General features: G+C 69.5%; 108 protein-coding genes (1 of these 108 only partly in view). 61 read left to right on the top strand and 47 right to left on the bottom strand.

Annotated elements, in window-relative coordinates:
* The 3 genes in view from QTI20_RS22615 to QTI20_RS22605 are tightly spaced (at most 56 nt apart) and all read right to left on the bottom strand, a layout consistent with a single transcriptional unit that may run on beyond the window.
* Window positions 1–1646, bottom strand: partial view of an ATP-dependent Clp protease ATP-binding subunit gene (locus QTI20_RS22615; RefSeq protein ID WP_286554168.1) — the 5' portion only. Its footprint begins 1183 nt before the window's first position; the window shows 1646 of its 2829 coding nt (coding positions 1–1646); its start codon is at window positions 1644–1646; its stop codon lies off the left edge, out of view.
* A 13-nt stretch (window positions 1647–1659) separates the two neighbouring features.
* On the bottom strand, window positions 1660–2112 hold the full coding sequence (locus QTI20_RS22610) for a PRC-barrel domain-containing protein (RefSeq protein WP_286554169.1): 453 nt from the start codon (window positions 2110–2112) through the stop codon (window positions 1660–1662).
* A 56-nt stretch (window positions 2113–2168) separates the two neighbouring features.
* Window positions 2169–2840, bottom strand: coding sequence for a BON domain-containing protein (locus QTI20_RS22605; protein WP_286554170.1), 672 nt, complete (start codon window positions 2838–2840; stop codon window positions 2169–2171).
* A 319-nt stretch (window positions 2841–3159) separates the two neighbouring features.
* Between QTI20_RS22605 and QTI20_RS22600 the strand changes: the two genes are divergently transcribed.
* A complete protein-coding gene (locus QTI20_RS22600) occupies window positions 3160–4467 on the top strand; it encodes an NAD(P)/FAD-dependent oxidoreductase (protein ID WP_286554172.1) in 1308 nt (435 codons plus the stop codon).
* Window positions 4468–4479: 12 nt separating this feature from the next.
* On the opposite strand, the gene QTI20_RS22595 is transcribed toward QTI20_RS22600, so the two are convergent.
* Window positions 4480–5160 carry an MEDS domain-containing protein gene (locus QTI20_RS22595; protein WP_286554174.1) on the bottom strand — a complete coding sequence of 227 codons (681 nt, stop codon included), beginning with the start codon at window positions 5158–5160 and terminating at the stop codon, window positions 4480–4482.
* A 117-nt stretch (window positions 5161–5277) separates the two neighbouring features.
* Between QTI20_RS22595 and QTI20_RS22590 the strand changes: the two genes are divergently transcribed.
* Together QTI20_RS22590 and QTI20_RS22585 are read left to right on the top strand one after the other, a co-directional pair.
* Entirely contained in the window at window positions 5278–6822 is a 1545-nt protein-coding gene (locus QTI20_RS22590; protein WP_286554176.1) for a sigma-54 interaction domain-containing protein, read from the top strand.
* Between the two features lie 223 nt (window positions 6823–7045).
* Window positions 7046–8020, top strand: coding sequence for a helix-turn-helix transcriptional regulator (locus QTI20_RS22585; RefSeq protein ID WP_286574269.1), 975 nt, complete (start codon window positions 7046–7048; stop codon window positions 8018–8020).
* Between the two features lie 34 nt (window positions 8021–8054).
* Here QTI20_RS22585 and QTI20_RS22580 read toward each other — a convergent pair whose 3' ends face one another.
* Window positions 8055–9182: a low temperature requirement protein A gene (locus QTI20_RS22580; protein WP_286554178.1), complete on the bottom strand. Its 1128-nt coding sequence runs from the start codon at window positions 9180–9182 to the stop codon at window positions 8055–8057.
* Window positions 9183–9191: 9 nt separating this feature from the next.
* Window positions 9192–10223 carry an LLM class oxidoreductase gene (locus QTI20_RS22575; protein ID WP_286554179.1) on the bottom strand — a complete coding sequence of 344 codons (1032 nt, stop codon included), beginning with the start codon at window positions 10221–10223 and terminating at the stop codon, window positions 9192–9194.
* Window positions 10224–10651: 428 nt separating this feature from the next.
* Here QTI20_RS22575 and QTI20_RS22570 point away from each other — a divergent pair, with 428 nt between their 5' ends.
* Window positions 10652–10954, top strand: coding sequence for a putative quinol monooxygenase (locus tag QTI20_RS22570; protein WP_286554817.1), 303 nt, complete (start codon window positions 10652–10654; stop codon window positions 10952–10954).
* Between the two features lie 180 nt (window positions 10955–11134).
* On the opposite strand, the gene QTI20_RS22565 is transcribed toward QTI20_RS22570, so the two are convergent.
* From QTI20_RS22565 to QTI20_RS22550, 4 genes are all read right to left on the bottom strand, one after another.
* A complete protein-coding gene (locus QTI20_RS22565) occupies window positions 11135–11341 on the bottom strand; it encodes a hypothetical protein (RefSeq protein ID WP_286554181.1) in 207 nt (68 codons plus the stop codon).
* A gap of 121 nt (window positions 11342–11462) precedes the next feature.
* The gene (locus tag QTI20_RS22560; protein ID WP_286554182.1) at window positions 11463–12233 is read right to left on the bottom strand and encodes an RNA pseudouridine synthase; all 771 of its coding nucleotides are present in this window, start codon (window positions 12231–12233) and stop codon (window positions 11463–11465) included.
* Window positions 12230–13885: an MBL fold metallo-hydrolase gene (locus QTI20_RS22555; RefSeq protein ID WP_286554183.1), complete on the bottom strand. Its 1656-nt coding sequence runs from the start codon at window positions 13883–13885 to the stop codon at window positions 12230–12232. Before QTI20_RS22555 ends, QTI20_RS22560 begins: the two co-directional genes overlap by 4 nt.
* Before the next feature lie 65 nt (window positions 13886–13950).
* Complete coding sequence (locus QTI20_RS22550; protein ID WP_286554184.1) at window positions 13951–14745, bottom strand: TorF family putative porin; 795 nt, start codon at window positions 14743–14745, stop codon at window positions 13951–13953.
* A 155-nt stretch (window positions 14746–14900) separates the two neighbouring features.
* On the opposite strand from QTI20_RS22550, the gene QTI20_RS22545 reads away from it, so the two are divergent.
* Together QTI20_RS22545 and QTI20_RS22540 are read left to right on the top strand one after the other, a co-directional pair.
* Window positions 14901–15878, top strand: a complete 978-nt coding sequence (locus QTI20_RS22545) for a magnesium and cobalt transport protein CorA (RefSeq protein WP_286554185.1) — start codon at window positions 14901–14903, stop codon at window positions 15876–15878.
* Window positions 15879–15907: 29 nt separating this feature from the next.
* Window positions 15908–16537: a LysE family translocator gene (locus QTI20_RS22540; protein WP_286554187.1), complete on the top strand. Its 630-nt coding sequence runs from the start codon at window positions 15908–15910 to the stop codon at window positions 16535–16537.
* 26 nt (window positions 16538–16563) lie between these two features.
* Here QTI20_RS22540 and QTI20_RS22535 read toward each other — a convergent pair whose 3' ends face one another.
* Entirely contained in the window at window positions 16564–17835 is a 1272-nt protein-coding gene (locus tag QTI20_RS22535; RefSeq protein ID WP_286554188.1) for a hypothetical protein, read from the bottom strand.
* A 323-nt stretch (window positions 17836–18158) separates the two neighbouring features.
* Between QTI20_RS22535 and QTI20_RS22530 the strand changes: the two genes are divergently transcribed.
* The gene (locus QTI20_RS22530) at window positions 18159–19079 is read left to right on the top strand and encodes an NAD(P)-dependent oxidoreductase (RefSeq protein ID WP_286554189.1); all 921 of its coding nucleotides are present in this window, start codon (window positions 18159–18161) and stop codon (window positions 19077–19079) included.
* 9 nt (window positions 19080–19088) lie between these two features.
* Here the strand turns inward: QTI20_RS22530 and QTI20_RS22525 are convergent, their stop codons facing one another.
* Genes QTI20_RS22525 through gbd form a run of 8 tightly spaced genes read right to left on the bottom strand, consistent with a single transcriptional unit; the run spans window position 19089 to window position 27266 of the window.
* A complete protein-coding gene (locus tag QTI20_RS22525) occupies window positions 19089–20075 on the bottom strand; it encodes a tripartite tricarboxylate transporter substrate binding protein (RefSeq protein WP_286554192.1) in 987 nt (328 codons plus the stop codon).
* 41 nt (window positions 20076–20116) lie between these two features.
* Window positions 20117–21289 carry an alpha-hydroxy acid oxidase gene (locus tag QTI20_RS22520; protein ID WP_286554193.1) on the bottom strand — a complete coding sequence of 391 codons (1173 nt, stop codon included), beginning with the start codon at window positions 21287–21289 and terminating at the stop codon, window positions 20117–20119.
* Between the two features lie 23 nt (window positions 21290–21312).
* Window positions 21313–22590: a TRAP transporter large permease gene (locus tag QTI20_RS22515; RefSeq protein WP_286554194.1), complete on the bottom strand. Its 1278-nt coding sequence runs from the start codon at window positions 22588–22590 to the stop codon at window positions 21313–21315.
* Window positions 22591–22615: 25 nt separating this feature from the next.
* Window positions 22616–23119 (bottom strand): TRAP transporter small permease, encoded by a 504-nt coding sequence (locus tag QTI20_RS22510; protein WP_286554195.1) that lies wholly within the window; start codon window positions 23117–23119, stop codon window positions 22616–22618.
* A 42-nt stretch (window positions 23120–23161) separates the two neighbouring features.
* A complete protein-coding gene (locus tag QTI20_RS22505) occupies window positions 23162–24091 on the bottom strand; it encodes an amidohydrolase family protein (RefSeq protein ID WP_286554196.1) in 930 nt (309 codons plus the stop codon).
* Complete coding sequence (locus tag QTI20_RS22500) at window positions 24088–25080, bottom strand: TRAP transporter substrate-binding protein (RefSeq protein ID WP_286554198.1); 993 nt, start codon at window positions 25078–25080, stop codon at window positions 24088–24090. The genes QTI20_RS22505 and QTI20_RS22500 overlap by 4 nt, the downstream gene beginning before the upstream one ends.
* 37 nt (window positions 25081–25117) lie before the next feature.
* Window positions 25118–26083, bottom strand: coding sequence for a Bug family tripartite tricarboxylate transporter substrate binding protein (locus QTI20_RS22495; RefSeq protein ID WP_286554200.1), 966 nt, complete (start codon window positions 26081–26083; stop codon window positions 25118–25120).
* Between the two features lie 46 nt (window positions 26084–26129).
* A complete protein-coding gene (gene gbd, locus QTI20_RS22490; RefSeq protein ID WP_286554201.1) occupies window positions 26130–27266 on the bottom strand; it encodes a 4-hydroxybutyrate dehydrogenase in 1137 nt (378 codons plus the stop codon).
* A 306-nt stretch (window positions 27267–27572) separates the two neighbouring features.
* Here gbd and QTI20_RS22485 point away from each other — a divergent pair, with 306 nt between their 5' ends.
* Genes QTI20_RS22485 through QTI20_RS22470 form a run of 4 tightly spaced genes read left to right on the top strand, consistent with a single transcriptional unit; the run spans window position 27573 to window position 31566 of the window.
* Complete coding sequence (locus tag QTI20_RS22485) at window positions 27573–28352, top strand: enoyl-CoA hydratase-related protein (protein ID WP_286554202.1); 780 nt, start codon at window positions 27573–27575, stop codon at window positions 28350–28352.
* Between the two features lie 38 nt (window positions 28353–28390).
* Entirely contained in the window at window positions 28391–29614 is a 1224-nt protein-coding gene (locus tag QTI20_RS22480; protein WP_286554204.1) for a CaiB/BaiF CoA transferase family protein, read from the top strand.
* A gap of 31 nt (window positions 29615–29645) precedes the next feature.
* A complete protein-coding gene (locus QTI20_RS22475) occupies window positions 29646–30638 on the top strand; it encodes a Bug family tripartite tricarboxylate transporter substrate binding protein (RefSeq protein ID WP_183024687.1) in 993 nt (330 codons plus the stop codon).
* Between the two features lie 16 nt (window positions 30639–30654).
* A complete protein-coding gene (locus QTI20_RS22470) occupies window positions 30655–31566 on the top strand; it encodes an amidohydrolase family protein (protein WP_286554207.1) in 912 nt (303 codons plus the stop codon).
* A 13-nt stretch (window positions 31567–31579) separates the two neighbouring features.
* Here QTI20_RS22470 and QTI20_RS22465 read toward each other — a convergent pair whose 3' ends face one another.
* Window positions 31580–32044 carry an EVE domain-containing protein gene (locus QTI20_RS22465; RefSeq protein ID WP_286554208.1) on the bottom strand — a complete coding sequence of 155 codons (465 nt, stop codon included), beginning with the start codon at window positions 32042–32044 and terminating at the stop codon, window positions 31580–31582.
* Window positions 32045–32063: 19 nt separating this feature from the next.
* On the bottom strand, window positions 32064–33014 hold the full coding sequence (locus QTI20_RS22460) for a transcriptional regulator GcvA (RefSeq protein ID WP_286554210.1): 951 nt from the start codon (window positions 33012–33014) through the stop codon (window positions 32064–32066).
* A 232-nt stretch (window positions 33015–33246) separates the two neighbouring features.
* On the opposite strand from QTI20_RS22460, the gene QTI20_RS22455 reads away from it, so the two are divergent.
* From QTI20_RS22455 to QTI20_RS22405, 11 genes are all read left to right on the top strand, one after another.
* Window positions 33247–33645, top strand: a complete 399-nt coding sequence (locus QTI20_RS22455; RefSeq protein WP_286554211.1) for a thioesterase family protein — start codon at window positions 33247–33249, stop codon at window positions 33643–33645.
* Between the two features lie 176 nt (window positions 33646–33821).
* Window positions 33822–34343, top strand: a complete 522-nt coding sequence (locus QTI20_RS22450; protein WP_286554212.1) for a PPC domain-containing DNA-binding protein — start codon at window positions 33822–33824, stop codon at window positions 34341–34343.
* Between the two features lie 283 nt (window positions 34344–34626).
* Entirely contained in the window at window positions 34627–35310 is a 684-nt protein-coding gene (gene paoA / locus QTI20_RS22445; RefSeq protein WP_286554213.1) for an aldehyde dehydrogenase iron-sulfur subunit PaoA, read from the top strand.
* Complete coding sequence (locus tag QTI20_RS22440) at window positions 35307–36257, top strand: FAD binding domain-containing protein (RefSeq protein WP_286554214.1); 951 nt, start codon at window positions 35307–35309, stop codon at window positions 36255–36257. The genes paoA and QTI20_RS22440 overlap by 4 nt, the downstream gene beginning before the upstream one ends.
* Window positions 36258–36260: 3 nt before the next feature.
* Complete coding sequence (gene paoC / locus QTI20_RS22435; protein WP_286554215.1) at window positions 36261–38456, top strand: aldehyde oxidoreductase molybdenum-binding subunit PaoC; 2196 nt, start codon at window positions 36261–36263, stop codon at window positions 38454–38456.
* Between the two features lie 171 nt (window positions 38457–38627).
* Window positions 38628–39449 carry an alpha/beta fold hydrolase gene (locus tag QTI20_RS22430; protein ID WP_286554216.1) on the top strand — a complete coding sequence of 274 codons (822 nt, stop codon included), beginning with the start codon at window positions 38628–38630 and terminating at the stop codon, window positions 39447–39449.
* A 34-nt stretch (window positions 39450–39483) separates the two neighbouring features.
* Window positions 39484–40137, top strand: coding sequence for a hydrolase (locus tag QTI20_RS22425; RefSeq protein WP_286554217.1), 654 nt, complete (start codon window positions 39484–39486; stop codon window positions 40135–40137).
* Window positions 40138–40150: 13 nt separating this feature from the next.
* Complete coding sequence (locus QTI20_RS22420; RefSeq protein ID WP_286554818.1) at window positions 40151–40435, top strand: XapX domain-containing protein; 285 nt, start codon at window positions 40151–40153, stop codon at window positions 40433–40435.
* Between the two features lie 116 nt (window positions 40436–40551).
* Complete coding sequence (locus QTI20_RS22415; RefSeq protein WP_286554819.1) at window positions 40552–42435, top strand: amidohydrolase; 1884 nt, start codon at window positions 40552–40554, stop codon at window positions 42433–42435.
* Window positions 42435–42839: a DoxX family protein gene (locus tag QTI20_RS22410; protein ID WP_286554219.1), complete on the top strand. Its 405-nt coding sequence runs from the start codon at window positions 42435–42437 to the stop codon at window positions 42837–42839. The genes QTI20_RS22415 and QTI20_RS22410 overlap by 1 nt, the downstream gene beginning before the upstream one ends.
* Window positions 42829–44445, top strand: coding sequence for an MFS transporter (locus tag QTI20_RS22405; RefSeq protein ID WP_286554220.1), 1617 nt, complete (start codon window positions 42829–42831; stop codon window positions 44443–44445). The genes QTI20_RS22410 and QTI20_RS22405 overlap by 11 nt, the downstream gene beginning before the upstream one ends.
* Here the strand turns inward: QTI20_RS22405 and QTI20_RS22400 are convergent, their stop codons facing one another.
* Both QTI20_RS22400 and QTI20_RS22395 read right to left on the bottom strand, forming a co-directional pair.
* Window positions 44446–44766, bottom strand: a complete 321-nt coding sequence (locus QTI20_RS22400) for a GNAT family N-acetyltransferase (RefSeq protein WP_183024673.1) — start codon at window positions 44764–44766, stop codon at window positions 44446–44448.
* Window positions 44767–44792: 26 nt separating this feature from the next.
* Entirely contained in the window at window positions 44793–45515 is a 723-nt protein-coding gene (locus tag QTI20_RS22395) for a pirin family protein (RefSeq protein ID WP_286554222.1), read from the bottom strand.
* Window positions 45516–45711: 196 nt separating this feature from the next.
* On the opposite strand from QTI20_RS22395, the gene QTI20_RS22390 reads away from it, so the two are divergent.
* Window positions 45712–46614 (top strand): LysR family transcriptional regulator, encoded by a 903-nt coding sequence (locus QTI20_RS22390; protein WP_286554223.1) that lies wholly within the window; start codon window positions 45712–45714, stop codon window positions 46612–46614.
* Here the strand turns inward: QTI20_RS22390 and QTI20_RS22385 are convergent.
* The 10 genes from QTI20_RS22385 to QTI20_RS22340 all read right to left on the bottom strand — a co-directional run bounded on the left by QTI20_RS22385 (window position 46556) and on the right by QTI20_RS22340 (window position 56566).
* On the bottom strand, window positions 46556–46984 hold the full coding sequence (locus tag QTI20_RS22385; protein WP_286554225.1) for a cyclophilin-like fold protein: 429 nt from the start codon (window positions 46982–46984) through the stop codon (window positions 46556–46558). The genes QTI20_RS22390 and QTI20_RS22385 overlap by 59 nt on opposite strands.
* A gap of 161 nt (window positions 46985–47145) precedes the next feature.
* Complete coding sequence (locus QTI20_RS22380; RefSeq protein WP_286554235.1) at window positions 47146–48111, bottom strand: AraC family transcriptional regulator; 966 nt, start codon at window positions 48109–48111, stop codon at window positions 47146–47148.
* Between the two features lie 109 nt (window positions 48112–48220).
* The gene (locus QTI20_RS22375; protein WP_286554237.1) at window positions 48221–48616 is read right to left on the bottom strand and encodes a response regulator; all 396 of its coding nucleotides are present in this window, start codon (window positions 48614–48616) and stop codon (window positions 48221–48223) included.
* Between the two features lie 82 nt (window positions 48617–48698).
* Window positions 48699–51188, bottom strand: coding sequence for a PAS domain-containing hybrid sensor histidine kinase/response regulator family protein (locus QTI20_RS22370; protein WP_286554238.1), 2490 nt, complete (start codon window positions 51186–51188; stop codon window positions 48699–48701).
* A 193-nt stretch (window positions 51189–51381) separates the two neighbouring features.
* Window positions 51382–52290, bottom strand: coding sequence for a helix-turn-helix domain-containing protein (locus QTI20_RS22365; RefSeq protein WP_286554239.1), 909 nt, complete (start codon window positions 52288–52290; stop codon window positions 51382–51384).
* A gap of 112 nt (window positions 52291–52402) precedes the next feature.
* Window positions 52403–53566, bottom strand: coding sequence for an MFS transporter (locus tag QTI20_RS22360; RefSeq protein ID WP_286554240.1), 1164 nt, complete (start codon window positions 53564–53566; stop codon window positions 52403–52405).
* A gap of 82 nt (window positions 53567–53648) precedes the next feature.
* Window positions 53649–54077 carry a PPC domain-containing DNA-binding protein gene (locus QTI20_RS22355; protein WP_286554242.1) on the bottom strand — a complete coding sequence of 143 codons (429 nt, stop codon included), beginning with the start codon at window positions 54075–54077 and terminating at the stop codon, window positions 53649–53651.
* On the bottom strand, window positions 54074–54409 hold the full coding sequence (locus QTI20_RS22350; protein WP_286554244.1) for a MoaF-related domain-containing protein: 336 nt from the start codon (window positions 54407–54409) through the stop codon (window positions 54074–54076). The genes QTI20_RS22355 and QTI20_RS22350 overlap by 4 nt, the downstream gene beginning before the upstream one ends.
* 5 nt (window positions 54410–54414) lie before the next feature.
* Complete coding sequence (gene dkgB, locus QTI20_RS22345; RefSeq protein WP_286554246.1) at window positions 54415–55230, bottom strand: 2,5-didehydrogluconate reductase DkgB; 816 nt, start codon at window positions 55228–55230, stop codon at window positions 54415–54417.
* 133 nt (window positions 55231–55363) lie between these two features.
* Window positions 55364–56566, bottom strand: a complete 1203-nt coding sequence (locus QTI20_RS22340; protein WP_286554247.1) for an MFS transporter — start codon at window positions 56564–56566, stop codon at window positions 55364–55366.
* A gap of 266 nt (window positions 56567–56832) precedes the next feature.
* Between QTI20_RS22340 and QTI20_RS22335 the strand changes: the two genes are divergently transcribed.
* The 7 genes from QTI20_RS22335 (at window position 56833) to QTI20_RS22305 (ending at window position 64555) form a co-directional block, all read left to right on the top strand.
* Entirely contained in the window at window positions 56833–58467 is a 1635-nt protein-coding gene (locus tag QTI20_RS22335; RefSeq protein ID WP_286554249.1) for an ATP-binding protein, read from the top strand.
* Between the two features lie 136 nt (window positions 58468–58603).
* Window positions 58604–59494, top strand: coding sequence for a LysR substrate-binding domain-containing protein (locus tag QTI20_RS22330; RefSeq protein WP_286554250.1), 891 nt, complete (start codon window positions 58604–58606; stop codon window positions 59492–59494).
* Window positions 59495–59528: 34 nt separating this feature from the next.
* Window positions 59529–60401, top strand: coding sequence for a diaminopimelate epimerase (dapF, locus tag QTI20_RS22325; RefSeq protein ID WP_286554251.1), 873 nt, complete (start codon window positions 59529–59531; stop codon window positions 60399–60401).
* A gap of 72 nt (window positions 60402–60473) precedes the next feature.
* Entirely contained in the window at window positions 60474–61166 is a 693-nt protein-coding gene (locus QTI20_RS22320; RefSeq protein WP_286554253.1) for a DUF484 family protein, read from the top strand.
* Window positions 61167–61210: 44 nt separating this feature from the next.
* Complete coding sequence (locus QTI20_RS22315; RefSeq protein ID WP_503011434.1) at window positions 61211–62209, top strand: tyrosine recombinase XerC; 999 nt, start codon at window positions 61211–61213, stop codon at window positions 62207–62209.
* Entirely contained in the window at window positions 62206–63408 is a 1203-nt protein-coding gene (locus tag QTI20_RS22310; RefSeq protein WP_286554256.1) for a class I SAM-dependent rRNA methyltransferase, read from the top strand. The genes QTI20_RS22315 and QTI20_RS22310 overlap by 4 nt, the downstream gene beginning before the upstream one ends.
* A gap of 82 nt (window positions 63409–63490) precedes the next feature.
* Window positions 63491–64555 carry a CobW family GTP-binding protein gene (locus QTI20_RS22305; RefSeq protein ID WP_286554257.1) on the top strand — a complete coding sequence of 355 codons (1065 nt, stop codon included), beginning with the start codon at window positions 63491–63493 and terminating at the stop codon, window positions 64553–64555.
* A 325-nt stretch (window positions 64556–64880) separates the two neighbouring features.
* On the opposite strand, the gene QTI20_RS22300 is transcribed toward QTI20_RS22305, so the two are convergent.
* Window positions 64881–65150, bottom strand: coding sequence for a hypothetical protein (locus tag QTI20_RS22300; RefSeq protein WP_286554838.1), 270 nt, complete (start codon window positions 65148–65150; stop codon window positions 64881–64883).
* A 97-nt stretch (window positions 65151–65247) separates the two neighbouring features.
* On the opposite strand from QTI20_RS22300, the gene dksA reads away from it, so the two are divergent.
* The 21 genes from dksA to QTI20_RS22195 all read left to right on the top strand — a co-directional run bounded on the left by dksA (window position 65248) and on the right by QTI20_RS22195 (window position 88986).
* On the top strand, window positions 65248–65922 hold the full coding sequence (dksA, locus tag QTI20_RS22295; RefSeq protein ID WP_503011435.1) for an RNA polymerase-binding protein DksA: 675 nt from the start codon (window positions 65248–65250) through the stop codon (window positions 65920–65922).
* 113 nt (window positions 65923–66035) lie between these two features.
* Window positions 66036–67619, top strand: coding sequence for a hypothetical protein (locus QTI20_RS22290; protein WP_286554258.1), 1584 nt, complete (start codon window positions 66036–66038; stop codon window positions 67617–67619).
* Between the two features lie 43 nt (window positions 67620–67662).
* On the top strand, window positions 67663–68208 hold the full coding sequence (hslV, locus tag QTI20_RS22285) for an ATP-dependent protease subunit HslV (RefSeq protein ID WP_183024652.1): 546 nt from the start codon (window positions 67663–67665) through the stop codon (window positions 68206–68208).
* A gap of 1 nt (window position 68209) precedes the next feature.
* Complete coding sequence (gene hslU, locus QTI20_RS22280) at window positions 68210–69538, top strand: ATP-dependent protease ATPase subunit HslU (protein ID WP_286554260.1); 1329 nt, start codon at window positions 68210–68212, stop codon at window positions 69536–69538.
* A 261-nt stretch (window positions 69539–69799) separates the two neighbouring features.
* Window positions 69800–70231, top strand: coding sequence for a division/cell wall cluster transcriptional repressor MraZ (mraZ, locus tag QTI20_RS22275; RefSeq protein ID WP_286554822.1), 432 nt, complete (start codon window positions 69800–69802; stop codon window positions 70229–70231).
* The gene (rsmH, locus tag QTI20_RS22270) at window positions 70231–71169 is read left to right on the top strand and encodes a 16S rRNA (cytosine(1402)-N(4))-methyltransferase RsmH (RefSeq protein ID WP_503011436.1); all 939 of its coding nucleotides are present in this window, start codon (window positions 70231–70233) and stop codon (window positions 71167–71169) included. Before mraZ ends, rsmH begins: the two co-directional genes overlap by 1 nt.
* 1 nt (window position 71170) lies before the next feature.
* Window positions 71171–71497, top strand: a complete 327-nt coding sequence (gene ftsL, locus QTI20_RS22265; protein ID WP_183024650.1) for a cell division protein FtsL — start codon at window positions 71171–71173, stop codon at window positions 71495–71497.
* Window positions 71497–73251: a peptidoglycan D,D-transpeptidase FtsI family protein gene (locus QTI20_RS22260; protein ID WP_286554261.1), complete on the top strand. Its 1755-nt coding sequence runs from the start codon at window positions 71497–71499 to the stop codon at window positions 73249–73251. The genes ftsL and QTI20_RS22260 overlap by 1 nt, the downstream gene beginning before the upstream one ends.
* Window positions 73251–74753 (top strand): UDP-N-acetylmuramoyl-L-alanyl-D-glutamate--2,6-diaminopimelate ligase, encoded by a 1503-nt coding sequence (locus QTI20_RS22255; protein ID WP_286554263.1) that lies wholly within the window; start codon window positions 73251–73253, stop codon window positions 74751–74753. The genes QTI20_RS22260 and QTI20_RS22255 overlap by 1 nt, the downstream gene beginning before the upstream one ends.
* Window positions 74750–76228, top strand: a complete 1479-nt coding sequence (locus QTI20_RS22250) for a UDP-N-acetylmuramoyl-tripeptide--D-alanyl-D-alanine ligase (RefSeq protein WP_286554265.1) — start codon at window positions 74750–74752, stop codon at window positions 76226–76228. Before QTI20_RS22255 ends, QTI20_RS22250 begins: the two co-directional genes overlap by 4 nt.
* A 15-nt stretch (window positions 76229–76243) precedes the next feature.
* The gene (gene mraY / locus QTI20_RS22245; RefSeq protein WP_286554267.1) at window positions 76244–77422 is read left to right on the top strand and encodes a phospho-N-acetylmuramoyl-pentapeptide-transferase; all 1179 of its coding nucleotides are present in this window, start codon (window positions 76244–76246) and stop codon (window positions 77420–77422) included.
* Between the two features lie 7 nt (window positions 77423–77429).
* Complete coding sequence (gene murD, locus QTI20_RS22240; protein WP_286554269.1) at window positions 77430–79460, top strand: UDP-N-acetylmuramoyl-L-alanine--D-glutamate ligase; 2031 nt, start codon at window positions 77430–77432, stop codon at window positions 79458–79460.
* The gene (ftsW, locus tag QTI20_RS22235) at window positions 79457–80755 is read left to right on the top strand and encodes a putative lipid II flippase FtsW (RefSeq protein ID WP_503011437.1); all 1299 of its coding nucleotides are present in this window, start codon (window positions 79457–79459) and stop codon (window positions 80753–80755) included. Before murD ends, ftsW begins: the two co-directional genes overlap by 4 nt.
* Complete coding sequence (gene murG / locus QTI20_RS22230; RefSeq protein WP_286554270.1) at window positions 80752–81837, top strand: undecaprenyldiphospho-muramoylpentapeptide beta-N-acetylglucosaminyltransferase; 1086 nt, start codon at window positions 80752–80754, stop codon at window positions 81835–81837. Before ftsW ends, murG begins: the two co-directional genes overlap by 4 nt.
* The gene (gene murC / locus QTI20_RS22225; RefSeq protein WP_286554271.1) at window positions 81834–83291 is read left to right on the top strand and encodes a UDP-N-acetylmuramate--L-alanine ligase; all 1458 of its coding nucleotides are present in this window, start codon (window positions 81834–81836) and stop codon (window positions 83289–83291) included. The genes murG and murC overlap by 4 nt, the downstream gene beginning before the upstream one ends.
* Complete coding sequence (locus QTI20_RS22220; RefSeq protein WP_286554272.1) at window positions 83288–84271, top strand: D-alanine--D-alanine ligase; 984 nt, start codon at window positions 83288–83290, stop codon at window positions 84269–84271. The genes murC and QTI20_RS22220 overlap by 4 nt, the downstream gene beginning before the upstream one ends.
* Before the next feature lie 4 nt (window positions 84272–84275).
* Window positions 84276–85058: a cell division protein FtsQ/DivIB gene (locus QTI20_RS22215; RefSeq protein WP_286554273.1), complete on the top strand. Its 783-nt coding sequence runs from the start codon at window positions 84276–84278 to the stop codon at window positions 85056–85058.
* Between the two features lie 20 nt (window positions 85059–85078).
* A complete protein-coding gene (gene ftsA, locus QTI20_RS22210; protein ID WP_183024640.1) occupies window positions 85079–86308 on the top strand; it encodes a cell division protein FtsA in 1230 nt (409 codons plus the stop codon).
* 163 nt (window positions 86309–86471) lie between these two features.
* Window positions 86472–87680, top strand: coding sequence for a cell division protein FtsZ (gene ftsZ, locus QTI20_RS22205; protein WP_183024639.1), 1209 nt, complete (start codon window positions 86472–86474; stop codon window positions 87678–87680).
* A 187-nt stretch (window positions 87681–87867) separates the two neighbouring features.
* The gene (lpxC, locus tag QTI20_RS22200) at window positions 87868–88791 is read left to right on the top strand and encodes a UDP-3-O-acyl-N-acetylglucosamine deacetylase (RefSeq protein WP_183024638.1); all 924 of its coding nucleotides are present in this window, start codon (window positions 87868–87870) and stop codon (window positions 88789–88791) included.
* Between the two features lie 18 nt (window positions 88792–88809).
* Window positions 88810–88986, top strand: coding sequence for a hypothetical protein (locus QTI20_RS22195; RefSeq protein ID WP_183024637.1), 177 nt, complete (start codon window positions 88810–88812; stop codon window positions 88984–88986).
* On the opposite strand, the gene ruvC is transcribed toward QTI20_RS22195, so the two are convergent.
* The 3 genes from ruvC to QTI20_RS22180 are packed head-to-tail and all read right to left on the bottom strand — an operon-like array spanning window position 88983 to window position 91232.
* A complete protein-coding gene (gene ruvC / locus QTI20_RS22190) occupies window positions 88983–89531 on the bottom strand; it encodes a crossover junction endodeoxyribonuclease RuvC (RefSeq protein ID WP_183024636.1) in 549 nt (182 codons plus the stop codon). The genes QTI20_RS22195 and ruvC overlap by 4 nt on opposite strands.
* A gap of 4 nt (window positions 89532–89535) precedes the next feature.
* A complete protein-coding gene (locus QTI20_RS22185; RefSeq protein WP_286554276.1) occupies window positions 89536–90588 on the bottom strand; it encodes a phosphatidate cytidylyltransferase in 1053 nt (350 codons plus the stop codon).
* Window positions 90585–91232: a lysophospholipid acyltransferase family protein gene (locus QTI20_RS22180; RefSeq protein WP_286554278.1), complete on the bottom strand. Its 648-nt coding sequence runs from the start codon at window positions 91230–91232 to the stop codon at window positions 90585–90587. Before QTI20_RS22180 ends, QTI20_RS22185 begins: the two co-directional genes overlap by 4 nt.
* 19 nt (window positions 91233–91251) lie before the next feature.
* On the opposite strand from QTI20_RS22180, the gene QTI20_RS22175 reads away from it, so the two are divergent.
* Complete coding sequence (locus QTI20_RS22175; RefSeq protein WP_286554280.1) at window positions 91252–91665, top strand: ribosomal maturation YjgA family protein; 414 nt, start codon at window positions 91252–91254, stop codon at window positions 91663–91665.
* Window positions 91662–92174: a GNAT family N-acetyltransferase gene (locus QTI20_RS22170; RefSeq protein ID WP_286554282.1), complete on the top strand. Its 513-nt coding sequence runs from the start codon at window positions 91662–91664 to the stop codon at window positions 92172–92174. The genes QTI20_RS22175 and QTI20_RS22170 overlap by 4 nt, the downstream gene beginning before the upstream one ends.
* Before the next feature lie 7 nt (window positions 92175–92181).
* Here the strand turns inward: QTI20_RS22170 and mtgA are convergent, their stop codons facing one another.
* The 6 genes from mtgA to QTI20_RS22140 form a co-directional block, all read right to left on the bottom strand.
* Window positions 92182–92943 (bottom strand): monofunctional biosynthetic peptidoglycan transglycosylase, encoded by a 762-nt coding sequence (mtgA, locus tag QTI20_RS22165; RefSeq protein ID WP_286554284.1) that lies wholly within the window; start codon window positions 92941–92943, stop codon window positions 92182–92184.
* A 4-nt stretch (window positions 92944–92947) separates the two neighbouring features.
* Window positions 92948–93787, bottom strand: a complete 840-nt coding sequence (aroE, locus tag QTI20_RS22160; RefSeq protein ID WP_286554285.1) for a shikimate dehydrogenase — start codon at window positions 93785–93787, stop codon at window positions 92948–92950.
* A gap of 4 nt (window positions 93788–93791) precedes the next feature.
* The gene (locus QTI20_RS22155; RefSeq protein ID WP_286554286.1) at window positions 93792–94652 is read right to left on the bottom strand and encodes an energy transducer TonB; all 861 of its coding nucleotides are present in this window, start codon (window positions 94650–94652) and stop codon (window positions 93792–93794) included.
* A gap of 23 nt (window positions 94653–94675) precedes the next feature.
* Window positions 94676–96733: a ribonuclease catalytic domain-containing protein gene (locus tag QTI20_RS22150; protein ID WP_286554288.1), complete on the bottom strand. Its 2058-nt coding sequence runs from the start codon at window positions 96731–96733 to the stop codon at window positions 94676–94678.
* Window positions 96734–96780: 47 nt separating this feature from the next.
* On the bottom strand, window positions 96781–97377 hold the full coding sequence (locus tag QTI20_RS22145; protein ID WP_286554289.1) for a YqiA/YcfP family alpha/beta fold hydrolase: 597 nt from the start codon (window positions 97375–97377) through the stop codon (window positions 96781–96783).
* Window positions 97378–97475: 98 nt separating this feature from the next.
* Window positions 97476–99584: a carboxypeptidase-like regulatory domain-containing protein gene (locus QTI20_RS22140; RefSeq protein ID WP_286554290.1), complete on the bottom strand. Its 2109-nt coding sequence runs from the start codon at window positions 99582–99584 to the stop codon at window positions 97476–97478.
* Window positions 99585–99734: 150 nt separating this feature from the next.
* Here QTI20_RS22140 and QTI20_RS22135 point away from each other — a divergent pair, with 150 nt between their 5' ends.
* Window positions 99735–100469: a response regulator transcription factor gene (locus tag QTI20_RS22135; RefSeq protein WP_286554291.1), complete on the top strand. Its 735-nt coding sequence runs from the start codon at window positions 99735–99737 to the stop codon at window positions 100467–100469.
* 19 nt (window positions 100470–100488) lie between these two features.
* On the opposite strand, the gene QTI20_RS22130 is transcribed toward QTI20_RS22135, so the two are convergent.
* The 4 genes from QTI20_RS22130 to QTI20_RS22115 are packed head-to-tail and all read right to left on the bottom strand — an operon-like array spanning window position 100489 to window position 104557.
* Window positions 100489–101529: a VWA domain-containing protein gene (locus tag QTI20_RS22130; protein ID WP_286554293.1), complete on the bottom strand. Its 1041-nt coding sequence runs from the start codon at window positions 101527–101529 to the stop codon at window positions 100489–100491.
* 25 nt (window positions 101530–101554) lie between these two features.
* Window positions 101555–102556 carry a DUF58 domain-containing protein gene (locus tag QTI20_RS22125; RefSeq protein WP_286554294.1) on the bottom strand — a complete coding sequence of 334 codons (1002 nt, stop codon included), beginning with the start codon at window positions 102554–102556 and terminating at the stop codon, window positions 101555–101557.
* Window positions 102537–103553, bottom strand: coding sequence for an AAA family ATPase (locus tag QTI20_RS22120; protein WP_286554295.1), 1017 nt, complete (start codon window positions 103551–103553; stop codon window positions 102537–102539). The genes QTI20_RS22125 and QTI20_RS22120 overlap by 20 nt, the downstream gene beginning before the upstream one ends.
* Window positions 103554–103591: 38 nt before the next feature.
* Entirely contained in the window at window positions 103592–104557 is a 966-nt protein-coding gene (locus tag QTI20_RS22115) for a S1C family serine protease (protein ID WP_286554297.1), read from the bottom strand.
* 87 nt (window positions 104558–104644) lie between these two features.
* On the opposite strand from QTI20_RS22115, the gene QTI20_RS22110 reads away from it, so the two are divergent.
* The 7 genes from QTI20_RS22110 to QTI20_RS22080 all read left to right on the top strand — a co-directional run bounded on the left by QTI20_RS22110 (window position 104645) and on the right by QTI20_RS22080 (window position 111237).
* Window positions 104645–105505: a TatD family hydrolase gene (locus QTI20_RS22110; protein WP_286554298.1), complete on the top strand. Its 861-nt coding sequence runs from the start codon at window positions 104645–104647 to the stop codon at window positions 105503–105505.
* A gap of 126 nt (window positions 105506–105631) precedes the next feature.
* Window positions 105632–105982, top strand: a complete 351-nt coding sequence (locus QTI20_RS22105; RefSeq protein WP_183024619.1) for a hypothetical protein — start codon at window positions 105632–105634, stop codon at window positions 105980–105982.
* Window positions 105963–106577, top strand: coding sequence for a DNA-deoxyinosine glycosylase (locus tag QTI20_RS22100; RefSeq protein ID WP_286554299.1), 615 nt, complete (start codon window positions 105963–105965; stop codon window positions 106575–106577). The genes QTI20_RS22105 and QTI20_RS22100 overlap by 20 nt, the downstream gene beginning before the upstream one ends.
* The gene (locus QTI20_RS22095) at window positions 106577–107329 is read left to right on the top strand and encodes a class I SAM-dependent methyltransferase (protein ID WP_286554300.1); all 753 of its coding nucleotides are present in this window, start codon (window positions 106577–106579) and stop codon (window positions 107327–107329) included. Before QTI20_RS22100 ends, QTI20_RS22095 begins: the two co-directional genes overlap by 1 nt.
* Window positions 107326–109119, top strand: coding sequence for a type IV pilus assembly ATPase TfpB (gene tfpB, locus QTI20_RS22090; RefSeq protein WP_286554301.1), 1794 nt, complete (start codon window positions 107326–107328; stop codon window positions 109117–109119). Before QTI20_RS22095 ends, tfpB begins: the two co-directional genes overlap by 4 nt.
* A 107-nt stretch (window positions 109120–109226) precedes the next feature.
* A complete protein-coding gene (locus QTI20_RS22085; protein ID WP_183024615.1) occupies window positions 109227–109715 on the top strand; it encodes a tripartite tricarboxylate transporter TctB family protein in 489 nt (162 codons plus the stop codon).
* 10 nt (window positions 109716–109725) lie between these two features.
* Window positions 109726–111237, top strand: a complete 1512-nt coding sequence (locus QTI20_RS22080; RefSeq protein WP_286554302.1) for a tripartite tricarboxylate transporter permease — start codon at window positions 109726–109728, stop codon at window positions 111235–111237.
* Window positions 111238–111298 lie beyond the last annotated feature (61 nt).

The following is a 111298-nucleotide window of genomic DNA, read 5'->3' as shown; positions in this document are numbered from 1 at the left end:
TTGATGCGGTCGCCCAGGGCCTTGGCCTTGTCGTACTGCTTGGCCGCACCAGCGGCGTCCTGCTCCTGACGCAGTTTGCGGACGTTGGCCTCGATGTGCTGCAAGTCCTGCGGCCGCGAGCTCGCATGGATGCGCACCCGCGCCGCGGCCTGGTCGATCAGGTCGATCGCCTTGTCGGGCAGAAAGCGTGCGGCGATGTAGCGTGCCGAGAGCTTGGCGGCGGCCTCGATCGCGCCTTCGCTGATCTTTACCTTGTGGTGCGCTTCCAGGCGGTCGCGCAAGCCGCGCAGGATCTCGATCGTGTCCTCGATGCCGGGCTCCGGCACCGTCACCGGCTGGAAGCGTCGCTCCAGTGCTGCGTCCTTCTCGATGTACTTCTGGTACTCGTTGAGCGTGGTCGCGCCGATCAGGTGGAGTTCGCCGCGCGCCAATGCCGGCTTGAATACGTTGGCGATGTCCAGTCCGCCCTCGCCGCCGCCGGCACCCGCGCCAACGATGGTGTGCAGCTCGTCGATGAAGATGATCAGCTCGTCCTGCCTGTCGATGATCTCGTCGAGCACCTGCTTGACGCGCTCTTCGAACTCGCCGCGGTACTTGGCGCCCGCTACCATGCTGTTGATGTTGAGCTCCATGACCCGCTTGCCGCGCAGCACGTCGGGCACCTGGTCCTGCACGATGCGCTGTGCCAGCCCCTCGACGATCGCGGTCTTGCCGACACCGGGTTCGCCGATCAGCACCGGATTGTTTTTCTTGCGCCGCGCCAGCACCTCGATCGTCGTCTCGATTTCCTGCGCGCGGCCGATCACCGGGTCGAGCTTGCCCTGTCGGGCCAGATCGCTCAGGTCACGGCTGTACTTGTCGAGCGTCGGCGTGCCGCTGCGCTGCTTGAGCTTACCTTCCTCAGCGCCCTGGCCGACGACCTTGACGACCTTCTGGCGCAACGACTGAGAACTGAGGCCGAGCTTGCGCAGCAGTTCGCCGGCAAAGCCGTCTTCTTCTTGCACCAGGCCGACGAGGATGTGCTCCGGCCCCAGATAGCTGTGGCCCAGTTCGCGGGACGCGATCATGGCGTGCTCGAGAGCGCTCTTGGCGCGCGGCGACACGCTGATCTGCGGCGTGTCGTCTTTCTCGACCTTGCGCTCGCCGCGCGGCGCGTTCTCTTCGATGTTCGACCTGAGATCCGCCTCCGACAGCTTGTAGTCGCGCAGGATCTCCTGGACGATCTCGTTGTCGAGCAGCGCCAGCAGCAGATGCTCCGTGTCGACCTCGTCCTTGCCGTATTCCAGCGCCTTCTCCGCTGCGCCCTGAAGCCGGTCCATCGCCGCTTCATTCAGGAAGCTGCGCAGGTCCACCGCGTCGCGTGAGCGCTGGCGCCGAGGCGCGCCGGCCTGTGGCCGCGCCTTGTCGCTGCCTGCGCTGCCGGTGCCTGTCGACCGGCCGAACAGCGACCCACGATCGCCGAAGAAGCTCTGGAACTCGTCGAACAGGCCGCCACCGAACAAGGACTCAAGTGGCGAGCGCTTGAAGGTCCTTGCCATCGTCTCGGCATAGTGTTCGTCGCACAGTGCGACCTGGCGGGTCTGTCCGCCTTCGCGCAGGGTCAATTGGGTGGAGGCGGGGCGTCCGCACACGTCGCACTTGGCCATGGCTGCTCCTTCTTCAGGCGGTGTATTCGAACTTCGGCAGGGCCTTCAGCTCGTCCTTGCTCGCCTTGGGCAGGACGGCCTTTGGCGCGATGTGCTCGAACTGCCGCACCGGAATCGCAACCAGGTGCTTGCCCAGGCCGAGAAAGCCGCCGACGTTCACGATGGCGGTCGAGACGTTGCCGTCGGTCGAGATCACGAGGTCATCCACCTTGCCGATCTTTTCGCCCTTCTCGTTGTAGACGTCCTGGTCAAGCAGCTTCGAGGCGCGGTAGCCGGTGGCGACCAGTTGCGTTTCGGCGATGGTCACGCCGATCGTCGCCTTCGCTGCCACAGGGACGGGGGCTGCCTTGACGGCCCCTCCCTTGGGCGCGGCAGGTTCGGGCGCCGTCTGGCCGACCGCGAGTTGCGTCAGGCCGAGGGCGAGCACTGCGCATGCGATGCGGGTGCGAAGAAGTTTCGTGTCCATGATGTTCACTCCGTAGAGGTTGAAGAGAATCACTCGATCTGTCCGTGCCGCCGGCCTCAAAGACCGATCGTGATGCGGTTGTCGACCGTGCTGACGCCCAGCGCCTTCCAGGCCGCCCGCTCGGCTTCCTCGCGCTCGGCCCACGCGCGCACCCTGCCCTTGAGGGTCACCTTGCCGCCGTCCACCTCGACCGTGATCCGCTCGGCGTCCGTCTGCGCACTGCGTACCAGTGCTTCTTCGACCTTCTTCTTGATGTCCGAAGGTTGCGCCTTGGGTTTCACTTCGATCAGGTTGCTCACGCCCGTCACGCCGGCCAGGTTGCGCATGACGCGCTCGGCCTGCTGCTTCTTGTATTGCCAGTCGACCGTGCCCTTCAATGTGACCCACCCCTTGGAAACGGTGACATCGATCTTTTCCCGCTCCAGCAGGATGTCCCACTGCAAGGCGCGCGCTGCGGAGGCGGCGATATCGGGGTCGGTGCGTTCGGAGCTCACACCGAGCCGGACCTCGATGTCGTTGGCCACCGCCTTCACGCCGCGCACGCGATGCGAGGCCTCTTCCGCGGCCCAGCGCTTGGTGTAGGAATCGACAAAGCCGGTGAGCGTGACGACGCCATCCTTGACGGCCACGCCGATCTCGTTGGATTGCACGCGTGGTTCCCACTTCAGTTCGGCCAGCACCTCGTTCTGGATATCGACGTCGGTGCGGGAAGCGGTAGCAACAGTCATGATTGATCCTCTGTGTGTTGTCGAGCGCCCGCGGTGGAGACGCGACTTCGCATCCGACAGCCGCACGCGGGCGCAATGGCAGGGGCAGTCGGTTGCTTGAAGATTAGGCAGTCCGATCGGTGCAGTCTTGCGCAGACCTGCGCAGCCATGTCGCAGGACTGCGCGCAATGATCAAGGCGCTCGCGGGCAATGCCATATGCGCGAAATGCGGCGCGCATGCCGGGGCCGGACTTCGCCAGCATGCGCAGGAATCCGGAAGACCGGCGCGGCCAACGCGCCTACGCTGACCCCTGGAGAGTCAATCCATGGAGATCAGGCGATGCGCGAACCCGATTCAACCGAGGCCCTTGCCGATTTCAGAACCCTGTCGTCGCCGGCCGGACCGGCGCTGGTCAAGATCTACGGACGGCTGGGCAATGCCGCCGCGTGGGCCATTCGCGACTTCCTGCACCGCAGCGACGTGCCCTTCGAGTGGGTCCCGCTGCAGAGTGACGACAGCGCACGCAGCACGGTCCAGGTCGGCCACTTGCACGATGCGCGACTGCCGGTCTGCCTGTTCCCCGACGGCACCCGCATGGAGTGCCCGACGATCCGGCAGATCACCGAGAAGCTCGGCTGGTTCAGGAATCCGTCGCGCTCCGAATACGACTTGGCCATCTATGGCGCCGGGCCGGCCGGGCTGAGCGCCGCGGTGTACGCCGCAGCCGACGGCCTGTCGACCGTTCTGGTCGAGCGCCTGACCGTCGGCGGCCAAGCCGGCAGCAGTTCGAAGATCGAGAACTACCTGGGATTTCCGCAGGGCATTAGCGGCATGGAGCTCGCGGAGCGCGCCCGCGAGCAGGCGTGCAAGTTCGGTGTCGAGATCCTGCTCGCCCGTGAAGGCGTGCGCGCCGAGCTGGAGCCCGGACGCGGCGTCGGCGTGCTCGAGGATGGCACACGGATCGTCGCGCGCGCCACGATCTGTGCCACCGGCGTGGCCTACCGGCGGCTCGGACTGACGAACGAGGAACAGCTCATGGGCTCGGGCCTTTACTACGGCGCTGGCGCCAGCGAGGCGCCGCTGGCGCGCGGCCAGCCCGTGTTCATCGTCGGCGGCGGCAACTCGGCCGGCCAGGCGGCGATGCACTTCGCGCCGCACGCGAGCCACGTCAGCATGGTGATCCGCGACACATCGCTGAGGAGCACGCTGTCGCGTTACCTCATCGACCGCATTGCCGCCAGTGCCAACATCGAGGTCCTCGCGCGCACGGAGGTGAGTGCGCTGCACGGCGATGGCGCGCTGCGCGAGATCTCGTTGCGCGACCGCGCCACCGGCGCCGAACGCCGCGTTGCGACGCAATGGCTCTTCGTGTGCATCGGCGGCGAGCCGCACACTCACTGGGCGGAATCGATCGGCATGGACCGCGACGAGGCAGGCTACATCCTCACGGGCCCCGATCTCCTGCAAGGTGGCCGGCGCCCCCCACGGTGGCCGCTGGACCGCGAGCCGCATTTTCTCGAGACCAGCATCCCGGGGGTGTTCGCAGCCGGCGACGTGCGGCACAACGCGGTACGTCGCTGCGCATCCGCGGTGGGTGAAGGCGCGATGGCGGTGGCCTTCGTTCACCGCAATCTCGACGTCGGCTGAATGTCGCCATGGTCACGCGGATGGGTCCTGCCGCGCGACCTCGCGCGCGCGAAGTTCGGTGATGAATTGTTCCGCAGGTGTGAAGAAGGGGTTCTCGTGCAGCACGCCGCCGAGGATGATGACGGGGTGCGTGCGCAGGACGTCTGCCATCAGCGCCGCGCTGGTCTTCGAAAGGTCGTACATGCACACCACGGTGTCGCGCCCTTCGCGCACTACAGCGTTGAGGCGGGCTTCGTACTCAAGGAAATCCTCAACGCCGGGCCAGTTTTCGCCAGCCCATTCGGCGTGTCCGCTGATGCGCGAGATCGAGGTCTGCGAATCGTCGGAGATATGCTGCTGGACGAAGCCGAGCATGCGGGCCACGTCGAAGCGTCCGTCGCGCAGGTACATGTCGAACACCGAGTGGACCCGGAGTTTCCCATTGCGCTCCTGCTGAGCGACGTCGATGCCGGCTGCGTAGAGCTGCCGCAGATGTTCGTCGCGAAGCGACGCGTCAACGATCTGGCAGGCCCGATCGCCTCGCTCGAGCCCATCCTTGATAAACGGCATCATGATGCGGTTTTCCTCCTCGGCGGTGCGGAAGAAGGCGCAGATGTGGCGGTATTTGCCCAGTGTCGAACCTGCGATTTCCACGCCAACCTGTTCGCCCTGACCGGACGACAAAGCTACGAGGCCGGTGAAGCTTGAGTCCATGATGTTTTGCCCAGGTTTTATTCCACGCCGACAACGTGCGCCCGACTGCAAAGCGCCCCATCCTCGAAACCTTTTAGCACGTTTGGCGAAAAGAAAGTGGAATCGCCGGGTCGATTCGTGCCACGCTCGCTGGTCGCCCTCGACTTGCAGACCATGGATGAAACTGGCACCGAAATCCGCCGCCTTCGGGACTGCATCAGCGGACTGATGAGTCTGCTCGCTCTGCCGTCCTTGTGGGACGGCCGCGATCCGCTGTCCATCCTGCGAACCTTGCTCGATATGCTGGCACGCATGCTGGCCCTGGATCTGGCGTACGCACGACTTGACAACGGCGAGACCGCGCCGATGCTCGAGCTGGCGCGCAGCGAGTACCTACCTGACATCGCCCGACGCGCGAGCGAGGTCGGTGCAGCCATCGCGCCGTGGCTTCTGGCACAGCACTCCGGTGTCCCCTATGTCGTGCCGAACCCGTTCGAGCAGGGCGACCTGCGCGTCACGCACCTCTGGCTCGGCGCCAAGAAGGAGGTCGGTGTGCTGCTGGCCGCTTCCAGGCGACCCGGATTCCCGAGCGCTACCGAAACGTTGCTGCTGCGGGTGGCCGCGAACCAGGCGGTGGTCGAACTGCAGCGGGCGCAGTTGGCGATCACCCGGCAGCGTGCAGAGACCGCGGAAAGGCTCAATGACGAAGTCAAGGCGCACAACGCGTATCTGCGCCAGGAAACCGAACAGCATTGGGGCGAGATCGTCGGGCACAGCAAGTCGCTCGCACAGGCACTGACACTGGTAGAGCGCGTTGCGCCGACCAATGCATGTGTGCTCGTCCAGGGCGAGACTGGGACCGGCAAGGAACTGATCGCGCGTGCCATCCACCGTCTCAGCCATCGCCGGCAACATCCCTTCGTCCGGCTCAACTGCGCGGCCATCCCTACCGGGCTGATCGAGGCCGAACTGTTCGGACATGAAAAAGGCGCCTTCACCGGAGCCGTTGGCAAACGCATCGGGCGCTTTGAACTGGCCGACAAGGGCACCATCTTCCTCGACGAAGTCGGCGAGATTCCGCTCGAACTCCAGGCCAAGCTGCTGCGCGTGCTGCAGGAGCACGAGTTCGAACGTCTGGGAAGCACCCATACGCAGAAGACCGACGTGCGTCTGATCGCGGCGTCCAATCGCGACCTGGCGCGGATGGTGGTCGAGCGCACCTTCCGCGACGATCTGTACTACCGTCTGAAGGTGTTCCCGATCGAGACGCCGGCGCTGCGCCACCGCGTGGACGACATCCCCGTGCTGGCCCGCCACTTCCTGCAGGTTCACGCGCGCGCCAACAACCGGTCGGTTACGACCATTGCCCCGGAGAGCCTGGCGGCACTCAGCCGGTATTCCTGGCCCGGCAACGTGCGTGAATTGTCGAACTTCATCGAGCGCTGCGTGATCCTGACGCAAGGTGTCACGCTGGAGGTGCCGGTAGGTGAACTGAAGCCTGGCCTGCATGCGGGAGATGCTTCGGACCAAAGTCTCGAACACATGGAGCGCCAGCACATCCTTCGGGCCCTCGAGGAATGCAAGGGGGTCATCGCCGGCCCCGCCGGGGCGGCTGCCAGGCTGGGCATGAAGCGCACCTCGCTGCAATACAGGATGCAAAAGCTCGGCATTGCCCGCAGCTGAGAGTACTGCCGGAGGGCCGGCAGCGCTGCCGGAAGACCGGCAGCATGTGCCGATCGAGCGAGTCGCACAAGTGTGATCCGGCTCGCCCAAACCCTTGTCACGCTTCGAGATCCCGCAAGGCAGCGCGTCGTTCGTCGGCTCGCACAAGATTCGGCACGCCCCTTGCAACGGTCGAGCACCCGCCGATCGGCGGCACAACCAGCAGATGCACCGAGGGGACGCCATGCTGACAGCAAACCATGCCGGAATCGATAGCTCGTCGAGTGTCCACATGCCGATGCGGCCGTATCCGGAGGCGCCGGCCGCCGCGTGCGAACCGGTCATGCGCATTGCGTACCTGGGTGCAGCGGACCTCGGCAGCGTGCGCACGAGCGACTCGCTCGACATCCTCGTGCCCAAGGAGACCGCGAACCTGTTCACCACCCGCCACATGGAGGCCGCGCGGGACCGAACCGCCTACGTTCGCGCGCCGCTGGTCGTCGTGGTTCCGCCGGCCCTGCCGCATTCGCTGGCAGACCGACCCGGCTCCCACACGCTCCTCCTCCGCATCGCAGGGCCCTTCTTCCGCGCAACGGCCTGTGCCGCGCTGGGCAGCGACCAATTCAGTTCTGTCGAACCCCATGCGACGAACGATTCGTTGCTCCGCGAGGTCGCCGACGCGGTCGACCAGCAGTTCCCGAGCCACCGGCTGGAAGCGAACTTTCTGAACGCACTGGCCGCCCTGCTGGCCGCGCACGTCGCCAGGAACTACCTGGCCGCGGGACCTGCGAGGGCCGTGTCCAACGGCGGGTTGGCGGCCCACAAGATCCGCTGCGTGCGCACCTTCGTTGCCGAGCATCTCGGCGAGACGATCCGCGTCGAGCAGCTCGCCGCCGAAGTGCACATGAGCCCCTTTCATTTCGCGCGGATGTTCAAGCAATCGACCGAACAGTCGCCGCACCTCTACATCCTCTTGCAGCGCATCAAACGCGCCAAGGAGCTCCTGGCCGGCACCGACTCGCCGATCATCGACGTGGCGGCCGACGTGGGCTTTCGCACGCAAGGTCATTTCACGGGGCGTGTTTCATCGCTACACCGGCTTCACGCCGAAGGCGTTCCGGATGAGTGCGCGCGACGCGTCGATCCCGTCCGTCGCGTCAACAGCAGGCGACCGCAACCCGTGATGATCCATGCACAACGCCGTCGGGCTCAGGCTTGACGAGCGACGTAGGCAACCGACCCCTCGTCGGGGTTCAGGCCGCCGCCGGTCGGGGGCGCACCAGGTGGCGATAGCGCAGGTTGAGCAGCACGTAGCAGATCATGGTCGCCGTGATCCCCACCAGCATGGCGCAGAGCCCGAGCGGCAACATCAGCACGATTGCCGTCAGCGCGAAGACGGCCGCCGTGTTGGACAGGAGGTAAGGCCGCAGCTCGGGTGCCTCCATGTAGTAGCCGTATTGCTTGCCCACGAAGAACAGCACCGTGCCGACCGCGGCCAGCCGACGGAAGTCGGCCGGGTCGAGGTCGTCCAAAATCGCATGCCGGATCAGGGAGGCCAGGATCGCCAGTCCGACGAACAGGAAGAAGTGCGAATAGAGGATCGAGTACCCGGTCGCCAACCTGCGCTGCTCCAGCAGGTGGAAGCTGTCGTAGTAGATCCACCAGATGGCCGACACCATGACGAATCCGCTGACTGCGGCGATGACGTTGGTTTGGTCCCACGCGATGTGCGCCAGCGCCGCGGAGATGCTGATCACCGATTCGCCCAGCATGATGATGGTCAGCAGTCCGACTCGCTCGACCAGGTGTGCCGCGTGCGCCGGCACGACGTGCAGCCTCCGGCGAAGCAGCACTAGGGCCGCCATGTCGAACACGATCCCGGCATAGAAGACCAGGTAGCGCCACGGTGGTTCCAGCAGGACCGAGCAAAGGCTGATCGCGGCACCGACGGCAAACACGGTGCCCACCGTCGACGCGAAGCCGCCCCCGTCGTGGTGCTTGCGCCTGGAGACGAAGTACATCGCGGAGATGATCAACCGCGCCCCGCAGTAGCAGGCCACGGCCAGCGCATAGTGTTCCTGGGTGCCGGTGGCGCTCTGCGCCGAGATCACGATCAGCAGGAACATGATCAGCAGGGTGGACAGCCGGTGCTGACGGCTGTCGGTGTCGAAGCGGTTGGCGTATATCGTGTGGCCCGCCCAGATCCACCAAAGCGGCAGGAACACCATGACGAACCGCATGACCTGGTGCGCCCCGATGTGGCCCTCATGCGCTTCACTGAGGATCTCGCCGGCGCCGTGCAGGGCAACGACGAAGATCAGATCGAAGAAAAGCTCGAGCCACGTCGCGCGACGATGGGGGTCGAAATATCGCAGGTCCACCGGGCGGCCTCAATGCTGCGGCGAGAGCATGTCGTCGACCTCGTCCCCGATGGGTTCCGGCTCGCTGCCATCGGGCTTGCCTGCGAGGGCCGGCAGCAACTCGGTTCCGATCTCCTCGAGTACCTCGGACGCCGGTCGCGCGCCGTACTTGAGATTGAGAACCACGTGGTTGACGCCCGCTACGCGCAGCGAGTCCAGAAAGTGCCGCAGGAAATGCCGCCCTGCCTTGAACCCGAGATGGATGGCCGTCGGCTCCAGGTACGGGTCGTCGGCCAGGTCGACATAGAGCGACTGCACGAACGGCTTGAAGGCGCCCGGCCTGGCGGAATGGACCTCGCCGCGCCAGCGTGCCACCGTTTCGGCTTGGTGATCGATGCCGCGTGGGTAGGTGATCCAGCCATCCGCGTGGCTGGCAATCCATGACAGCGACTGCCCGCTTTTTCCGGTGACGAGCATCGGCAGGCGTCCCATCGGTTTGGGCACGAGGTCGGCATTGCCGGAGAGCGCGCCGGCCGTTGACGTCAACGCCGGGTATTCGCGCTCCAGCACGCGCCGTATCATCCCGAAGTATTCGCGAAACAGGTCGGCACGCCGTTCGATGTCGACGCCGAAAGCCGGGAACTCCACCGGTCGGTCGCCCGATGCCACGCCCAGCACCAGGCGGCCGCCCGACAGTTGGTCGACCGAGGCCGCCGCCTTGGCGACATGCAGCGGATGCCGCAGCGGCAGCACGATGGCGCCCGTGGCCAGCGCGATCGCCTTGGTGTGTGCCGCGATCCAGCCGAGATACACCCAGGGATCGTGGATCTGACCAAGATCGCCGAAGCTCGGATCGCGCAACGGCACATCGCGCACCCAGAGCGCGGCGAAGCCGAGCGTCTCGGCGCGCTGCGCAAGCCGCTCCTGGTCGTGCATCGGTGCCTCGTCGCCCGCATAGGCCTCGATGGGAAAGAAGACGCCGACCGTGAGTCGGCCCACGCGGAACATGCGACTGAAGCCTGGCGCTTCGTCGGCCCTGGCCGTCGGATTGACTTTGAGCATGCGCGCTCTCCTGTTGGATGGCGCAAGCGTACGCGGCGTGCCGGGAGGCGGTATTCCCGATTGCTGCGAAAACCACCCAAGGACGGCGGCATATACAAGCAGCTGCGACGGGAACGCTGACGGCGGCAGCCCGGGTTCGCCCGAGCCGACGCGCCAGTCGGCGCTAACTGCCAGGTCGTTTATGAACGACCGATACTTTGCGACCTACGTATTCAAAGGGCGCAGACTGATATGCCAACGGCATCAGCTTGGCACCAAGAGTTCTGGTCTTCACAGAGCTGCAGTCCACGCGTTGCGTCGCCTGGACTCACTGCCAGGACGTTTGCCAACGGAAGATTGTTTGCGCCACCGGCATTGAAAAGGCGCAGACTGCCATGACCGGTTCGACCCGATCCGGTCGAGTGTTGTTAAACGAAAGAAGGTATGTCATGGTCACAGTCGCGTTGTACGTTCGTCTGGAAGCGAAGCCCGGAAAAGAGAAAGAGGTTGAAAATTTCCTCGTGGGTGGTCTTCCTCTCGTCATGGAAGAGCCCGCCACCACCGCCTGGTTTGGCCTTCGCCTTGGGCCGACAAGCTTCGGAATCTTTGATGCCTTTCCAGATGAAGCGGGCCGCCAGGCGCATCTCTCGGGCAAGGTGGCGGCGGCGCTGATGGCACAAGCCGGTGAACTGTTCTCCGAGCCGCCGTCAATTCAGAACGTAGACGTGCTTGCGGCAAAGCTACCGAGCTGAACACATTGCTTGGGCGCAATGGCCACTTCTGCGCACTTTGCGGAGGCGGACCAATGCGCTGCAGGATGGCTCGATTGCGGCGCACAGCAGACATTCAGCAGCCCGCGCCGACTGACCGGAACCAGTCTGAAGCAGACGTCGAGCATCTACAAGCTTTCGTGCCATAGCTGCCCAAGCCTCCTACCGCCAAACGTAATGCCCCTTCACCACCCGCCCATGCTCCCGATGCGCCTTGACCCACACCTTCTTCTTCGCATGCGGCCGATGCACCTGGTGCGACGGGGCGCGCTTCATGTGCGGGCCGTTGCCGTGGTGGGCCGGGCCGGGCTGGGCGAAGGACAGGGAGGAAACGAGAATCGCCGCAGCGAACAATGCGATTTTTTTCATGGGAAACTCCAATCAAGAGAAGAGACGACGACCTGAGCTTAGAAGGGCTGTGTGAAAGCTGCCGTAGGTAGAAGAACGCTTTACGCAGCTTTACGGCCGACAGGGTGCGGCGACCCCGCCCTCAGAATTTTTCGTGCGGCAACAGGTAGCGCCAGTTGCCCGGCGCCATGCCCGCCAGTGACACGCGCCCCACGCGCTGCCGCTTCATCGCCACGATGCGCAGGTCCACGCTGTCGCACATCTGCGCGATCTGGCCGGGCCAGGCGCCCTTCATCGCAAAGCGCAGGCCGGTCACGCCCTCGTTCTGGCGGTTGATGCTCACCTTGGCCGGCAGCATGGCGCGGCCGTCGATCACCGGCGACTGGTTGAGGCGGTGCAGCGCCTGCGGGCCGACCTCGCCCTTGACGTCGACCATCACCTCGTATTCCATCAGCGCGGCGTCCTCGACCAGCTTGCGTTCGATGCGCGGGTCCTGCGTGAAGACGATCAGGCCGCCGGCGCCGGTCTCCAGCGGCGTGAAGCAGCGCTGGTTCGCGAAATGGCGCTGCAGCGTCGGGCGCTGCGACACGTCGTGCTCGCAGCGTTGATCGGGCACCAGCAGGCGCGCAATCGGGGCGTCGAAGGCCATGCCGGGCAGCTTGTTGAGCAGCAGGGTCACGACCTGCACCGGCTCGGGCTTTGCGCTCTTGTCGACCTCGACGGTCTGCTCGGGCTTGACGCGGGCCTGCGGCACCTCGATGCGCTGGCCGTCGACGCGCACGGCGCCGTTCTCGATCAGCAGCTCGGCCTCGCGGCGCGAGCAGCCGGCCTGCGCGGCGACGCGCTTGGCCAGGCGGATGCCTTCGTCGCTCTCGTCGTTCCTGGGGTCATGACGTGCGGGGGCGCGGTTCATGCCAGGCCCTTCTCGCGGATGCGTTCCACATGCGCGGCCAGCGATCGCGCGGCCACGGGCCACATGCGCTGCGGCACGTCGCCGTACGCGACCGGCAGCCATTCCTCGGGCGTGCCCTGGGGCTGCGCGCGCATGGCGGCGAGGATGCGGGCCTCGCGGCGCAGGCGGTGCATCTTCAAATAGGCGATGGCGTCGCGCGCCGAGCCCAGCACGTAGCCGTGCGCGGGCAGGATGAAGTCGACACCGCCAGTCGCGCAGGACTCGTCGAGCGTGTCGAGCGAATCGAGGTACGCGCCCATGTGGCCGTCCGGTGGGTCGACCACCGTCGTGCTGCCGTTGAGGATGTGGTCGCCCGAGAACAGCAGGCCGTCCTCCTCCAGCACCAGGCACAGGTGGTTGGCCGCGTGGCCGGGCGTGTGGATCACGCGCAGCGTGTGGGTGGTCTCGCGCGATGCGCCTTCCAGCACCAGGCGCTCGCCGTCGGCCAGGGCGCGGTCGGGCGTGAACTGTGCGTTGGCGCGTGCGGTGGGCGCCGAGGGCAGGCCGAGGATCGGCGGCTTGGTCGACGTGCACAGCGCCTGCAGCGGCGCGGCGGCGGGCGAATGGTCGGCGTGCGAATGGGTGCAGACGATCATGCGGATGTCGCCACCGGTGGCCGCGTGCAGCCGCGCGATGTGCGCCGCGTCGCGCGGGCCCGGATCGACCACGATGTAGCCGGTGGCGGCGTCCCCCACGATGTAGCTGTTGGTGCCGGGGCCGGTCATGGCGCTGGGGTTGGGCGCGGTCAGGCGCTGCAGGTTGTGCAGCAGCCGCACCGGCGCCTCGCTCTGCCAGTCGAGCGCATGCACGATCTGGCCGTCGGGGCAGACCAGCGCGAGCTCGCCATACGGCGTGTCGCTTTCCATGAAGCGCGCTTCCTGGCCCTTGAGCAGGCCGGCGCGCGGGCAACTGGTGAACAACGGCTGTTCCTGCGCGCAGGCCGCCAGCACGGCATCGACCGTGGCGTAGGCGGTGAAGCGTTCCAGCGTGCGCACGGTCGGGAACATCAGCAGGAAGCCGCCGGCCTTGTGGCGCTCCAGCGCATCGGCCGGCCGCACCCACACGGGCTCGAACTGCTCGGTCTCGTCGGCCGTGGGCGTCTGGCCTTCGGGCATGCGCGCCACCAGGAAGGGCACGTCGAAACGCTTGGGCAGGTCGCGGTCGGTGATCCAGTGGGCGAAGGTGAAGACCTGGTCGGTCGCCAGCCGCAGGCCCTGCGCGGCGCATTGGGCAGCGAAGGGCTGCGTGCCGTCGGCGGTGCTGCGGTCCATGGCCGCGACTTCGGCGGCCTCGACCGGGCGGCCGTCGGCATGGCGTGCCAGCAGCACGCCCAGTTCCTCGAAACATTCGCGCAGCGCGGCAATCGATTGGGTGAGCTGCAGGTCGCTCTGCGTGACGCGGCGTTCGGCCACGCCGTGGGCCTGGGCGTCGCCCGCGTCGATGCGGCCGCCGGGGAAGACGTAGGCACCGGCGCCGAAGCTGGCCTTGTCGGAGCGGCGCGTCATCAGCACCTCAATGCCGGCCGGCGTGTCGCGCAGCAGCAGCAGGGTGGCGGCGTCGCGCACGGGGGCGGCTTCGCGTGGGGGATATGTGAGTTGTGTGGGGCGGACCATGCGTCGATTATCGGCAGCATGGCGCCGGCCCGCCGGTCACCTACTCGACGTCCCCTGTCGGCGCATCACAGGGTCTTGGCCAGCGTCAGCACCAGCCGCGGCCGGTTGGGCGACCAGCCGGCGTCGGGGCCGCTGGTCAGCGCGTAGGCGCGCTCGTGGCTCGCGCCCTGCAGCGCGCCGCCCAACGACACGCCGCTGCCCAGGTCCAGGCTGGCGCCCACGCTGTAGTCGACGAAGCTGCGGTAGCCCAGCCGCCGGATGTCGCTGGCCATGCGGGTGTGGCCCAGCGCGGCCTTGAGCGTGACGCCCGCGCCGATCTCCTTGCTGTAGGCCAGGCTCAGGTAGCCGGTGTTACGGCCCGACAGGCCCGAGCCCGCGGCGTTGCCCGCGTAGTTGAAGTAGTCCTTCGACACAGTGTGCGCGTACTTGAGCGTCACGCTGCCCAGCGTCGCATCGGTGTAGCTCGCGCCCGCGTACAACTCGGTCGTGTTGCCCGCGTGGTTGCCGGGGTAGAGGTAGGTGAGCGCGCCGAGGTCGATGTCGAACACGTCGGCCTTGAACTTGTAGCCACCGTAGAGGTCGCTTTCGATGCTGTTGCCGGCCAGCCAGCCGACGCTGGCGTTCCAGTTGCCCAGATACCAGCCGCTGTCGCCGAACGCATGGTCGAAGCCGCCCTGCAGCGAGGGCTTGAGCGCGCGCGTCCTGGCGCCGCCGTCGTGGCCCAGCACGTCCTGGTCCTGGCCGCGGAACTTGTAGTCGCTGCTGAGCGCGATGTTGGCCGTGGTCTGGGCGTTGGCGAAGGCCGGAAGCACGGCGAGTGCGAGCAGGGCCAGGGTGGAGTGCGAGCTGGGGAAATACATGAAGAGAATGAGCTGGGAATGAGGAAGCGCGAGCGTAGGAGGCGGCGCGTAAAACCCGCGTAAAAAGGCAGGGCCCGGGCGTAAAAAGGCCCACGTCGGGCGCCGGCCGGCGCGTGGCAAGATGCATGCGTCTCCATCGCTCCACGGTCTTTCGCATGCTCATCAATTGCGTTGTCTACGAAGACGGCTCCAAGCTCGCCGACATCCCCGTGAGCCGCATCGGCGAGTACCTCTCGCTGCCGCGCTGTTTCGTCTGGGTGGCGCTGCACGACGCCTCGCAGGAGGAACTGCTGGAACTGCAGCAGGCCTTCGACCTGCACCCGCTGGCCGTCGAGGACGCGCAGAACGGCCACCAGCGGCCCAAGGTCGAGGAGTACGGCGATTCGCTGTTCGTGGTGCTGCACCTGCTCGATGCCGACGCCGACGCACCGCGCACCGCCATGGAGGTCGGCGAGCTCGACGTGTTCGTGGGCCGCAACTACGTGGTGTCGGTGCGCAACCGCAGCAGCCATGGTTTCGTCGAGGTGCGCGAGCGCTGCCAGCGCGAACCGGAACTGCTCAAGAACGGCCCGGGCTTCGTGCTCTACGCGCTGATGGACGCGGTGGTCGACCGCTACTTCCCGGCCATCGACGCCTTCGACGTCGAGCTCGAGACCATCGAGGAGCGCATCTTCACCCAAGGCGGCGCGCGCGAGAACATCCAGGGCCTCTACGGTTTGAAGCAGCGCCTCACGGTGCTCAAGCACGCGGTCGCGCCGCTGCTCGAGGGCGCCAACAAGCTGCATGGCGGCCGGGTGCCGCAGATCTGCGTGGGCACGCAGGAGTACTTCCGCGACGTGCTCGACCACCTCAACCGCATCAACGGCTCGATCGACGCGATGCGCGACACCATCGGCATCGCGATCCAGGCCAACCTGTCGATGGTCACCATCGCCGATGGCGAGGTCACCAAGCGGCTCGCCGCCTGGGCCGCGATCTTCGCGGTGTGCACCGCCTTCGTCGGCATCTGGGGCATGAACTTCGAGCAGATGCCCGAGCTGAAATGGCGCTACGGCTATGCGATGGCGCTGGGCCTGATCGTCAGCATCTGCGGCTACCTCTACTACCGCTTCCGCAAGGCCGGCTGGGTCTGAGCACACGCACCTTTCTGGAGAAAGAAACCATGTTCCCCCTCGACCTGCTGCTGACCTACCTGGCCGCCTGCCTGATCGTCGTGATCGCGCCCGGCCCCGACAACATCCTCGCGATCAGCCGGGGCCTGAGCCAGGGCCGCGCCGCGGCCTGCCTGTCGGCCACCGGTGCCGGCCTGGGGATCATGGTGCATGCGCTGGCCGCGGCGCTGGGCCTGTCGCTGCTGATCCAGGCCTCGCCCGTGGCCTTCTGGGCGGTCAAGGCGGTGGGCGGGGTGTATCTGCTGTGGCTGGGCTGGAAGGCGCTGGCCTCGCGCAACCTGATCTCCTTCGAACCCAGCGCGCACCAGTCGCTGCGCAAGGTGTTCTTCACCGGCCTGCTGTCGAACGTGCTCAACCCCAAGCCGGGCCTGTTCGTGCTGGCCTTCCTGCCGCAGTTCGTGAGCGCGAGCCGCGGCCCGGTGGCGGTGCAGATGCTGGTCTACGGCGCGATCTTCGCGCTGCTCACGGCCGTGATCTTCTCCGTGCTGGGCTGCTGCGCCTCCATCCTGTCGGCCTGGCTGCGCCGCCACCCGCGCTTCGGCACCGGCCTCAACGTGGGCGCGGGCCTGACCTTCATCGCGTCGGGGCTGTCGGTGCTGGCGCTCAAGCAGCGCGCTTGAAGGGCGCTGCCTGAGGCCATGGCCGCCTAGTCGAGCAGGTTGATCTGCAGGTAGCCGGCGGCGGTGGAGGGTGCCGCGCCGCCGACGAGCACCAGGAGCTTCGTGTTGTAGATGGCGAAGTACCCGGCGTTCGGTGCGGAGTTGGCGACGAATCGCAGGCCGGCAGGCCCGGTGAGACCCAAATCGACGTAGGTGTTCGTGGACATGGACGTGCTGCCGTCTGCGGCGATCACGTTGCGCGTGTTGCCCGTGGCCGTGAGGTTGACCTTGCCCCACGAGCCGCCGGTCGACCCGCCGTAGCCGGTGGCGACGTTCCACACAGGGGTGTCCTGCACGCCGATCCGCATCACGTAGCGCCCGGCGATCGCGTTGGAGGCCCCGCCCGAGAGGTAGACGTTCTGGTTGCCGATGCGCGCGACCACAAAGCGGCTGGTGTCGTTGGCATTCGCCACGTTGACCATGCGCCATACGCCGCTCAAGTCCGTCGGCTCGACGTTGTAGGTCAGCGTCACGCCCGAGGGGCAGTCGGCGATGCTGTAGATCTGCATGCTGTTGCAGAGCTTGAACACCGTGCCGCCTGCGGACAGCGAGGTCTGCGTGATCGCCGAGCCGTTGCCGGCCGCTTCACGGCTGATGCCGAACAGGTTGTAGGTGCCGTCGAGTTCCGCCGCCGTCGTGATCAGCTTGCGCGCCGCGATGAAGGGCTTGACCGCGTAGGTGGGGGTTGTCGCCAAAGGCTCCACAAAGGGGAAGGCACCGACCACCGCATCGGTCGTCACACGGAAGCGCGACACGTTGACCGTCGACGGGGCACGGTCGCTCTTGAAGAAGAAGCTGCCGGGTTCGGACGCATCCGTGCCGAAGGTGTCGGACACCGGGTGGCTGCCGTCCTGGTCGGTGAAGGTGTAGCGGTTCAGGTTGAAGTCCAGGCTCAGCTGGTACTGCAGGCCGTTGCTCGCGTAGACGCGGTAGGTGCCGTTGCGCGCATCGCCGGCCGCGACGGCGAGCACCGTGGCCTTGGTGCGCGCGGGGCTGGCGGTGGTGGTGGCCGACACCGTGTACGCGCCCGCGCTCGCGGAGGCATTGAGGATCTGGGCGCTCCACTTCGTGGCCGTGGTGCCCGGGTTCAGCAGGGTGATGGTGCTGGCCCCCGAACTGCTCCATTGGGCGGCCTCGCTGGGCGTGATCTCGACCGTGTCGCCCGGCTGAGTCGCGTACTGGCCGTTCGCGTCGGCAACGGCCGCGTTGCCGTTGATCTTGACGGTCGTCGTGAGCGCGGGCGGCGTCACGGGCGTCACCGCGCCGCCGTCTCCACCACCACCTCCTCCTCCACATGCTGTCAGACCCGCCAGTGCAGCCACGCAGGCCAATGAAAACTGAATCCTCATGCTCTTCCTTGTGTTGTTATCGCCGACGCCGCGAGATGCCGCGCCGCCCGGCGAAGATACATGTTGTTTCAGGTGCGGGCAATGCGGATCTGCGTCGTGTTGAATACCTTGGTGACACCCGAGGCACAACGCGCGCAGTCGCATGAGTTTTTGTCACCCGCAGCGCGAACTTTTCTGGTTTGCCGCGTGCCTTTGCGTTGCCTAGACTGCGGGCCGACTCCACAAGGCACCGCATGACCTCGCATTCCACTTCCTCCGCCCGACCGCGCCTGGGCTTCATCGGCCTGGGCCTGCTGGGCTCGGCCATGGCGCAGCGCCTGCGCGAGCAGGGCTGGGCGCTCACGGTCTGGAACCTCGAGCCCGAACGCATGGCGCCGCTGGTCGCGGCCGGCGCGGTCGCGGCACCCAACCCGGCCGGCGTGGCCGCGGCCAGCGACATCGTGCTGCTGTGCGTGCTCGACGGGCCGGCCGTGCAGGCCTGCGTCTTCGGCGACGGCGGCATCGCGTCGGCCGGCCCGGCAGCGGGCAAGCTGCTGCTCGACCATTCCACCATCACGCCCGACGCCACGCGTGCCATGGCCGCGCGGCTGGCGGCCGAGACCGGCATGGGCTGGGTCGATGCGCCGGTGTCGGGCGGGCCGCTGCAGGCGCGCGACGGCACGCTCACGCTCATGACCGGCGGCAGCGAGCCCGACATCGCGCGTGCCCGGCCGGTGTTCGCGGAGCTCGCGGCCAACTGCACGCGCATGGGCCCGGTGGGCGCGGGCCAGGCCGCCAAGACCATCAACCAGGCCATCGTCGGCACCGGTTATGTTCTGATGGCCGAGGCGCTGGTGCTGGCCGAGGCCGCCGGCATCGCGGCCGCCGACCTGCCGCGCTGCCTCGCGGGCGGGCTGGCCGACAGCGGCCTGCTGCAAAAGATCTACCCGCAGATGCAGGCGCGCGATTTCGCCCAGCCGCGCGGCTATGCGCGGCAGCTGCTCAAGGACATGCGCGCGGTGCAGGCGCTGTCGTCGCAGCTGCAGCTCGACCTGCCGCTGGTCGCGGCCGCCACCGCGCGCTACGCGGACTACGTGGGCCGCGGCAACCAGACGGCCGACTCGGCCTCCGTCGTGCGCCTCTACGACGAGGAGGCCGGCCGCGGCGCCGGCTAGGGCGCGCGCCTATTTCTGCAGCAGCACCACCCGGCTCAGGATGTCCTTGATGTAGGCGCTCTCCTGGGCCATGCGGGCTTCGAAGGCCGCGCTGTCCAGGTCGGTGTCGACGGTGAAGTTCAGCCGCTCCATGTCGGCGCGCAGCGAGGGCTCCTTCATGGTCTTGGCGGTGGCGGCCTTGAGCACCGCGATCACCTCGGGCGGCGTGCCCTTGGGCACGGCCAGGCCGCGCCAGGTGCCGAGCTCGAGGTCGATGCCGCGCTCCTTGAGCGTGGGCACGGTCTCGAAGCCCTTCACGCGCCGGTCGGCCATCACGCCCAGCGCGCGCAGCTTGCCCGCGGCGATGTGGGTCGCGACCTCGGGGGTGCTGACCGTCACCGCGTCCACATGGCCGCCCAGCAGTGCGAGCACGGCCGGCGCGCCGCCCGCGTAGGGGATGTAGTTGAAGCTGGCGCCGGTGCGGTCGGCCAGCGCGGCCGCCGCCAGATGCCACATCGAACCCTGGCCCGCATTGCCGACGCGGACGTTGGCGTCGGGCTTCTTCGCCGCGGCGACGAACTGCTCCAGCGTGGTCCAGGGCGCGTCGGTGCGCACCACCACCACGGCCGGGTCGGCGTTGAGGCGGGCGATGGGCGTGAGGTCGTTCCAGCCGAACTTGGCCAGCCCGATCTGGTTCAGGAAAGTGACCTCCACCGTGGTCAGCGCCAGCCGGTAGCCGTCGGGCTTGGCGTTGATCACGTCGTTCCAGCCGATCACGCCGGCCGCGCCGGGTTTGTTGACCACCACGATGGGCTGCGGCAGGTGCTTCACGGCCGCGGCGGCGAAGCCGCGCGCCATCACGTCGGCCCCGCCGCCGGCCTGGTAGGGCACCACCAGCTCGATCGGGCGCACCGGGTAGTCCGCGGCCTGCGCGGCACCGGTGGCCAGCAGGCCGCCGAGGGCGAGCGACAGCGCGAGCAGGGCGCGCGGGGAACGGAAGGAAGCGAGGGTCGGCATGGTGTCTCCAGGGTTGGCGGAAAGGCGAGCGTGCGTTGCGCTCAGAACATCGGAAAACCGGGCGAGGGTGCGAACTCGTCGAGCAGGATGCCGCGGTCCACCGTGCGCACGTCGGTGCGTCCGCAGAAGGCCATCGTCAGGTCCAGCTCCTTGTGGATCAGCTGCAGCGCGCGGGTCACGCCCGCCTCGCCCATCGCGCCCAGGCCGTAGAGCATGGCGCGGCCGATGAAGGTGCCCTTGGCGCCCAGGGCCAGCGCCTTGAGCACGTCCTGGCCCGAGCGGACGCCGCCGTCCATGTGCACCTCGATGCGGTGGCCCACGGCCTCGGCGATGCGCGGCAGCGCGCGGATCGAGGAGGGCGCGCCGTCGAGCTGGCGCCCGCCGTGGTTCGACACGATCAGCGCGTCGGCGCCGCTGTCGGCCGCGAGCTTCGCGTCGTCCACGTCCTGGATGCCCTTGAGGATCAGCTTGCCCGGCCACTGCTTGCGGATCCAGGCCACGTCCTGCCAGTTGAGCGTGGGGTCGTACTGCTGCGCGGTCCAGTCGGCCAGCGAGCTCATGGTCTCCACGCCCTCGACATGGCCGACGATGTTGCCGAAGCTGCGGCGCTTGGTGCCCAGCATGCCCGCGCACCAGCGCGGCTTGCTCGCCATGTTCAGCAGGTTGGGCAAGGTGAGCCGCGGCGGCGCCGAGAGGCCGTTGCGCAAGTCCTTGTGGCGCTGGCCGCTGATCTGCAGGTCGAGCGTGAGCACCAGCGCCGTGCAGTTGGCGGCATGCGCGCGCGCCATCAACCGCTCGACGAAGGCGCGGTCGCGCATCACGTAGAGCTGGAACCAGAAGGGATGGCCGTCGGTGGCCTCGGCCACGTCCTCGATCGAGCAGATGCTCACGGTCGACAGCGTGAACGGGATGCCGAAGGCCTTGGCCGCGCGCGCCGCGAGGATCTCGCCGTCGGCATGCTGCATGCCGGTCAGGCCGGTGGGCGCGATGGCCACCGGCATCGCCACGTCCTGCCCGAGCATCTGCGTGCGCGTGCTGCGCGCGCCGATGTCCACCGCCACCCGCTGGCGCAGCAGGATGCGCTGGAAGTCGGCCTCGTTGGCGCGGTAGGTGCTCTCGGTCCAGGAGCCGGCGTCGGCGTACTCGTAGAACATGCGCGGCACGCGCTTCTTCGCGAGCACGCGCAGGTCTTCGATGTTGGTGATCAGGGTCATGAAGGAGGGAAAGGGAAGGGAGATCAGCGCAGCCAGCTCGCCGGCACCAGGATCAGCTGCGGGAACAGCACGAACAGGAACATCAGCGCGGTCAGCGAGAGCAGGAAGGGCCAGACGCCCGAGATCACGCTGTCGAGGCTCACGCGCGCGGTGCCGGCCACCACGTTGAGCACCGTGCCCACGGGCGGCGTGAGCAGGCCGATGGCGTTGTTCATGATGAACATCACGCCGAAGTACACCGGATCGATGCCGGCCTTGGTGATCACCGGCATCAGGATGGGCGTCATGATCAGCACGGTGGGCATCAGGTCGAGCGCGGTGCCCACGATGATCACCAGCACCATGATCACGAACATCAGCAGGATCGGGCTGTCGACGAAGGGTTCGAGCAGCGCCGTCACCTGCGCCGGGATGTTGGCGATGGTGATCAGCCAGGCCGAGACCAGCGCGCAGGCCACGAGGAACAGCACGGTGCTCGAGGTCTTGGCCGCGCTCAGCACCAGTTCGGGCACGCGCGAGAACTTGAGCTCGCCGTAGACGAACATGCCCACCACGAAGGCATAGACCACGGCCACCACGGCGGCCTCGGTCGGCGTGAACACGCCGAACTTCATGCCGCCGATGATCACGATCGGCAGGATCAGCGCCCACACGCCGTCGAGCGCCGCGCGGCCCAGCGCGGCCCCGCTGAAGCTGCGCACCACCACGCTCTTCTCCTTCTTCGCGCACAGCCACCAGGTGGCGGTGAGCGTGAGCGCCATCATGATCCCGGGGAACAGGCCGGCCAGGAACAGCTTGGTGATCGAGACCTGCGCCACCACGCCGAACACCACGATCGCGATCGAGGGCGGGATCACCGGCGCGATGATGCCGCCCGCGGCGATCAGCCCGGCCGCGCGCGGCACGTTGTAGCCGGCGTTGCGCATCATCGGGATCAGCAGCGCCGCCACCGCCGCGGTGTCGGCCACGGCCGAGCCCGAGATGCTGGCCACCACCGTGGCCGCGATGATCGCCACATAGCCCAGGCCGCCGCGCACGTGGCCGACCATCGCGTCGGCCACCCGCACGATGCGCGTCGAGAGGCCGCCGGCGTTCATCAGTTCGCCCGCCAGCATGAAGAAGGGCACCGCCATCAGCGGGTAGTTGTTGACGCCCTCGAGCATGTTCTGCGCGAGGATCTGGGTGTCGAAGCTGCCCAGGTGGACCATCAGCGCCACGCCGCAGAACAGCAGCGCGAACGCGATGGGCATGCCGAAGGCCATGGCCCCGAGCAGCGAGGAGACGAAGACGAAGATGGTCATGCGTTCTTTCGGAATCGGGAGTAGCTCATTCGCCGGCGCTGCCGGTGTCGTTGACCAGTTCGGAACGCGGCATGCGCCCGCTCAGCAGGCGCCAGAGCGAATGCACCAGCAGCAGTGCCATGCCGGCGCTGCTCACCAGCAGGCAGGCATAGACCACGCCGATGGGCACGCCGGTGACCGGCGCGCGGTCGTCCATGCCGATCACGACCAGCTTCCAGGCGCCGTGCACCAGCAGCAGGCAGCAGCCCAGCGCGCCCACGTCGGCCACGAAGCGGCAGAAGCGCTGGCCGCGTTCGCCCAGCCGTGCGACGATGGTCGACATGCCCAGGTGCATGTTGTCTTTCATCACCATCAGCGCGCCGATCAGCGTGAGCCACATGAAGACGAAGCGCGAGGCTTCTTCCGAGAAGACGATGCCCGAGTTGAAGGCGTAGCGCAGCACCACGTTGCCGAACACGAGCGCGACCATGACGGCCATCATCGTGATCATCAGCACGTTCGCGGTGCGCTCGAAAAGGCGGGACAGCATGACGGTCTCCTGTTGTTGTGGGTTCTGGGGGAGGCGTCGGCTTCAGCGGCTGGCGGGCGCGATGCGGTAGACGCGCAGCGCGTTGCCGCACCAGATCGCGTCGCGCGCCGCCGCATCCAGCGGCGCCAGCGCCTCGGCCACGGTGCGCACCACCTCGGAGAAGGGCGCGCGCAGGCCCGACACCGGCAGGTTGCTGGCGAACATGCAGCGCTGCGCACCGAAGATCTCGACCGTCTCGCGGATCACGCGCACGTTGCTCGCGGCGTCCCAGGGCGCGTCGGGCAGGCCGAATTCGGACAGCTTCACCACCACCTCGGGCAGGGCGGCGAGTGCCGTCATGCCGCGGCGCCAGTGCGCGAGGCCGTCCTCGCTGCGGTCCCAGGGCAGGCCCGCATGCTCGACCGCCACGCGCAGGCCGGGAAAGCGCGCGATGGCCTCGGCCGCTTCCTCCAGGTGCCAGTAGGGCACGCGCACGTCCCACAGCAGGTCGTGGTCGCGCAGCAGCCCCAGGCCCGCGCGCCAGGGTTCGTGCTGCAGCGTGCCGGGCTGGCCGCGCACGCTGTCGGCCGGGCTGCGCGCGATGCGCGGCTTGCAGCGCACGCCGCGCACCAGCGGCCATTCGGCCTGCTGGCGCATCTGCGCCTCGGCGTCGGGTGCGAGGAACTCCACGTTGGCGAGCACCGCGTCGGGAAAGCCGTGCTGCGCATGGACGGCGTGCAGCCAGCGCGTCTCGGCCAGCGACTCGGCGCGCGAGCGCTCGGCTTCCACATGCACGGTGGCGACGATGGGCAGGCCCGCGGTCACGGCGCGGTAGTCGGCCACGCCGAAGTCGCGCTGCAGCACGCTGTAGTCGCCGAGGAAGAAGGCGTCGGCGTCGTAGCGGTCCTGCAGCCAGGGGAAGTGGCCCTCCGACAGGTGCCAGAGGTGGTGGTGCGCGTCGACGATCGCGGTGGGGAGCGGCGGCGTGCTCACGGCTGCGCGTCCATGGCCTTGAGCACCGCGTCGCCGTTCTTCTCGACGTAGAGCTTGCGCGTCTCGTCGCGCACGATCTGGCGGATGCCGGCGGTGTCGGGGTTCTCGTTGATCTGCATGCCCTTGGCGCGCAGCTGGGCGATCGCGTCCTTCTCGCCGTCGGCATTGAGCTTGCGCTGGAAGTTCGCCGCGGCGGTGGCCTCCTCGAGGATCACCTTCTGGAACTCGGGCTTGAGCGACTCGAAGCGCGCCTTGTTCATGATCACCACCAGCGGCGTGTAGGCATGGCGGGTGAGCGAGAGGTACTTCTGCACCTCGTACATCTTCGACGACAGCATCAGCGTGGGCGGGTTCTCCTGGCCGTCGACCGCGCCCGACTCGAGCGCGCCGAAGACTTCGGCGAAGGGCATGGGCTGCGGGTTCGCGCCCAGCAGCTGGAAGGCCTTGAGGTGCGAGGGGTTCGGCGTGGTGCGGATCTTCAGGCCCTTGATGTCGGCCGCGGTGTTGATCGGCCGCTTGTTGTTGCCCAGGCTGCGGAAGCCGATCTCCCAGAAGGCCAGGCCCTTGATCTGGTGCGCGCCCAGCTCGTCGAGCAGGCCGCGGCCGACCGGGCCGTCGAGCGTGCGGTAGGCCTGCTGCGCATCGCTGAACTGGTAGGGCAGGTCGAGCGCGTTGAGCTTGGGCGCGAGGCCGGTGACGAAGGGGTTGCCGGTGGCGCCGATGTCGATGGTGCCGCTGCGCACGCCGGTCACCAGCGTCACGTCGTTGCCCAGCTGGCTGTTGGCGAAGACCTGGATCTCCACCCCGCCCTGGGTGCGTTCCTTGACGCGCTTGCTGAAGTCGAGCGCGGCCTTGTGCTGCGAGTCGCTCTCGGGGACGGTGTGGCTGAAGCGCAGCTTGACCGGCGTCTGCGCGGCGGCCGTGCCGGCGCCGAGTGCGAAGGCGAGGGCCAGCAGGCCGCCCGCGAGGGGCTTGAAGGGGATGTGCATGCTTGTCTCCTGTGGTGGATGGCTGCCGCGATGCGGCTCAGACCGTGACCTTGGCGTCCTTGACCACCTTGGCCCATTTCTCCTTCTCGACCGCGATGAAGTCGACGAACTTCGCGGCCGAACCGCCGCCGTCCTCGGCGCCGTAGCTGGCCAGCTTCTCGGCCACGTCGGGCATCGAGAGCACCTTGTTGAAGTCCTCGTTCATGCGCTGCACCATGGCCGGCGGCATGCGCGCCGGGCCGGCCAGGCCGTACCAGGTGCTGGCATCGAAGCCCGGGTAGCCCAGCTCGGCCACGGTCGGCACGTTGGGCTGTGCCTTCGAGCGCTGCGGCCGGGTCTGCGCGATGGCCAGCAGCTTGCCGCTGGCCACATGCGGCGTGGCCGAGGTCATGGTCTCGAAGCTGTAGTTGATCTGGCCGCCGATCAGGTCGGTCAGCATCGGCGCCGAGCCGCGGTAGGGCACGTGCAGCGCGTCGACGTTGGCGCGCAGCTTGAACAGCTCGGTCGCCAGATGCTGCGAGGCGCCCGCGCCCGAGGATCCGAAGGTGATCGCGCCGGGCCTGCTGCGGCACAGCGCGACCACGTCCTTGAGCGTGCGCGCCGGCTGGCTGGTGTTGCAGATCAGCAGGTTGGGCGTGATGCCCACCAGCACGATGGGCGTGAAGTCGCGCTCCACCACATAGGGCAGCGAGGGGTAGAGCGCGGGCGCGATCGCGTGGTTGCTGATGTTGGTCATCAGCAGCGTGGTGCCGTCGCCGGGCTGCTTGGCGACGTACTCGGCGGCGATCACGCCGCCCGCGCCGGTCTTGTTCTCGACCGTGACCGGCGTGCCCCACATCACCGACAGCTTCTGCGCCATCACGCGCGCCATCACGTCGGTGCCGCCGCCGGGCGGAAAGCCCACCACGATGCGGATCGGGCCGGGTGGCAGCGGCGATTGCGCGTGCACCAGCGGCACGCTGCAGGCGGCGAGAGTGGTGGCGAGGAAGTGGCGTCTTTGCATGTCTTTGTCTCCGGTTTTTTCTGTGAAAAGGCCGCTGTCGAAGGGCTCAGAGCGAGTCCATCAACATCGCCTGGTAGTCGGCGGGGCTGGCCTCGCGCGGGTTGGTCTTGTGGCAGTGGTCCTTGAGCGCGCCCTCGATCACACGCGGGAAGAGCTCGGGCGAGACGTCGAGCGCGGCCAGGCCGGTGGGCAGGCCCAGCCGGCGGTTCATCGCGCTCACCGCGGGCGCCACCGCGTCGGCGCTGCCCAGGCCCATGGCCTGCGCCATGCGCGCGAGCCGCTGCTCCTGCTGCATCGACGGGGCTTCGGCGTTGAAGCGGATCACGGCCGGCAGCAGGATCGCGTTGAGCGTGCCGTGGTGCAGCCGCGGGCTCAGGCCGCCCATCGAATGGCTCAGGCTGTGGACGCAGCCCAGGCCCTTCTGGAAGGCCAGCGCGCCCTGCATCGAGGCGCTCATCATGTGCAGCCGGGCCGCGCGGTCGCCGGGCGTCGAGGTCGCGGTCTCGATGTGCCGCCAGCCGCGGCGCAGGCCGTCGAGCGCGATGCCGTCGGCCGGCGGGTTGAAGGCCGGCGCCATGAAGGTCTCCATGCAGTGCGCGATCGCGTCCATGCCGGTGGCCGCGGTGAGCAGCGGCGGCAGGCCCAGCGTGAGTTCGGGGTCGCACAGCGCGACGCGCGGCACCAGGTGGGGCGAGAGCACGCCGACCTTGCGGCCGTCGTCGAGGATCAGCACCGCGCCGCGGCCGACCTCGCTGCCGGTGCCGGCCGTGGTGGGCACGGCGATCACCGGCGCGGTGGCGGCGGTGATGCGCGCCGCACCGCCCTCGATGGCCGCGAAGGACTTGAGAGGGCCTTCGTGCGTGGCGCACACCGCCACGCCCTTGGCCAGGTCGATCGGCGAACCGCCGCCGACCGCGACGATGCCGTCGCACTGGTTCTCCACGTACATCGCCACCGCGGCGCGCATCGCCCGCTCGGTGGGGTTCGACGGCGTGCCGTCGAACACCACGAAGGGCAGGCCGCCCAGCTGCGCGGTCACGCGGTCGAGCACGCCCGCGGCGCGCACGCCGGCATCGGTGACCACCAGCGGCCGGCGGATGCCGATGCGCTCGCATTCCTGCGCGAGCAGCTTGACGGCGCCGAAGTCGATCTGGATCTGGGTGATGTAGTGGATGAGGGCCATGCGGTCTCCGTTCGGCTGCGATATCGGGTGTTGTCTCGTCGACGGCGGCCTCGGCTGGGCGCTCTGCCGTCGTGGGCCGCGAGTCTAGGAAGGGGGCGCCGGCGGGGCAACGTGGAATAACTTGAAGCCCGACCGAGAAAAATTCACAAGCCCGGCGGCGGGGGCCGCGCGAGTTTTTCTTGAAGACCGGCCCAGTTTTTTTCGTTTGTCCGCTGGGCCCCGCGTTCCTAGACTTCGGACCGTTCGCACCCCTCATCCCGTGCCGCCGAGAAGGCGCGGCGCACCACACGAAAGAGACGACCCGACATGACCCCGCTCATCCTCATCGAGCGCGACGAGCGCATCGCCACCGTCATCCTCAACAAGCCCGACAAGATGAATGCCATGGACCTGGGCATGTGGCAGGGCCTGACCGACGCCTTCACCGAGCTGTCGGCCGACGACGAACTGCGCTGCATCGTGCTGCGCGGCGCCGGCGGCAAGGCCTTCTCGGCCGGCGCCGACATCGAGGAGTTCACCCGCCTGCGCTCCAGCGCGGCCCAGGCCGGCGACTACGCCAAGGTCACGCACGCCGCGATGCAGGCCATCGCGCACAGCAAGCATCCGACGCTGGCCGTGATCGAGGGCGCCTGCGTGGGCGGCGGGCTGGAGATCGCCTCGGTCTGCGACATGCGCATCTGCGGCAGCTCGAGCCGCTTCGGCGTGCCGGTCAACAAGCTGGGCCTGGTGATGTCGTACGGCGAGCTGGGCGGCCTGGTCGACCTGGTGGGCAGCGCGACCGCGCTCGAGATCGTGCTCGAGGGCCGGGTGTTCGACGCCAAGGAGGCCTTCGAGAAGCGCCTGGTCAACCGCGTGGTCGACGACGCCGAGGTGCTGGCGCAAGGCCAGGCCACCGCGCGCCGCATCGCCAACGGCGCGCCGCTGGTGGCGCGCTGGCACAAGAAGTTCGTGCGCCGCCTGGCACAGCCGCAGCCGCTGACGGCGGCCGAGGCCGACGAGGCCTACGCCTGCTTCGACACCGAGGACTTCCGCATCGGCTTCCAGGCCTTCCTCGCCAAGACCCGCCCGGTCTTCACGGGCCGCTGAGTGCGTCCGTTCCCCCCGACATTCCCACGGAGCACCGCGTGACCCTTCCTCTTTCCCGCATCAAGGTCCTCGACGTCAGCCAGATCATGGCCGGCCCTTTCTGCTGCATGCTGCTCGGCGACATGGGCGCGGACGTCATCAAGGTCGAGACGCCGGGCATCGGCGACCAGACCCGCAAGTCGATGGGCTTTCGCCTCAAGGGCGAGGACAGCGGCGGCTTCCTGGCGCTCAACCGCAACAAGCGCAGCGTCGAGATCGACCTCAAGAGCCCGGCCGGCCTCGAAGCCTTCTACGCGCTGGTGAAAGAGGCCGACGTGCTGGTCGAGAACAACCGGCCCGGCGTGGTCGCGCGGCTCAAGATCGACTACGCCACCTTGCGCGAGATCAACCCGCGGCTGGTCTACGCCAGCATCTCGGGCTTCGGCCAGACCGGCCCCTGGTCGCGCCGCCCCGGCCTCGACCTGATCGCGCAGGCCATGACCGGCGTGATGAGCGTGATGGGCCACGCGGGCCAGCCCCCCGTCAAGTCCAGCGTGCCGCTGGCCGACCTGGGCGCGGGCCTGTTCGCGGCCTACGGCATCCTGAGCGCGATCATCGGCCGCGGCATCACCGGCGAAGGCCAGTTCATCGACGCCTCGCTGTTCGAGACCGCGCTGAGCCTGTCGGTCTGGGAATCGGCCGAGTACTGGGGCACGGGCGAGGTGCCGGTGCCCATCGGCAGCGCCAACCGCATGAGCGCGCCCTACCAGGCGGTGCGCGCGTCCGACCGCCCCTTCGTCATCGGCGCGGCCAACCAGAAGCTCTGGAAGGCGCTGTGCGGCGTGATCGGGCGCGACGACCTGGTGCAGGATGCGCGCTTCACCGACAACGTGCTGCGCATCCGCAACCGCGAGGTGCTGATCGCCGAGATCGAGGCCGAGTTCGCGCGCGGCACGGCCGACGAATGGGTGGCGGCGCTGCTCGCCGCCGGCGTGCCCGCGGGCCCGATCTACGACTACGCCGAGGCGCTGGGCAGCGAGCAGGCGGTGGCGCGCGACATGGTGCTGACCATCGACCACCCGGTCGAAGGCAAGACCCGCGCGCTGGGCTTCCCGGTCAAACTCAGCGGCACGCCGCAGCAGGTGCGCCATCCCGCGCCGCTGCTGGGCCAGCACACCGAGCAGGTGATGGGCGAGATCGGCCTGTCGGCCGAGCGCATCGACGCACTGCGCCAGGCCGGCGCCTTCGGCCCGGCCAAGGTCGGCGTCGCGGCGGCCAGCTGAGCGTGAGCAGAGCAAAGAACGGAGACAAGACATGACAACGACAGAATCCTTCGACCCCGCGCGCCGCCACGGCCTGCGCGCGGCCCTGATGCTGGGCGCCACGCTGGCCGTGCCCGCCTGGGCCCAGCCCGGCGCCTATCCGAGCAAGCCGATCGAGCTGGTCGTGCCCTGGCAGGCGGGCGGCGGCGCCGACGTGGTCGGCCGCTCCTTCGGCGCCGCGGTCGCCAAGTTCCTGCCGCAGCCGCTGGTGGTGGTCAACCGCCCCGGCGCCAGCGGCGTGCTGGGCCTGGGCGACGTGGTCAACGCCAGGCCCGACGGCTACAAGATCGTGCTCTCGTCGACCGAGCTCACCTTCCTCAACCACCTGGGCCTGGCCAAGTTCTCGTACAAGGACCTGCGCCCCATCGCGCGCCTGAACGCCGACCCGGCCGCGGTGGTGGTGCGCGCCGATGCGCCCTGGACCACGCTGGAGCAGTTCCTCGATGCCGCGCGCAAGGCCGATGCGAACATCCGCGTGGGCAATGCCGGCCATGGCTCGACCTGGCACATGGCGGCCGCGGCGCTGGGCGAGAAGACCGGCGCCAAGTTCAACCACATCCCCTACCCCGGCGGCGCGCCCGCGGTGCTGGCGCTGCTGGGCGGCCACATCGAGGCGGTGACGGTCAGCACGGCCGAGGTCTCGAGCTACGTGGCGGCCGGCAAGCTCAAGGCGCTGGCGGTGATGGCCGACAAGCGCGTGGCCGACGGCTTCGAGACCATCCCCACGCTCAAGGAGCGGAACATCGACCTGTCGATCGGCATCTGGCGCGGCCTCTCGGCGCCGCGCAACACGCCCGACGAGGTGATGGCCGTGCTCAAGGCCGCGACCGCCAAGGCGGTCAAGGAGCCGGTCTGGATCGACGCGCTGACCAAGCTGCACTTCAGTACCGACACCTACGCCGACGACGCGACGCTCGAGGCCGTGATGACCCGGGAGAGCGCCTTCTTCAAGGAGCTCGCGGGCAAGCTCAAGCTCGCGGGCTGAGCGCGAGAATCCGGCGATGGATTTCGAGTTCGACGAGCCCTTCATCGACGCCCACCAGCACTTCTGGGACCTGGGCGCCAACCCCTATCCCTGGCTGCAGGGCGAGACGGTGCCGAACTTCCGCTACGGCGACTATTCGGCGCTGCAGCGCAACTACCTGCCCGAGGACCTGGCGCGCGACACGCGCGGCCATGCGCCCGCGGGCACGGTGCACATCGAGGCCGAGTGGGATCGCGCCGACCCGGTGGCCGAGACGCGCTGGCTCACGCAGCTCGCGCAGGCCCACGGCCGGCCCACCGCGCTGGTCGCGCACGTGGCGCTCGACCATGCCGACGCGCCCGCGCTGCTGGCCGCCCAGGCCGCCTTCCCGCTGGTGCGCGGCATCCGGCACAAGCCGGTGACCGCGGCTTCGGCCGAGGTCGCGCAGCGCGGCCTCGCGGGCTCGATGGACGATGCGCGCTGGCGCCGCGGCTATGCGCTGCTGCAGCCGCATGGCCTGTCCTTCGACCTGCAGGCGCCCTGGTGGAACCTGGACCAGGCGGCCGAGCTGGCAAGCGACTTCCCGCAGACGCTGCTGATCCTCAACCACACCGGCCTGCCCGCCGATCGCAGCCCGGCCGGGCTCGCGGGCTGGCGCCGCGCGCTGGAGGCGCTGGCCGCGCAGCCCAACACCGCGATCAAGATCTCGGGCCTGGGCCAGCGCGGCAAGCCCTGGACGCAGGCCGAGAACGTGCCCGTGATCCGCGATGCGATCGCGATCTTCGGTGCCGGGCGCAGCCTGTTCGCGAGCAATTTCCCGGTCGACAGCCTGGTGGCCGGCTACGGCACGATCCTCGCGGGCTTCGTGGCCGCCATCGCCGACCGGCCCGCGCACGAGCGGCGCGCGCTGCTGCACGACAACGCGGTGCGGTTCTATCGCTTGGAGTGAAGGGCGCCGGCCCTCAGGCCAGCAGGTCCTCGGTGATCAGCCGCCAGTGCGCTTCGTCCACCGGCGTGATCGACAGCCGATTGCCGCGCTGGAGCACCACCAGCTCGGCCAGCGCCGGCGTGGCGCGCAGCTCGGGCAGGCCGAGCAGGCGGGTCTTGCGCAGCGCCTGCACGTCCAGCAGCAGCCAGCGCGGCGCCTCGGCCTTCGAGGCCGCGTCGAAATAGGGCGAGGCGGGGTCGAACTGCGTCGGGTCGGGGCGGGTGCCCGAGGCCACGCGCGCGATGCCGGCGATGCCCGGCTCGGGGCAGCTCGAGTGGTAGAACAGCACGCCGTCGCCCACCTGCATGCCGTCGCGCATGAAGTTGCGCGCCTGGTAGTTGCGCACGCCGGTCCAGGGCACGGTGGCGTCGGGCGCGGCCAGCGCGTCGTCGATCGCGCATTCGTCGGGTTCGGACTTCATCAGCCAGTAGCGGGTCATGGCGCGCCTCCTCCTGCTTTCAGGACGCGAAGGCGGTCAGGCCGGCGATGGCCGGAGCCACGCCGGACGGCTCGCTGGCCACCTCCTGGCGCACCCAGTCGACGAAGGCCGCGATGCGGCGGTCGTGGACCCGCTCCTCGGGGTAGACGATGAAGTAGGAGAACTCCACCGGCAGGCTGATGTCGAAGGGCCGCACCAGCAGGCCGTCGGCCAGGTCCTTGAGCACCCAGTTCTTCTTGGCCAGCGCCACGCCCAGGCCGTCGACCGCGGCGTTGATCACCAGGTGGCTGGGCCAGAACGAGGGCCCGCGCGTGGCATCGACCTCGGTCACGCCGGCGTGCTCGAGCCACATGGCCCAGTGCGGGTTGCTCACGTCGCTGTAGGTGCTGTCGTCGTGCAGCAGGGTATGGAAGCGCAGGTCCGACGGCGTGCGCAGCGGGTGCTCGCCGCGCATCAGCGCCGGGCTGCAGACCGGGAACACCTCGACCGGCAGGCACAGCTCGGAATGCAGGCCCGGGTACTTGCCGCGGCCGTAGCGCACCGCCAGGTCGAAGTCCTCGCGCGCGAAGTCGACCATGTGCTTGGAGGTCGAGACCTTGAGGTCGATCTCGGGGTGCGCCTTCATGAAGCGGTCCATGCGCGGGATCAGCCACTTGACCGCGAAGGTCGGCGGCACGTTGATCTTGAGCGCGGGCATGCCCTGCGTCTGCAGCTGGTGCGTGGCATGCGCGAGCTGCTTGAAGGCCTGCTGCACGCCCGGCAGGTAGGCCTTGCCGGCGGCGGTGAGCGACAGCGACTTGGCGTCGCGCGTGAACAGCGCGATGCCCAGGCTCTCTTCGAGCGTCTTGATCTGGTGGCTCACCGCCGAGGGCGTGACGAACAGTTCCTCCGCGGCGCGCGTGAAGCTCAGGTGCCGGGCGGCGACTTCGAAAGCCCTCAGGGGATTGAGCGGCGGGATGGGGCGCGACACAGTGGATTCCTTCGATGAACCGGCCCGGGTCGGCAGACCCGGTGCGCCGAGCTGCACCTTGCAGGTCGGGAGCGCCGAGTGTGCGCCAAAAGCCTTCAATATTTTCTCCGCATTCGCCCTAGAAAAACTCGTTTGCCCAAGCGGGGGCCGCCTTCCTAGACTGGCGCCCCTGCTCGACGCGCACGCGCTGAGAGCCTCACTCCACGCGCTGCGGCGCCTTCGGAACAGCGGCATGACAAACGAACTCGAGGTGGGCGCGGTCGCCCATCGGCAACTGGTGGTGGACCTGCGCCGCACCGTGGACTTCCTGGGCGAGGCACTGCGCCTCTACGCCACGCCGGAACTGGTGCGCGACGTCGAGCAGACCTGCCTCGACTTCCTGCTCGGCCATGTCGCGCCGGGCGAGAACTCGGTGGGCACGGCCATCGCGCTCACGCACGGCGGCGCCACGCTGCTGGGCCAGGCGGTGCGCATCGAGGCGCGCGTGAACGCGGTCGACGGCCGCAGCGTGGGCTTCGACTTCGCGGTGCACGAGGGCGACAAGGAAGTCGCGCGCGGCACCCACAGCCGCTTCGTGGTCAACGTCGATCGCCTGCGCGCCAAGGTGCAGGCCAACCTTCCCCAGACCTAGGCATTCGGCCCGCGTGCGGGCCTCCAGCGTCGAATGCCAGCGCGCACGGCCCCGGCCGCGCGTGCGGGCGTTCCTCACCCGGCCGGAACCGTTCGAGGGGCGGCGACGGCCCTCGCGCGGCGCAAGCCGCATCCGTGCATCTCCCTCTCATCCCAACCAAGAATCGAGGCATCCCCATGGTCATCAAGACTTTCACTTCCCTGTGCATCGCGCTCTTCGCCGCGCTCGCCTTCGGCACGGCGGCGCAGGCGCAGGACCTGACCGGCAAGGTCACGCGCACGCCCACCGGCTACCTGATGGTGCTGCGCAACGGCGACGACGTGCTCGCGCACATCGAGAAGCTGGCGCAGGTCGAGCAGATCCAGAGCGCGAGCATCTTCGGCATCGGCTTCATGCGCGAGGCCACCTTCGGCTTCTACGACTTCTCGAAGAAGGTCTTCAACCCCAAGACCTTCAAGGACGTGGAGATGGCCAACCTCACCGGCAGCATCGCGTGGAAGGAGGGCAAGCCCTCGATCCATGCGCACGGCATCGTGACCGACGGGACCTTCATCGGCGCCGGCGGCCACTTCCTGGGCATGACGGTGGGCACGGGCTCGTGCGAGATCATGGTGATCCTGCATCCGCAGCGGCTCGAGCGCTTCGTCGACCCGGCCATCGGCGCCAACGTGCTGGGCCTGTACCCGGGCGCGAAGTAGGCCGCCGGCGCATCCTGCACCGCGGCGGTGCAAGCGCGGCCCGGCACGGGCTTAGGCCGGAGGCGACAGCTGCCGTAGGAGCCCGCCGACGGCACCCGGCCAGGCATGGCCGTCTCCCTCTGTAGAGCGGCTTCGGGCGCTGGTTCGTCGGCCACACCGGGTCACGCGATGAAGCGATGCGCCTCTGGTGCGATGCGCCATCGCTCCGTAGAGTGGTTCGTGACATGCGCGGGCGACACCCATCCGGTGCCGCCCGCCACACCCCACGATGAAGGACGAACCCATGCAAAGCTCGAACCATTTGCCGATCACCCGGCGTGGGCTGCTCGCCGCCGGCGCGGCCTCCGCCTCCGCCACGATGGTGGCCCGGACGGCGCAGGCGCAGGCGCAGGCGCAGGCGCAGGCGCAGGACGCCGCGCGCAGCCCGGACACCGCCGCCGGCGGCCCGCCGCTCACGACCGTGACGCTGCAGGTCAACGGCAAGACCCAGCGCCTGGCGCTCGACACCCGCACCACGCTGCTCGATGCGCTGCGCGAGCACCTGCACCTCACCGGCACCAAGAAGGGCTGCGACCACGGCCAGTGCGGCGCCTGCACCGTGATCGTCGACGGCCAGCGCATCAACTCCTGCCTCACGCTCGCGGTCATGCACGAGGGCGGCGCGGTCACCACCATCGAAGGCCTGGGCACGCCCGAGCGCCTGCATCCGCTGCAGGCGGCCTTCGTCAAGCACGACGGCTTCCAGTGCGGCTACTGCACGCCGGGCCAGATCTGTTCGGCCGCGGGCGTGCTCGACGAGATCGCGAAGGGCGTTCCCAGCCATGTCAGCGAGGACCTGAACGCGAAGCCGATGTTCTCGGCCGCCGAGCTGCGCGAACGCATGAGCGGCAACATCTGCCGCTGCGGTGCGTACAGCAACATCGTCGAGGCGATCACGGACGTCGCGAACGCGGGAGCCAAGGCATGAAATCCTTCACCTACCAACGCGTGAGCTCGACCGACGACGCCCTGGCCCAGGCCCAGCGCGTGCCGGGCGCGAAGTTCATCGCGGGCGGAACCAACCTGCTCGACCTGATGAAGCTGGAGATCGAGACGCCGGCCCACCTGGTCGACCTCAACGGACTCGGCCTGAAAACGATCGAGGCCACGCCCGAGGGCGGCCTGCGCATCGGCGCGCTGGTGAGCAACACCCAGCTCGCGGCCGACATGCGCGTGCGGCGCGACTACGGCGTGCTCTCGCGCGCGCTGCTGGCCGGCGCCTCGGGCCAGCTGCGCAACAAGGCCAGCACCGCGGGCAACCTGCTGCAGCGCACGCGCTGCCCCTACTTCTACGACACGAACCAGGCCTGCAACAAGCGCCAGCCGGGCAGCGGCTGCGCGGCCATCGGCGGCGTGAGCAAGCAATTGGCGGTGGTGGGCACCAGCGACGCCTGCATCGCCACGCACCCGAGCGACATGGCGGTCGCGATGCGGGTGCTCGATGCCTCGGTCGAGACCCTGCGCCCCGACGGCACGCGCCGCGTGATCCCGATCGCCGAGCTGCACCGCCTGCCGGGCGCCACGCCGCAGGTCGAGACCGCGCTGGCATCGGGCGAGCTGATCACCGCCGTCACGCTGCCCGGCCCGGTGGGCGGCACGCACATCTATCACAAGGTGCGCGACCGCGCGTCCTATGCCTTCGCGGTCGTGTCGGTCGCGGCCATCGTGCAGCGCGACGGCAGCGGGCGCGTTGCGCTGGGCGGCGTGGCGCCGCGGCCCTGGCGCATGGAGGGCGCCGACGCGCTGATGCCGCGTGGCGCCAAGGCCGTGACCGATGCGCTGTTCGCCGACGCGCGGCCCACCGCGCACAACGCCTTCAAGCTGCCGCTGGCCGAGCGCACGCTCGCCGCCACCTTTGCCCAAGCCAGGACCTGAGCCATGAAGTTCGACACCCCCGCCACCACCAACCCGATCGACCAGCTCAAGGTCGTCGGCCAGGCCGTCGACCGCGTGGACGGCCGCCTCAAGACCACCGGCACCGCGCGCTATGCCTACGAGCAGCACGACGTGGTCGCGAACCAGGCCTATGGCGTCGTGCTCGGCGCCGGCATCGCCAAGGGCCGCATCGTGTCGATGGACACGGCGCAGGCCCAGGCCGCCCCCGGCGTGATCGCCATCGTCACCGCGCAGAACGCGGGCAAGCTGGGCAAGGGCGAGCGCAACACCGCCAGGCTGCTCGGCGGGCCGACCGTCGACCACTACCACCAGGCGATCGCGCTGGTCGTGGCCGAGAGCTTCGAGCAGGCGCGCGCGGCCGCGGCGCTGCTGCGCGTCGACTACGCGCCCGCCGAGGGCCACTTCGACCTGGCGCAGGCCAAGGCGTCGCAGCCCAAGCTGGTCAGCAAGGACAAGAAGGTCGGCGACTTCGGCACCCATTTCGAGCGGGCCGAGGTGCAGCTCGACAGCACCTACACCACGCCCGACCATTCGCACGCGATGATGGAGCCGATGGCCAGCATCGCCGCCTGGCGCGGCGACCAACTCACGGTCTGGACCTCGAACCAGATGATCGACTGGGCCGCCACCGACCTGGCCAAGACCCTGGGCATCCCCAAGGCCAAGGTGCGCGTGATCTCGCCCTTCATCGGCGGCGGTTTCGGCGGCAAGCTGTTCCTGCGGTCCGACGTGCTGCTCGCGGCGCTGGGCGCGCGCCTCGCGAAGCGGCCGGTCAAGGTCGCGCTGCAGCGCCCGCTGATCGCCAACAACGCCACCCACCGGCCGGCCACCATCCAGCGCATCCGGCTGGGCGCCACCAAGGACGGGCGGCTCACGGCCATCGGCCACGAGAGCTGGTCCGGCGACCAGCCCGGCGGCCAGCCCGAAGAGGCCACCCAGCAGAGCGCGCTGCTCTACGCCGCGCCCCACCGGCTGACCGGCACGCGGCTCGCGGTGCTGAACCTGCCCGAAGGCAACGCGATGCGCGCGCCCGGCGAGGCGCCGGGGCTGATGGCGCTGGAGGTCGCGATGGACGAGATGGCCGAGCGGCTGCGCATGGACCCGATCGCCTTCCGCGCGCTCAACGACACGCAGGTCGACCCCGCCAAGCCCGAGCGCCGTTTCTCGCAGCGCCGGCTGGTCGACTGCATGCGCATCGGCGCCGAGCGCTTCGGCTGGGAGCGGCGCAACCCGGTGCCGGGCCGCGTGCGCGACGGGCAGTGGTGGGTCGGCATGGGCATGGCCGCGGCCTTCCGCAACAACCTGGTGATGAAGTCGGCCGCGCGGGTGCGGCTCGATGCGCAGGGCGTGGTCACGGTCGAGACCGACATGACCGACATCGGCACCGGCAGCTACACCATCATCGCGCAGACCGCGGCCGAGATGCTGGGCGTGCCGATCGAGCGGGTGGTGGTGCGGCTGGGCGATTCGAGCTTCCCGATCTCGGCCGGCTCGGGCGGGCAGTGGGGCGCCAACAGCGCGACCGCCGGCGTCTACGCGGCCTGCGTGAAGCTGCGCGAACAGATCGCGCGGCGCGCCGGCCTGGACATCGCCACTGCGACCTTCACCGACGGCCGCGTGACGACCGGCGGGCGCAGCGTGCCGCTGGCCGAACTCGCGTCGGCCCAGACGCTGGTGGCCGAGGACACCATGAGCTACGGCGACCTGGACAAGAAGTTCCAGCAGTCCACCTTCGGCGCGCATTTCGTCGAGGTGGGCGTGCATGCCTTCACCGCCGAGGTGCGGGTGCGCCGCATGCTCGCGGTCTGCGCCTCGGGCCGCATCCTCAACCCCAAGACCGCGCGCAGCCAGGTGATCGGCGGCATGACCATGGGCGTGGGCGCTGCGCTGATGGAGGAACTGGCGGTCGACCCCCGGCTGGGCTTCTTCGTCAACCACGACCTGGCGGGCTACGAGGTGCCGGTGCATGCCGACATCCCGCACCAGGAGGTGGTCTTCCTCGACGAGACCGATCCGATGTCCTCGCCCATGAAGGCCAAGGGCGTGGGCGAGCTGGGCATTTGCGGGGTCGGGGCCGCGGTGTCGAACGCGATGTACAACGCGACCGGCACGCGGGTGCGCGACTACCCGCTCACGCTGGACAAGCGCATCGGCGCGCTGCCGCCGCTGGAGGCCTGAGCCGGCCCCTGTTGTTGCAGTTGCATCGCGCAAAAAGACAAGGCAGCGCCTTTTCGTTCAAGCCGCCGGCGCCGCGCGCCGGTAGCCTGCGGACTCCTTTCGAGCGTCTGACGGGAGAGAGCGCGTCCTGCGCTTGGCTCCGCCGTCAGCGCTCCTCAGCCGGAGTCCGACATGAGCACTTTCACCACGCGCGATGGATGCGAGATCTACTACAAGGACTGGGGCCAGGGCCGGCCGGTCGTCTTCTGCCACGGTTGGCCGCTCGATGCCGACATGTGGGAGTACCAGATGCACTTCCTGGCCGAACACGGCCTGCGCGCCATCGCCTACGACCGCCGCGGCTTCGGCCGCTCGGGCCAGCCCTGGACCGGCTATGACTACGACACCTTCGCCGACGACCTGTCGGAGCTGATCGAGACCCTCGACCTGAAGGACGTGGTGCTGGTCGGCTTCTCGATGGGCGGCGGCGACGTGGCGCGCTACATCGGTCGCCACGGCACGGCGCGCATCGCCAAGGCGGCGCTGCTGAGCGCGGTCACGCCCTTGTTCATCCAGACCGCCGCGCATCCGCAGGGCGTGGACAAGGCCGTGTTTGACGGCATCAAGGCCGGCCTCTTGGCCGACCGCCCGCAGTTCCTCGACGACTTCGGCACGCTGTTCTACGGCACCAACCGAGAAGGCGCCAAGGTGTCGAAGGGCATCCTGGCCCAGACGCTGCAGATCGCGCTGCTGGCCTCGATCAAGGCCACGGTCGATTGCGTCACCGCTTTCTCCGAAACCGACTTCTTCGCCGACCTGGAGAAGTTCGACGTGCCCACGCTGGTGGTGCACGGCGACGACGACCAGGTCGTGCCCTTCGAGGCCACGGGCCGGCTCGCCGCGCAGGCCATCGCCGGCGCCGAACTCAAGGTCTACCCGGGCGCGCCGCACGCGCTGCCCTTCACGCACAAGGAACGGCTCAACGCCGACCTGCTGGCCTTCATCGAAGCCTGAGCCGCATCCCTTTTCTTTTTTTGCAGGACACACCATGCCCCTCACCGCCACCGCTGCCCCCGGCGCCAAGCTGCTCACCCCGCAGGACCACACGCTGGTCATGATCGACTTCCAGTCGCAGATGGCCTTCGCCACCCATTCGATCGAGGCGGTCACGCTGCGCAACAACGCCGCGCTGGTGGCCAACGCCGCGGCCGGCTTCGGCGTGCCGACCATCCTCACGACCGTGGCCGAGAAGAGCTTCTCGGGCCCGATGTTCGACGAGATCACGGCCGCCTTCCCGGGCCAGGCCATGCTCGACCGCAGCTCGATGAACACCTGGGAAGACGCCGCCGTGATCCGCCGCATCAACGAGATCGGCAAGCCGCGCATCGTGCTCTCGGGCCTGTGGACCGGCGTGTGCATCGTCGGCCCGGCGCTGTCGGCGCTGGGCCAGGGCTTCGAGGTCTACGTGATCGCCGATGCCTGCGGCGACGTCTCCACCGAGGCCCACGAGCGCGCGATGGACCGCATGGTGCAGGCCGGCGCGCAGCCCATGACCGCGCTGCAGTACCTGCTCGAGCTGCAGCGCGACTGGGCCCGCACCGACAGCTACGAGATGACCACGGGCATCGCGCGCAGGTTCGGCGGTGCCTACGGCTTGGGCATCGCCTACGCGAAGACCATGTTCAACGCGCATGAGGCTTGAGCGCCAGCGCGCCATGAAGCCCTACATCGTCTCGCTCGCCCTCGGCTTGCTGGTCGGCGTGATCTACGCGCTGTTCAGCGTGCGCTCGCCGGCGCCGCCGATCATCGCGCTGGTCGGCCTGCTGGGCATCCTCGCGGGCGAGCAGCTGCCGTCGCTGGCCAAGCGGCTGTTCGACCGCGCTCCTGCGTCCAGTTCGTGGCTGCAGCACCAGGTCAGGCCGCACATGTTCGGCGAGCTGCCGCAATGCGCGAAGCCCACTGCCCGCACCGAAACCCCTCCGGTCGAACCCAAGGCATGAGCACCGCACCTGGTCCCCACGGCCGCCGCCACTTCGTCGGTGCGCTGGGCGCGCTCGGCGCCGCCTGGGTCGCGCCCGGCCTGGCGCAAACTCCCGCTTCTTCAAGGACACCCGACATGGTCGATGCCCCCGAACTCATCCTGCACCACGGCCGCTTCACCACGCTGGACCGCGCCAACCCGACGGCCACCGCGGTCGCGATCCGCGCCGGCCGCTTCACGCACGTGGGAAGCGACGCCGACATCCTGCCGCTGGCGCGCGACGGCACGCGCCTGATCGACCTGCAGGGCCGCGCGGTGCTGCCGGGCCTGATCGACAACCACCTGCACATCATCCGCGGCGGGCTTAACCACAACCTCGAGCTGCGCTGGGACGGCGTGCGCAGCCTGGCCGACGCGATGGGCATGCTGAAGCGCCAGGTCGCGCTCACGCCCGCGCCGCAGTGGGTGCGCGTGGTGGGCGGCTTCACCGAGCACCAGTTCACGGAGAAGCGCCTGCCGACCATCGCCGAGCTCAACGCGGTGGCGCCCGACACCCCGGTGTTCCTGCTGCACCTGTACGACCGCGCGCTGCTCAACGGCGCCGCGCTGCGCGCCGTGGGCTACACCAAAGACACGCCCGCGCCGCCCGGCGGCGAGATCGTGCGCGACGCGGCCGGCAACCCGACCGGGCTGCTGCTGGCCAAGCCCAATGCGAGCATCCTCTACGCGACGCTGGCCAAGGGGCCCAAGCTGCCCTTCGAGTACCAGCTCAATTCCACGCGCCACTTCATGCGCGAGCTCAACCGCCTGGGCGTGACCGGCGCCATCGACGCGGGCGGCGGCTTCCAGAACTTCCCCGAGGACTACCAGGTGATCCAGCAGCTGGCCGACGCGGGCCAGCTCACCATCCGCCTGGCCTACAACCTGTTCACGCAGAAGCCCAAGCAGGAGAAGCAGGACTTCCTCGACTGGACCGCGAGCTCGAAGTACAAGCAGGGCGACGACTACTTCCGGCACAACGGCGCGGGCGAAATGCTGGTCTTCTCGGCCGCCGACTTCGAGGACTTCCGCCAGCCGCGCCCCGACATGGCGCCCGAGATGGAAGGCGAACTCGAAGAGGTGGTGCGCGTGCTGGTGCAGAACAAGTGGCCCTGGCGCCTGCATGCGACCTACGACGAGACCATCGAGCGCGCGCTCGACGTGTTCGAGAAGGTGGACCGCGACACGCCGCTGGCCGGCCTGAACTGGTTCTTCGACCACTGCGAGACCATCTCCGAGAAATCGATCGACCGCATCGCCGCGCTGGGCGGCGGCATTGCGGTGCAGCACCGCATGGCCTACCAGGGCGAGTACTTCGTCGAGCGCTACGGCGCGGGCGCGGCCGCGGCCACGCCGCCGGTCAAGCGCATGCTGGAGAAGGGCGTGAAGGTCTCGGCCGGCACCGATGCGACCCGCGTGGCCTCGTACAACCCCTGGGTCTCGCTGTCGTGGCTGGTCACGGGCCGGACCGTCGGCGGCCTGCAGCTCTATCCGCAGCGCAACTGCATCGACCGCGAAGCGGCCCTGCGCATGTGGACCGAGAACGTGACCTGGTTCTCCAACGAGGTCGGCAAGAAAGGGCGCGTCGAGCCCGGCATGCTGGCCGACCTGGTGGTGCCCGACCGCGATTTCTTCGCCTGCCCCGAATCCGAGATCGCCGACACCACGGCCTTGCTGACGATGGTCGGCGGCCGCGTGGTCTACGGCGCCGGCCCGTTCCAGCCGCACGACGACGGCGCGCCGCCGCCCGCCATGCCCGACTGGTCGCCGGTGCGCAGCTTCGGCGGCTACGGCGGCTGGGGCGAGAAGGAAGGCCGGCCGATGCAGGCCACGCTGCGCCGCATGGCGGCCGACTGCGCCTGCGCCAACGACTGCAATGTGCATGGGCACCGGCATGCGACCGCATGGAGCAGCCAGCTGCCGATTGCGGACTTGAAGAGTTTCTGGGGCGCCTTGGGTTGTGCCTGCTGGGCAATCTGATGCGCCGCCTCTTCACCACGCGCGCGGTGCACTGGCTCGCACTGCTCTTCCTCTGCGCCGCCTACCTGCAGGGCGGCTTCAACAAGGCCACCGACTTCCCTTCGGCCCTCGCCGAAATGAATCACTTCGGCCTGTCGCCCGCCGCGCCGATGGCCGTGGCGGTCATCGTGTTCGAGCTGGGTGCGGCCCTGATGATCCTCACGGGCTTCCATCGCTGGCTCGGCGCACTGGGCCTGGCGGGCTTCACGCTGATGGCGACCTTCGTGGCCAACCGCTTCTGGGAGATCGCCGTGGCGACGCCCGAGCGCTTCATGGCGGCCAACGCCTTCTTCGAGCACTGGGGGCTGGTGGGCGCCTTCCTGCTGGTGGCCTGGCACGACCTGAAGGCGCGCGATGAGCACTGAGGCCACCAAGGCGCAAAGCAGCTTCGCGCCGCTGCGCCAGCCCGTGTTCGCGGTGCTCTGGGCCGCGACGGTGCTGGGCAACGTGGGCAGCTTCATGCGCGACGTCGCCAGTTCGTGGATGGTCACCGAGCTCTCGGCCAGCCCAGCGGCCGTGGCGCTGATCCAGACCGCGGCCACGCTGCCGATCTTCCTGCTGGCCATCCCGGCGGGCGTGCTGTCGGACATCCTCGACCGCCGGCGCTTCCTGATCTTCATCCAGGTCATGCTGGCCTGCGTCAGCGCCACGCTGCTGCTGCTGTCGCGCGGCAACGCGCTCACGGTCGAGTACCTGGTCGCGCTGACCTTCGTGGGCGGCATCGGCGCCGCATTGATGGGGCCGACCTGGCAATCGATCGTGCCCGAGCTGGTGCCGCGCGCTGACCTGAAGAACGCGGTGGCACTCAACTCGCTGGGCATCAACATCGCGCGCGCCATCGGCCCGGCCGTGGGCGGCCTGCTGCTCGCGAGCTTCGGCGCGGCCACGGCCTATGGCGCCGACGTGCTGAGCTATGTGTTCGTGATCGCGGCCCTGCTGTGGTGGAAGCGGCCGGCGGCCGTCGACACGGGCCTGTCGGAGCAGTTCTTCGGCGCCTTCCGCGCCGGCCTGCGCTATGCGCGCGCCAGCCGCGAGCTGCATGTGGTGCTGCTGCGCGCGGCGGTGTTCTTCCTGTTCGCCAGCGCGGTCTGGGCGCTGCTGCCGCTGGTGGCGCGCAAGATGCTCGGCGGCACGGCGGGCTTCTACGGCGTGATGCTGGGGGCGGTGGGCGCGGGCGCGATCCTGGGCGCGGTGCTGCTGCCGCGCCTGCGCGAGAAGCTCGATGCCGACGGGCTGGTGCTCGCGGCCTCGCTGATCTCGGCGGTGGTGATGGTGGCGCTGGCGCTGGCGCCGCCGCAGTGGGTGGCGGTGCTGCTGATGCTGCTGCTGGGTGTGGGCTGGATCATCGCGCTGACCACGCTCAACGGCGTGGCGCAGGCGGTGCTGCCCAACTGGGTGCGCGGCCGCGGGCTGGCGATCTACCTCACGGTCTTCAACGGCGCGATGGCCGGCGGCAGCCTGGGCTGGGGCCTGGTCGCGCAGCAGGTCGGCGTGCCGGTCACGCTGGTGGTCGGCGCCGCGGGCCTGGCGCTCGTGGCCTTGGTGTTCCACCGCGTCAAGCTGCCCACCGGCGAGGCCGACCTGCAGGCCTCGAACCACTGGCCCGAGCCCTTGCTGACCGCGCCCGTGGCGCACGACCGCGGCCCGGTCATGGTGCAGGTCGAATACCGCATCCGCAAGGAGGACCAGCCGGCCTTCGTGCAGGCGATGCAACGCGTGTCGCTCGAGCGCCGCCGCGACGGCGCCTACGCCTGGGGCCTGACCGAGCACACCAGCGAGCCCGAGCGGCTCATGGAGTGGTTCCTGGTCGAGTCCTGGGCCGAGCACCTGCGCCAGCACCACCGCGTCTCGCATGCCGATGCCGACCTGCAGAACGAGGCGATCCGCTTCCACATCGGGCCGGGCCAGCCGGTGGTGCACCACTTCCTGGCGCTGGACATGAAGCATGCGCGGGCCGCCACGCCGGGCTGATCAGAGCCCGAGCAGCGCACGCCCCTCGGGCGCGAGCAGGTCGTGGGTCTCGGCATGCTTGCGCATGTAGGCCGCGAACACCGGGCAGCGCGGAATCACCGCCAGCCCGCGTTCGCGCGCCGAGGCCAGCCCGGCCAGCACCAGTTGCCGGGCCAGCCCGCGGCCCTGCAGTTCGTCGGGCACCAGCGTGTGGACGAAGGTGATGACACCGGGTGCGCGTTCGTAGATGGCCACCGCGCGGTGGCCGTCGAGCGCGATCTCGAAGCGGCTCTTCTCGGGGCGGTCCTTGACGATCGCGGGTTGGGCTTGGGGGTCTTGCATGCTGCGTTTCCTGGTTTGATCCATGCTCACATCGACGGCAGCTCGTGCGGCCGCAGGTCGAACACCAGCACCTCGGCCTGCTCGCCCTTGGCGAAGCGCAATTGCTTTTCGCCGCGGATGCGCGCGCCGTCGCCTTCGCCGAGCCGCTCGCCGTTCACTTCCACGCTGCCGCGCGCCACATGCACGTAAGCGTAGCGGTCGGCGGGCAGGTCCAGCGTGGCGTTTTCGCCGGCGCCGTCGAACAGGCCGGCGTACATGCGCATGTCCTGGTGCACGCCCAGCGAGCCGCCGTCGCCTTCGGGCGAGGCGATCAGGCGCAGCCGGCCGCGCTTCTCGGCCTCGCTGAAATGCACCTGCTGGTAGCGCGGCGCCGCGCCCTTCAGCGAGGGCACGATCCAGATCTGCAGGAAGTGCACGCCGTCGGTCTTCGAGTGGTTGAACTCGCTGTGGCGAACGCCGGTGCCGGCGCTCATCATCTGCACGTCGCCGGGGCGGATCACCGAGCCCGTGCCCATCGAGTCCTGGTGCGCCAGCGCGCCTTCGAGCACATAGGAAAAGATCTCCATGTCGCGGTGCGGATGGGTGCCGAAGCCCTGGGCCGGATCGACGCGGTCGTCGTTGATCACCAGCAGGTCGGAGAAGCCCTGCTGCCGGGCGTCGTGGTAATGGCCGAAGGAGAAGGTGTGGCGCGAGCGGAGCCAGCCGTGGTTGGCGACGCCGCGCTGGTCGGCCTTGCGAAGTTCGAGCATGATGCGGTCCTTTTGCGTTGAGACTGTCGATAAAATTCACGAGAACTTCCGCGGTGGTTTCTTCGCCTTTTCCGGGCGAATCACAGAGGAAGATCTCTTGGTGTGGAAGAAGTATCGAACGCCGAGGCCCTGTCGATGCTGAAGGTTTTATGCGAGAACAATCGAATATTTCGATGATCAGGAAAGAGGCAGCCCCATGCTGAAGATCACCCTCGAGGCGATCGAGCTGGTCGACGCGATCGCGCGCCACGGCTCCTTCGCGGCCGCGTCGGAGCGGCTGCACAAGGTGCCCTCGACCATCTCCTATGCCGTCGGCAAGCTGGAGGAGCAGCTGGGCCTGGCGCTGTTCACGCGCCAGGGGCCGCGCGTCACGCTCACGGCGGCCGGGCAGGAGATGCTCAAGGAGGGGCGCTGGCTGCTCGCGGCCGCGGGCGAGCTCGAATCGCGCATGCGCCAGATCGCCACCGGCTTCGAGTCGGAGCTGCGGCTGGTGCACGACTCGCTGATCCCCACCAGCGCCTTCAACCCCGACATCTGCGCCTTCGAGGACCTGAACTGCGGCACCCGGCTGCGCATCGCCTGCGAGACCATGACCGGCACCTGGGAGGCGCTGCGCGACGGCCGCGCCGACATCATCGTGGCGGCCGGCGACGGGCCCGCGGGCGGCGGCTACAAGGCCGTGGCCGTGGGCAGCCTGGCCTTCGTGTTCTGCGTGGCGCCCACGCACCCGCTGGCCATGCTGCGGCGCCCGCTCACGCGCGCCGACCTGCTGCAGCACACGGCGGTGGTGGTGGGCGACGGCGCGCGCACCCTGTCCGACCGCACCATCGGCCTGCTGGCCGGGCAGCGCCGCATCACGGTGCCGTCGATGGCGGCCAAGATCACCTGCCAGATCGACGGGCTGGGCCACGGCTTCCTGCCGCGCGACTGCGTGAAGGACGCGCTGGCGCGCGGCACGCTGGTCGAACTGGCCTGCGAGGAATCGCGGCCCGACGAGACCTTCTGGCTGGCCTGGAAGCCCACCGCCATGGGCGAGGCGCTCAAGTGGTGGCGCGCGCGCCTTCAGCGGCCGCTGGTGCCGGACATCCTGCCGTCGTGAGCCCGGCATGGGCGGGCGCGGCCAGCGCGATGGTCACGTCGATCGGCCCGGGCACGGCGAACAGTTCGGCGCCGAAGTCGAGCCGGCCCAGCAGCTCGAAGCCGCCGCGCAGGGGCTGGCCGTCCTGGCGGTGCAGGATCGCCAGGTCCGGGCCGGCCGTCCAGCAGACGATGTCGCCGACCGCATAGGCCTGCTCGCGCGCGCCGCGGCCCGAGACGGGGCCGGGAAGCGGGCCGAATTTCTCGCGCCGGAACAGGTCGTGCAGCGTGAGGGTCAGCGGCAGCATGGCCACGAAATCCTCGGCCGTCCTGTGGTCCGCCAGCGTGGCGGAAATCACCGTGCCATGGTTCAGTGTCAGTTGGATTCTCATGGGGTACCCCTAGGGTGTTGGCTGCCCAGCGAAGGAACGGATGCGACCGCGGTGCGCCGCTGGGCGGCACCGACAGTGCTTTTTTCTCGGAGATGCGGCCGTCGCCCTTGCGGGGTGCGGCGGGTGTGGCGGGTGTGCGGGATGAAGCGGGCCGACGCCCGTCAGCTGTCCGGGCGCCCCAGCTGGCGTTCGCGCAGGCGCTTGATGTCGCGCGCGGGCGGCGAGCCGAAGAAGCGGCTGTACTCGCGGTTGAACTGCGACTGGCTCTCGTAGCCCACGCGGTGCCCCGCGGTGGCGGCGTCGAGGTGCTCGCCGATCATGAGGCGCCGTGCCTCCTGCAGCCGCAGCTGTTTCTGGAACTGCAGCGGGCTCATCGCGGTCACGGCCTTGAAGTGCTGGTGCAGCGAGGACACGCTCATGTGCACCTGGCCGGCCAGGTCTTCGATCCGCAACGGCGCCTGGAAGCGCTGCGACAGCAGGCTGATGACCTGCGCGATGCGCTGGCTGTGGCTGTCCACCACCGCCATCTGCGCGAGCCGCCAGCCGTCGGCCGAGCGCAGCACGCGGTAGAGGATCTCGCGCGTGATCAGCGGCGCGAGCGCCCCGATGTCCTCGGGCGAGTCCAGCAGCTTGACCAGTCGCAGCACGGGATCGAGCAAGGTGGGCGACAGTTCGCCGGTGAAGATGCCGCGCTGCGAGGCGCGCGTCGGCGCGGTCTTGCCGAAGGCGAGATCGAGCGCGAGGGCGGTGACTTCCTTGACGTCGAAGCCCAGCCGCAAGCCCAGGTAGGGCGCTTCCGGCGAGGCGTCGATCACCTGGCTCGTCACCGGCAGGTTCTGCGCCGCCACCAAGTACTGGCTGCTGTCGTAGATGTAGACCTCGTCGCAGAGCAGCACGCGCTTGCTGCCCTGGGCGAGCACGCAGAAGGCCGGCTCGCACATGCCGTGCACCGGGTGCTGGGTCTGGGTGGCGCGCACCAGGCCGAGGCGCGGGATCGCGGTCTCGTGGGCGCCGTCGGTGACGGTGAGGCGATCGATCATCGCGGCCAGTTCGGCCCGCATCACGGTCGCCCGCAGCCGGTCGACGGGTGGGTCGTTGCGCAGGGTGTGGGGGCTCGAGGTCAGCATGGCCCGAAGCTTAGGCATCTGGCCGCCGCTTGTCTCGTCCGCCGGTGCGTCGTCGGAGGATCGTGCAAGGATCTCCAAGAATTCTGCAAGCCCCGGGGGGCGCGGCGCCTCAGCCGGTGTGCGGACCCGGGCGCTGCTGGCGGTGGTGCCGCAGGCAGTGGTCGAGGAACTGGTCGAGCTCGGTGGTCTTGTCGTAGACCGCGTGCGCGCCCAGCTGCAGGCAACGGCTGCGGTTCTCGCGGGTGGCGGAGTTGGTCAGCACGATGACCCGGTCCTTGGCCTCGCCGGCCAGCTTCTGCAGCACGCCGAAGCCGGTGCCGTCGCGCAGGAACAGGTCCAGCACGGCCAGCCCCCAGTCGCGCGGATGGGCGTTGAGCCAGCGCACGGCCTCGGCCTCGGTTTCGGCGGTGGCGACGACTTCGGCGTCGCACACGGCGTCCATGGCGGCGATCAGGGAATCACGCAGCTGGGCGTCGTCTTCGGCAAGGAATATGGGCAAGGGCATGGAGAGGAACCTTTGCCGCGATTCTTCCCGGCCCGCCCCCCAACCGGGTGAGCCCAGGGCATGAGCGGGCGCAGGAATGAGCCTACGCGCCGTCTCGCACGCCCAGCATCGCGTCGAGCTTGTGGAGCAGCGCATCGGCGTCGAAGGGCTTGGTCATCAGTTCGACATTGCCCTGCAGCAGGGCCGTGTCGGTGGCGACGTGCGCCGCATAGCCGGTCATCAGGATCACCCGGATGCCGGGCCGGCGCGTGAGCGCGAAGTCCGCGAGCTGGCGGCCGTTGGGGCCGGGCAGGCCGACGTCCGACAGCAGCAGGTCGATGTGGGGCGCCTGTTCCAGCCAGGCCATGCCGGCCGTGCCGTCCGCGGCTTCGAGCACCTCGTAGCCCTGGTCGCGCAGCAGTTCGACTGCGCTCTGCCGCACCACGGCATCGTCCTCGACCACCAGGATGCGGCGGCGCGTGGGGCCCGCGGCCGGGGCCGGCGGCGCGACGGCGTCCTCGGGCGCCGCGGCCAGCGGCGCGCGCGGCAGGAACAGGCTCACCGTGGTGCCCGTGCCCTCCGCGCTCTCGATCGTGATGCTGCCCTTGGACTGCCGGGTGTAGCCGTAGATCATCGACAGGCCCAGCCCGGTGCCCTGGCCCATGGGCTTGGTGGTGAAGAAGGGCTCGAAGGCCTGGGTGATCACCGCGGCCGACATGCCGATGCCGGTGTCGGCGACCGAGACCCGCACGTAGTCGCCCGCCATCAGGCCCTGGATGCGGCTGGCCTCCGAGGCGCTCAGGCTGACGTTGCGCACCTGGATCGACAGCGTGCCGCCGGCCGGCATGGCGTCGCGCGCGTTGATCGTCAGGTTGAGCAGCGCGCTGTCGAACTGGTGCGGGTCGGTCAGCACGTCCCAGGTGCCTTCCTGCTCGTCGAACACCACCGCCACGTTCTCGCCCACCGCGTTGCGCAGGATCTCCTCCAGGCCGCGCAGCGCGGTCGCGATCTCGAGGCTGCGGTTGGCCAGCGGCTGGCGGCGCGAGAAGGCCAGCAGCCGCTGCGTGATCGAGGCCGCGCGCCGCGCCGACTCGAGGCCCGCGTCGATGTAGCGCTCCAGCCCCTCGTGGCGGCGCTGCTCCAGCCGCTTCTTCATCAGCTGCAGCGGCATCACGATGCCCTGCAGCATGTTGTTGAAGTCGTGCGCGATGCCGCCGGTGAGCAGGCCCAGCGCCTCCATCTTCTGCGACTGGCGCAGCTGTTCCTCGAGCTGGCGCTGGCCGGTCATGTCGATGCCGACGCCGGTGCGGCGCACGGCCTGTCCGGCATCGTCGAAGTAGGTGTGGCCGCGCGAGAGCACGCTGCGCACCGAGCCGTCGGGGTGGCGGATGCGGTACTCGAGCTCGAGCGCGCCCTCGTTGCGCAGGCCGCCGGACATGGTCTCGCGCAGCCGCGGCAGGTCGTCGGGGTGCACGTTGGCGAGGAAGGCGGTGCGGGGGATGCCCTTGGCGGCGACATTGGGGTCGAGCCCGTAGAGCTCGGAGATGGCCGCGTCGCAGAAGAAGGTGTCGCTGGCCACGCGGTACGACCACACGCCCACGCCGCCGGTGGCGCCCAACGCGAGCCGGGTGAAGTCTTCCGAATCCTGCAGCGCGCGCGTGCGCTCCTCCATCTGCTGCTCGAGCGAAGCCGCCAGCTCCCGCAGCCGGGCCTCGCTTTCGGCCAGCTCGGTCTTGGCGCGCACATGCTCGGTGATGTCGTAGCCGCCCACGAAGATGCCGACCGTCTGGCCGCCGTCGTCGCGGATCGGCTGGTAGAGCAGGTCGATGTAGCGCGCCTCGCGATCGCCCTCGAGCTGCAGCGGCAGGGCCTTGGCGTGCATCGGCTGGCCGCTCGCATAGACGCCGTCGAGCCGTTCGTAGATGCCCTGGCCCGCGAGTTCGGGGAAGACCTCGCGCACGCCGCGGCCGAGGAAGTCGCGCGGCCCCGCGATCCGCACATAGGCGTCGTTCACGTAGCTGAAGACATGGCCCGGGCCGGAGAGCACGGCGACGAAGCCGGGCATCTGCTGCAGCAGGCCCTGCTGGCGCTCGCGCTCGTGTTGCAGGCCGCGCTCGGCCAGCACCTTGCCGGTGGTCTCGACCACCGTGTCGAGCACGCCCAGCACCTGGCCGTGCTCGTCGTACAGCGGGCTGTAGCAGAAGGTGAAGAAGGCCTCCTCGAGGAAGCCGCGGCGATCGATGTGAACCGGGAAGTCCTCGATGAAGGTCGATTCGCCCTGCAGCGCCCGCTCGGCGATGGGCCGCAGCTGTTCCCAGACCTCGTGCCAGGTCACGCGGAAGGGCTGGCCCAGCGCGTCGGGCTTGTCGGCCAGGATCTTGCGGTAGCCGTCGTTGTAGATGGCGATCAGGTCCGGGCCCCAGAACAGGCAGGCCGGGAAGTCCGAGGACAGCATGCTGTCGACCGAGATCCGCAGCGCGGCCGGCCAGGCGGCGATGGGCCCGATCGGTGTGGCCGACCAGTCGAAGGCGCGCATCCGCGCCCCCATCTCGCCGCCGCCGGAGGCGAAGGCGGAGCTGCGCCGGCCGCTCATGGCGCGGCGCGCCCGGGCAGCGGACGGCGGCGGAGCGCGGGCGGGACGAGGAGCGTGTCGACGGACATCGGGGGCAGCAACGGACGGGGTGGGGAAGGCCGCATGGCACGCGGGTCCGCGCGCCGGCGCAAATCTTAGTGGTTCCCGCGGCGCCGGTGGCGCCGGCTGCTGACCGCTTGCTGACCGCGCGGTCCTACGTCCGGCGCATGCGCCGCCACTGCGCGGGCGAACGGCCCACGCGCGCGCTGAAGGCGCGTGTCAGGTGGCTCTGGTCGGCGAAGCCGCAGGCGATGGCGATCTCCGACAGCGGGGCGTCGTCGCGCCGCAGCATGGCCTGGGCTGCCTCGATGCGTCGGCCGATGCGCCAGGCATGCGGGGCCAGGCCGGTGCTCGCCTTGAAGGCCTTGCCGAAATGGCTGCGCGAGAGCGCGCATTCGGCCGCCACCTCGGCCAGCGAGAGTTCGCGCGCGAGGTCGGTGCCCAGCAGTTCCTTGGCGCGCCGCTCCTGCCACGGTGCCAGCCGGCCCGGCGCGACCGTCGTGCGCTGCGCGGTGTCGCCGTAGGTGTGGGCCACGTGCGCGTAGAGCGCCAGCGCCATCTGGTCGAGGAACAGCGGGCAGGCTTCCTGCGGCCGCTGCAGCGAGGGCAGCAGGGCGGCCGCGAGATGGGCCAGCACCGGGTCGGTGACGCCGGGCGTGCAGCGCAGCGCGGTGGCGGGGGCCTGGCCGGCGTCGCGCGCGAAGTCGTCCATCGCGGCGCGCGTGATCCGGAACAGCACCGAATGGAAGGGGCTGCAGACGTAGGCCGCGGGCCGCGCGGCCAGGTCGGCGATGTGCACCGCGCCGACCTCCATCAGGCCCAGCCGCGTCTGCGCGTCGCCCTGGAAGAAGCGCCGGCTGCCCGCGCGCGACAGCTCCACGCTGAGCACGAAGGCATCGTCGGCCGGCAGCGGCGCGAGAACGAACAGGTGCGGCTGCTCGTAGTGCATGCGCACCATGTCCAGCGGCCGCGTGCCGGCGCTCGCGGCCGCGACCGCGTCCAGCCCGTACTGCTGCGCGAGCTGGCGGGCAAATCGGCTGGGCGATGCGGCGACGGCGGTCATGGAGGGGCTCGAGGGCGGAGCGGCATCTTAGGCACAGGCGCGCGACCCTGGGCGCGTGCGGGTCAAGGCCGCGGCCGCCCGCGGTCGCGGCGGACCGGGCCGGCCCGGGCGCTCAGATCGCCACCGCCTGGCGCCGGCGCAGGGCCGCGCCGCCCAGCACCAGCAGCAGGCCGCCAGCGGCCAGCGCCGCGCCCGCGATCGGCACCGCGGCATAGCCCAGGCCGGCCGAGATCACGCCGCCGCCCACGGCCGCGCCCAGCGCATTGCCCAGGTTGAAGGCGCCCACGTTGACCGACGAGGCCAGCCCCGGCGCGCCGGCCGCGGCCTGCATCACGCGCATCTGCACCGGCGGCACGATGGCGAAGGTGGCGATGCCCCACACCAGCAGGCCGACCAGCGCGCCGGCGTGGCTGGGCAGCAGCCAGGGCAGGGCCAGCATGATCACCGCCAGCGCGGCCAGGAACAGCCGGGTGGCGCCGTCGAGCGACCAGTCGGCCAGCCGGCCGCCCAGCGCATTGCCGATCGTGAAGCCGATGCCGATCAGCACCAGCGCCAGCGTGACGAAGCCGGTGGAGGCATGCGTCAGGCTCTGCAGCACCGGCGCCACGTAGGTGTAGAGCGTGAACATCGCGCCCGCGCCCATCACGGTGGTGGCCATGGCCATCAGCACCTCGGGCTGGCTCAGCACGCGCAGTTCCTTGCGCACCTCGGGCATCTGGCCGGCCTCGCCGCGCGGCAGCGCCCAGGCCAGGGCCGCGATGGCCAGCAGGCCCAGCCCGGCCGTGGCGGCGAAGGCCATGCGCCAGCCGATCTGCTGGCCGATCCAGGTGGCGGCGGGCACGCCGCCGATGTTGGCGATGGTCAGGCCCATGAACATGGTCGCCACCGCGCTGGCCTGCTTGTCCTTGGGCACCAGGCTGGCGGCCACCACCGAGCCCAGGCCGAAGAAGGCGCCGTGGTTGAGGCTGGTGACCAGCCGCGCGGCCAGCAGCGTCCAGTAGCCGGGCGCCAGCGCCGACAGCAGGTTGCCGAGCACGAAGATGCTCATCAGCGCGATCAGCGCCGCCTTGACGCGGATGCGCCCGAGCGCCAGCGTCATCAGCGGCGCGCCGACCATCACGCCGATGGCGTAGGCGCTGATCAGCAGGCCGGCGGAGGGGATCGACACCTGCACGCCGTCGGCGATCACGGGCAGCAGGCCCATGGGCGCGAACTCGGTGGTGCCGATGCCGAAGGCGCCGACGGCGAGCGCCAGCAGGGACCAGGTGGATTTCATGGGAAGGCCGTTCGTTGAATGAAGGATGCGCAAGCAGGATCGGTGCCGTCGATGGTCGACGGCATCCTGCCCGCGCGATGTGTCAGAGGCCCAGAACGTTCGCGCCGAGGCACTCGTCGATGGCGCGCTCCAGGCGCTGGTCGTGCAGCAGCAGCGTGAGCTCGAGCGAGCCGGTGCCGACCTCCAGCCCCAGCAGGTGGCCGCCGTAGGCGCGGAAATCGCGCCCGGCCGCCACGCCGTGGGCATGGACCGAGGGCTGGCCCTCCTTCCACGCCAGGCTGCCGACCAGGCTGCCGAGTTCGACGTCGCGGAAGGTCTGCGGCTCGAACACCTTCTTCGCCGCGTCCCAGAAGCCGAAGGTGGCGTGCACGAAGCCCAGCCCGGTGAAGCTGGCCGACGGAATCGCTTCCGCGACCGCCAGGTGTTCGAGCCGCGCGAACACGTCCGCGCCCTGGCGCAGCACCATCAGGTAGCCGGTGGGCGTGCGGATGTATTCGGGCGCGGTGCTCATGGCGCGGGCTGTTCGATGCGCGTCAGCGTGCCGGCCATGCGGAACAGTTCGAGCCCGGCGGTGGTGTAGAAGCTGCGCGAGCTGCCGGCCGCGAAGTCGTCGAGGTGCACCACCACGCCGCGGTCGGCTTCCTGCCACGACAGGGCGAACAGGCCCGGCGACAGCGCCACCGCCTCGTACTGCACCGTGGCCGTGGCCCCGGCGAACTCGCCCTCGGTGACCTCGTAGGTCATGGTGCGGCCGTCGTCGGCGTAGCTGTTGCGCACCGTCATGGCCGTGCCGTAGCGGATCTCGAAGGAACGGCCCACGAAGGGCAGCGTGTCGTGTGACATGGCGCTCAATCCCAGGCCGGTGCCAGGCCGTCGGGGCTGACCAGCCGGTCGTTGCGCTCGAGCGCGGCGATCTGCGCCATGTCGGCGTCGCTCAGCTGGAGCTGCTGCGCCAGCAGGTTGCTCGCCAGGTTCTCGCGCTTCGTCGACGAGGGGATCACCGCGTAGCCCAGCTGCATCGCCCAGGCCAGGATCACCTGCGCGGGCGTCGCGTCGTGCGCCTTGGCGATGGCGCCGATCACCGGGTCCTGCAGCGCCTTGCCGTAGGCCAGCGTCATGTAGGAGGTGATGTGGATGCCCTGGCTCTTCGCGAAGTCGACCAGCTTGCGGTTCTGCAGGAAGGGCGAGAGCTCGATCTGGTTCGTCGCGATGGCGTCGGCGCCCACGGCGGCGATGGCTTCCTTCATCAGCGCGATGTTGAAGTTCGACACGCCGATGTGCTTCGTCAGGCCCTGCGCCTTGGCCTCGGCCAGCGCGCCCATGAACTCGGCCACCGGCACGGCGTTGCCGGGCGAGGGCCAGTGGATCAGCGTCAGGTCGACCTGGTCGGTGCGCAGCTTGGCCAGGCTGTCCTTGAGGCTGGGCACCAGCCTGTCCTGCGCGTAGTTGTCGGTCCAGATCTTGGTCGTGATGAACAGGTCCTGGCGGGCCACGCCGCTCTCGGCGATGGCCTGGCCGACCTCGGCTTCGTTGCCGTAGATCTGCGCGGTGTCGATCGCGCGGTAGCCGAGTTCGAGGCCGGTCTTGACCGAGTCGATCACGACCTGGTCCTTCAAGCGGAAGGTGCCGAGGCCGAAGGCGGGGATGGAGGTATGCGTGCTCATGAGGCGGTTCTTTCTCTTGCGTGGATGATCCGGTGGATCGCTTCGTGGATGCCGGGGGATCGGATTTGGCCCCTTCGGGGGGCCGGGAAAGTGCGGGCTTCGACAAGCGAAACCCGCGGGTGTGGCAAAGGCTTCAGTGGCCGACCGGCACCGGGCCGCTGGAGCGCAGCGGGATGCCGGCACGCCGGTCGAGCTTGCCGCTCCACTGTGTCAGGGCCAGCGAGACCAGCACCACGATGGCGCCGATCCAGGGCGTGTGCATCAGCCCCAGGTGGGTGACGATCAGGCCGCCGGCCCAGGCCGCGCCGGCGATGCCGAGGTTGAAGGCCGCGATGTTCAGGCCCGAGGCCACGTCCACCGCCTGCGGCGTGAAGCGTTCGGCCTGCATCACCACGTAGACCTGCAGGCCCGGCACGTTGCCGAAGGCGACCGCGCCCCAGGCCAGCACCGTGGCCAGCGCCAGCCACTTGTGCGGCGCGGTGAACTGCAGCACCAGCAGCACGGCCGCCAGCAGCGCGAAGATGATCTTCAGCGCGGGGATCGGGCCCATGCGGTCGGCCAGCTTGCCGCCCCAGATGTTGCCCGCGGCGACCGAGATGCCGTAGACCAGCATCACCCAGCCCACCGCGCCGGCGCTGAAGCCCGAGACCTCGGTCAGGATCGATGCCAGGAAGGTGAAGGGGATGAAGGTGCCGCCGTAGCCGATGGCCGTCTTGGCGTAGACCAGCAGCAGCCGCGGCTCGGCCAGCACCTTGGCCTGCTCCACCAGCGAAGCGGGCGCGGTGTGGCGGATGTTGTTGGGCACGAAGATCCAGCTGCCGACGAGGGCGATCACGCCCAGCGCCGACACGGCCAGGAAGGTCTCGCGCCAGCCGAAGTGCTGCCCGATGAAGGTACCCAGCGGCACGCCCGTGACCAGCGCCACCGTCAGGCCGGTGAACATGATCGCGATCGCGCTGGCGGCCTTCTCCTTGGGCACCAGGCCGGTGGCGATGGTCGAGCCGATCGAGAAGAACACGCCGTGCGCGAGCCCGGTCAGGATGCGTGCGGCGACCAGCGTCTCGTAGCTGGGCGCCTGCCAGGCCAGCAGGTTGCCGACCGTGAACAGGGCCATCAGGCCGAGCAGCAGCGCCTTGCGCGGCAGCTTGCCCGTGAGGGCGGTGAGCACCGGCGCGCCGATGGCGACGCCCAGTGCGTAGAGGCTGACCAGCAGGCCGGCCGAGGGCAGGCCGATGCCGAGGTCGGCGGCGACGGTGGGTAACAGGCCGACGATCACGAACTCTGTCGTGCCGATGGCGTAGGCGCTGAGCGTCAGCGCGAGCAGGGCGATGGGCATGGAAGGGACTCCTTGGGAATGGGGTGAAGTCTGAGGCCCGGGTCCTTGCAGAAAAAGACGTGTTTTCTCCAAAGATACTTGCGTGAGAATCAATAGTCATCGTCGCCGTGAGCTGCCGGTCCATCGACCGTCTTCCATCGACAGGGGCCGCGACGGGCTTCGCGGGAGGCCCTAAACTGGCCGCGCCGACGAGGTGCACGTCGAAGAGGCCGACGATCCATCGAAGCGGAGGCGGGAACCATGAAACACGTTGCGGGAGGCATCGATTGAGCCAGGAAGGACAACTCCTCGACTGCAAGTCCTTGCGCGCGGTGACGGGCAGCACGGCCGACTGGAACGAAGTCGCGAAGGATTGCGTGGCCTTCGCCAATGCGACCGGCGGCCGTCTGTGGATCGGTATCGAGGATGGCCCGACAGCGCCGCCGGGCGGCCAGAGAATTCCCCCCGACTTGCCGGACATCCTTCGGCGCAAGCTGAGCGAGCGCACCGTCAACGTGACGGTCTTGCCCGAGGTCGTCACGGCGGCGGGCGGTGGGCAGTACATCGAGTTGCGCATTCCGCGCGCGCTGGCGGTGGCATCCACCACGGACGGCCGCTACTTCCTGCGTGTGGCCGACCAGAGCAAACCGGTCACCGGCGACGACGTGATGCGACTGGCCAGCGAACGTTCGACGCTGCCATGGGAAACCCAGGTCGATTTGCGCGTGTCCAGTGCCGAGGCGGATGGTGCCCAGCGCGACGGGCTGCTGCATGCGCTGCGCATGTCCGATCGCGTCAAATCCTCGGTCAAGGAAAAGTCCGACCCTGAACTGCTGGCTCACTATCTTCTCGCATCCGAGGGACACCTCACCCATCTGGGCCTGCTCTGTCTGGGGCGTCCGGCCCAGCGCGCCCGGTTGGCGACCGCCCCGGTCGTTCAGTTCATCAAGTACGACGAGCACGGCCAGAAGGTCAACAAGCTGGTGTGGGACGACCATGCACTGAGCCCGATGTCGCTCATCGAAGCAATCTGGCAGCAGGTGCCGGACTTCCGCGAGCGCTACGAACTGCCCGACGGCCTGTATCGCCAGAGCGTGCCAGCCTTCGATGAAATCGTGGTGCGCGAACTGCTGGTCAATGCCCTGGTACACCGGCCTTACACCCAGCGCGGCGACATCTTCCTGAACCTGCACCCCGACCGCCTGGAGATCGTCAATCCCGGCCTCCTGCCGCTGGGTGTCACGCCGCAGAACGTGCTGCATACGACCGTGCGTCGCAACGAGCATCTCGCCCGGTTGTTCCATGACCTGAAGCTGATGGAGCGGGAGGGCAGCGGCATCGACAAGATCTACGAGGTGCTGCTGTCCCAGGGCCGGCCTGCGCCGGAGCTGATCGAGACGCATGACCGCGTGCAAGTCACCGTGTATCGCCGCATCCTCAAGCCCGAGGTCATCGACTTCATCGCCAAGGCGGACCAGAGCTATCAGCTCACGCAGCGCGAGCGCATCGCCTTAGGCTTGCTGGCGCAGCATGACGCACTGACGGCCCGCGAATTGGCCGCCCGGGTCGAGTTGCCGGACGTGGACGCGCTGCAGCCCTGGATCAGGCGCCTGCTGGCGTGGCACTTGGTGCAGAGCGTCGGCCGCACCCAGGCCACGCGCTACTTCGTCGATCCAGGATTGCTGCACAGCCTCGATTTCGCAGGGCAGACCACGCTCCAGCGCATCGAGCCGCACCGGTTGCTGGCGCTCATCGTGGAAGACGTGGGACGCTATCCGCAGTCGAGGATCGGCGAGGTCCACCAGCGCATCGGCCTGGAGATTCCGCGTTCCCGTGTTCGCCGCGCGGTCGAACAACTCGTCAAGGACGGGCGCTTGGCCCCGCAGGGCGTGCGCAGCGCCACGCGCTATCGCCTGCAGTGACTTGGTTCAGATGGCCGGCTATCGGGGTTGTCCGCGCCAAAGCCAAGCGCCAAAGCGGCCGGCTCCTCTTTGCAAGTACTTGTCAGGCAACATCTTTCTTCTTGGCTCAGCGGCCTCCTATGCACCAAGCTTCCCCATGAAAACCACCCTCGAAGAACTCCAGGCCTTCGCCGCCGTCGTCGCCACCGGCTCGCTGACCGCCGCGGCCGACCAGCTGGAGCAGACCGTCTCCGGCGTGAGCCGCGCGCTGGGCCGGCTGGAGAAGAAGCTCGACACCACGCTGCTGCGCCGGACCACGCGCCGGATCGAGCTCACGGAGGAGGGCGCGCTGTTCCTGGGTCGCACGCGCGCGATCCTGGCCTCGATCGACGATGCCGAGGAGCAGATGGCGGCGCGGCGCCAGAAGCCGGCCGGGCGGCTGCGGGTGAATGCGGCCACGCCCTTCATGCTGCATGCCATCGTGCCGCTGGTGCCCGAGTTCCGGCGCCGCTACCCCGAGATCACGCTGGAGCTCGACACCGACGAGCTCAACATCGACCTGCTCGAGCGCCGCACCGACATCGCGATCCGCATCGGCGTGCTGCGCGACTCCACGCTGCATGCGCGCCCGCTGTGCACCAGCCGGCTGCGGCTGCTGGCGAGCCCGGCCTACCTCGCCGCGCAGGGCAAGCCCAAGGGCGTGCTGGGCCTGGCGCCGCACACGCTGCTGGGCTTCACCCAGCCCGAATCGCTCAACCGCTGGCCGCTGCGCGGCGCGCACGGCGACGAGTGGCCGATCACGCCCGACATCACGGTGTCGAACGGCGAGACGCTGCGCCAGCTGGCGCTGCAGGGCGTCGGCATCGCCTGCCTGTCGGACTTCATGACCGGGCCCGACCGCGAGCGCGGCGACCTGGTGCAGGTGCTGGCGAAGGAGACGGTCGACGTGCGCCAGCCGATCAACGCGGTGTACTACCGCAACACGCAGCTGGCGGCGCGCATCGCCTGCTTCCTCGATTTCCTGGGCGCGCGGCTGGGCGAGGCCTGAGCAGGGGCAAGCGCGCGCGGCGGATAATCCGACGATGCGAATCCGCTTTACCAAGATGCAGGGCGCCGGCAACGACTTCGTCGTGCTCGACGAGACCCGTGCGCCGCTCGGCCTGTCGACCGCGCAGTACCAGTTCCTGGCCGACCGCCACTTCGGCGTGGGCGCCGACCAGATCCTCTCGGTGCGGCCCTCGCCCGCGGCGGGCGTCGACTTCCAGTACGTGATCCACAACGCCGACGGCGGCGAGGTGGAGCAGTGCGGCAACGGCGCGCGCTGCTTCATGCGCTTCGTGCGCGAGCAGGGCCTCACGACCCAGGACGCGGTGCGGGTGCAGACGCTGTCCGGCGTGATCGAGCCGCGCATGAACGCCGACGGCCGCGTCACGGTCGACATGGGCGCCCCGGTCTTCGAGCTGGCGCGCGTGCCCTTCGACGCGGCCGGCCTCTCGCCGCAGGCCGACGGCGGCTGGGAGAACTGGCACCTGGCGCTGTCGACCCACGCCGAGGGAGCGATCGTCGCGCTGGCGGTGCTGTCGATGGGCAACCCGCACGCGGTGCAGATCGTCGACGACGTCGACACCGCGCCCGTGGCCACCCAGGGCCCGCTGATCGAGCACCATCCGCGTTTTCCGCAGCGCGTGAACGCCGGCTTCCTGCAGATCGTCGACCGCACGCACGTGCGGCTGCGGGTGTACGAACGCGGCGCGGGCGAGACCCTGGCCTGCGGCACCGGCGCCTGTGCGGCGGTGGTGGCGGGCATCCGCTCGGGCCGGCTCGACGCGCGGGTCGACGTCGAGACGCGCGGCGGCCTGCTCACCATCGAATGGCAGGGCCTGGGCCAGCCGGTGCGCATGACCGGCCCGGCCGTCACCGTCTTTGCCGGCGACATCGAGATTCCGGAAATCTGAGCCGCGCGCACTGCGTGTCGTCTGCCCACCTCGGCTGATGCAGCCGGTTGACCCGTCCTCATGGAACCCTGAATGACCACCTCCTACAACGACGCCGCCATGAACCCGATCACCGAGGACGACATCGCCAACTACCTGGCGAACACGCCCGACTTCTTCGAGCGCCATGCGCAGTTGCTGGCCCAGGTGCAGCTCACCAGCCCGCACGGCAGCCGGGCCGTGAGCCTGCAGGAGCGCCAGGCCGAGATGCTGCGCGAGAAGATCAAGGCGCTCGAGCACCGGCTGATGGACATGGTGCGCCACGGCACCGAGAACGCGATGACGGCCGACCGCATGCAGCGCTGGACGCGCGGCCTGCTGACCACGCGCGATCCGCGCGGCCTGCCCTACAGCCTGACCGACGACCTGCGCGCCTTCTTCATGGTGCCGCAGACCGCGATCAAGCTCTGGGACTGCGACGCCGCCTACCAGAACGAGGCCTATGCCCAGTGGGTGAGCGACGACGTCAAGGCGCTGGCCACCTCGCTGAGCGCGCCGTACTGCGGCCTCAACTCGGGCTTCGAGGCCTCGGGCTGGCTCGAGGACGCGCGCGCGGCGGTGTCGATCGCGATGATCCCGCTGCGCCCCGACCCCGAAGCGCCGGCCTTCGGCATGCTGGTGCTGGCCTCGCCCGATTCGCAGCGCTTCAACCCCGACATGGGCACCGATTTCCTCGAGCGCATCGCCGAACTCGCCTCGGCCGCGCTGTCGCGCCTGCGGCCCTGAGCGCCCGCCGGGCCCTGCCACCGTGAACCCCGCTGCGCATGGCCATGGCTGAACAACATCCCACCGACGAGGCGCTGGTCGCGCGCTACCTCGAACACGCCCGCGTGGAGCGCCGGCTGGCCGCGCGCACGCTCGACATCTACGCCGAACACCTGCGGCTGCTGGCCGCGAAGACCGCCGAGGCGCAGCTCGGTGTCCAGCGCGTCACCGCCGCCCATGTGCGCCGCTGGATGGCGCAGCTGCACGGCGCCGGCCGCGAGCCGCGCGGCATCGCGCTGGTGCTGTCGTGCTGGCGCAGCTTCTACCGCTGGCTGGGCCACGAAGGCCTGGTGGCCTCGAACCCGGTGCAGGACGTGCGCGCGCCCAAGGCCGGCCGGCCGCTGCCCAAGGCGCTGGCGGTCGACGACGCGGTGCGGCTGGCCGAATGGCACGACGCCGAGGCCGACCCCTGGACCGAGGCGCGCGACCGCGCCGTGGTCGAGATGCTCTACGGCTGCGGCCTGCGCGTGAGCGAGCTCACCGGCCTCGACCTGCACGCCAGCCGCGACGCCGCGGGCTGGGTCGACCTGGCTGCGGGCGAGGCCCATGTGCTGGGCAAGGGCGGCAAGCGCCGCAGCGTGCCGGTCGGCTCCAAGGCGGCCGAAGCCTTGCGCGCCTGGCTCGCGGTGCGCGCCGACGCGCCCGCGCTGGCGGCCGCGACCTTGCGCGATCCGGCCAGCGCCGCCGCGCTGTTCATCGGCCGTACCGGCATGCGCCTCACGCCGCAGGCGGCCTGGAAGCAGGTCCGCGCGCGCAGCCTCAAGGCCGGCCTGGCCGCGCCGGTGCATCCGCACATGCTGCGCCATTCCTTCGCCAGCCATGTGCTGCAATCGAGCAGCGACCTGCGCGCGGTGCAGGAGCTGCTGGGCCACGCCAGCATCACGACCACGCAGGTCTACACCCGGCTGGACTTCCAGCACCTGGCCAGGGCCTACGACGCCGCCCATCCCCGCGCGAAAGCGCGCAACGACGATTCCCCCGAGACGAAAGCAAAAGACAAATGAAGGCATTGCGGCTGCGGCCTGGCAAGGAGCGCTCGCTGCTGCGGCGCCATCCCTGGGTGTTCGATTCGGCCATCGCCAAGGGCAGCGGCGACGCGGGCGAGACGGTGCGCGTCGAGTCCAGCGAGGGCCAGTTCCTGGCCTGGGCCTCGACCAGCCCGGCCTCGAAGATCCGGGCCCGGGCCTGGAGCTTCGTGGAGGCGCAGCGCATCGACGCGGCCTTCTTCCAGGAGCGAGTGAAGAAGGCGGTCGACGCCCGCGGCCTGTTCGACCTGCAGAGCGACGGCGTGCGGCTGGTGCACGGCGAGGCCGACGGCCTGCCGGGCCTGATCGTCGACCGTTATGGCGACACGCTGGTCGCGCAGTTCCTGTCGGCCGGCGTCGAGCGCTGGAAGCCGGTGCTGGCCGATGCGCTGCTGGCCGCCACCGGGCTTTCGAAACTCTATGAACGCTCCGACGCCAGCGGGCGCGAGCGCGAGGGCCTGAAGCCCGTCACCGGCTGGCTGCGCGGCGAGGGCGACACCGCCCAGGTGATCCGCGAGCACGCCTGGCGGCTGTCGCTGGACATCGCGACCGGCCACAAGACCGGCTTCTACCTCGACCAGCGCGACAGCCGCCAGCGCTTCGCCGAGATGGCGCAGCACCGCAAATTCCGCCGCGTGCTCAACTGCTTCTGCTACACGGGCGGCTTCACCGTGGCCGCGCTGGCCGGCCTGAAGGCGGCCGGCGCGATCGAGGGCGCCGAGCTGACCTCCATCGATTCCTCGCTGCCCGCGCTCGACCGGGCACGCGCCAACCTGGCGCTCAACGGCTTCGAGGGCGCCAACGCGCAGTTCCTCGACGCCGACGTCAACGCCTCGCTGCGCCGTTTCATCGAGGAAGGCCGGACTTTCGACGCGATCGTGCTCGATCCGCCCAAGTTCGCGCCCACGGTGGCCCATGCCGAGCGCGCCGCGCGCGCCTACAAGGACATCAACCGGCTCGGGCTCAAGCTGCTGGCGCCGGGCGGCGTGCTGCTGACCTTCAGCTGCTCGGGCGGCATCGGCGCCGACCTGTTCCACAAGATCGTGGCCTCGGCCGGCATCGACGCCGGCGTCGACGGCTACATCAGCGAGCGCCTGGGCGCGGCGCCCGACCACCCCATGACCATCGAATTCCCCGAGGGCGAGTACCTCAAGGGCCTGGTGGTGGTGCGCAAATAGGCTTTGTCCCTGCGCGAGCGGGCGTTGGCCCGCCTCGTTAAACTTTCTGCCCTTTCCCGTTTTCGACCCTCCGGAGCATCCCATGGCCCTCATCCCCGCCACCATCCTCACCGGCTTCCTCGGCTCGGGCAAGACCACGCTGCTCAAGCGCATCCTCACCGAGGCCCACGGCCAGAAGATCGCCGTGATCGAGAACGAGTTCGGCGAGGAGAACATCGACAGCGACATCCTGGTGACCGAGTCCAAGGAGCAGATCGTGCAGATGAGCAACGGCTGCGTCTGCTGCACCATCCGCGAAGACCTGCGCGAGGCGCTGCAGCTGCTGGCCGCCAAGAAGCGCCAGGGCCTGCTGGACTTCGACCGCGTGGTGATCGAGACCACCGGCCTGGCCGACCCCGGCCCGGTGGCCCAGACCTTCTTCATGGACGACGAGATCGCCGAGAGCTACCTGCTCGACTCGATCCTGACGCTGGTCGACGCCAAGCACGCGCCGCAGCAGCTCAACGACCGCCAGGAAGCGCGCCGCCAAGTGGGCTTCGCCGACCAGATCTTCATCAGCAAGAGCGAGCTGGTGTCGGCCGAGGAGACCGATGCGCTGATCCATCGCCTCAAGCACATGAACCCGCGCGCCCCGCAGCAGAAGGTGCATTTCGGCGAAGTGCCGCTCTCCAGCGTGTTCGACCTGCGAGGCTTCAACTTGAACGCCAAGCTGGACATCGACCCCGACTTCCTCAAGGAAGACGACCACGACCACGACCATGACCACGCGGGCCACGACCACGAACACGGCGAGCATTGCGACCATCCCTCGCATGCACACGAAGGCCACGGCCACCATCACCACCATGACGACGACGTCAAGAGCTTCGTCTACAAGGCCGACCGCGCCTTCGATCCGGCCAAGCTCGAGGACTTCCTGGGCGCCATCGTCAACATCTACGGCCCGCGCATGCTGCGCTACAAGGGCGTGCTGAACATGAAGGGCACCGACCGCAAGGTGATCTTCCAGGGCGTGCACCAGCTCATGGGCAGCGACCTGGGCCCGGAATGGAGTGCGGACGAAGCGCGCAGCAGCCGCATGGTGTTCATCGGCATCGAACTGCCGCGCGACATCCTGGTGCAGGGCCTGGACCAGTGCCTGGTCTGATCCCGCGGCGGCTGCGGCCCTGAACGACGGCGCGTCCCGCGAGGGGCGCGCCGTTTTGCCTTGGGGCGCGCCCCCATACTGCCTTTTTGTCCAAGGTCTTCCGGGCCGTCCCGGCGGCGGGCGTCCGGGGCCGGGCGGCGGCCCCCTCGCTGTATCGCCCGCGCCCTCGAGTTCTCTATACAATCGCGCGCCTGTTCCGAGAGCCAGACCGGTCCCCCACGACGGGATGTGGCTGTCGGCACGGGGTGCCGCGTGTTTCTGGAGAGCTTTAAGGGGTATAACCCCGGGGTTCGCCGACAGGCGAGCACCTCGACAACGGGGGCCCTCAGGGCGCCCATGGGAGGAGACACCCAGTGAAAGCGCGTTCCAGTTCGTTCAAGGAGCCAGTCACCGTGAAGAAACCCGCCGCCAGGGCCATGCCCGCCACCCGGCCCGCCGCAGCAGCAAAGCATGCGGCGGCTGCCAAGCAGGCGACCCCTGCGGCCAAGAAGGTTTCCGCCACCGCGCCGGCTTCTGCCTCGAAGGAGAAGAGCGCTTCCAAAAAGTCCGCAGCGTCACCGGCCAAGGCCGAGACCGTTGCGAAAAAATCCGCCAAGCTTGTCGCTGCTGCAACCAAGACTGCAGGCGTGGGCCCATCGTCATCCAAACCTGTCGGCAGTTCCGCTGCCGTTCTTCCAGCTCCCCCGACCCCCATGAAAAAGACGGCTGCCGCCTCCACCACCGCCCCGGCGACCCCTTCGACCCCGAACAGCGCCACGACCCCGGCGCCCGCCGCCCGCGGCGGACGGGTCTCGCGCCTGTCGCAACTGACCGTGCCCTCGATGGCCCAATCGGTCGCCTCGACCGCCGCCAAGTCCAGCTTCACCCAGATCGTCTCGACCGCCCTGGTGCCGCCGCCGCACGTGGCCGTGAAGAAGGACCCGAAGCTCGCCAACAACTGGAAGACCAAGACCGCCGAGGAACTGGTCGACGCCGAGGTCATCGCGATGCCCGACGCCGAGTACATGAACGAAAAGCAGATGGCCTTCTTCCGCCTGAAGCTGGTCGAGCTCAAGCGCGGCATCCTCGAGAACGCCGGTGAAACGACCGAGCACCTGCGCGAAGACACCGTCGTCGTGCCGGACCCGGCCGACCGCGCCACCATCGAGGAAGAGCACGCGCTGGAACTGCGCACGCGCGACCGCGAACGCAAGCTGCTCAAGAAGATCGAGCAGTCGATCCAGCGCATCGATGCCGGCGACTACGGCTACTGCGACGAGACCGGCGAGCCGATCGGCGTCGGCCGCCTGCTGGCCCGCCCCACCGCCACGCTGTCGCTCGAAGCGCAGCAACGCCGCGAACTCAAGCAGAAGATGTTCGGTGACTAGCCTGCGCGCGCGTCCCGGGCTGCGGCCGATCCGGCTTCCGCTTCGGAGGCCGCCTTGCATCGGCGTGCGTGGCCCGGGCCGCGACGCTTCTTCGGGTTTCTGACGGGAAGGCCATGTCCAAGGAAGAACCGACCGGCCGCCTGCTGTCGAAGGTGGCCAAGTTCGTGCGCAACCCGCTCAAGGACTGGACCGAGCTCGACGCGCAGGAGACCGGTGCCGACGAGAACGGCTACAGCCGCGAGATGCTCAAGGAGATGATCGAGCGGCGCCAGCGCAACGACTTCGTGCGCCGGCGCGAGTTCGACGTGCTGCGCAAGCTGCGCCAGCGCGAGGCGGCCGGCGCGCACGATCCCGACCAGCCGTCCTCGCTCAACGTCGGCAACTCCACCGACAAGATCGAGGGACGGGCCCTGACGCTCAAGAAGATCGACGAGATCGAAGAGCAGATGTCCCAGCAGTGGTGGAAGGGCGGCCCGGCCGAGGAATCGGTCTCGTCGGTCCACCCCGAGGACCTGGCCGCGCAGCGCGCGCGCGCCTATGCCGACACCACGCCCGGCCTGCCGCCCGAACACGCGGTGCCGGCTTCGTCGCCGATGGCCTTCGACCATGCGCCGTCCAGCGTGCCCTCGCCGCTGCTGGTCTACGACAGCGCGCTGGACGAGGCCGCGATCCGCTTCGCCCATGGCGACGACGCCGGCGCCGAATCGATCCTGCTGCAGAGCCTGGTGGCCGACGGCCAGGGCGACCACAACGAGAACTGGCTGGCCCTGCTCGACCTGTACCGCGCGACCGGCGATGCCGAGAAATTCGCGGCCGCCAGCACCCGCTATGCCCAGCGGCTCAAGCGCAACGGGCCCGAATGGGTCTCGCTGCGGGCGCTGGCGCGCCATGCCAAGACCCAGGCGGCGGTCGGCGGCGGCCACGAGGCCGACTGGCGCAGCCCGCCCCAGGTCACGCGCGAAAGCCTGGCCGAACTCACGCGCGCGCTGTCCGCGGCCGGCAACGTCTGGACGCTGGACTGGCGGGCGCTCGGCGGCATCGAGCCCAATGCGGCCGGCCCGCTGCGGGCGCTGTTCGCCCACTGGGCCGCGTCGCCGGTCGACATGCGCTTCCTGGGCGTCGGGCGGCTGCTGGCCGTGCTCGAGAAAGCCACTCCGGTCAACGAACGCAGCACCGAACAGGGCTGGTGGCAGCTGCGCATGGCGGCGCTGCGGCTGCTCAACGCGGTCGATCCCTTCGAGCTGGCCGCGCTCAACTACTGCATCACCTACGAGGTCTCGCCGCCGCCCTGGGAGGAGCCGCGCGGCCGCTGCCTGCCGTCGGAGGCGCCGGGCACGCCGCGCACCGGGCCGGCCGCGCTCTCGCTCGACGCCATGCCGGCGGCGAACGCCGGTCCGGATTCGATGCGCGCCGCGCTGGCCGGCGACCTGAGCGGCGATTCGGTCTCGACCTGGCGCCGGCTCGATGCCGAGATCGCCGAGGCCGGCACGGCCCAGCCGGCGGCCGCGGCCACCATCTCCTGCGCCGCGCTGGTGCGGCTGGACCTCACGGCCGCCGGCACGCTGCTGAACTGGGTGACCGAACGCGACGCCAGCGGCCAGCGCGTGCAGTTCATCGACGCGCACCGGCTGATCGCGGCCTTCTTCAAGGTGGTGGGCATCGCCGACCATGCGCTGGTGCGGGTGCGCGAGAACTGACATTGGCCCTTGCATTGGGCGGCAGGGTCCCCAAGTGGCTCCGATGGAACAATTTCACGGAACCACGATCATCAGCGTGCGCCGCAAGGGCCCCGGAGGCGACCAGGTCGCCATTGGCGGCGACGGCCAGGTCACACTGGGCAACATCGTCATCAAGGGTTCGGCGCGCAAGGTGCGCCGGCTGCACCACGGCAAGGTCATCGCGGGCTTCGCCGGTGCCACGGCCGACGCCTTCACCCTGTTCGAGCGCTTCGAGGCCAAGCTCGAGAAGCACCAGGGCCAGCTGGCCCGGGCCGCGGTCGAGCTGACCAAGGACTGGCGCACCGACCGCGTGCTGCGCCGCCTCGAGGCGATGCTGGCCGTGGCCGACGCCACCACCTCGCTGATCATCACCGGCAACGGCGACGTGCTGGAGCCGCAGGACGGCATCGTGGCCATCGGCTCGGGCGGCGCCTATGCGCAGTCGGCTGCCAAGGCGCTGCTCGAGAACACTGAGCTCTCGGCCGCCGAGATCGTCAAGAAGTCGCTCGAGATCGCGGGCGACCTCTGCATCTACACCAACATGCACCACACGATTGAGACGCTCTGACATGTCCATGACTCCGCAGGAGATCGTCTCCGAACTCGACAACCACATCGTCGGCCAGCCGGACGCCAAGCGCGCCGTGGCCATCGCGCTGCGCAACCGCTGGCGCCGCCAGCAAGTCGAGGGCGCGCTGCGCCACGAGATCACGCCCAAGAACATCCTGATGATCGGCCCGACCGGTGTCGGCAAGACAGAGATCGCGCGCCGCCTGGCGCGGCTGGCCGATGCGCCCTTCATCAAGGTCGAGGCCACCAAGTTCACCGAGGTCGGCTATGTCGGCAAGGACGTCGACGCGATCATCCGCGACCTGGCCGAGATCGCGGTCAAGCAGACGCGCGAGAAGGAAAGCACCAAGGTGCGCATGCGCGCCGAGGACGCGGCCGAGGAGCGCATCCTCGACGTGCTGCTGCCGCCCGCGCGCGGTGCCGACGGTGCGGCCACCGCCCTGGACGCCCCCAATCCCACCCGCCAGGCCTTCCGCAAGAAGCTGCGCGAGCACGAACTCGACGACAAGGAGATCGAGCTCGACCTGGCCGAGACCCGCACGCCGCTCGAGATCATGGGCCCGGCCGGCATGGAGGAGATGACCGAGCAGTTGCGCGGCATGTTCGGCCAGATGGGGGGCGGGCAGCGCAAGACGCGCAAGCTCAAGATCGCCGAGGCGATGCGCCTCTTGATCGACGAGGAGGCCGGCAAGCTGGTCAACGAGGAGGAGATCCGCGCCCAGGCCATCGCCAACGCCGAGCAGAACGGCATCGTCTTCATCGACGAGATCGACAAGGTCGCCACCCGCGCCGAGGCGCAGGGCAGCGACGTGTCGCGCCAGGGCGTGCAGCGCGACCTGCTGCCGCTGGTCGAGGGCACGGCCGTGAGCACCAAGTACGGCGTGGTGCGCACCGACCACATCCTGTTCATCGCCAGCGGCGCCTTCCACGTGAGCAAGCCCAGCGACCTGATTCCCGAATTGCAGGGCCGCTTCCCGATCCGCGTCGAGCTGCAGTCGCTGTCGGTGGCCGACTTCGAGGCCATCCTCACGCAGACCCGCGCCTCGCTGGTCAAGCAGTACCAGGCCCTGCTGGCCACCGAAGGCGTGACCATCGACTTCACGCCCGAGGGCATCACGCGGCTGGCGAGCATCGCCTTCGAGGTCAACGAGCGCACCGAGAACATCGGCGCGCGGCGGCTGTCGACGGTCATGGAGCGGCTGCTCGACGAGATCAGCTTCGACGCGACCAAGCTCTCGGGGCAGACCGTGCGCATCGACGCGGCCTACGTCGATCAGCGGCTGGCGGCACTAAGTCACGACGAGGACCTGTCGCGTTTCATCCTTTGAGGCGGGCCGCCACGGCCCATGGCTTCACGCAACACATTCACTGCGTGAGCTAAGTGCTTCATTTGCAACGGAATTCGCGGTTTCCGAAGGTTCGGAAACCGCGCTAAGTCGTTGATTCCATTACAAAAAATACTCGCGACGCCTGATTGCACGCCTGAACTTTGCTGCTACAGTGGAAAAAAGTGCAGTTAAGTGGGAAAAAGTGTCGGTTTGTGCCTCGTCGAGGTGCCCGCGCTGTCCCATCACAAGGGTTTCGTGGCCGTGTTTCAAGGCGCTTCATCGCTGAGTCTGGATGCCAAGGGTCGGCTTTCCGTGCCGACCCGGCATCGTGACGTGCTGGCCGCAACGGCCGGCGGTCAACTCACGATCACGCGCCACCCGCACGGCTGCCTGATGATCTTCCCGCGCCCGGCCTGGGAGCAGTTCCGCGAACGCATCGCCGCGATGTCGCTCAAGGACCAGTGGCTCAAGCGCCTGTTCCTGGGCAACGCGATGGACGTCGACATGGACGGTACCGGCCGCGTGCTGGTCTCGCCCGAGCTGCGCGCCGCGGCCAACATCTCGCGCGACGCGCTGCTGCTGGGCATGGGCAGCCACTTCGAGCTGTGGGACAAGGCCACGCACGATGCCAAGGAGGCCGAAGCCATCCAGGCCGGCCTCGCTTCGGAGTCCTTCCAGGACCTCGCCTTCTGATGACGAGTACCGCCTTGGACACTTCATGGACCCACACCACCGTCTTGCTGGATGAAGCGGTCGACGCACTGACCGCCGACCGGCCGGACGCACTCGGTGGCACCTTCGTGGATGCCACCTTCGGCCGCGGGGGGCACACCCGGCGGCTGCTGGAAAAACTGGCGCCGGAGGGCCGGCTCATCGCGTTCGACAAGGACGCGGAAGCGGTGGCCGAAGCAGCGCGCATCACCGATGCGCGTTTTTCGATCCGGCACCAGGGTTTCAAGGATCTGGGGGAGCTGCCGCCGCGCAGCGTGACCGGCTTGCTCATGGACTTGGGCATCAGCTCTCCGCAGATCGACAACCCCGCACGGGGTTTTTCTTTTCGTTTCGACGGCCCGCTCGACATGCGCATGGACACCACGCGCGGCGAAAGCGTGGCCGACTGGCTGGCGACGGCCGAAACTCAGCAGATTGCAGAGGTGATTCGTGACTATGGCGAAGAACGGTTTGCTGTTCAGATTGCAAAGGCGATTGATGCTCGCCGACAAGAACGGGGCCCAATTTCAACCACCACCGAGCTGGCCGAGCTCGTGGCTGGCGCGGTCAAAACCCGCGAGCAGGGCCAGAACCCTGCAACGCGCACATTTCAGGCTCTTCGGATTTTCATCAACGCCGAGCTTGAAGAGCTGCAACAAGCGCTAGAGGCCAGCCTCTCGGTGCTCGAACCCGGCGGGCGGCTCGCGGTGATCGCCTTCCATTCGCTCGAAGACCGCATCGTCAAGCAGTTCATCGCGAGCCACTCGAAGGAGGTCTACGACCGCCGCGCGCCCTTCGCGGCGCCCAAGGTGATGAAGCTGCGCGCGCTGGGCCGGGTCCGGCCGTCGGCGGCCGAGGTGGCGGGCAATCCGCGCTCGCGCAGCGCGATCCTGCGGATCGCCGAACGCACCGAGGCCTGACATGGCGCGGCTCAACGTGCTCCTGCTGATGGCCGTGATGGCGACCGCGCTGTTCCTCGTGCACACGCAGTACCGCTCGCGCCTGCTGTTCACCGAGCTCGACCGCGCCAACACCGAGGCGCGCCGCCTCGAGGTCGACGGCGACCGGCTGCAGGTCGAGAAGCGGGCCCAGGCCACGCCGCTGCGGGTCGAGAAGCTGGCCAAGGAGCAGCTCAAGATGCGCACCACCACGCCGGCGATCACGCAGTACGTGCGTCCCGACGGCACGGTGATCCCGCCGATCCCGGCGCCCCCACCGGCGCCGGCGCCAGCGCGAAGGGGGGGCTGATGGCCCGCAACAGCCGCAGCGTCCAGTACACGACCAGCCCCTTGCTCGCGAGCAAGACGCCGGTCTGGCGCAGCAAGTTCATCGTGGCCGCGATCGCGCTGGGCTTCGTGGTGCTGGCCGCCCGCGCCACCTATGTACAGGTGATCGGCAACGACTTCTTCCAGCGCCAGGGCGAGGTGCGCTTCGCGCGCACGCTCGAACTGCCGGCCAACCGCGGCCGCATCCTCGACCGCAACGGCCTGCTGCTCGCGTCCAGCGTGGTCGCGCCCAGCATCTGGGCCATTCCCGAAGACGTGGAGCGCAACGACCCCGAGGTGCGCGCCAAGCTCCGGCAGGTCGCGCAGCTGCTGGGCATGGCGCAGAAGGATTTCGACAAGAAGCTCGAGGACGAGGACAAGACTTTCGTCTGGATCCAGCGCCAGGTCGATGCGCCCATCGCCAAGCAGATCGCCGACCTCAACCTCAAGGGCATCTACCAGCGCAAGGAATACAAGCGCCAGTACCCCGAAGGCGAGGCCGCGGCGCACGTGGTGGGCTTCACCAACGTGGAAGACCACGGCCAGGAAGGCATCGAACTCGCGTTCGACAAGGAGCTGGCCGGCAAGGCCGGCTCGCGCCGCGTGATCAAGGACCGGCTGGGCCGCGTGGTCGAGGGCGTGGGCGAGACCGTGCCGCCGCTCGACGGCAAGGACATCCAGCTCAGCGTCGACAGCAAGGTGCAGTTCTTCGCCTACCAGAAGCTGCGCGACGCGGTGATCGCGCGCAAGGCCAAGGCCGGCAGCGTGGTGGTGCTCGACGCCATCACCGGCGAAGTGCTGGCGCTGGCCAACTACCCGAGCTACGTGCCCGACAAGCGCCAGAACCTGACCGGCGAGCAGCTGCGCAACCGCGCCATCACCGACACCTTCGAGCCCGGCTCGACCATGAAGCCGATCACCGTGGGCATGGCGCTCGAGGCCGGCCGCGTCAAGCCGTCGACCATCATCGACACCGCCCCCGGCCGCTACCAGATCGGCGGCTTCACCATCAGCGACACGCACAACTACGGCGCGCTGACGGTCGAGGGCGTGATCCAGAAGTCCAGCAACGTCGGCGCGCTCAAGATCGCGCAGAAGATGACGCCCCACGAGATGTGGGACACCTACACCGCCCTGGGTTACGGCCAGAAGCCGCAGATCCAGTTCCCCGGCGCCGTCACGGGCCGGCTGCGGCCCTGGAAGAACTGGAAGCCGGTCGAGCAGGCCACCATGGCCTACGGCTACGGCCTGTCGGCCTCGCTGTTTCAGATGGCACATTCGTACACCTCCTTCGCGCACGACGGCAGCATCATCCCCGTGACCATGCTCAAGAGTCCGGAGCCGGCCGTCGGCGTGCGCGTGTTCTCGGCCGAGAACGCGCACGCGGTGCGCAAGATGCTGCAGATGGCCGCGGGCCCCGGCGGCACCGGCCAGCTGGCGCAGACCGTGGGCTATTCCGTCGGCGGCAAGTCCGGCACCGCGCACAAGCAGGTCGGCAAGGGCTACGCCAGCAACAAGTACCGCGCCTGGTTCACCGGCATGGCGCCGATCGAGACGCCGCGCATCATCGTCGGCGTGATGATCGACGAGCCCGGCGACGGCCGTTACTTCGGCGGCATCGCCGCCGCCCCGGTGTTCAGCGAAGTGGTGCAGCAGACGCTGCGCATGATGAATGTGGCACCCGACCTGGCCGTGAAGCCGCTGGTCCTGACCAAGGGCGTCGACGAGAGTTTCTAATGGACGACGACATCCTTCTTTCCAGCCCCAACGAAGCCGCGCACTGGCTGCGTTCGTGCGTGCCGGGCGACCTGCATGCCGACAGCCGCCGCGTGGGCGACGGCGATGCCTTCATCGCCTGGCCCGGCGCCGCCACCGACGGCCGCGCCCACGTGGCCGCGGCGCTGGCCCAGGGCGCGGTGGCCTGCCTGGTCGAGCGCGAGGGCGTCGAGGCCTTCGGTTTCGAACACGAGGGCATCGCGTCCTTCACCGGCCTCAAGGCCGCCACCGGCCCGATCGCTTCCTCCTTCTACGGCCAGCCCTCGAGCCAGATCCCGCTGATCGCCGTGACCGGCACCAACGGCAAGACCTCGACCGCCTGGTGGCTGGCCGAGGCGCTGTCGCAGCGGCCCGGCCAGGGTCCCTGCGCGCTGGTCGGCACGCTGGGCATCGGCGTGCCGCCCGACATGGTCCACACCGGCCTGACCACGCCCGACCCGGTGATGCTGCAGCGCGAGCTGCGCGGCTTCGTGGCGCGCGGCTTCAGCGCCTGCGCCATCGAGGCCTCGTCGATCGGCATCGCCGAGCGCCGCCTCGACGGCTGCGAGATCCGCGTCGCGGTGTTCACCAATTTCACGCAGGACCACCTCGACTACCACGGCGACATGGACGCCTACTGGGAAGCCAAGGCCGAGCTGTTCCGCTGGCCGGGCCTGGGCGCGGCGGTGGTCAACATCGACGACCTGCACGGCGCGAGCCTGGTGGCCCAGCTGATCGACCGCGGCACCGGCGCGCTCGACATCTGGACCACCTCCGCCAACGGCGGCGCCGCGCGGCTGATGGCCCAGAACATCCATCACGGCGCCGAAGGCCTGTCCTTCGAGGTGGTCGAGCAGGGCGCGGCACCGCAGCCGCTCGCCACCCAGCTCATCGGCCAGTACAACGTGGCCAACCTGCTGGGCGTGATCGGTGCGCTGCGCGCGCTGGGCATGACGCTGGCCGAGGCGGTCGGTGCCTGCCGCGGCCTGCACAGCGTGCCCGGCCGCATGGAGCGCATCGCGCTGCCGGGCCGGCCGCTGGCGGTGGTCGACTACGCCCACACGCCCGATGCGCTGGACAAGGCGCTGGCCGGGCTGCAGCCGCTGGCCGCGCAGCGCGGCGGCAAGCTGTGGTGCGTGTTCGGCTGCGGCGGCGATCGCGATGCGACCAAGCGGCCGATGATGGCCGCCGTGGCCGAGCGCCAGGCCGACCGCGTGGTGCTGACCAGCGACAACCCGCGCAGCGAGAAGCCGGCCGCCATCCTGAGCCAGATCCTGCTGGGCCTGAGCCGCCCGGAAGCCGCGCAGGTCGAGCCCGACCGCGCCGCGGCCATCGCCGCCACGCTGGCCCAGGCCGCGCCCGAAGACGTGGTGCTGATCGCCGGCAAGGGCCACGAGGCCTGGCAGGAGATCGCGGGCGAACGCATCGTCTTCTCCGACCGCGTGCATGCGATCGACGCGCTGACCGCGAGGGGTGCCGCATGACGCAAGCCAACGCCGCCATGATGACGCTGGGTCAGCTGCTGGCCTGGGTGCCCGAGGCGCGCCTGGTGGGCGACCCCGCCACGCCGATCGCGCGCGTGCACACCGACAGCCGCACGCTGCAGCCGGGCGACCTGTTCGTCGCGCTCAAGGGCGAGCGCTTCGACGCCAACGCCTTCCTGGCCGACGCGCGCGCCAGCGGCGCCGTCGCGGCCATCGCCCACGGCGGCCTGCGCGAAGCCGGCCTGGCCGGCCTCGAGGTGCCCGACACGCTGCGTGCCCTGGGCGCGCTGGCGGCCGGCTGGCGCGCGCAATTCGACCTGCCGCTGGTGGCCGTGACCGGCAGCAACGGCAAGACCACCGTCACGCAGATGATCGCGACGATCCTGCAGGCGGCCTGGGGCGAGCGCGCGTTCGCCACCGTCGGCAACTTCAACAACGAGATCGGCCTGCCGCTCACGCTGCTGCGGCTGCGTCCGCAGCACCAGCTGGCCGTGGTCGAGTTGGGCATGAACCACCCGGGCGAGATCGCGCGGCTGGCCGCCATCGCCAAGCCCACCATCGCGCTGGTCAACAACGCGCAGCGCGAGCACCAGGAGTTCATGCGCACCGTCGAGGCGGTGGCGCTCGAGAACGCGGCCGTGTTCTCGGCGCTGCCCGACAACGGCACCGCGGTGTTCCCGGCCGACGACGACTTCACGCCGCTGTGGAACGAGATCGCCCGCGAAGGCGGAACGCGCCGCTGCATGACCTTCGGCGACACGCCCGATGCCGACATCTCGCTGGGCGGCGCCACCTGGGCGCACGGCGCCTGGCAGGTCGAAGTGCGCACGCCGCTCGGCGCTTTCCAGACGACGCTGCGCATCGCCGGGCGCCACAACGTGATCAATGCGCTGGCCGCCACGGCCTGCGCGCTGGCCACCGGTGTCTCGATCGAGAAGATCGCCGAGGGCCTGGCGGCCTTCGAGCCGGTCAAGGGCCGCTCGCGCGCGCTCGAGCTGCCGATGGCCGACGACCGCACGCTGGTGCTGATCGACGACAGCTACAACGCCAACCCCGACTCCGTGCGCGCCGCCATCGACGTGCTGGCCGCGTTGCCCGGCCCGCGCCTGCTGGTGCTGGGCGACATGGCCGAGGTCGGTGACCAGTCCGAAGGCTTCCATGCCGAAGTCGGCAACTGGGCGCGCGAGCAGGGCATCGAGGTGCTGTTCGCGCTGGGCGAGGCCACGGCGCACAGCGTCGCGGCCTTCGACGACACGCGCCAGCGCCGCGACGGCCGGCACTTCGCCGACATCGACGCGCTGCAGGCCGCGGTGCGCGAACAGCTGCCCCGGACCGCCAGCGTGCTGGTCAAGGGCTCGCGCTCCATGCGCATGGAACGGGTGGTGCAGGCCGTGACGGCCGCCGCCGCGAATTTCGCGTCGAACGACGACGACAACAACAACAACAACAACAAGGAGGCCGGTCATGCCGCATGAACCGCGCAACACCCCATGCTGATGAGTCTGGCCCAATGGCTGCAGACGCTGTCGCCCGAACTCGGGTTCCTGCGCGTCTTCCAGTACCTGACCTTCCGCGCGCTGATGGCGGCGACCACCGCGCTGCTGATCGGCCTGGCGGTCGGCCCCTACGCGATCCGCCGCCTGACCGCGCTCAAGATCGGCCAGCCGGTGCGCGGCTACGGCATGGAAACGCACCTGAGCAAGAGCGGCACGCCGACCATGGGCGGCGTGCTGGTGCTGTTCTCGATCGCGTTCTCGACCGTGATGTGGTTCGACCTGAGCAACCGCTTCGTCTGGATCGTGCTGTGGGTCACGCTGGGCTTCGGCGCCATCGGCTGGGTCGACGACTGGCGCAAGGTGGTGCGCAAGGACCCCGAGGGCATGCGTTCGCGCGAGAAGTACCTGTGGCAGTCGCTGGTCGGCCTGGTGGCCGGCTTCTACCTGCTGTTCAGCATCTCGGAAAGCTCCAACTGGCGCGTGCTGGAACTGTTCGCGGCCTGGGTGCGCTCGGGCTTCGCGCTCGAGTTCTCGCCCAAGATCAACCTGCTGGTGCCCTTCTTCAAGGAGATCAGCTACCCGCTGGGCGGCATCGGCTTCGTGATCCTGACCTACCTGGTGATCGTGGGCGCGAGCAACGCGGTGAACCTCACCGACGGGCTCGACGGCCTGGCGATCATGCCGGTGGTGATGGTCGGCTCGGCGCTGGGCGTGTTCGCCTATGTGACCGGCAGCTCGGTGTATTCGAAGTACCTGCTGTTCCCGCACATCCCCGGCTCGGGCGAGCTGCTGGTGTTCTGCTCGGCCATGGCCGGCGCGGGCCTGGCCTTCCTGTGGTTCAACACCCATCCGGCGCAGGTCTTCATGGGCGACGTCGGCGCGCTGGCGCTGGGCGGCGCGCTGGGCACCATCGCGGTCATCGTGCGCCAGGAGATCGTGTTCTTCGTGATGGGTGGCATCTTCGTGGTCGAGGCGATCTCGGTGATGGCGCAGGTCGCGTACTTCAAGTACACCAAGAAGCGCTTCGGCGAAGGCCGGCGCATCCTCAAGATGGCGCCGCTGCACCATCACTTCGAGAAGAGCGGCTGGCGCGAGACGCAGGTCGTGGTGCGCTTCTGGATCATCACGATGCTGCTGTGCCTCGTGGGCCTGTCGACGCTGAAGCTGCGGTAACCGAACCATGCGGCACCTGAAAGACCTCCCCGTCCTCGTCCTCGGCCTCGGTGCGTCCGGGCTGGCGATGGCGCGCTGGTGCGCGCGCCACGGCGCGCGGGTCACGGTGGCCGACACGCGCGAAGCGCCGGCGCTGCTCGGTCGGCTGCAGGCCGAATGGCCTGAGGTGGCCTTCGTCGGCGGGCCGCTGAGCGCTGCGCTGATCGAAGGCACCTCTGTGCGCGCCGTGTACTGCTCGCCCGGCCTGACGCCCGCCACGCTGGCCCCGGTGGTCGATGCGGCGCGCGCGGTCGGCCTGCCGGTGGGCGGCGAACTCGACCTGTTCGCGCGCGCCTTGAGCGACCTGCGCACCGTCGAGCTGCCGCCCGTCGCGGCCGAGCCCGAAGTCGAACCCGAACCCGACGCCCAGATGCAGATCGAGATGGCGCCGCAAGCCATCGAGGAGCCGGTCGCCGCCGAGCCGGTGCCGGAGGCGCCAGCGCCTGTCGACGCGCCGGAGGCCGTGGCGCCGCCGACCGAAACGACCGAGGCGGAAGCCGTCGAGCCCGAACCGGCCGCCACGCCGGACGCGATGGCCGAGAGCGCGCCGCGCGATCCGTCGACCCATGTGGCGGTGGCGCAGCCCGAAGAAGCCGCGCCGGCCGATGCCGCCGCGACCGAAGCGCCGGCCGTGCCCGCCGCAGCCCTTCGCCAGCCGACCGCCGGCCAGCCCTACGTCCCCAGCGCCGCCAAGGAGGCGGCCGAGTTCGTCGCGCGCATCGCCGAACTGGCGGTCTCGAACCCGGCCTCGGCCGCGGTCGAGGAAGCCGCCCCCGCGCCCGAACCGCTGCCGGTCGCCGTGCCCGCGGCACCCAAGGGCTACGAGCCCGCGGTGCTGGCCATCACCGGCACCAACGGCAAGACCACGGTCACCGCGCTCACCGGCCAGCTGGTCGAGCGCGCGGGCAAGACCGTGGCCGTGGCCGGCAACATCGGCCCGACCCTGCTCGACACGCTGAGCGCGCACCTGGATGCCGACACGCTGCCCGAGGTCTGGGTGCTCGAACTCTCCAGCTTCCAGCTCGACGGCGTGCAGGGCTTCGAGCCCACGGCCGCGACCGTGCTCAACCTCACGCAGGACCACCTGGACTGGCATGGCGACATGGCCGCCTACAGCGCCGCCAAGCAGCGCATCTTCGGCGCGCGCGGCCTGATGATCCTCAACCGCGACGACGCCGGCGTGATGGCGATGCTGCCGCCGCCGGTGCGCGTCAAGCTGCAGCGTCCGCAGATCCGCACCCACATCACCTTCGGCGCCGGGCTGCCGCTGCGGCCTTCCGACTTCGGCATCGAACGCGTCAACGGCATGACCTGGCTGGTGCGCGCGCTCGAGGCCGACGAAACCATCAAGCGCAAGCGCGGCGCGGCGGCGCAGGAAGAGGACATCATCCTGCAGCGCCTGATGCCCGCCGATGCGCTGCGCATCCGCGGCCAGCACAACGCGCTCAACGCGCTGGCCGCGCTCGCGCTGGCCAGCGCCGCCGGCTGCCCGCTGGGCCCGATGCTCTACGGCCTGCGCGAGTACCAGGGCGAGCCGCACCGCGTCGAATCGGTCGCGATCCTCGACCAGGTCGAGTACTTCGACGACAGCAAGGGCACCAACGTGGGCGCCACGGTCGCCGCGCTGGGCGGCCTCGGCGCCGAGCGCCGCGTGGTCGCGATCCTGGGCGGCGACGGCAAGGGCCAGGACTTCACGCCGTTGGCCGCGCCGGTGCGCCAGTTCGCGCGCGCGGTGGTGCTGATCGGGCGCGACGCGCCGGTGATCGAGGCCGCGCTGGCCGACACCGGCGTCACGATCGTGCACGCCGAATCGATGGAACAGGCCGTGCAGCTGGCCGCGCGCCGCGCCCATCCGGGCGACGCGGTGCTGCTGTCGCCGGCCTGTGCGAGCTTCGACATGTTCAGGGACTACGGCCACCGCGCCGCGGTGTTCTGCGAGGCGGTGCAGGCCCTGCCCGAGTCGTCCTGCGACGGCATCGACGAAGGACATTCGGCATGAACAACGCCAGCGCCGCCACCCCCAACGAAGCGCCGGGCCGCCTCAAGGGCTGGTTCACGCGCGCCGCCAAGAGCGGCATCGATGCCTTGCCAATGCACCTGCCGGTGCGGCTGGGCGGCGGCACCATGTCGCAGACCAAGGCCGCGCCGATGCGCGTGCTGGGCTTCGACCAGGCGCTGCTGTGGGTCACGCTGGCGCTTCTGGCCTGGGGGGCGGTGATGGTCTATTCGGCCTCGATCGCGCTGCCCGACAACCCGCGCTTCGCGCGCGCCGGCTACGGGCCGATGTTCTTCCTCACGCGGCATGTGCTGTTCATCGCGATCGCCTTCGTCGCGGCGCTGCTGGCCTTCCAGATCCCGATGCAGACCTGGGAGCGCATCGCGCCCTGGCTGTTCGTCGTCTCGCTGCTGCTGCTGGTGGCGGTGCTGATCCCGCACGTGGGCCGCGTGGTCAACGGCGCGCGCCGCTGGCTGCCGCTGGGCATCATGAACTTCCAGCCCTCCGAGCTCGCCAAGCTCGCGATGGTGCTCTATGCCGCCAGCTACATGGTGCGCAAGATGGAGATCAAGGAACGCTTCTTCCGCGCCGTGCTGCCGATGGGCGTGGCGGTGGTGGTGGTCGGCATGCTGCTGCTGGCCGAGCCCGACATGGGCGCCTTCATGGTGATCGCGGTCATCGCCATGGGCATCCTGTTCCTGGGCGGCGTCAACGCGCGCATGTTCTTCGTGATCGCCACGCTGGTGGTGGCGGCCTTCGCGCTGATCGTGATGACCAGCGAATGGCGGCGCGAACGGATCTTCGCCTACCTCGACCCCTTCAGCGAAGCGCATGCGCTGGGCAAGGGCTACCAGCTCTCGCACTCGCTGATCGCGATCGGCCGCGGCGAGATCTTCGGCGTCGGGCTGGGCGGCAGCGTCGAGAAGCTGCACTGGCTGCCCGAGGCCCACACCGACTTCCTGCTGGCCGTGCTGGGCGAGGAGTTCGGCCTGATCGGCGTGCTGCTGGTGATCGGCCTGTTCCTCTGGCTCACGCGCCGCATCATGCACATCGGCCGCCAGGCGATCGCGCTCGACCGCGTGTTCTCCGGACTGGTGGCGCAGGGCATCGGCATCTGGATCGGCTTCCAGTCCTTCATCAACATGGGCGTGAACCTGGGCGCGCTGCCGACCAAGGGCCTGGGCCTGCCGCTGATGAGCTTCGGCGGCTCGGCGATCCTGATGATCTCGATCGCGCTGGCGGTGGTGCTGCGGGTCGACTACGAGAACCGCGTCCTCATGCGGGGAGGCCGCATATGAGCCGCACCGCACTGGTCATGGCCGGCGGCACCGGCGGCCACATCTTCCCCGGCCTGGCCGTGGCCGAGGCGCTGCGCGCGCGCGGCTGGACAGTGCACTGGCTGGGCGCGCCCGGCAGCATGGAGCAGCAGCTGGTGCCGCCGCGCGGCTTCGCCTTCGAGCCGGTGCAGTTCGGCGGCCTGCGCGGCAAGGGTCCGCTCACGGTGCTGATGCTGCCGGTGCGCCTGCTGCGCGCCTTCGCGCAGAGCGTCGGCGTGCTGCGCCGCGTGAAGCCCGACGTGGTCATCGGCCTGGGCGGCTACATCACCTTCCCCGGCGGCCTGATGAGCGTGCTGCTGGGCAGCCCGCTGGTGCTGCACGAGCAGAACTCGGTCGCGGGCCTGGCCAACAAGGTGCTGGCCAGCGTCGCCAACCGGGTCTTCACCGCCTTCCCGAAGGTGCTGAAGAACGCCGAATGGGTCGGCAACCCGCTGCGCGCGGCCTTCACTTCGCAGCCCGACCCGGTCGTGCGCTTCCTGGGCCGCAGCGGTCCGTTGAAGCTGCTGGTCGTGGGCGGCAGCCTGGGCGCGCGCGCGCTCAACACCATCGTGCCGCAGGCGCTGGCGCGCATCGCGCCCGCCGAGCGGCCGATCGTGCTGCACCAGAGCGGCGCCAAGCAGATCGACGAGCTGCGCGCCAACTATGCGGCCGCCGGCGTCGACGCCGAGCTCACCCCCTTCATCGACGACACGGCCGAGGCCTACGCCACGGCCGACCTGATCGTCGCGCGCGCCGGTGCCAGCACCGTCACCGAAATCGCGGCCGTCGGCGCAGCAGCGCTGTTCGTGCCTTTCCCCTCGGCGGTGGACGACCACCAGACCACCAACGCGCGATTCCTGGTCGACGCGGGTGGCGGCTGGCTCGTCCAGCAGACCGAACTCACTCCCGAATTGCTGGCCGACTTGCTACAGAAAACCGAAAGAACCACCCTGGTGGACAAGGCCTCGAAGGCCAAGACGATGCAGAAGACCGAGGCGGTCGACCTGGTGGTCCGCGCCTGCGAAGAACTCGCCGACAAAAAGAAGAAGGGGAGCCGCGCATGAAGCACGCCATCCGCCACATCCACTTCGTCGGCCTGGGCGGCGCCGGCATGAGCGGCATCGCCGAGGTGCTGTTCAACCTGGGCTACCGGATCTCCGGCTCCGACCTGAGCGACAGCGCCACGCTGCGCCGGCTCGCGGGCCTGGGCATCACCACCTATGTGGGCCATGCCGCGGCCAACATCGCGGGCGCCGATGCGGTCGTGACCTCGACCGCGGTGCAGTCCGAGAACCCCGAGGTGCTGGCCGCGCGCGAGAAGCGCATCCCGGTGGTGCCGCGCGCCATGATGCTGGCCGAGCTGATGCGCCTCAAGCAGGGCATCGCGATCGCCGGCACGCACGGCAAGACCACCACCACCAGCCTGGCGGCCAGCGTGCTGGCCGCGGCCGGGCTCGACCCGACCTTCGTGATCGGCGGCCGGCTCAACAGCGCCGGCGCCAATGCGCAGCTGGGCAGCGGCGACTACATCGTGGTCGAGGCCGACGAGTCGGATGCGTCCTTCCTGAACCTGCTGCCGGTGATGGCGGTGGTCACGAACATCGACGCCGACCACATGGAGACCTACGGGCACGACTTCGGCAACCTCAAGAAGGCGTTCGTCGATTTCCTGCACCGCATGCCCTTCTACGGCGTGGCGATCCTGTGCACCGACGACGCCGCGGTGCGCGCCATCGTGCCGGAGGTGACCTGCCCGGTGACCAGCTACGGCTTCAACGAAGAAGCCCAGGTGCGCGCGGTCAACGTGCGCGCGGTGGGCGCGCAGATGCATTTCACCGCGCAGCGCCGCAACGGCGTGACGCTGCCCGACCTGGATATCGTGCTCAACCTGGCGGGCGAGCACAACGTGCTCAACGCGCTGTCGGTGATCGCGATGGCAGTCGAGCTCGGCGTGCCCGACGAAGCCGTGCAGCGCGGCCTGGCCGACTTCAAGGGCGTGGGCCGGCGCTTCCAGAGCTACGGCGACGTGGCGGCGAAGGATGCGGCCACTGCCGGCGCCTTCACGCTGATCGAGGACTACGGCCACCATCCGGTCGAGATGGCGGCCACCATCGCCGCCGCGCGTGGCGCCTTCCCGGGCCGCCGGCTGGTGCTGGCCTTCCAGCCGCACCGCTTCACCCGCACGCGCGACTGCTTCGAGGACTTCGTCAAGGTGCTGGGCACGGCCGACGCCGTGCTGCTGAGCGAGGTCTATGCGGCCGGCGAAGCGCCGATCGTGGCGGCCGACGGCCGGGCCCTGACGCGCGCATTGCGCGTGGCCGGCAAGGTCGAGCCGGTGTTCGTCGACGAGATCGGCGCGATGGCGCAGGCCATCCTGGACAACGCCCGTGCGGGCGATGTCGTGGTCTGCATGGGCGCCGGTTCGATCGGCGCGGTGCCGGGCCGGGTGGTCGAGCTGGGCGGCGCGGCCGCCTCGCCGAAGACGGTTTCTTTCACCTCCGAGGGGCGTGCACTGTGAGCACACCATCCATTCCCACTTCTTCCGTTTCCTCCCTGGGCAAGGTCGCCGTGCTGTTCGGCGGCACCTCGGCCGAGCGCGACATCTCCATCCTCTCGGGCACCGGCGTGCTGGAGGCGCTGCGCGCGCGCGGCGTCGACGCCCATGCCTTCGACCCGGCCGAGCGCGAGCTGGTCGAACTCAAGCGCGAAGGCTTCGCGCGCTGCTTCATCGCGCTGCACGGCCGCCACGGCGAAGACGGCACGGTGCAGGGCGCGCTCGAACTGCTGGGCATCCCCTACACCGGCTCGGGCGTGATGGCCTCGAGCGTGGCGATGGACAAGGTCATGACCAAGCGCATCTGGGTGGCCGACGGCCTGCCCACGCCCAAGTACGTGCGCCTGGCGGCCGACCAGCAGAGCCGCGAGCAGGTCCGCGTGGTGCCCGACCTGCTGGGCCTGCCGCTGATCGTCAAGCCGCCGCGCGAGGGTTCGTCCATCGGCGTGACCAAGGTCCAGGGCTACTCCGAGATGCAGGACGCGGTCGCGCTGTCGGCGAAGTACGACGCCGACGTGCTGTGCGAGGAATTCATCGAGGGCGAGGAAGTCACCTGCGCGGTGCTGGGCCACGGCCTCGACGCGCAGGCGCTGCCGGTGGTGCGCATCGCCGCGCCCGAAGGCGCCTACGACTACCAGAACAAGTACTTCACCGACGACGTGAAGTACCACTGCCCGAGCGGCCTGCCCGAGGCCGAGGAACGCGAGATCCAGCGCATCGCGCTGGCCGCCTACCGCACGCTGGGCTGCCGCGGCTGGGGCCGCGCCGACGTGATGATCCGCGCCAGCGACCGCAAGCCCTTCCTGCTCGAGATGAACACCTCGCCCGGCATGACCACCCATTCGCTGGTGCCGATGTCGGCGCGCGCGGTGGGCATCGCCTACGAGGACCTGTGCGTGCGCGTGCTCGCTTCCGCGGCCCTGGATTCGGAAGGCAAGGTCTAGCCCCATGGCCACCACCGCCCCCGTCCCCTTCGACGTCAAGCTGATGAACTTCACGGCCACGCTGGTGTTCGTGTCGTTCGCGCTGGTGTTGCTGGCGGCGGGCGCGTGGTGGGTGCTGCGGCAGCCCTTCTTCCCGATCGCCGGCCTCAAGGTCGACGGCGAGGTCACGCACAACAACGCCGTCACCCTGCGCGCCAACGTGGCGCCGCAGCTGGCCGGCAACTTCTTCACCGTCGACCTGGCGCGCGCGCGCAGCGCCTTCGAGTCGGTGCCCTGGGTGCGCAAGGCGGTGGTGCGGCGCGAGTTCCCGAACCGGCTGCGCGCCACGCTGACCGAGCACGTGCCGGTCGCGCACTGGGGCGACGAGACGGCTTCGAAGATGGTCAACGGCTTCGGCGAGGTGTTCGAAGCCAACACGGCCGAGGTCGACGACGACCTGCCGCGCCTCGACGGCCCGATCGAGCAGGCCAGCCAGGTCCTGGGCATGTACCGGCTGCTGGCGCCGCTGTTCAAACCCTACGACCTGACGGTCGAGGAACTGGGCCTGTCGAGCCGCGGCAGCTGGCATGTGCTGCTGGACAACGGCGCCACGGTCGAGCTCGGCCGCGGACGCAGCGAAGAGGTGGTGGTGCGCACCGAGCGTTTCCTGCGCACCGTGAAGCAGGTGGCCGCGCAGTACGGGCGCACCGTGGCCTCGGTGGAGGGCGCGGACCTGCGCCACAACGAGGGTTATGCGCTGCGCATGCGCGGCGTCACCACGGTCGTCACCGACCCCAAGAAGAAATAAGCGAATACCGAGGACATTTCATGCCCAAAGAATACAAAGACCTGGTTGTCGGCCTCGACATCGGCACCGCCAAGGTGATGGTGGTGGTGGCCGAGGTGCTGCCCAACGGCGAACTCAAGCTCGCCGGCCTGGGGGTGGCGCCGAGCAACGGCCTGAAGCGCGGCGTGGTGGTGAACATCGACGCCACCGTGCAGAGCATCCAGCAGGCCCTGAAGGAGGCCGAGCTGATGGCCGACTGCAAGATCGGGCGGGTCTACACCGGCATCACCGGCAGCCACATCCGCGGCATCAACTCCAGCGGCATGGTGGCGGTCAAGGACAAGGAAGTCACGCCGGCCGACGTGGCCCGCGTGGTCGAGACCGCGCGCGCGATCAACATCTCCAGCGACCAGCGCCTGCTGCTGGTCGAGCCGCAGGAGTTCGTGATCGACGGCCAGGACGTCAAGGAGCCGATCGGCATGAGCGGCATGCGCCTGGAGGCCAAGGTGCACATCGTGACCGGCGCCCAGAGCGCGGCCGAGAACATCATCAAGTGCGTGCGCCGCTGCGGCTTGGAGGTCGACCAGCTGATGCTGAACCCGCTGGCCTCGAGCCAGGCGGTGCTGACCGAGGACGAGCGCGAACTGGGCGTGTGCCTGGTCGACATCGGCGCCGGCACCACCGACGTGGCGATCTTCACCAACGGCGCGATCCGCCACACCGCGGTGATCCCGATCGCGGGCGACCTGATCACCAGCGACATCGCGATGGCGCTGCGCACCCCGACCAAGGACGCCGAGGACATCAAGGTCGAGAACGGCTACGCCAAGCAGCTGCTGGCCGACCCCGACACTCAGGTGGAAGTGCCCGGCCTGGGCGACCGCGGCCCGCGCATGCTGAGCAAGCAGGCGCTGGCCGGCGTGATCGAGCCGCGCATCGAGGAGATCTTCTCGCTGGTGCAGCAGGTGATCCGCGAATCCGGCTACGAGGAAGTGCTGTCGTCGGGCATCGTGCTGACCGGCGGCAGCGCCGTGATGCCTGGCATGGTGGAACTGGGCGAGGACATCTTCCTCAAGCCGGTGCGCCGCGGCATCCCCAAATATGCGAGCGCGCTGTCCGACATGGTGGCCCAGCCCCGTGCCGCGACGGTGATGGGTCTGCTCGAGGAAGCCCGCTTTGCCCGCATGCGCGGCTACAAGGTGGCCCAGAAAAACGGTTCCGTGAAGACCGCCTTCGGCCGCTTCAAGGACTTCATCGTGGGGAACTTCTGACATGACGCATTACCCACTGTGGCTGGCGCGCGGAAGCCCCCCTCGTCATTTCAATGAGCGATGGCGACGCACCGGGCCGCCCTCATGACACGCATCCGGTGAACGACAAGAAAAATTCATTGAAACAACAGCAACTGCAGCAGCAAGAAATTAGGAGTTCCAAATGGCCATCGAAATGATCGAAATGGAAGAGTTCAACCAAGGCACCCAGATCAAGGTGATCGGCGTCGGCGGCGGCGGCGGCAACGCGGTCGCGCACATGATCGAGCGCGGCGTGCAGGGCGTGCAGTTCTCCTGCGCGAACACCGACGCGCAGGCGCTGTCGCGCAGCAACGCGCCCAAGCTGATCCAGCTGGGCAACAACGGCCTGGGCGCCGGCGGCAAGCCGGACAAGGGCCGTGAAGCGGCCGAGCTGGCGGTGGACGAGATCCGCGCGGCCATCGACGGCGCGCACATGCTGTTCATCACCGCCGGCATGGGCGGCGGCACCGGCACCGGCGCGGCCCCCGTGATCGCGCGCATCGCCAAGGAAATGGGCATCCTGACCGTGGGCGTGGTGACCAAGCCCTTCGACTGGGAAGGCGGCAAGCGCATGACCAACGCCGACAGCGGCCTGGCCGAGCTCGAAGCCAACGTCGACTCGCTGATCGTGATCCTGAACGAGAAGCTGCTCGAAGTGCTGGGCGAGGACGTGACGCAGGCGGAAGCCTTCGCGCACGCCAACGACGTGCTGAAGAACGCCGTCGGCGGCATCTCGGAGATCATCAACGAGTACGGCGGCGTGAACGTCGACTTCGAAGACGTGCGCACCGTGATGGGCGAACCCGGCAAGGCCATGATGGGCACGGCCGCGGCCAGCGGCCCGGACCGCGCGCGCATCGCCGCCGAACAGGCCGTGGCCTGCCCGCTGCTCGAAGGCATCGACCTCTCGGGCGCCAAGGGCGTGCTGGTGCTGGTGACGGCTTCGAAGGGCTCGCTGAAGCTGTCGGAATCGAAGCTGGCGATGAACACCATCCGCGCCTACGCTTCGCCCGACGCGCACGTGATCTACGGCGCCGCCTACGACGAGAACCTGGGCGACGAGATGCGCGTGACGGTGGTCGCCACCGGCCTGTCGCGTGCCGACGCACGCCGCCAGGCACCGCTGCTGGAAGTGATCCGCACCGGCACCGACAACATCCCGTTCAACGTGCCGACCATGGGTGGCATGGGCCACGCCGGCGCGCACGGCCAGCCCAACTACGAAGGCATGGCGGTGCCCAGCGTGTGGCGCACCAACCGCACGATGGCCGCGGCCAAGGTCGACGCGCTGTCTTCGGGCGGCATGGACGATTTCGAGATCCCCGCCTTCCTGCGCCGCCAAGCGGATTGATGGGTGTGAAGCTGCTGCGCGACCCGATCTCGCACCTGTGCTGCTCGCCGTACCTGAGTACGGCTGCGCTGCTCGGCGTGAGCTCGGGCCGCTCGCGACGCTTCCCATCCCATCAATCCCGTTGGCTATGGGCAAGATAGTCTGGAGCGTGGCCCGCGGGGAACGGCGCGCTCTTAAAATCACGTCCGTGCTGCAACAAAGAACCCTCAAGTCCATCACCCGCGCCGTCGGCGTGGGGCTGCACAGCGGGCAGCGGGTCGAGCTCACGCTGCGGCCCTCGGCGCCGGACACGGGCATCGTGTTCCGCCGCGTCGACCTGCCCGAACCCGTTTCCATTCCGATGACGGCCGAGGCCGTCACCGACACGCGCCTCGCGTCGACCGTCTCCAACGGCGGCGCCAAGGTGCAGACCATCGAGCACCTGATGTCGGCCTGCGCGGGCCTGGGCATCGACAACCTGCTCATCGACATCACGGCCGACGAGGTACCGATCCTCGACGGCTCCGCGTCCTCCTTCGTGTTCCTGCTGCAGAGCGCGGGCATCGCGCTGCAGAACGCGCCGCGGCGCTTCATCAAGCTGTTGAAGCCCGTGGAAGTGCGCGAAGGCGAGGGCGCCAACGCCAAGTGGGCGCGGCTCGAGCCCTACCACGGCTTCAAGCTGAGTTTCGAGATCGACTTCGACCACCGGGTGGTCGACTCCACCGGCCAGCGCGTCGAGTTCGACCTGGGGCTGGGCTCCTACAGCCGCGACATCGCGCGCGCGCGCACCTTCGGCTTCACCAAGGAAGTCGAGTACATGCGCAGCAAGGGCCTGGCCCTGGGCGGCGGGCTCGACAACGCGATCGTGATGGACGACACCAAGGTGCTGAACGTCGGCGGCCTGCGCTACGACGACGAGTTCGTGAAGCACAAGATCCTCGACGCGATGGGCGACCTCTACGTGGTCGGCCGACCGCTGCTGGCCGCCTACAGCGCCTTCCGCTCGGGCCATGCGATGAACAACCAGCTGCTGCGCGAGCTGCTGGCGCACCCCGACGCCTTCGAGATCGTCACCTTCGACGACGAGAAGCGCGCGCCGGCCGGTTTCGCCGAAGTCGCGCGCGCCTGGTAACGCAGGCGCCGACGACCGATGCTGCTGTTCCGCTGGGCCATCCTGCTGCTGTTGCTGATCGCCGGCGTGTCCTTCGCGTTCTACGCGGGCACGGGCCAGATGAAGTACCGCCGCTTCGGCTGGATCGTGCTGAAGTGGACGCTGCTCGCGGCCTTCGGCTTCTTCGCGGTGCTGATCGCCGAGCGCGTCGCCTAGCGCGTCCGCCCCTGCCGGTACATCCCGCTGGTGCTGCGCGCCAGTGCCGAGGCCTCGCCCAGCCGCGCCATCGAACTGCCCACGTGCGCATGCGTGATCGCAATGCCCAGCGCGTCGGCCGCGTCGCTGCCCGGCAGGCCGGGCAGGTCGAGCAGGCGCTTGACCATCTCCTGCACCTGCGCCTTGGCCGCCTGGCCGTGGCCCGCGACCGCGCGCTTCATCTGCAGCGCCGTGTACTCGGCCACCGGCAGGTCGTGCGAGACCAGCGCGGTCAGGCAGGCGCCGCGGGCCTGGCCCAGCAGCAGCGTGGACTGCGGGTTCACGTTGACGAACACGATCTCCACCGCCGAGGTGGTCGGCTGGTAGCGCGCCACGATCTCGCCGATGCCGTCGAACAGCACCTTGAGCCGCGCCGGCAGGTTGCCGCGCTCGAGCTTGCTCGTGCTGATGGTGCCGCTGGCCACGTAGCGCAGCGCATGACCGTCGAGGTCCACCACGCCGAAGCCGGTGGTCTGCAGGCCGGGGTCGATGCCTAGGATGCGCACGCGATCAGACGCCGAAGTACCAGCGCACCGAATGGAAGAAGATCGGCGCCGCGAAGCACAGCGCATCGACCCGGTCGAGCAGGCCGTTGGCGCCCGTCACGCCCACGCCCTTGGGTCCCCAGTTGGGGATGCCGCGGTCGCGCTTGAGCGCCTTCATCACCAGGTGGCCCATCGAGCCCGCCACGCAGGCGATCAGCGCCATGGCCAGGGCCTGGCCGAACTTGAAGGGCGTGATGAAGGACATCAGCGCGCCCACCACGCTCGCGATCGCCATGCCCACGCCCCAGCTGGTCCAGTTGAAGCTGCGGCTCACGTTGGGCGCGAAGGGCGCGCGGCCCAGCAGGCGCTGGAGCCGGCCGCGCAGGCCGGTGGGCTGTGGCGCATCGGCCGCCAGCGGGGCGAACTGGCGCGCGATCAGGTGCTGCACCACCATGCAGGTCTGGACCACGAACACCAGGAAGAAGACCAGGAAGGCGCTCTTGCCCTCGTAGCCCGGAAAGCTCAGCAGCAGCAGCGCCGGCACATGGCTCATGCCGTAGACGCAGACCGTGATGCCCCACTGCAGCTTGGCGTTGCGTTCGAGGAAGTGGCTGGGGTCGTTGGCCAGCGCGCTCACCACCGGGATGGCGATGAAGACGTAGACCGGGATGAAGACCGTGAACAGGTCGAAGCGCGCCGTGCCCACCAGCACGAACTGGATCGGCAGCACCACGAAGAAGGCCAGAATCAGGCTGCGGTGGTCGCCCCGGCGCGTGGGCGAGAGCGTGATGAACTCGCGCAGCGCGAAGAAGGAGATGATCGCGAACAGCACGGTCGCCACGCTGGGCCCCAGCGCCCAGCCGATCCAGAACACGACCACCATGAACCAGGTGGTGCTGAGCAGCGCGCGGAAGTCGTTGAACTCGCGCAGCCAGGCCTCGCCGTGCGCGGCGTTGCGCCGTTCGCGAAAGCCGACCAGCAGGGTCGCGATGCTGATCACGGCCAGCAGGCCGAACACGATCACGAAGAGCGCGGCCACCTGCTGGGTGGGCGTGAGGTTGCGGAGGAAGGCGTTCATACGTTGCGCAGTGCGACCACCGCTTCGCGCGCGCGGTCCAGGAAGGCCCGGCGCTCCTCGTCGGCGCCCAGCGCGATGGGCGCGCCGAAGGTCACCGAGCACAGGATCGGCACCGGCACGATCTCGCCCTTGGGCATCACGCGCTGCACGTTGTCGATCCAGGCCGGCACCAGCACCACCTCGGGGAACATCTGGGCCAGCGTGTAGAGGCCCGACTTGAACTTCTGCGGCTCGCCGGTGTGGCCGCGCGTGCCTTCGGGAAAGATGATGATCGAGTCGCCGCTCCTGAGCGCCTCGATCAGCGGCATGAGCGGCGCCATCGGGTCGGGCGCGGGCGCGCCTTCCTCGGCCGGGGCCGGCGTGCCGCCGCGCTCCACGTAGATCGCGTTGAACACCTCGGTGGTGATCCAGCGCTTCATCGGCGTGTTGGCCCAGTAGTCGCGCGCCGCGATCGGGCGCGTGATGCTGCGCAATTCCTCGGGCAGCGCGGCCCAGATCATCACCAGGTCGAGGTGGCTCTGGTGGTTGGCGAAGTAGATGCGCTGCTCGGCCTTGGGCGGGCAGCCCCACCAGCGTGCCTGTGCCCCGGTGAGCAAACGCACCACGCCCAGCAAGACCCATCCCAGCAACTTCGCGGCAAACATGGAGGCGATGATACGGGGCATGAGATGGCATTCCCTCGACCGGCCCGCCGCGGCCTGGCGCTTCGATCCACGCGCGGGCCTCGCGGCGCTGGTCCTGTTCGTGCTGCTGGCGCTGCTGGCCACCGTGGGCGCGCGCGCCGGCTGGCTGCGTGGCTTCTTCGGCGACGTGCTGGCCGTCGCCTGGCTCTACTTCGTCTTCAAGAGCGTGGTGGCTGCGCGGCCCTGGCAACTCGCGCTGGCGGCCTTCGGCAGCGGCTGCCTGCTGGAGCTGGGGCAGTACCTGGCCAAGCTCTGGCACTGGCAGATCCCGAACCCGGTGCTGCGCATCCTGCTGGGCAGCACGCCGGACTGGCTGGACGTGCTGGCCTATGCGATCGGCGGCGCGGCGGTGCTGTGGATCGACGTGGTTTTCTTCAAAGGACAGAAGCGATGACCTGGCAGATCGATGTGGCGACGGCCGCCGACATTCCCGCGCTGACCGAGTTGATCCTCGCGCACGGCCCCAACGTCTGGAACTGGCTGCCGCCCGACGAAGTGGCGGCCCATCTAGCGCAGATCACGACCGGCGAGGTCGGTGCGGTGGTGGCACGCGAGGGCGATGCGGTGCTCGGCGTGGTCACCTTCTGCCGCACGACGCACTTTGCGCGCTACCAATCCGAGGACCGGCGCGACGCGGTGCATGGCTACGTCTGCGAGGCCGCGGTGCACCGCGAGGGCGTGGGCCGCGGCATCGGTGCCGCCCTGCTCACTGCCGCGCTGGGCGTGCTGAAAGCGCAAGGCCTGCGCGAGGTCTACATCGATCGCCACGAGGAGAACGCGGCCTCCGCCGGCATGATGCGCAAGGCCGGTTTCAGCGTGATCGACACCTTCGCCGAGCCGGCGCGTCGGCCCCATGGCTCGGGGCGCACCGCCGTCTCGCGCATCGTGTTCGAGCGCGCCTGACGCAGGCTCAGGGCAGCTCGGCCGCGGGCATGCGCGCCACGATGGTCGCGGCCCGGCCGCTCACGTAGGGCGAGCCCGGCCGGCGCTCGAAGAACTTGGGGCTGGGCAGCATCACGGCCAGCCGCGCCGCCTCGTTGGCGCTCAGCCGCGCGGCCGGCTTGTTGAAGTAGTGCTGCGCGGCGGCCTCGGCGCCGAAAACGCCTTCGCCCCATTCGACGTTGTTGAGGTAGATCTCGAGGATGCGGCGCTTGTCCAGCAGGAACTCGAGCGTGGTGGCGAGCACCAGCTCCTGGCCCTTGCGCAGCAGCGTGCGCTCGCCCGACAGCAGCAGGTTCTTGGCCAGCTGCTGCGTGATGGTCGAGCCGCCGCGGATCTTCGGCGGCGCGGGCTCCCGGCCGCGCGCGCGGGCCTGGGCGGCGCGGCGGGCCGCGATCTCCTCGGCCTTGGCATTGCGCTGGCGCGCGCGTTCGATGGCTTCCCATTCGACGCCGCCGTGCGAGATGAAGTCGGCGTCCTCGCTGGCGATCACCGCGCGCTTGAGCGTGTCGGCGATGCGCTCGTAGGGAACCCATTCCTGCTGCCAGGCGCGCGTCTCGCCCTTGGCCGTGTTGTCGCGGCCCGCGCTCGCGATGCGCCAGGCCTCGGAGCGCTGGAAGGTGGTCGATTGCGGGTCGATGGCGACCATCAGCGCGATGCGGCCGATGAAGAACAGCTGCAGCGCCAGGCCGGCGGCCGCGAGGCAGGCGATCAGGCGCAGCAGCCCGCGCACGGCTTCAGCCCTCGAGCTGCGCGCGCAGCTCGGCCAGCACCCGCGCCGAGGGCGGGCGCACGCCGCGCCAGATCGCGAAGGACTCGGCCGCCTGCTCGACCAGCATGCCCAGCCCGTCGCGCGGCACCGCGCCGTGGGCGCGGGCCCAGTCCATGAAGGCCGCGGCCGCGGGCCCGTACATCATGTCGACCGCCAGCGCGCCCGGGCGCAGCACGCCGGCCGCGACCGGCACCGCATCGCCCGCGAGGCTCGAAGCCGAGGCATTGACCACGATGTCGAAATCGCCCGGCACGGTGTGCAGTTCATGCGCCTCGATCACCGCGCCGTGCGACAGCGCCAGCGCCGCATGCCGCCGCACCAGCGCCACGGCCTTGGCCAGCGTGCGGTTGGCCAGCACGATGCGCCGCGCGCCGGCGTCGAGCAGCGGGCCGATCACGCCGGCCGCCGCGCCGCCCGCGCCGATCAGCAGCACCTCGCGGCCCGCGATCGCGACGCCCGCGTTGCGCTGGATGTCGTTCACCAGGCCCGCGCCGTCGGTGTTGTCGCCGTGCACGCCGTCGTCGCGGAAGCTCAGCGTGTTCACCGCCTGGGCCAGCGCCGCGCGCGGGCTCACGTGTTGCGCCACCGCGCCGGCGTCGAACTTGAAGGGCACGGTCACGTTGCAGCCGCGGGCCGTGCCCTCGGGATCGGCGCGGAAGGCCGCGATGCCGTCGGCGAAGCCGTCGAGCGCGATCTGGCGGCGGCCGTAGGCCAGGGTCTGGCCCGTGAGTTCGGCAAAGCGGGCGTGGATCCACGGCGAGCGGCTGTGCGCGACCGGGTTGCCCATGACGCAGTAGAGGTCCATGGTCTCAGGGTTGGCGCGCGGACAGCTGCGTTTCCAGCGTCTCGTCGCGGGTGAAGCGGAAGCGCGAGGGCAGCACGATCTGGTCGGCCTGGCGGCGCATCGCGTCGCTGAAGCGGCCGAAGCTGCCGATGCTGCGCACGATGGCCTGGGCCCGGCGGTCCAGCGCCAGGTTGCCCGAGGTCTGGACGATCTCGGTGCCGAGCACGCTGCCGTCGAAGTTGACGGTGACCAGCATCGTGAGTTCGCCGTAGAGCTTGCGGCCCGCGACCTCGGGGAAGTTCTCGGTGCCGCGCGACTCGATGCGCCGGCGCAGCGAATCGACGTACACGGCGTAGGCCTCCTCGCGCGTCGACGGGCTGATGTAGCGCTTCTTGGGCCGCGCGTTCTCCTCGTTCACGCGGCGCTCGATCTCGGCCAGCAGGTTGAGCAGCTGGCGGCGCTTCTCTTCCTGCGCCGCGGCCTCGCTCGGCTGGCCCGCCTGGCGCGGGTCGGGGACCGGCATGGCCGCGAGCTGCTGCCGGATCTGCGTGAGCAACTGCTGCTGCTGCGCCTGCAGGGCCTCGACCTTGCGTTCGGCGTCTTCCATCGCATCGCCGACCGCGGTGAAGGTCGAGGGGGGCAGCGGGCTGGTGGCGCGGCCGCGCTCGAGGTCGCCGCCGCCGGCCATCGACTTCTGGGCGATGGCCAGGGCCTTGTCGGGCCGCTCCTGGGTGGCGGCGTTGACCAGGATCACCTCGAGCGGCGTGTCGCGGAACACGCGGTCCATGGCCTCGGGGTCGATGAAGCGCACCGTGAGCAGCAGGGCATGGGCCACCACCGACAGGCCCAGCGCGATCTGCAGGGTGCTCAGGTCTTTGAGGTTCATCGGGCGTGCGTCGGCGGCGGTGCTCAGGCGGGCGTGTTCTCCGTGCCGGCCTCGCTGTCGCTCAGGTCGACCGCGATGGCGATCGGGCCGGCCACTTCCTCGTCGTCCTCACCCGCGCCGTCTTCCAGCGCGGCGTCATCGACCGGCGCATCGAGGCGCTCGAGCACGGTGCCGTGTACGTCGAGCGCGATCTCGTCGATCTCGCCCAGCTTCACCCGCAGGTGCGCGCCGCGCTCCTGCTGGCCGGCCACCGGGAACACCAGCGGCAGCGTGTCGGCCCGCACCAGCGCGCCGTTGGGCAGGTCCTTGATCACCGTCGCCGTGAGCTCGGTGATGCCCTGCTGCGCCAGGTACTTGAGCGTCCAGAAGCGTTCCATGCCGCCCTGGTAGGCGTTGTAGGTGGCGTAGGCCGCGTCGAAGCCCGAAAGAATCGAGAACAGGTCGGCGTCCTTGGGCTTGAAGGGCGCGGCCAGCGCGGCGGTCTTGCCGTGGCGGGCCGCGGCGATGATCTGCCACTGGTTCACCAGGTCGGTGTAGCGGCGCAGCGGCGAGGTGCTCCAGGCATAGCTCTTCACGCCCAGGCCCGCGTGCGGCAGCGCGCGCGTGCCCATGCGCACCTTGATGCCCGGTGCCAGGCTGGCCTGGCTGCGGTAGAGGCCGGGCACGCCCAGCTCGCCCAGCCAGCCGCCCCAGCTGCTGTTGGCCAGGATCATGGCCTCGGAGACGATCAGGTCGAGCGGCGCGCCGCGCTGGCGCGTGCTGATCTGCACCTGCTCGCTGCCGTCCGGCTCGCCCTCGTTGCCGACCAGGCGGAAGTTGTAGTCGGGCCGGTTGAAGTTCTCCGGCTTGCCGCGCACCACCTCGCGCTGCGCCTTGAGCGCCTTGGCCAGGCGGAACAGGAACATCAGCGGGTCGCGCAGCGTGGTGACGATGGCGGGCGCGCCGGCGCCGGGCACCGAGGCGTCCTCGAGCCAGGCCTGGGTGATCACGCTGTCGAGCTGGTCGTGGCGCAGGTTGGCGACGATCGGCACGCGCTCGATCTTCGTCTCGGTGCCCTGCAGTTCGAGCGTGGCCTCGTCGTAGCGCGCGTAGAGCGACACCGCCGGGCGGTCGCCGCCGTCGAGCAGCGTGTAGGTCTGCACCACCGCGTCGGGCAGCATGGTGATCTTGTGGCCGGGCATGTAGACCGTGGACATGCGCGCGCGCGCCACCTGGTCGAGCGCGCTGCCGGGCGCGAAGGCCAGGCCGGGCGCCGCGATGTGCACGCCGACCGTGACGGTGCCCGTGCCCAGGCCCTGCACCGACAGCGCGTCGTCGATCTCGGTGGTCTGCGAATCGTCGATCGAGAAGGCCTGCACGCCTTCGGCCAGCGGCAGGTCGTCGGCGATCGGCGGGGCCGCGAGCGCGGGGAAGGCCGTGCCCTTGGGGAAGTTCTCGAACAGGAAGCGCTTCCAGTGGAACTGGTAGGCCGAGTCGATGGCGCCCGCGCGCTCGAGCAGCTCGAGCGGCGCGCGCTGCGCGGTGCGCGAGGCCTCGACCACGGCCTTGTATTCGGGGGCGTTCTTGTCGGGCTTGAACAGGATCTTGTAGAGCTGCTCGCGCACCGGCGCCGGGCATTCGCCGGCCACCAGCTGCGTCGCCCATTCGGCGATCTGGGCCAGCACCTGCTTCTTCTTCTCGATCGCGGCCAGCGCCTGCTGGACGATCTCGGCCGGCGCCTTCTTGAAGCGGCCCTTGCCGGCGCGCCGGAAATAGTGGGGCGCCTCGAACAGCGCGAACAGCGCAGCCGCCTGCTGGGCCTGCGTCGGGTTGGACTGGAAGTAGTCGGCCGCGAGGTCGGCGAAACCGAACTCGCCCTCGGCCGCGAATTCCCAGGCCAGGTCGAGGTCCATGGTGGCGGCCAGTGCGCGCGCCTCCGCGATCAGCTCGGCCGGGGCCGGTTTCTCGAAACGCAGCACGATGTGGGCGCTCTTGACCTTGAGCCGCTTGCCGGTGTCGAGCTCGACCTGCGCCGACGCCTCGGCCTCCGACAAAACGCGGCCGCCGAGGTACTTTCCGGCTTCTTCGAACAATACAAACATGGGCCGGATTGTCCCACGCGGCCCCGGCGCCGGCGCCGAGGCCGGGATCAGCCGGGGTGGACGAAGCGCATCACGTCGTCGAGGTGCTTCGCGGCGAAGTCCGACAGCGCATGGTCGCCGCCCTCGAGCAGCCGGATCCGGCTGCCCGGATAGCGGGCGGACATCTCGCGCCAGTCGAGCACCTCGTCGCCCTTGGCGATGATGGCGAACACCCGTTCCGGACGCGACAGTTCGCCGACCTCGAGGGTGCGCAGCTGGTCGATGAATTCGGGGCGGAAGAAGAAGTGCTGCTGCGGGTCGTGCCAGGCGGTCTGCTCGCCGATGTGGCGGCCCAGGTCGCGCGCGGGCTCGACGGCCGGGTTCAGCAGCACCGCGCGGCAGCGCGTCATGGCCGCCACGTAGGTCGCATAGAAGCCGCCCAGCGAGGAGCCGATGACCGCCATCGATTCGCGCGGCCAGTCGGCGATGCCGCGCATCACCATGTCCATCGCCTCGCACGGCGAGGGCGGCAGCTGGGGGCACCACCACTGGAGCCCGGGGTGGCGTTGCTGCACGCGCTGCGCCACCAGCCGGGCCTTCATGGACTGCGGCGAGGAGCGGAAACCGTGCAGGTAGAGCAGGTGGGTGACAGGACGCTGTGGCATGCGGGTGGGGCTGTCGAAGCGGCGGCCCGGGTGTGTGGATCTCGATTCTGCAAGAAGAAAGCCCCGCGCAGGCGGGGCTTTCTTGGCGCCGGGGCGGCTTATTGGATGCTGTAGAGCCCGATCTTGCTGCTGAGCTCGACCTGGCGCGAACTGCGGGCCCAGAGGTCGAAGGTGTTCAGGCTCGCGCCCGGCCGGTACTCGCGGGCGCCGTTGAGGGTCACGCAATGGCCGTCGGTCGCCGCATAGGGCGAGCAGTTGAGGATCGTCGTGCGGGCGGTGTTGCGCACCGTCACCGAGTCTTCCCAGCGCGTGCCGCTGTAGCGGCCGTAGGCGGTGAACAGCGTGGGCGCCAGTGCGCCCGTCGGCACGGCCCAGCCCGGGTTGTTGCCCTCGGCGCTGAAGTCGATCAGGTTCGGTTCCTGCGGGGTGCTGGTGCCGAACACCAGCACGTGGTCGGTCGTGTTCGCCGTCTCGGCGCGCAGTTCGTCGCGCAGGGCCGGCGTGATCGCGGCGAAGCTCAGCTGCCTGATCTCGTCGAGGGTCTGGGCCCGGGCGATGGTGCGTGCGCTCTGGGTGGTGGAGGGCGCGGTTTCGCCGAGGCGGTAGAACTCGATCTTCCACACGCTCTGGTCCTTGAGCGCGCGCAGGTCCGCTTCCGCGTAGGCCGGGCTGACGAAGTTCAGGTTGGTCTCCTTGTCGGCGGGCGTGCCGGCCGTGGCCGGGTTGTCGAAGCGGCCCGCCAGGTAGATCACGCTGCCGCTGGCGTTGGTGGCGTTGCCGTTCGGCCGTGCCACCGTGAGGTACGAGAAGCCCGGCTGGGGCCGGTAGGTCTGCGGCGCGCCGAAGGGGGGCGTGACCACCACCTTGTCGAGCACCGGCTGGAAGTTCTCGTCGAGCCGGTTCTCGATGTTGACGTTGTAGCCGGTGGCGCTGTAGCTGAAGTCGGGCGTGTTGATCATCTCGCGCTTCTCGGCGATCGGGCGCACCGACACGCGGTAGGCGTTGCCGTTGCCGGTCAGCTTGAGCACGCCGTTCTCGGTGCGCAGCAGCAGGGTGTCGTTGTCGGTGTTGCCCAGGGTGTCGGTCCAGCGGTAGGTGATCACCACGTCGGTCGCGTTGCGGAAGAACTCGAAGTTGCCGCGGTCGTGCACCAGGCCGGTCGGGCCGGCGCGGAACATGCTCTCGAAGGCGCCGCGGCCGCTGGCGTTGCGGCCCACGCTGGCGCCGTTGGCCTGGTAGCTGGCCGGGTCGTCGCCGACGAACAGCGTGCGGCAGGCCGGCGCCACCAGGTCGGCCGCGGTGCCGGTGGCGTTCACGCCATCGTTGACGGCGGTGACGCGCTGGGCCAGCGGCAGGGCGTAGCAGGCGTTGAGGCGGGCCAGGAAGGACGCGATCAGCGCCGGGGTCGGCGGCTGCACCAGCGTGCCGGCATCGACCGGCGGCAGCACCGGCGTGCCCGTGTCGGCGGTGCTGAAGCTGATCGACTGCGGCTCGGGGCTGCCGCTGGAGGGCACGCTCTTGACCGTGATCTGGATGTTGGCGGCGCTGCCGTCGGGCTGCACGCTCACGGCGATCGCGTCCAGCAGGCGGTCCTGGCCGGTGCCGTCGGCCGCGAAGTTGCCGTTCATCAGGTCCAGGCCGCTCTGGCCCAGCGCGTCGAGCAGCGGCTTGAGCGCGGCGCTGAGTTCCGCCGCCTGGGCCTGGATGGTCGCGGCCGTCACGGCCTCGGGCCGGGTCTGGATCGCGCCGGCCAGGCTGGCCGGGTTGCCGTCGGGCGAGAGCTGTGAAACGACGATGGTGGTCAACGGTGTCACGTTGACGATACCGCCGGTGGCGCTGGCGGTGGTGCTGTAGAGGCTCAGGTCGTCGCGGCTGGCGCGGATCACCAGCGGCGCCTTGGTGCCGGCGGGCAGTTCGCAGGTGTAGGCCCCGTTCGCATCGGTGGTGCGGGTGCAGACCACGGCGCCGGTCTGGTCGGTCACGGTCACCGTGGCGTTGCTGAAGGGCGCGCCGGTGGCGGCGACGCCGTGCAGTTGCGCCAGCGCGACCGGCTGCTCGGTCCCGCCGCCGCCGCCCGCGGCGCCGCCGCCACCGCCACCGCCGGAAGACGCGCCATCGCTTCCACCGCCACCGCCGCAGGCGGCGAGGGTGAGCAGCAGGGCAGAGGCCCAGGCGATGGGGGTTCTGGCGATGGCGGAGTTCTTCATGGGATGTCCTTCCTTGGGGGGATCGAGGGGTAACGGCGGCGTTACACACCGGCGCCCGCGCAGTCTGAAGCGCTGCCTCTGCGCGCGCATCCCATGAATCGGTGAGTTCCCGCGGATTCAGGCCGCTTTCGCGGCTTATGCTCGGCGTCTATGCAAACCGAGGTCTATGCGCCGGGTGCCGGGCGCCCGTTCAGTGTTCTGGTGGTCGAGGATGACGAAGGCACGCGTGCCTTCTTCGAGCGCAGCGTGCGTGCAAGTCCGCGGCTGCGCTGGCTGGCCGGGATGGGCACGGTGGGCGAGGCGCTGGCCTGGCTGGCCGCGACGCCCGAGGCGCCCGATGTGCTGCTGTCGGACCTGGGCCTGCCCGACGGCACGGGCCTGGACGTGATCCGGGCCGCGGTGGCGCGCTTTCCGCAGTGCGAGCCGCTGGTGATCTCGGTGTTCGGCGACGAAGACAACGTGCTGGCCAGCATCGAGGCCGGGGCCGTGGGCTACCTGCACAAGGACGCCCCGCCCGAAGACATCGCCCAGACCATCCTGGAGATGAAGGCCGGCGCCTCGCCGATCTCGCCCATGATCGCGCGCCGCGTGCTGGCCAAGTACCGCAGCCTGCAGTCCGAGGCCAGCGAGGCCGCCGATGCCTTGCGCGCCGCGCCGCCGGCCCCCGCGCCCGCGCCGCCCTCGCTGCTGTCGGGACGCGAGCAGGAGGTGCTGACCCTGATCGCGCGGGGCTTCTCCTATGCCGAGATCGCGCGCCTCAAGTCCCTGAGCGTGCACACGGTGCAGACCCACATCAAGAGCCTCTACGGCAAGCTGGCCGTGCACTCCAAGAACGAGGCGGTGTTCGAGGCCACGCGGCTGGGCCTGCTGCGCCATCCGGGCTGAGGGCCGGTCGCCCCCGCCCTTACAGGATCCGGTTGAACCAGAACAGCGACAGGCCGGCCGACAGGAAGGCCAGCAGCGCCGCGCCCAGCGCGAACAGCGCCGAGACCTCGGTTTCCTTCTTCTCCACCGTGAGGCGCGAACTCAGCGTGTCGTAGACCTTCTTCAGGTCGGCCGCCGTGCCCGCGTAGAAGTACTCGCCCTGGGTCTTGTTGGCGATGGCCTTGAGCGTTTCCTCGTCGAGCCGCACGCGCATCGACCAGCCCTCGAAGCCGATGGTCTCGCCGTCGACGGTGCCGATGCCCACGGTGTAGACGCGCACGCCGCGGTCCGCCGCCACCTTGGCCGCGTCGAGCGGATCGACGCCGGTGGTGCGCTGGCCGTCGGTCAGCATGATCACCGCGGCCGAGGTATAGGAGCCGGGCGCCACCGGCACGAAATCCTTGGGCGGGGTCTTGCCCGCCTGTTCGATCGGCACGCCGCGCTGCCGGCTCTGCGGATCGAAGTTCGCGATGTCGATGCCGGCGTTGGGGAACAGCGTGGCCAGCGAGACCACGATGGCATTGCCGGTCGCGGTGGCGCGCTGCAGCTGGAAGGCGTCGATGGCCGTGACCAGGTCGTCGCGGTTGGTGGTCGGCAGCTGGGCCACCTGCGCGCTGCCGGCGAAGGCCACGATGCCGACCTTGACGGTGCGTGGCAGGTCCTTGATGAAGCCCTTGGCCGCGTCCTGCGCGGCCACCAGGCGGTTGGGCTGCACGTCGGTGGCGCGCATGCTGCCCGACACGTCCATCGCGAGGATGATGGTCTGCTGGTTCGAAGGCAGCACCACCACCGCCATCGGCCGGGCCGCGGCGATCAGCATCGCGGCCATGGCCAGCAGGAACAGCAGCGGCGGGATGTGGCGGCGCACGCTCTGGCCCGCGCCCATGGCTTCGCGCACGATCGAGAGGCTGGCATAGCGCAGCGCCAGCTTCTTCTTGCGGCGCATCAGCCAGACATAGAGCAGCACCAGCAGCGGCAACGCCGCCAGCAGCCAGAGGAACTGGGGCCACAGGAAACTCATGGTGCGCTCCGGGTGGACATCGGTGTCATGCGGTGGCCGCCTGCAAGGGGCGGGCCGCGCCGCCGGCGCGCACGCGGCGCTTGCGCAGGTCGGCGAAGCGCAGGATGGCGGCGGCCAGGTCGTCGTCGGTCGACAGTTCGAGTGCATCGACGCCGGCCTTGGCCAGCGCCGCGCGCAAGGTGTTCTCGCGCTCGGCCGCGAGGCGTGCGAAGCGCTGGCGGAAGCCGGCGTCGTGCGTGTCGACCCAGAGCTGGTCGCCGGTCTCGGCGTCGCGCAGCGGCACCAGGCCGAGGTCGGGCAGCGACAGCTCGAGCGGATCGAACAGGCGCACGGCCACGACCTCATGGCGCTGCGCCAGCCGGGCCAGCGGCTTCTCCCAGCCGGGCTCGCTGAGGAAGTCGGACACCACGAACACCGTGGCGCGCCGCGGCATCAGCGTGGCGGCCGATTGCAGCAGCTCGGCCAGCCGCGTCAGGCCCTGCGCCGCCGGGCCTTCGACCGCGCGGCGCTCCATCGAATGCAGCAGGTGCAGCACGTGGCGGCGCCCGCTGCGCGGCGGGATCACGGCCTCGAGGTCGCTGCCGTAGACCAGCGCGCCCACCCGGTTGCCGTGGCGCGTGAGCAGGCGCGCCAGCACGCCCACGAAGCCGGCCGAGATCTCGCGCTTGGCCCGCAGGCCCGAGCCGAAGTCGACCGAGCGGCTCAGGTCGAGCACGAACCAGGCGGCCATCTCGCGGTCTTCGGTGAACACCCGCACATGCGGCGTCTGCAGCCGCGCCGTGACGTTCCAGTCGATGTGGCGCACGTCGTCGTGCAGCTGGTACTCGCGCAGGTCGGCCAGGTCGAGCCCGGTGCCGCGCATCAGCGTGCGGTAGTTGCCCTGCAGCAGGCCGTCGAGCCGGCGGATCACGGTCCATTCGAGCCGGCGCAGCAGGCGCTCGGCGGCGCCCGCGGCCGTCTCGGCCGCAGCGGCCACCTGGGCGTCGTTCGCGGCACGCGCCCGCTTGCTAGGCCACCAGTTTTTCATGTTCGAGCGGCTTCGGCGGGGCGGGAATGGCGCGCATGATCTTGTCGATCAGGCCGTCGGGCGTCAGGCCCTCCGACAGGCCTTCGTAGGACAGCGTCACGCGGTGGCGCAGCACGTCGGGCACCAGCGCCGTCATGTCCTCGGGCAGCGCATAGCTGCGGCCGCGCAGCATCGCGAGCGCGCGCGCACCCTCGGTGAGGTTGATGGTGGCGCGCGGGCTGGCGCCGAAGGTGATGAAACGGCGCAGCTCCTTCAGGCCGTGCTTCTCGGGGTTGCGCGTGGCCGACACCAGCTTCACCGCGTATTGGATCAGCGAGGGGTCGACGTAGACGCGGCGGGCCTCGGCCTGCAGCGCCGCGAGCTGCTCGGTGGTGGCCACGGCCGCGGCTTCCACGGGCGGACCGATCACGCGCTGCACGATCACGAACTCCTCCTCGTCGCTGGGGTAGTCGACCAGCACCTTCATCATGAAGCGGTCGACCTGGGCCTCGGGCAGCGGGTAGGTGCCCTCGGTCTCGATCGGGTTCTGCGTGGCCATCACGAGGAAGGGGCGCGGCACCTTGTGCGTCTCGCCCGCGATCGTGACCTGCCGCTCCTGCATCACCTCGAGCAGCGCGCTCTGCACCTTGGCCGGCGCGCGGTTGATCTCGTCGGCCAGCAGCAGGTTGGCGAACACCGGGCCCAGCGAGGTACTGAACTCGCCGGTCTTCTGGTTGTAGATGCGCGTGCCCACCAGGTCGGCCGGCACCAGGTCGGGCGTGAACTGGATGCGCTTGAACTGGCCGCGCACCGTGTCGGCCAGCGTCTTGATGGTCAGCGTCTTGGCCAGGCCGGGCACGCCTTCGACCAGCAGGTGGCCGCCGGCGAGCATGGCGACCATGACGCGCTCGAGGAAGCGGTCCTGCCCGACCACGATGCGCTTGACCTCGTAGAGGATCTGCTCCATCAGCTCGGCGGTGGCGGGCGGATTCGACGGCGGCGTGGTCTCTGGGCTCATGCGACGGCTTTCGTGACAGGTTGGAAGAGGCGAGGCGGTCAGAACGGCGGCGACCCGAGCGCCGAGGCCGCGTTCTCGATCGGCACGGCGAAGCCGATGCCGATGAAGGTGCGTTGCTGGGTCGGGTTGAGGATGGCGGTGACGATGCCCACCACCTGGCCTTCCATGTTCACCAGCGGGCCGCCCGAGTTGCCGGGGTTGGCCGCGGCATCGAACTGGATCAGGTTGCCCAGTTCCTGCTTGCCCTCGGGCGAGCGGAAGGAGCGCTTGAGACCCGACACCACGCCGGCCGACACCGAGGGCCCGATGCCGAAGGGAAAGCCGACCGCGACCACCTGGTCGCCCGACTGCAGGTCGGCGGTGGAAGCCAGGGTGGCGGGGATCAGGTCGTCGGGAATCTTGCGTGCCTGCAGCACGGCCAGGTCGTTCTCGGGCTGGACGCCGGTGATGGTGGCGAGCGCTTCCAGCCCGTCGGCGAAGGTCACCTTGATGGTCTGGGCGCCGGCCACCACGTGCAGGTTGGTGAGGATCACGCCCTTGTCGACGATCACCACGCCGGTGCCGATGCCGCGTTCGACCTCGCCGGGCGGCCCGTCGGCTTCGGGCTGCTTGCCGCGCGCCAGGTTGCGGCCGCGCTTCTCGGTCTTGGCCTCGGGCGAGGTGCGCTCGGGGCCGTAACTCACCACGCGCACGACCGAGGGCTGCACGAGGGCCGCCGCGCGGGCCGCGGCCGAGGGCAGGGTGGCGGTCTGCAGCGTGCGCAGCACCGCGGCATCGATGTCCTTCTGGGTCAGCGTGTGGGCGGCCTGCCGCGGCCAGAAAGCCGCGCCGCCCGCGCCCAGGGCGACGACCAGTGCCAGCAGGGCGCCGAAAGCGCGCCGGCCCGGCTGCCATCGCGCGCCGGCCGCGGCCGGCGGGGCGACCGCCTGCGGTGTGTCGGCCACCGGCGCCTCGGCGTCCTTCGACGCCTGGGGCGAGCGACTGTAGAGAGCTGTCCTGCGCATCGACACCTCCGGCAAAGAGTGACGTGGGGAGGAAATCACGGTAGCACGCTTTGTGGCCCTTTGCATGCGTTCGGGCATCATGAAGCGATGCCCGCCTTCATCGATACACACTGTCACCTCGACGCCCCGGAGTTCGGCGACGAGATGCCCACGGTCCGTGCCCGCGCCGCGGCGGCCGGTGTGGCGCTCTGCGTCATGCCCGCGGTGGCGGCCTTCGACTTCGAGACGGTGCGCCGCCTGGCGCATGTGCAAGGCGACGCCTATGCCTTGGGCATCCATCCGCTGTTCACCGGCCAGGCGGGCGACCAGGACCTCGCCACGCTCGATGCTGCGCTGCAGGAAAACCTCGCCGACCCGCGCCTGGTGGCGCTGGGGGAGATCGGCCTGGACGGTTTCGTGCCCGGCCTGGACTGGGCGAAGCAGGAGCACTTCTTCCATGCGCAGCTGCAACTCGCGCGCCGGCACGATCTGCCGGTGCTGATCCATGTGCGGCGCTCGGTCGACCAGGTGCTCAAGCAGCTGCGCCGGGTCGGCGCCGGCCGGCCCTGGCGCGGCATCGCCCATGCCTTCAACGGCAGCGCGCAGCAGGCGCAGGCCTGCCTGGACCTGGGCCTGAAGCTGGGCTTCGGCGGCACGCTGACCTTCGACCGCGCGCTGCAGGTGCGCCGCCTGGCCGCCACGCTGCCGCTCGAGGCGATCGTGATGGAGACCGACGCACCCGACATCCAGCCGCACTGGCTCTACCGCACGCGCGAGGAGCGCGAGGCCGGCGCGCCGCAGGGCCGCAACGAGCCGGGCGAGCTGCCGCGCATCGCGCAGGAACTGGCGCAGTTGCGCGGCATTTCGCTGGAAGTACTGGCCGAGGCCACCACCCGCAATGCGCTGGAGGCGATGCCGCGTCTGCGCGCGCTGACGCCGGCGTCAGCTTCCGGTCAGGCTGGCCTGTAGGCGCGCGGCCCGATTTCTGTTTCGACGATTACACCGTGTGTTTTTGCTGTCATCCTGATCGCCATGTGGCCCGTTGTTCGATCAGTGCGGCCCGTCCGTGACTACAACTGTTCAAGGAGAACCCTCATGACCTCGTCTTTCATCCGTACCGTTCCCGCCATCCTCGCACTGGGCATCGCGTCCATCGGTTTCTCCGCCATGGCACAGCAGCCTGCACCGGCGACCACCACGATGGCACCGGCCGCCGCACCCGAGCCGACCGTGGTCGACAAGGCCAAGACCGGCACCAAGAAGGCCTACAAGGCCACCAAGCGCACCGCCAAGAAGGCCGGCCACGCGACCAGCAACGCCGCCAAGAAGACCGGCCACGCCGTCGCCGGCGTCGGTCACAAGGCCGCTGACGGCATGCGCAGCGCCGGCCACAAGATCGGCGAAAAGATCCCCGGCACCGCCGAGAATGCAGCCGCCAAGCCCTGATCGCCCCGGCGGCGACAGCCGCGAAGGCCTCAGCGAAAACCCGCCTCGGCGGGTTTTTTCTCGTGGGGCCGGCGAGGCGCCCACGCTCGAAGGGCTGGCGCCGATCGTCTCGCCCGGGGTGGTGCTGCTGGTGCTGGGCAGCTTCCCGAGCGCGCGTTCGCTGGCGGAGGGGCGCTACTATGCCCACCCGCAAAACCAATTCTGGAAGATCTTGCAAGCCCTCTGGCCCTCCAGCCCGCTGCCGCCCGGCACGGCTTTCTCCCCCCGCGCCGACTGGCTGCTCGAACGCGGTGTCGGCGTCTGGGACGTCTACGGCACCTGTGCCCGCGAAGGCAGCCTCGACGCCTCGATCCGCGACGCGGTGCTCAACGATTTCGCCGGCCTCGACCTGCCGCGCCTGGCCGCGGTGGCGCACAACGGCGCCGAGAGCTTCCGCCATGCGCCCAAGGTGATCGAGGCGCTGCGCGCGGGCGGCCATGCCGAACTGCCGGCCTACAAGCTGCCCTCGACCAGCCCGGCCCATGCGGCCTGGTCCTTCGAGCGCAAGTGCGAGGCCTGGCGCGAGGTGTTCGCGCGCCACGGGCTGGTGGCCTGATGGCGGCGCGCAAACCGGCCTTGCCCGAGGTCAACTTCTCCGATTGGGGCGACATCCGCTATCTGCACCTGGGCACCGAATGGGTCCAGGGCTCGATGAAGATCGATGCGCCCTTCGAGATCGAGCTCGAGTACGTGCAGCGCATGATGGCCTGGCTGCTGTTCGTCGAGCCCTCGAGCGTGATGAGCCGCCATGCGATGCAGCTGGGCCTGGGCGCGGCCACGCTGACCAAGTTCAGCCGCAAGCAGCTGCGCATGCGCACCACCGCCATCGAGCTCAACCCGCAGGTGGTCGCGGCCTGCCGCGGCTGGTTCAAGCTGCCGGCCGACGACGCCAAGCTCAGCGTGGTGCTGGCCGATGCAGGCGCCGAGATCCAGAAACCCAAGTGGCACGGCACCGTCGATGCGCTGCAGGTCGACCTCTACGACCACGAGGCCGCGGCACCGGTGCTCGACAGCGAGAGCTTCTATGCCGACTGCCGCGCGCTGCTCACCGAAGACGGCGCGATGACGGTCAACCTGTTCGGTCGTTCGTCGAGCTACGAGCGCAGCCTCGAGAAGATCGCCGCGGCCTTCGGCGCCGACGCGGTGTGGGCCTTCAAGCCCACGCGCGAGGGCAACACCGTGGTGCTGGCCCAGCGCACGCCGCTGCGGCCCGCGCGCGGCGTGCTTGCCGAGCGTGCGCAAACCATCCAGACTCGCTGGGGCCTGCCGGCCCCCAAGTGGCTGCGGGTCTTCAAAGCCATGTCATGAACGCCGTCTCGCCGCCCGTGCCCCAGCCCGCGCCCCCGCAGCACCAGGGTCCGCTCGACCTGCGGCTGCTGATCGGCTGGCTGGCCACCGACGGCGTGATCTCGCCCCACGAGGCGCAGCGCACCATCGCGCGCTGCGCGCAGGCCGAGAGCCGGCAGGCGCCGCTGGTGCGCCTGGCCAACGTGGCGATGACGCGCGAGCGCGACGGCAAGCCGCTCGACCTCGAGATGCTGACCGAATGGCTGGCCGGCCGCGCCGGGCTCAGCTACCTGCGCATCGATCCGCTCAAGGTCGACGTGGGCAAGGTGGCCGACACCATGAGCGCGGCCTATGCCGAGCGCCACAAGGTGCTGCCGGTGCAGGTCACGCCCAGCGAGGTGGTGGTGGCGACGGCCGAGCCCTTCCTGGTCGACTGGGTGTCCGAGGTCGAGCGCCAGTCGCGCCGCTCGGTGCGCCGCGTGGTCGCCAACCCGACCGACATCCAGCGCTATACCGCCGAGTTCTTCGCGCTGGCCAAGTCGGTGCGCGCCGCGCAGAAGGCCGGCGGCAACGCGGGCGGCGCGAGCTTCGAGCAGCTGGTCGAGCTGGGCAAGAGCAACAAGCAGCTCGACGCCAACGACCAGAGCGTGGTGCAGGTGGTGGATTGGCTCTGGCAATACGCCTTCGACCAGCGCGCCAGCGACATCCACCTCGAGCCGCGGCGCGACCAGGGCGTGATCCGCTTCCGCATCGACGGCGTGCTGCACCCGGCCTACCAGATGCCCATGGGCGTGATGAACGCGATGGTCGCGCGCATCAAGCTGCTGGGCCGCATGGACGTGGTCGAGAAGCGGCGCCCGCTCGACGGCCGCATCAAGACCCGCAACATGCGCGGCGACGAGGTCGAGATGCGGCTGTCGACCTTGCCCACGGCCTTCGGCGAGAAGATGGTGATGCGCATCTTCGATCCCGACACCGCGGTCAAGGACCTCGACGCGCTGGGCTTCGCGCAGCACGACGCCAAGCGCTGGGAGCAGCTGGTCACGCGGCCGCACGGCATCATCCTCGTGACCGGGCCCACGGGTTCGGGCAAGACCACCACGCTGTACTCCACGCTCAAGCGCGTGGCGACCGAGCAGGTCAACGTGAGCACCATCGAGGACCCGATCGAAATGATCGAGCCCGCGTTCAACCAGACGCAGGTGCAGCCGCAGCTGGACTTCGGCTTCACCGAGGGCCTGCGCGCGCTGATGCGCCAGGACCCGGACATCATCATGGTCGGCGAGATCCGCGACCTCGCCACCGCCGAGATGGCGGTGCAGTCGGCACTCACCGGCCACCTGGTCTTCAGCACGCTGCACACCAACGACGCGCCCAGTGCCATCACGCGGCTGATGGAGCTGGGCGTGCCCTCGTACCTGATCAACGCCGTGATGCTGGGCGTGCTCGCGCAGCGCCTGGTGCGCACGCTGTGCCCGCTGTGCAAGCAGCCCGACGAATCGGTCACGCGCGAGAAGCTCGCGGCCTTCGTCGCGCCCTGGCAGATCACCGGCTCGGTGCGTGCCTACAAGCCCGTGGGCTGCGTCGACTGCCGCATGACCGGCTACATGGGCCGCATGGGCCTGTACGAGCTGCTGAGCGTCAGCGAGGACTTCAAGGCCCGCGTCACCAAGGAACCCAGCCTGCTCGCGCTGCGCCGCCAAGCCGTGACCGACGGCATGCGCCCGCTGCGCCTGGCCGGCGCGCTGCGCGTGGCCGAAGGCGTGACCACGATCGAGGAAGTGCTGAGCGCCACGCCGCCCCTCGAGTAGCGTTGTTCCTGGGGCTAACCCTAGCCCGGCGATAGGTGGAATCCACATCAAACTGACCGGAAGCTGACCAGACAATCTCCCGTTCGATTTGTTCGAGGAGACTGTTCGTGAAAATCAAAAGTCAACGCGACTTTTTTGCAGGGCTGATGTTCGCCGTGGTGGGCATCGCCTTCGCATGGGGCGCATCGACCTACAACGTCGGCAGCGGCGCCCGCATGGGCCCGGGCTACTTCCCGCTGATGCTGGGCATCGTCATGGCCCTGATCGGCCTGGGCATCATGTTCACCGGCCTGACGGTCGAGACCGAAGACGGTGAAAAGATCGGCAAGTGGGCCTGGAAGCAGGTGGTCTACATCATCGGCGCCAACCTGGCCTTCGGCATCCTGCTGGGCGGCCTGCCGAGCGTCGGCGTTCCGGCCATGGGCATGATCATCGCGATCTACGCCCTGGTGATCATCTCCAGCCTGGCCGGCACCGAGTTCGATCTGAAGAAGGTGCTGCTGCTCGCGACCGTGCTGGCCGTCGGCAGCTACGTGGCATTCATCTGGGCGCTCAAGCTGCAGATCCAGGTCTGGCCGACCTTCATCACGGGTTGAGGAATAAAAAATGGATCTGGTAAACAACCTCTCGATCGGCTTCGGCGTCGCGTTCACCTTCACGAACCTGCTGTACTGCCTGGTCGGTTGCATTCTCGGCACGCTGATCGGCGTGCTCCCCGGCATCGGTCCGGTCGCGACCATCGCGATGCTGCTGCCCGCCACCTACGCGCTGCCCCCCGTGTCGGCGCTGATCATGCTGGCCGGCATCTACTACGGTGCCCAGTACGGTGGCTCGACCACCGCCATCCTGGTCAACCTGCCGGGCGAATCGTCCTCGGTGGTGACCGTGATCGACGGCTACCAGATGGCGCGCAAGGGCCGAGCCGGTCCCGCGCTCGCCGCGGCCGGGCTGGGCTCCTTCTTCGCCGGCTGCGTGGGCACGCTGATCCTGGCCGCCTTCGCGCCGCCGCTGACCGAGATCGCGTTCAAGTTCGGCCCGGCCGAGTACTTCTCGCTGATGATCCTGGGCCTGATCGGCGCCGTGGTGCTTGCTTCGGGCTCGCTGCTCAAGGCCATCGCGATGATCGTGCTGGGCCTGCTGCTGGGCCTGGTCGGCACCGACGTGAACTCGGGCGTGGCCCGCTTCAGCTTCGACATCCCTGAACTGACCGACGGCATCGGCTTCGTGGCCATCGCCATGGGCGTGTTCGGCTACGGCGAAATCATCGCCAACCTCTCGCGCCCCGAAGAAGAGCGTGAAGTGTTCACCGCCAAGGTGTCCGGCCTGTTCCCGACCAAGGAAGACTTCAAGCGCATGATCCCGGCCGTGCTGCGCGGCACGGCGCTCGGCGCGGCCCTGGGCATCCTGCCCGGCGGCGGCGCGCTGCTGGCGGCCTTCGCGGCCTACACGATCGAGAAGAAGACCAAGCTGCAGCCGGGCGAAGTGCCCTTCGGCAAGGGCAACATCCGCGGCGTCGCGGCGCCCGAGTCGGCCAACAACGCCGGTGCGCAGACCTCCTTCATCCCGCTGCTGACGCTGGGCATCCCGCCCAACGCCGTGATGGCGCTGATGGTCGGTGCGATGACCATCCACAACATCCAGCCGGGCCCGCAGGTCATGACCAGCAACCCGGAACTGTTCTGGGGCCTGATCGCCTCGATGTGGATCGGCAACGCGATGCTGATCATCCTGAACCTGCCGCTGATCGGCATGTGGATCAAGCTGCTGTCGGTGCCCTACAAGTACCTGTTCCCGGCGATCGTGCTGTTCTGCGCGATCGGCGTGTACTCGACCAACAACAACACCTTCGACATCTGGATGGTGGGCGCCTTCGGCTTCATCGGCTACGCCTTCTTCAAGCTGGGCTGCGAACCCGCGCCGCTGCTGCTGGGCTTCATCCTGGGCCCGATGATGGAAGAGAACCTGCGCCGCGCGCTGCTGCTGTCGCGTGGCGACTGGAGCGTGTTCGTGAGCCGGCCGATCTCCGCCGGTCTGCTGGCCGCCGCGCTGCTGCTGCTGATCATCGTGCTGCTGCCGGCCGTGAAGTCCAAGCGCGAAGAGGCCTTCGTCGAGGATTGATGAGCCGGGCGGCTTTGCCGCCTCTCCGCAAGACGGCGCCTTCGGGCGCCGTTTTTTTTGC

Origin of the sequence: Variovorax sp. J2P1-31, assembly GCF_030317215.1 — a bacterium.
GTDB lineage: Bacteria > Pseudomonadota > Gammaproteobacteria > Burkholderiales > Burkholderiaceae_C > Variovorax.
This window is presented reverse-complemented; position numbering and strand designations above follow the sequence as displayed.

What these genes read in the sequence shown, in the direction of transcription:
- QTI20_RS22610 (WP_286554169.1), bottom strand. Translation starts at nt 2,112, where the DNA reads ATGGACACGAAACTTCTTCGCACCCGCATCGCATGCGCAGTGCTCGCC.
- QTI20_RS22605 (WP_286554170.1), bottom strand. Translation starts at nt 2,840, where the DNA reads ATGACTGTTGCTACCGCTTCCCGCACCGACGTCGATATCCAGAACGAG.
- QTI20_RS22600 (WP_286554172.1), top strand. Translation starts at nt 3,160, where the DNA reads ATGCGCGAACCCGATTCAACCGAGGCCCTTGCCGATTTCAGAACCCTG.
- QTI20_RS22595 (WP_286554174.1), bottom strand. Translation starts at nt 5,160, where the DNA reads ATGGACTCAAGCTTCACCGGCCTCGTAGCTTTGTCGTCCGGTCAGGGC.
- QTI20_RS22585 (WP_286574269.1), top strand. Translation starts at nt 7,046, where the DNA reads ATGCTGACAGCAAACCATGCCGGAATCGATAGCTCGTCGAGTGTCCAC.
- QTI20_RS22575 (WP_286554179.1), bottom strand. Translation starts at nt 10,223, where the DNA reads ATGCTCAAAGTCAATCCGACGGCCAGGGCCGACGAAGCGCCAGGCTTC.
- QTI20_RS22570 (WP_286554817.1), top strand. Translation starts at nt 10,652, where the DNA reads ATGGTCACAGTCGCGTTGTACGTTCGTCTGGAAGCGAAGCCCGGAAAA.
- QTI20_RS22565 (WP_286554181.1), bottom strand. Translation starts at nt 11,341, where the DNA reads ATGAAAAAAATCGCATTGTTCGCTGCGGCGATTCTCGTTTCCTCCCTG.
- QTI20_RS22560 (WP_286554182.1), bottom strand. Translation starts at nt 12,233, where the DNA reads ATGAACCGCGCCCCCGCACGTCATGACCCCAGGAACGACGAGAGCGAC.
- QTI20_RS22555 (WP_286554183.1), bottom strand. Translation starts at nt 13,885, where the DNA reads ATGGTCCGCCCCACACAACTCACATATCCCCCACGCGAAGCCGCCCCC.
- QTI20_RS22550 (WP_286554184.1), bottom strand. Translation starts at nt 14,745, where the DNA reads ATGTATTTCCCCAGCTCGCACTCCACCCTGGCCCTGCTCGCACTCGCC.
- QTI20_RS22545 (WP_286554185.1), top strand. Translation starts at nt 14,901, where the DNA reads ATGCTCATCAATTGCGTTGTCTACGAAGACGGCTCCAAGCTCGCCGAC.
- QTI20_RS22540 (WP_286554187.1), top strand. Translation starts at nt 15,908, where the DNA reads ATGTTCCCCCTCGACCTGCTGCTGACCTACCTGGCCGCCTGCCTGATC.
- QTI20_RS22530 (WP_286554189.1), top strand. Translation starts at nt 18,159, where the DNA reads ATGACCTCGCATTCCACTTCCTCCGCCCGACCGCGCCTGGGCTTCATC.
- QTI20_RS22525 (WP_286554192.1), bottom strand. Translation starts at nt 20,075, where the DNA reads ATGCCGACCCTCGCTTCCTTCCGTTCCCCGCGCGCCCTGCTCGCGCTG.
- QTI20_RS22520 (WP_286554193.1), bottom strand. Translation starts at nt 21,289, where the DNA reads ATGACCCTGATCACCAACATCGAAGACCTGCGCGTGCTCGCGAAGAAG.
- QTI20_RS22515 (WP_286554194.1), bottom strand. Translation starts at nt 22,590, where the DNA reads ATGACCATCTTCGTCTTCGTCTCCTCGCTGCTCGGGGCCATGGCCTTC.
- QTI20_RS22510 (WP_286554195.1), bottom strand. Translation starts at nt 23,119, where the DNA reads ATGCTGTCCCGCCTTTTCGAGCGCACCGCGAACGTGCTGATGATCACG.
- QTI20_RS22500 (WP_286554198.1), bottom strand. Translation starts at nt 25,080, where the DNA reads ATGCACATCCCCTTCAAGCCCCTCGCGGGCGGCCTGCTGGCCCTCGCC.
- QTI20_RS22495 (WP_286554200.1), bottom strand. Translation starts at nt 26,083, where the DNA reads ATGCAAAGACGCCACTTCCTCGCCACCACTCTCGCCGCCTGCAGCGTG.
- gbd (WP_286554201.1), bottom strand. Translation starts at nt 27,266, where the DNA reads ATGGCCCTCATCCACTACATCACCCAGATCCAGATCGACTTCGGCGCC.
- QTI20_RS22485 (WP_286554202.1), top strand. Translation starts at nt 27,573, where the DNA reads ATGACCCCGCTCATCCTCATCGAGCGCGACGAGCGCATCGCCACCGTC.
- QTI20_RS22475 (WP_183024687.1), top strand. Translation starts at nt 29,646, where the DNA reads ATGACAACGACAGAATCCTTCGACCCCGCGCGCCGCCACGGCCTGCGC.
- QTI20_RS22470 (WP_286554207.1), top strand. Translation starts at nt 30,655, where the DNA reads ATGGATTTCGAGTTCGACGAGCCCTTCATCGACGCCCACCAGCACTTC.
- QTI20_RS22465 (WP_286554208.1), bottom strand. Translation starts at nt 32,044, where the DNA reads ATGACCCGCTACTGGCTGATGAAGTCCGAACCCGACGAATGCGCGATC.
- QTI20_RS22455 (WP_286554211.1), top strand. Translation starts at nt 33,247, where the DNA reads ATGACAAACGAACTCGAGGTGGGCGCGGTCGCCCATCGGCAACTGGTG.
- QTI20_RS22450 (WP_286554212.1), top strand. Translation starts at nt 33,822, where the DNA reads ATGGTCATCAAGACTTTCACTTCCCTGTGCATCGCGCTCTTCGCCGCG.
- paoA (WP_286554213.1), top strand. Translation starts at nt 34,627, where the DNA reads ATGCAAAGCTCGAACCATTTGCCGATCACCCGGCGTGGGCTGCTCGCC.
- QTI20_RS22440 (WP_286554214.1), top strand. Translation starts at nt 35,307, where the DNA reads ATGAAATCCTTCACCTACCAACGCGTGAGCTCGACCGACGACGCCCTG.
- paoC (WP_286554215.1), top strand. Translation starts at nt 36,261, where the DNA reads ATGAAGTTCGACACCCCCGCCACCACCAACCCGATCGACCAGCTCAAG.
- QTI20_RS22430 (WP_286554216.1), top strand. Translation starts at nt 38,628, where the DNA reads ATGAGCACTTTCACCACGCGCGATGGATGCGAGATCTACTACAAGGAC.
- QTI20_RS22425 (WP_286554217.1), top strand. Translation starts at nt 39,484, where the DNA reads ATGCCCCTCACCGCCACCGCTGCCCCCGGCGCCAAGCTGCTCACCCCG.
- QTI20_RS22420 (WP_286554818.1), top strand. Translation starts at nt 40,151, where the DNA reads ATGAAGCCCTACATCGTCTCGCTCGCCCTCGGCTTGCTGGTCGGCGTG.
- QTI20_RS22415 (WP_286554819.1), top strand. Translation starts at nt 40,552, where the DNA reads ATGGTCGATGCCCCCGAACTCATCCTGCACCACGGCCGCTTCACCACG.
- QTI20_RS22410 (WP_286554219.1), top strand. Translation starts at nt 42,435, where the DNA reads ATGCGCCGCCTCTTCACCACGCGCGCGGTGCACTGGCTCGCACTGCTC.
- QTI20_RS22405 (WP_286554220.1), top strand. Translation starts at nt 42,829, where the DNA reads ATGAGCACTGAGGCCACCAAGGCGCAAAGCAGCTTCGCGCCGCTGCGC.
- QTI20_RS22400 (WP_183024673.1), bottom strand. Translation starts at nt 44,766, where the DNA reads ATGCAAGACCCCCAAGCCCAACCCGCGATCGTCAAGGACCGCCCCGAG.
- QTI20_RS22395 (WP_286554222.1), bottom strand. Translation starts at nt 45,515, where the DNA reads ATGCTCGAACTTCGCAAGGCCGACCAGCGCGGCGTCGCCAACCACGGC.
- QTI20_RS22390 (WP_286554223.1), top strand. Translation starts at nt 45,712, where the DNA reads ATGCTGAAGATCACCCTCGAGGCGATCGAGCTGGTCGACGCGATCGCG.
- QTI20_RS22385 (WP_286554225.1), bottom strand. Translation starts at nt 46,984, where the DNA reads ATGAGAATCCAACTGACACTGAACCATGGCACGGTGATTTCCGCCACG.
- QTI20_RS22380 (WP_286554235.1), bottom strand. Translation starts at nt 48,111, where the DNA reads ATGCTGACCTCGAGCCCCCACACCCTGCGCAACGACCCACCCGTCGAC.
- QTI20_RS22375 (WP_286554237.1), bottom strand. Translation starts at nt 48,616, where the DNA reads ATGCCCTTGCCCATATTCCTTGCCGAAGACGACGCCCAGCTGCGTGAT.
- QTI20_RS22370 (WP_286554238.1), bottom strand. Translation starts at nt 51,188, where the DNA reads ATGAGCGGCCGGCGCAGCTCCGCCTTCGCCTCCGGCGGCGGCGAGATG.
- QTI20_RS22365 (WP_286554239.1), bottom strand. Translation starts at nt 52,290, where the DNA reads ATGACCGCCGTCGCCGCATCGCCCAGCCGATTTGCCCGCCAGCTCGCG.
- QTI20_RS22360 (WP_286554240.1), bottom strand. Translation starts at nt 53,566, where the DNA reads ATGAAATCCACCTGGTCCCTGCTGGCGCTCGCCGTCGGCGCCTTCGGC.
- QTI20_RS22355 (WP_286554242.1), bottom strand. Translation starts at nt 54,077, where the DNA reads ATGAGCACCGCGCCCGAATACATCCGCACGCCCACCGGCTACCTGATG.
- QTI20_RS22350 (WP_286554244.1), bottom strand. Translation starts at nt 54,409, where the DNA reads ATGTCACACGACACGCTGCCCTTCGTGGGCCGTTCCTTCGAGATCCGC.
- dkgB (WP_286554246.1), bottom strand. Translation starts at nt 55,230, where the DNA reads ATGAGCACGCATACCTCCATCCCCGCCTTCGGCCTCGGCACCTTCCGC.
- QTI20_RS22340 (WP_286554247.1), bottom strand. Translation starts at nt 56,566, where the DNA reads ATGCCCATCGCCCTGCTCGCGCTGACGCTCAGCGCCTACGCCATCGGC.
- QTI20_RS22330 (WP_286554250.1), top strand. Translation starts at nt 58,604, where the DNA reads ATGAAAACCACCCTCGAAGAACTCCAGGCCTTCGCCGCCGTCGTCGCC.
- dapF (WP_286554251.1), top strand. Translation starts at nt 59,529, where the DNA reads ATGCGAATCCGCTTTACCAAGATGCAGGGCGCCGGCAACGACTTCGTC.
- QTI20_RS22320 (WP_286554253.1), top strand. Translation starts at nt 60,474, where the DNA reads ATGACCACCTCCTACAACGACGCCGCCATGAACCCGATCACCGAGGAC.
- QTI20_RS22315 (WP_503011434.1), top strand. Translation starts at nt 61,211, where the DNA reads ATGGCTGAACAACATCCCACCGACGAGGCGCTGGTCGCGCGCTACCTC.
- QTI20_RS22310 (WP_286554256.1), top strand. Translation starts at nt 62,206, where the DNA reads ATGAAGGCATTGCGGCTGCGGCCTGGCAAGGAGCGCTCGCTGCTGCGG.
- QTI20_RS22305 (WP_286554257.1), top strand. Translation starts at nt 63,491, where the DNA reads ATGGCCCTCATCCCCGCCACCATCCTCACCGGCTTCCTCGGCTCGGGC.
- dksA (WP_503011435.1), top strand. Translation starts at nt 65,248, where the DNA reads ATGAAAAAGACGGCTGCCGCCTCCACCACCGCCCCGGCGACCCCTTCG.
- QTI20_RS22290 (WP_286554258.1), top strand. Translation starts at nt 66,036, where the DNA reads ATGTCCAAGGAAGAACCGACCGGCCGCCTGCTGTCGAAGGTGGCCAAG.
- hslV (WP_183024652.1), top strand. Translation starts at nt 67,663, where the DNA reads ATGGAACAATTTCACGGAACCACGATCATCAGCGTGCGCCGCAAGGGC.
- hslU (WP_286554260.1), top strand. Translation starts at nt 68,210, where the DNA reads ATGTCCATGACTCCGCAGGAGATCGTCTCCGAACTCGACAACCACATC.
- rsmH (WP_503011436.1), top strand. Translation starts at nt 70,231, where the DNA reads ATGACGAGTACCGCCTTGGACACTTCATGGACCCACACCACCGTCTTG.
- ftsL (WP_183024650.1), top strand. Translation starts at nt 71,171, where the DNA reads ATGGCGCGGCTCAACGTGCTCCTGCTGATGGCCGTGATGGCGACCGCG.
- QTI20_RS22260 (WP_286554261.1), top strand. Translation starts at nt 71,497, where the DNA reads ATGGCCCGCAACAGCCGCAGCGTCCAGTACACGACCAGCCCCTTGCTC.
- QTI20_RS22255 (WP_286554263.1), top strand. Translation starts at nt 73,251, where the DNA reads ATGGACGACGACATCCTTCTTTCCAGCCCCAACGAAGCCGCGCACTGG.
- QTI20_RS22250 (WP_286554265.1), top strand. Translation starts at nt 74,750, where the DNA reads ATGACGCAAGCCAACGCCGCCATGATGACGCTGGGTCAGCTGCTGGCC.
- mraY (WP_286554267.1), top strand. Translation starts at nt 76,244, where the DNA reads ATGCTGATGAGTCTGGCCCAATGGCTGCAGACGCTGTCGCCCGAACTC.
- murD (WP_286554269.1), top strand. Translation starts at nt 77,430, where the DNA reads ATGCGGCACCTGAAAGACCTCCCCGTCCTCGTCCTCGGCCTCGGTGCG.
- ftsW (WP_503011437.1), top strand. Translation starts at nt 79,457, where the DNA reads ATGAACAACGCCAGCGCCGCCACCCCCAACGAAGCGCCGGGCCGCCTC.
- murG (WP_286554270.1), top strand. Translation starts at nt 80,752, where the DNA reads ATGAGCCGCACCGCACTGGTCATGGCCGGCGGCACCGGCGGCCACATC.
- murC (WP_286554271.1), top strand. Translation starts at nt 81,834, where the DNA reads ATGAAGCACGCCATCCGCCACATCCACTTCGTCGGCCTGGGCGGCGCC.
- QTI20_RS22215 (WP_286554273.1), top strand. Translation starts at nt 84,276, where the DNA reads ATGGCCACCACCGCCCCCGTCCCCTTCGACGTCAAGCTGATGAACTTC.
- ftsA (WP_183024640.1), top strand. Translation starts at nt 85,079, where the DNA reads ATGCCCAAAGAATACAAAGACCTGGTTGTCGGCCTCGACATCGGCACC.
- ftsZ (WP_183024639.1), top strand. Translation starts at nt 86,472, where the DNA reads ATGGCCATCGAAATGATCGAAATGGAAGAGTTCAACCAAGGCACCCAG.
- QTI20_RS22195 (WP_183024637.1), top strand. Translation starts at nt 88,810, where the DNA reads ATGCTGCTGTTCCGCTGGGCCATCCTGCTGCTGTTGCTGATCGCCGGC.
- QTI20_RS22185 (WP_286554276.1), bottom strand. Translation starts at nt 90,588, where the DNA reads ATGAACGCCTTCCTCCGCAACCTCACGCCCACCCAGCAGGTGGCCGCG.
- QTI20_RS22180 (WP_286554278.1), bottom strand. Translation starts at nt 91,232, where the DNA reads ATGTTTGCCGCGAAGTTGCTGGGATGGGTCTTGCTGGGCGTGGTGCGT.
- QTI20_RS22175 (WP_286554280.1), top strand. Translation starts at nt 91,252, where the DNA reads ATGAGATGGCATTCCCTCGACCGGCCCGCCGCGGCCTGGCGCTTCGAT.
- QTI20_RS22170 (WP_286554282.1), top strand. Translation starts at nt 91,662, where the DNA reads ATGACCTGGCAGATCGATGTGGCGACGGCCGCCGACATTCCCGCGCTG.
- aroE (WP_286554285.1), bottom strand. Translation starts at nt 93,787, where the DNA reads ATGGACCTCTACTGCGTCATGGGCAACCCGGTCGCGCACAGCCGCTCG.
- QTI20_RS22155 (WP_286554286.1), bottom strand. Translation starts at nt 94,652, where the DNA reads ATGAACCTCAAAGACCTGAGCACCCTGCAGATCGCGCTGGGCCTGTCG.
- QTI20_RS22150 (WP_286554288.1), bottom strand. Translation starts at nt 96,733, where the DNA reads ATGTTTGTATTGTTCGAAGAAGCCGGAAAGTACCTCGGCGGCCGCGTT.
- QTI20_RS22145 (WP_286554289.1), bottom strand. Translation starts at nt 97,377, where the DNA reads ATGCCACAGCGTCCTGTCACCCACCTGCTCTACCTGCACGGTTTCCGC.
- QTI20_RS22140 (WP_286554290.1), bottom strand. Translation starts at nt 99,584, where the DNA reads ATGAAGAACTCCGCCATCGCCAGAACCCCCATCGCCTGGGCCTCTGCC.
- QTI20_RS22135 (WP_286554291.1), top strand. Translation starts at nt 99,735, where the DNA reads ATGCAAACCGAGGTCTATGCGCCGGGTGCCGGGCGCCCGTTCAGTGTT.
- QTI20_RS22130 (WP_286554293.1), bottom strand. Translation starts at nt 101,529, where the DNA reads ATGAGTTTCCTGTGGCCCCAGTTCCTCTGGCTGCTGGCGGCGTTGCCG.
- QTI20_RS22125 (WP_286554294.1), bottom strand. Translation starts at nt 102,556, where the DNA reads ATGAAAAACTGGTGGCCTAGCAAGCGGGCGCGTGCCGCGAACGACGCC.
- QTI20_RS22120 (WP_286554295.1), bottom strand. Translation starts at nt 103,553, where the DNA reads ATGAGCCCAGAGACCACGCCGCCGTCGAATCCGCCCGCCACCGCCGAG.
- QTI20_RS22115 (WP_286554297.1), bottom strand. Translation starts at nt 104,557, where the DNA reads ATGCGCAGGACAGCTCTCTACAGTCGCTCGCCCCAGGCGTCGAAGGAC.
- QTI20_RS22110 (WP_286554298.1), top strand. Translation starts at nt 104,645, where the DNA reads ATGCCCGCCTTCATCGATACACACTGTCACCTCGACGCCCCGGAGTTC.
- QTI20_RS22105 (WP_183024619.1), top strand. Translation starts at nt 105,632, where the DNA reads ATGACCTCGTCTTTCATCCGTACCGTTCCCGCCATCCTCGCACTGGGC.
- QTI20_RS22100 (WP_286554299.1), top strand. Translation starts at nt 105,963, where the DNA reads ATGCAGCCGCCAAGCCCTGATCGCCCCGGCGGCGACAGCCGCGAAGGC.
- QTI20_RS22095 (WP_286554300.1), top strand. Translation starts at nt 106,577, where the DNA reads ATGGCGGCGCGCAAACCGGCCTTGCCCGAGGTCAACTTCTCCGATTGG.
- tfpB (WP_286554301.1), top strand. Translation starts at nt 107,326, where the DNA reads ATGAACGCCGTCTCGCCGCCCGTGCCCCAGCCCGCGCCCCCGCAGCAC.
- QTI20_RS22080 (WP_286554302.1), top strand. Translation starts at nt 109,726, where the DNA reads ATGGATCTGGTAAACAACCTCTCGATCGGCTTCGGCGTCGCGTTCACC.